This is a genomic window from Actinomadura macrotermitis, from assembly GCF_009604375.1.
GTDB lineage: Bacteria > Actinomycetota > Actinomycetes > Streptosporangiales > Streptosporangiaceae > Spirillospora > Spirillospora macrotermitis.
In genome coordinates this window covers 449,726-559,326 of the sequence record NZ_WEGH01000004.1, presented here as the reverse complement: position 1 = coordinate 559,326, position 109,601 = coordinate 449,726, and the positions used below count along the sequence as shown (strand labels likewise).

General features: G+C 72.3%; 116 protein-coding genes and 4 tRNA genes (2 of these 120 running past the window's edge). 63 read left to right on the top strand and 57 right to left on the bottom strand.

Features of this window, described 5'->3' with window-relative positions; all coding sequences use genetic code 11:
* The 11 genes from ACRB68_RS31195 to ACRB68_RS31150 form a co-directional block, all read right to left on the bottom strand.
* Window positions 1-270 carry the start of a DUF6879 family protein gene (locus tag ACRB68_RS31195; RefSeq protein ID WP_235960425.1) on the bottom strand. 315 nt of this gene lie to the left of the window's left edge, so only the first 270 of its 585 coding nucleotides appear in the window; its start codon is at window positions 268-270; its stop codon lies beyond the left edge, outside the window.
* 225 nt (window positions 271-495) lie between these two features.
* A complete protein-coding gene (locus ACRB68_RS31190; protein ID WP_328595004.1) occupies window positions 496-924 on the bottom strand; it encodes a nitroreductase/quinone reductase family protein in 429 nt (142 codons plus the stop codon).
* Between the two features lie 9 nt (window positions 925-933).
* Entirely contained in the window at window positions 934-2,205 is a 1,272-nt protein-coding gene (locus tag ACRB68_RS31185) for a cytochrome P450 (protein WP_153538792.1), read from the bottom strand.
* Between the two features lie 79 nt (window positions 2,206-2,284).
* On the bottom strand, window positions 2,285-2,929 hold the full coding sequence (locus ACRB68_RS31180; RefSeq protein WP_153539395.1) for a YidC/Oxa1 family membrane protein insertase: 645 nt from the start codon (window positions 2,927-2,929) through the stop codon (window positions 2,285-2,287).
* A 37-nt stretch (window positions 2,930-2,966) separates the two neighbouring features.
* On the bottom strand, window positions 2,967-3,230 hold the full coding sequence (locus ACRB68_RS31175) for a DUF6412 domain-containing protein (protein WP_153538790.1): 264 nt from the start codon (window positions 3,228-3,230) through the stop codon (window positions 2,967-2,969).
* A 28-nt stretch (window positions 3,231-3,258) separates the two neighbouring features.
* Window positions 3,259-3,813 (bottom strand): hypothetical protein, encoded by a 555-nt coding sequence (locus tag ACRB68_RS31170; RefSeq protein ID WP_153538788.1) that lies wholly within the window; start codon window positions 3,811-3,813, stop codon window positions 3,259-3,261.
* Window positions 3,814-3,831: 18 nt separating this feature from the next.
* The gene (locus ACRB68_RS40345) at window positions 3,832-3,999 is read right to left on the bottom strand and encodes a hypothetical protein (protein WP_194293523.1); all 168 of its coding nucleotides are present in this window, start codon (window positions 3,997-3,999) and stop codon (window positions 3,832-3,834) included.
* Window positions 3,987-4,538, bottom strand: a complete 552-nt coding sequence (locus tag ACRB68_RS31165; protein WP_153538786.1) for a hypothetical protein — start codon at window positions 4,536-4,538, stop codon at window positions 3,987-3,989. The genes ACRB68_RS40345 and ACRB68_RS31165 overlap by 13 nt, the downstream gene beginning before the upstream one ends.
* Entirely contained in the window at window positions 4,535-4,999 is a 465-nt protein-coding gene (locus ACRB68_RS31160) for a hypothetical protein (RefSeq protein ID WP_153538784.1), read from the bottom strand. Before ACRB68_RS31160 ends, ACRB68_RS31165 begins: the two co-directional genes overlap by 4 nt.
* Complete coding sequence (locus ACRB68_RS31155; protein WP_153538783.1) at window positions 4,996-5,511, bottom strand: MauE/DoxX family redox-associated membrane protein; 516 nt, start codon at window positions 5,509-5,511, stop codon at window positions 4,996-4,998. The genes ACRB68_RS31160 and ACRB68_RS31155 overlap by 4 nt, the downstream gene beginning before the upstream one ends.
* Complete coding sequence (locus tag ACRB68_RS31150) at window positions 5,508-6,200, bottom strand: hypothetical protein (protein ID WP_153538781.1); 693 nt, start codon at window positions 6,198-6,200, stop codon at window positions 5,508-5,510. The genes ACRB68_RS31155 and ACRB68_RS31150 overlap by 4 nt, the downstream gene beginning before the upstream one ends.
* Before the next feature lie 108 nt (window positions 6,201-6,308).
* On the opposite strand from ACRB68_RS31150, the gene ACRB68_RS31145 reads away from it, so the two are divergent.
* The 3 genes from ACRB68_RS31145 to ACRB68_RS31135 are packed head-to-tail and all read left to right on the top strand — an operon-like array spanning window position 6,309 to window position 8,163.
* Window positions 6,309-6,854: a PaaI family thioesterase gene (locus tag ACRB68_RS31145; RefSeq protein ID WP_328595003.1), complete on the top strand. Its 546-nt coding sequence runs from the start codon at window positions 6,309-6,311 to the stop codon at window positions 6,852-6,854.
* Window positions 6,855-6,864: 10 nt separating this feature from the next.
* Window positions 6,865-7,341 carry a dUTP diphosphatase gene (gene dut, locus ACRB68_RS31140; protein WP_328595002.1) on the top strand — a complete coding sequence of 159 codons (477 nt, stop codon included), beginning with the start codon at window positions 6,865-6,867 and terminating at the stop codon, window positions 7,339-7,341.
* Window positions 7,342-7,344: 3 nt separating this feature from the next.
* Complete coding sequence (locus ACRB68_RS31135; protein ID WP_328595001.1) at window positions 7,345-8,163, top strand: DUF3710 domain-containing protein; 819 nt, start codon at window positions 7,345-7,347, stop codon at window positions 8,161-8,163.
* Window positions 8,164-8,229: 66 nt separating this feature from the next.
* On the opposite strand, the gene ACRB68_RS31130 is transcribed toward ACRB68_RS31135, so the two are convergent.
* The gene (locus ACRB68_RS31130) at window positions 8,230-8,778 is read right to left on the bottom strand and encodes a hypothetical protein (protein WP_153538779.1); all 549 of its coding nucleotides are present in this window, start codon (window positions 8,776-8,778) and stop codon (window positions 8,230-8,232) included.
* A gap of 343 nt (window positions 8,779-9,121) precedes the next feature.
* On the bottom strand, window positions 9,122-9,823 hold the full coding sequence (locus ACRB68_RS31125) for a PIG-L deacetylase family protein (protein ID WP_235960423.1): 702 nt from the start codon (window positions 9,821-9,823) through the stop codon (window positions 9,122-9,124).
* A gap of 135 nt (window positions 9,824-9,958) precedes the next feature.
* Here ACRB68_RS31125 and ACRB68_RS31120 point away from each other — a divergent pair, with 135 nt between their 5' ends.
* From ACRB68_RS31120 to ACRB68_RS31090, 7 genes are all read left to right on the top strand, one after another.
* Entirely contained in the window at window positions 9,959-10,756 is a 798-nt protein-coding gene (locus ACRB68_RS31120) for an SAM-dependent methyltransferase (RefSeq protein ID WP_153538775.1), read from the top strand.
* Window positions 10,757-10,910: 154 nt separating this feature from the next.
* On the top strand, window positions 10,911-11,735 hold the full coding sequence (locus tag ACRB68_RS31115; RefSeq protein WP_328595000.1) for an STAS domain-containing protein: 825 nt from the start codon (window positions 10,911-10,913) through the stop codon (window positions 11,733-11,735).
* On the top strand, window positions 11,735-12,121 hold the full coding sequence (locus tag ACRB68_RS31110) for an STAS domain-containing protein (protein ID WP_194293522.1): 387 nt from the start codon (window positions 11,735-11,737) through the stop codon (window positions 12,119-12,121). Before ACRB68_RS31115 ends, ACRB68_RS31110 begins: the two co-directional genes overlap by 1 nt.
* 53 nt (window positions 12,122-12,174) lie before the next feature.
* Window positions 12,175-12,528, top strand: a complete 354-nt coding sequence (locus ACRB68_RS31105; protein WP_153539389.1) for an anti-sigma regulatory factor — start codon at window positions 12,175-12,177, stop codon at window positions 12,526-12,528.
* A complete protein-coding gene (locus ACRB68_RS31100; protein WP_328594999.1) occupies window positions 12,516-13,574 on the top strand; it encodes an ATP-binding SpoIIE family protein phosphatase in 1,059 nt (352 codons plus the stop codon). Before ACRB68_RS31105 ends, ACRB68_RS31100 begins: the two co-directional genes overlap by 13 nt.
* A gap of 5 nt (window positions 13,575-13,579) precedes the next feature.
* Window positions 13,580-15,283, top strand: coding sequence for an ATP-binding protein (locus ACRB68_RS31095; protein ID WP_153538773.1), 1,704 nt, complete (start codon window positions 13,580-13,582; stop codon window positions 15,281-15,283).
* Window positions 15,280-16,860, top strand: coding sequence for a fused response regulator/phosphatase (locus ACRB68_RS31090; protein WP_153538771.1), 1,581 nt, complete (start codon window positions 15,280-15,282; stop codon window positions 16,858-16,860). Before ACRB68_RS31095 ends, ACRB68_RS31090 begins: the two co-directional genes overlap by 4 nt.
* Here ACRB68_RS31090 and ACRB68_RS31085 read toward each other — a convergent pair.
* Entirely contained in the window at window positions 16,857-17,369 is a 513-nt protein-coding gene (locus tag ACRB68_RS31085) for a sigma-70 family RNA polymerase sigma factor (protein ID WP_153538769.1), read from the bottom strand. The genes ACRB68_RS31090 and ACRB68_RS31085 overlap by 4 nt on opposite strands.
* A gap of 110 nt (window positions 17,370-17,479) precedes the next feature.
* Between ACRB68_RS31085 and ACRB68_RS31080 the strand changes: the two genes are divergently transcribed.
* From ACRB68_RS31080 to murJ, 5 genes are all read left to right on the top strand, one after another.
* Window positions 17,480-17,830 (top strand): SdpI family protein, encoded by a 351-nt coding sequence (locus ACRB68_RS31080; protein WP_153538767.1) that lies wholly within the window; start codon window positions 17,480-17,482, stop codon window positions 17,828-17,830.
* An 82-nt stretch (window positions 17,831-17,912) separates the two neighbouring features.
* Complete coding sequence (locus ACRB68_RS31075; RefSeq protein ID WP_207709879.1) at window positions 17,913-19,466, top strand: Na+/H+ antiporter; 1,554 nt, start codon at window positions 17,913-17,915, stop codon at window positions 19,464-19,466.
* Between the two features lie 15 nt (window positions 19,467-19,481).
* Window positions 19,482-20,270, top strand: coding sequence for an NAD-dependent epimerase/dehydratase family protein (locus ACRB68_RS31070; RefSeq protein WP_153538766.1), 789 nt, complete (start codon window positions 19,482-19,484; stop codon window positions 20,268-20,270).
* 42 nt (window positions 20,271-20,312) lie between these two features.
* On the top strand, window positions 20,313-21,077 hold the full coding sequence (locus tag ACRB68_RS31065; protein WP_194293521.1) for a hypothetical protein: 765 nt from the start codon (window positions 20,313-20,315) through the stop codon (window positions 21,075-21,077).
* Window positions 21,078-21,099: 22 nt separating this feature from the next.
* Complete coding sequence (gene murJ, locus ACRB68_RS31060; protein WP_153538764.1) at window positions 21,100-23,553, top strand: murein biosynthesis integral membrane protein MurJ; 2,454 nt, start codon at window positions 21,100-21,102, stop codon at window positions 23,551-23,553.
* Here murJ and ACRB68_RS31055 read toward each other — a convergent pair.
* From ACRB68_RS31055 to ACRB68_RS40340, 3 genes are all read right to left on the bottom strand, one after another.
* Window positions 23,550-24,755 carry a L,D-transpeptidase gene (locus tag ACRB68_RS31055; RefSeq protein ID WP_153538762.1) on the bottom strand — a complete coding sequence of 402 codons (1,206 nt, stop codon included), beginning with the start codon at window positions 24,753-24,755 and terminating at the stop codon, window positions 23,550-23,552. The genes murJ and ACRB68_RS31055 overlap by 4 nt on opposite strands.
* Before the next feature lie 208 nt (window positions 24,756-24,963).
* A complete protein-coding gene (locus ACRB68_RS31050; protein WP_328594998.1) occupies window positions 24,964-26,436 on the bottom strand; it encodes an MFS transporter in 1,473 nt (490 codons plus the stop codon).
* 116 nt (window positions 26,437-26,552) lie between these two features.
* The gene (locus tag ACRB68_RS40340; protein WP_194293520.1) at window positions 26,553-27,254 is read right to left on the bottom strand and encodes a VC0807 family protein; all 702 of its coding nucleotides are present in this window, start codon (window positions 27,252-27,254) and stop codon (window positions 26,553-26,555) included.
* Window positions 27,255-27,323: 69 nt separating this feature from the next.
* On the opposite strand from ACRB68_RS40340, the gene ACRB68_RS40335 reads away from it, so the two are divergent.
* The 5 genes from ACRB68_RS40335 to ACRB68_RS31025 all read left to right on the top strand — a co-directional run bounded on the left by ACRB68_RS40335 (window position 27,324) and on the right by ACRB68_RS31025 (window position 33,140).
* Window positions 27,324-28,151, top strand: a complete 828-nt coding sequence (locus ACRB68_RS40335; protein ID WP_194293519.1) for a hypothetical protein — start codon at window positions 27,324-27,326, stop codon at window positions 28,149-28,151.
* Between the two features lie 75 nt (window positions 28,152-28,226).
* Entirely contained in the window at window positions 28,227-28,643 is a 417-nt protein-coding gene (locus tag ACRB68_RS31040) for an OB-fold nucleic acid binding domain-containing protein (RefSeq protein WP_153538756.1), read from the top strand.
* Window positions 28,644-28,677: 34 nt separating this feature from the next.
* The gene (locus ACRB68_RS31035; RefSeq protein ID WP_328594997.1) at window positions 28,678-29,397 is read left to right on the top strand and encodes a DUF3159 domain-containing protein; all 720 of its coding nucleotides are present in this window, start codon (window positions 28,678-28,680) and stop codon (window positions 29,395-29,397) included.
* Window positions 29,398-29,528: 131 nt separating this feature from the next.
* Window positions 29,529-31,667 carry a serine/threonine-protein kinase gene (locus tag ACRB68_RS31030; RefSeq protein ID WP_153538755.1) on the top strand — a complete coding sequence of 713 codons (2,139 nt, stop codon included), beginning with the start codon at window positions 29,529-29,531 and terminating at the stop codon, window positions 31,665-31,667.
* A gap of 36 nt (window positions 31,668-31,703) precedes the next feature.
* Entirely contained in the window at window positions 31,704-33,140 is a 1,437-nt protein-coding gene (locus tag ACRB68_RS31025; protein ID WP_153538753.1) for a hypothetical protein, read from the top strand.
* A 42-nt stretch (window positions 33,141-33,182) separates the two neighbouring features.
* Here the strand turns inward: ACRB68_RS31025 and ACRB68_RS31020 are convergent, their stop codons facing one another.
* Window positions 33,183-33,842, bottom strand: coding sequence for a potassium channel family protein (locus ACRB68_RS31020; RefSeq protein WP_153538751.1), 660 nt, complete (start codon window positions 33,840-33,842; stop codon window positions 33,183-33,185).
* Window positions 33,842-34,507 carry a potassium channel family protein gene (locus ACRB68_RS31015; protein ID WP_328594996.1) on the bottom strand — a complete coding sequence of 222 codons (666 nt, stop codon included), beginning with the start codon at window positions 34,505-34,507 and terminating at the stop codon, window positions 33,842-33,844. The genes ACRB68_RS31020 and ACRB68_RS31015 overlap by 1 nt, the downstream gene beginning before the upstream one ends.
* Before the next feature lie 190 nt (window positions 34,508-34,697).
* Between ACRB68_RS31015 and ACRB68_RS31010 the strand changes: the two genes are divergently transcribed.
* Both ACRB68_RS31010 and ACRB68_RS31005 read left to right on the top strand, forming a co-directional pair.
* Window positions 34,698-36,728: an APC family permease gene (locus ACRB68_RS31010; RefSeq protein WP_328594995.1), complete on the top strand. Its 2,031-nt coding sequence runs from the start codon at window positions 34,698-34,700 to the stop codon at window positions 36,726-36,728.
* On the top strand, window positions 36,718-38,058 hold the full coding sequence (locus ACRB68_RS31005; protein ID WP_328594994.1) for a class I SAM-dependent RNA methyltransferase: 1,341 nt from the start codon (window positions 36,718-36,720) through the stop codon (window positions 38,056-38,058). Before ACRB68_RS31010 ends, ACRB68_RS31005 begins: the two co-directional genes overlap by 11 nt.
* Here ACRB68_RS31005 and ACRB68_RS31000 read toward each other — a convergent pair.
* On the bottom strand, window positions 38,048-39,025 hold the full coding sequence (locus tag ACRB68_RS31000; protein WP_153538749.1) for a helix-turn-helix transcriptional regulator: 978 nt from the start codon (window positions 39,023-39,025) through the stop codon (window positions 38,048-38,050). The genes ACRB68_RS31005 and ACRB68_RS31000 overlap by 11 nt on opposite strands.
* Window positions 39,026-39,087: 62 nt before the next feature.
* Here ACRB68_RS31000 and ACRB68_RS30995 point away from each other — a divergent pair, with 62 nt between their 5' ends.
* Window positions 39,088-40,224: an epoxide hydrolase family protein gene (locus ACRB68_RS30995; RefSeq protein WP_153538747.1), complete on the top strand. Its 1,137-nt coding sequence runs from the start codon at window positions 39,088-39,090 to the stop codon at window positions 40,222-40,224.
* A gap of 67 nt (window positions 40,225-40,291) precedes the next feature.
* On the opposite strand, the gene ACRB68_RS30990 is transcribed toward ACRB68_RS30995, so the two are convergent.
* Together ACRB68_RS30990 and ACRB68_RS30985 are read right to left on the bottom strand one after the other, a co-directional pair.
* A complete protein-coding gene (locus ACRB68_RS30990; RefSeq protein ID WP_328594992.1) occupies window positions 40,292-41,794 on the bottom strand; it encodes a M28 family peptidase in 1,503 nt (500 codons plus the stop codon).
* Window positions 41,795-41,934: 140 nt separating this feature from the next.
* Entirely contained in the window at window positions 41,935-42,633 is a 699-nt protein-coding gene (locus ACRB68_RS30985; RefSeq protein ID WP_153538745.1) for a DJ-1/PfpI family protein, read from the bottom strand.
* An 88-nt stretch (window positions 42,634-42,721) separates the two neighbouring features.
* On the opposite strand from ACRB68_RS30985, the gene ACRB68_RS30980 reads away from it, so the two are divergent.
* Both ACRB68_RS30980 and ACRB68_RS30975 read left to right on the top strand, forming a co-directional pair.
* Window positions 42,722-43,717: a GlxA family transcriptional regulator gene (locus ACRB68_RS30980; RefSeq protein ID WP_328594991.1), complete on the top strand. Its 996-nt coding sequence runs from the start codon at window positions 42,722-42,724 to the stop codon at window positions 43,715-43,717.
* A gap of 32 nt (window positions 43,718-43,749) precedes the next feature.
* The gene (locus ACRB68_RS30975) at window positions 43,750-44,412 is read left to right on the top strand and encodes a DUF6585 family protein (RefSeq protein ID WP_153538741.1); all 663 of its coding nucleotides are present in this window, start codon (window positions 43,750-43,752) and stop codon (window positions 44,410-44,412) included.
* On the opposite strand, the gene ACRB68_RS30970 is transcribed toward ACRB68_RS30975, so the two are convergent.
* Window positions 44,403-44,828: a nucleoside deaminase gene (locus tag ACRB68_RS30970; RefSeq protein ID WP_153538740.1), complete on the bottom strand. Its 426-nt coding sequence runs from the start codon at window positions 44,826-44,828 to the stop codon at window positions 44,403-44,405. The two genes, ACRB68_RS30975 and ACRB68_RS30970, sit on opposite strands and share 10 nt — an antisense overlap.
* Before the next feature lie 55 nt (window positions 44,829-44,883).
* Here ACRB68_RS30970 and ACRB68_RS30965 point away from each other — a divergent pair, with 55 nt between their 5' ends.
* Complete coding sequence (locus ACRB68_RS30965; protein WP_153538737.1) at window positions 44,884-45,378, top strand: hypothetical protein; 495 nt, start codon at window positions 44,884-44,886, stop codon at window positions 45,376-45,378.
* Here the strand turns inward: ACRB68_RS30965 and ACRB68_RS30960 are convergent.
* Window positions 45,375-46,544, bottom strand: coding sequence for a trans-sulfuration enzyme family protein (locus ACRB68_RS30960; RefSeq protein ID WP_153538735.1), 1,170 nt, complete (start codon window positions 46,542-46,544; stop codon window positions 45,375-45,377). The genes ACRB68_RS30965 and ACRB68_RS30960 overlap by 4 nt on opposite strands.
* A 59-nt stretch (window positions 46,545-46,603) precedes the next feature.
* Here ACRB68_RS30960 and ACRB68_RS30955 point away from each other — a divergent pair, with 59 nt between their 5' ends.
* The 3 genes from ACRB68_RS30955 to ACRB68_RS30945 are packed head-to-tail and all read left to right on the top strand — an operon-like array spanning window position 46,604 to window position 48,317.
* The gene (locus ACRB68_RS30955; RefSeq protein ID WP_153538733.1) at window positions 46,604-47,077 is read left to right on the top strand and encodes an Lrp/AsnC family transcriptional regulator; all 474 of its coding nucleotides are present in this window, start codon (window positions 46,604-46,606) and stop codon (window positions 47,075-47,077) included.
* Complete coding sequence (locus tag ACRB68_RS30950; RefSeq protein WP_153538732.1) at window positions 47,074-47,511, top strand: hypothetical protein; 438 nt, start codon at window positions 47,074-47,076, stop codon at window positions 47,509-47,511. Before ACRB68_RS30955 ends, ACRB68_RS30950 begins: the two co-directional genes overlap by 4 nt.
* Before the next feature lie 20 nt (window positions 47,512-47,531).
* On the top strand, window positions 47,532-48,317 hold the full coding sequence (locus ACRB68_RS30945) for a hypothetical protein (protein ID WP_153538730.1): 786 nt from the start codon (window positions 47,532-47,534) through the stop codon (window positions 48,315-48,317).
* A gap of 187 nt (window positions 48,318-48,504) precedes the next feature.
* Here the strand turns inward: ACRB68_RS30945 and ACRB68_RS30940 are convergent, their stop codons facing one another.
* Complete coding sequence (locus tag ACRB68_RS30940) at window positions 48,505-49,290, bottom strand: alpha/beta fold hydrolase (RefSeq protein ID WP_207709877.1); 786 nt, start codon at window positions 49,288-49,290, stop codon at window positions 48,505-48,507.
* Window positions 49,291-49,434: 144 nt separating this feature from the next.
* On the opposite strand from ACRB68_RS30940, the gene ACRB68_RS30935 reads away from it, so the two are divergent.
* From ACRB68_RS30935 to soxR, 3 genes are all read left to right on the top strand, one after another.
* Window positions 49,435-50,010 carry a TetR/AcrR family transcriptional regulator gene (locus tag ACRB68_RS30935; protein WP_207709876.1) on the top strand — a complete coding sequence of 192 codons (576 nt, stop codon included), beginning with the start codon at window positions 49,435-49,437 and terminating at the stop codon, window positions 50,008-50,010.
* Between the two features lie 261 nt (window positions 50,011-50,271).
* A complete protein-coding gene (locus tag ACRB68_RS30930; protein ID WP_328594990.1) occupies window positions 50,272-51,954 on the top strand; it encodes an MFS transporter in 1,683 nt (560 codons plus the stop codon).
* 27 nt (window positions 51,955-51,981) lie between these two features.
* Complete coding sequence (gene soxR, locus ACRB68_RS30925; protein ID WP_207709874.1) at window positions 51,982-52,446, top strand: redox-sensitive transcriptional activator SoxR; 465 nt, start codon at window positions 51,982-51,984, stop codon at window positions 52,444-52,446.
* A 105-nt stretch (window positions 52,447-52,551) separates the two neighbouring features.
* Here the strand turns inward: soxR and ACRB68_RS30920 are convergent, their stop codons facing one another.
* Window positions 52,552-53,067 carry a DUF6817 domain-containing protein gene (locus ACRB68_RS30920; protein ID WP_328594989.1) on the bottom strand — a complete coding sequence of 172 codons (516 nt, stop codon included), beginning with the start codon at window positions 53,065-53,067 and terminating at the stop codon, window positions 52,552-52,554.
* A 156-nt stretch (window positions 53,068-53,223) separates the two neighbouring features.
* Between ACRB68_RS30920 and ACRB68_RS30915 the strand changes: the two genes are divergently transcribed.
* A complete protein-coding gene (locus ACRB68_RS30915; protein WP_328594988.1) occupies window positions 53,224-53,763 on the top strand; it encodes a flavoprotein in 540 nt (179 codons plus the stop codon).
* A 17-nt stretch (window positions 53,764-53,780) separates the two neighbouring features.
* Here the strand turns inward: ACRB68_RS30915 and ACRB68_RS30910 are convergent, their stop codons facing one another.
* The gene (locus ACRB68_RS30910; protein ID WP_153538724.1) at window positions 53,781-54,092 is read right to left on the bottom strand and encodes a hypothetical protein; all 312 of its coding nucleotides are present in this window, start codon (window positions 54,090-54,092) and stop codon (window positions 53,781-53,783) included.
* 189 nt (window positions 54,093-54,281) lie between these two features.
* Between ACRB68_RS30910 and ACRB68_RS30905 the strand changes: the two genes are divergently transcribed.
* Both ACRB68_RS30905 and ACRB68_RS30900 read left to right on the top strand, forming a co-directional pair.
* Entirely contained in the window at window positions 54,282-54,659 is a 378-nt protein-coding gene (locus ACRB68_RS30905; protein WP_153538722.1) for a helix-turn-helix transcriptional regulator, read from the top strand.
* A 121-nt stretch (window positions 54,660-54,780) separates the two neighbouring features.
* Entirely contained in the window at window positions 54,781-55,044 is a 264-nt protein-coding gene (locus ACRB68_RS30900; RefSeq protein WP_153538720.1) for a hypothetical protein, read from the top strand.
* Here the strand turns inward: ACRB68_RS30900 and ACRB68_RS30895 are convergent.
* Window positions 55,029-56,048, bottom strand: a complete 1,020-nt coding sequence (locus tag ACRB68_RS30895) for a glycoside hydrolase domain-containing protein (protein WP_153538717.1) — start codon at window positions 56,046-56,048, stop codon at window positions 55,029-55,031. The two genes, ACRB68_RS30900 and ACRB68_RS30895, sit on opposite strands and share 16 nt — an antisense overlap.
* 113 nt (window positions 56,049-56,161) lie before the next feature.
* Between ACRB68_RS30895 and ACRB68_RS30890 the strand changes: the two genes are divergently transcribed.
* A complete protein-coding gene (locus ACRB68_RS30890; protein WP_153538716.1) occupies window positions 56,162-57,088 on the top strand; it encodes an LLM class F420-dependent oxidoreductase in 927 nt (308 codons plus the stop codon).
* A 58-nt stretch (window positions 57,089-57,146) separates the two neighbouring features.
* Here ACRB68_RS30890 and ACRB68_RS30885 read toward each other — a convergent pair whose 3' ends face one another.
* Window positions 57,147-58,844: an MFS transporter gene (locus tag ACRB68_RS30885; protein ID WP_328594987.1), complete on the bottom strand. Its 1,698-nt coding sequence runs from the start codon at window positions 58,842-58,844 to the stop codon at window positions 57,147-57,149.
* Window positions 58,845-59,070: 226 nt separating this feature from the next.
* Here ACRB68_RS30885 and ACRB68_RS30880 point away from each other — a divergent pair, with 226 nt between their 5' ends.
* A complete protein-coding gene (locus ACRB68_RS30880; protein ID WP_153538712.1) occupies window positions 59,071-59,832 on the top strand; it encodes a TetR/AcrR family transcriptional regulator in 762 nt (253 codons plus the stop codon).
* Window positions 59,833-59,842: 10 nt separating this feature from the next.
* Here the strand turns inward: ACRB68_RS30880 and ACRB68_RS30875 are convergent, their stop codons facing one another.
* Entirely contained in the window at window positions 59,843-60,679 is an 837-nt protein-coding gene (locus ACRB68_RS30875) for a TIGR02452 family protein (protein WP_153538710.1), read from the bottom strand.
* A gap of 121 nt (window positions 60,680-60,800) precedes the next feature.
* Here ACRB68_RS30875 and ACRB68_RS30870 point away from each other — a divergent pair, with 121 nt between their 5' ends.
* Genes ACRB68_RS30870 through ACRB68_RS30860 form a run of 3 tightly spaced genes read left to right on the top strand, consistent with a single transcriptional unit; the run spans window position 60,801 to window position 65,769 of the window.
* A complete protein-coding gene (locus tag ACRB68_RS30870; protein ID WP_194293518.1) occupies window positions 60,801-61,796 on the top strand; it encodes a DUF3152 domain-containing protein in 996 nt (331 codons plus the stop codon).
* 56 nt (window positions 61,797-61,852) lie between these two features.
* Window positions 61,853-63,229, top strand: a complete 1,377-nt coding sequence (locus tag ACRB68_RS30865; protein ID WP_328594986.1) for a 3' terminal RNA ribose 2'-O-methyltransferase Hen1 — start codon at window positions 61,853-61,855, stop codon at window positions 63,227-63,229.
* The gene (locus tag ACRB68_RS30860) at window positions 63,226-65,769 is read left to right on the top strand and encodes a polynucleotide kinase-phosphatase (protein ID WP_153538708.1); all 2,544 of its coding nucleotides are present in this window, start codon (window positions 63,226-63,228) and stop codon (window positions 65,767-65,769) included. The genes ACRB68_RS30865 and ACRB68_RS30860 overlap by 4 nt, the downstream gene beginning before the upstream one ends.
* 51 nt (window positions 65,770-65,820) lie before the next feature.
* Here the strand turns inward: ACRB68_RS30860 and ACRB68_RS30855 are convergent, their stop codons facing one another.
* The 3 genes from ACRB68_RS30855 to ACRB68_RS30845 all read right to left on the bottom strand — a co-directional run bounded on the left by ACRB68_RS30855 (window position 65,821) and on the right by ACRB68_RS30845 (window position 69,739).
* Entirely contained in the window at window positions 65,821-66,090 is a 270-nt protein-coding gene (locus ACRB68_RS30855) for a TFIIB-type zinc ribbon-containing protein (RefSeq protein ID WP_153538706.1), read from the bottom strand.
* 67 nt (window positions 66,091-66,157) lie between these two features.
* Window positions 66,158-67,027: a phosphotransferase family protein gene (locus tag ACRB68_RS30850; RefSeq protein WP_153538704.1), complete on the bottom strand. Its 870-nt coding sequence runs from the start codon at window positions 67,025-67,027 to the stop codon at window positions 66,158-66,160.
* A 12-nt stretch (window positions 67,028-67,039) separates the two neighbouring features.
* Window positions 67,040-69,739, bottom strand: a complete 2,700-nt coding sequence (locus ACRB68_RS30845; protein ID WP_153538702.1) for a PQQ-dependent sugar dehydrogenase — start codon at window positions 69,737-69,739, stop codon at window positions 67,040-67,042.
* Between the two features lie 340 nt (window positions 69,740-70,079).
* Between ACRB68_RS30845 and ACRB68_RS30840 the strand changes: the two genes are divergently transcribed.
* Window positions 70,080-72,149: a glycoside hydrolase family 3 C-terminal domain-containing protein gene (locus ACRB68_RS30840; protein ID WP_153538700.1), complete on the top strand. Its 2,070-nt coding sequence runs from the start codon at window positions 70,080-70,082 to the stop codon at window positions 72,147-72,149.
* A 6-nt stretch (window positions 72,150-72,155) separates the two neighbouring features.
* On the opposite strand, the gene ACRB68_RS30835 is transcribed toward ACRB68_RS30840, so the two are convergent.
* Window positions 72,156-73,823 (bottom strand): AMP-binding protein, encoded by a 1,668-nt coding sequence (locus ACRB68_RS30835; RefSeq protein ID WP_328594985.1) that lies wholly within the window; start codon window positions 73,821-73,823, stop codon window positions 72,156-72,158.
* A gap of 212 nt (window positions 73,824-74,035) precedes the next feature.
* Here ACRB68_RS30835 and ACRB68_RS30830 point away from each other — a divergent pair, with 212 nt between their 5' ends.
* Window positions 74,036-74,653, top strand: coding sequence for a hypothetical protein (locus tag ACRB68_RS30830; RefSeq protein ID WP_153538696.1), 618 nt, complete (start codon window positions 74,036-74,038; stop codon window positions 74,651-74,653).
* On the opposite strand, the gene ACRB68_RS30825 is transcribed toward ACRB68_RS30830, so the two are convergent.
* The gene (locus tag ACRB68_RS30825; RefSeq protein WP_153538694.1) at window positions 74,577-74,873 is read right to left on the bottom strand and encodes a hypothetical protein; all 297 of its coding nucleotides are present in this window, start codon (window positions 74,871-74,873) and stop codon (window positions 74,577-74,579) included. The genes ACRB68_RS30830 and ACRB68_RS30825 overlap by 77 nt on opposite strands.
* Window positions 74,874-74,936: 63 nt before the next feature.
* Here ACRB68_RS30825 and ACRB68_RS30820 point away from each other — a divergent pair, with 63 nt between their 5' ends.
* The gene (locus tag ACRB68_RS30820; RefSeq protein ID WP_207709873.1) at window positions 74,937-75,662 is read left to right on the top strand and encodes a haloacid dehalogenase type II; all 726 of its coding nucleotides are present in this window, start codon (window positions 74,937-74,939) and stop codon (window positions 75,660-75,662) included.
* A 3-nt stretch (window positions 75,663-75,665) separates the two neighbouring features.
* Here ACRB68_RS30820 and ACRB68_RS30815 read toward each other — a convergent pair whose 3' ends face one another.
* Window positions 75,666-76,145: a GyrI-like domain-containing protein gene (locus tag ACRB68_RS30815; RefSeq protein WP_153538690.1), complete on the bottom strand. Its 480-nt coding sequence runs from the start codon at window positions 76,143-76,145 to the stop codon at window positions 75,666-75,668.
* A gap of 112 nt (window positions 76,146-76,257) precedes the next feature.
* On the opposite strand from ACRB68_RS30815, the gene ACRB68_RS42205 reads away from it, so the two are divergent.
* Window positions 76,258-76,629, top strand: coding sequence for a hypothetical protein (locus ACRB68_RS42205; RefSeq protein WP_153538688.1), 372 nt, complete (start codon window positions 76,258-76,260; stop codon window positions 76,627-76,629).
* 7 nt (window positions 76,630-76,636) lie between these two features.
* On the opposite strand, the gene ACRB68_RS30805 is transcribed toward ACRB68_RS42205, so the two are convergent.
* A complete protein-coding gene (locus ACRB68_RS30805; RefSeq protein WP_153538686.1) occupies window positions 76,637-77,134 on the bottom strand; it encodes a winged helix-turn-helix transcriptional regulator in 498 nt (165 codons plus the stop codon).
* Between the two features lie 96 nt (window positions 77,135-77,230).
* Between ACRB68_RS30805 and ACRB68_RS30800 the strand changes: the two genes are divergently transcribed.
* Complete coding sequence (locus ACRB68_RS30800) at window positions 77,231-78,646, top strand: MFS transporter (RefSeq protein ID WP_328594984.1); 1,416 nt, start codon at window positions 77,231-77,233, stop codon at window positions 78,644-78,646.
* A 1-nt stretch (window position 78,647) separates the two neighbouring features.
* Window positions 78,648-79,127, top strand: a complete 480-nt coding sequence (locus tag ACRB68_RS30795; protein WP_153538684.1) for a pyridoxamine 5'-phosphate oxidase family protein — start codon at window positions 78,648-78,650, stop codon at window positions 79,125-79,127.
* Window positions 79,128-79,236: 109 nt separating this feature from the next.
* On the opposite strand, the gene ACRB68_RS30790 is transcribed toward ACRB68_RS30795, so the two are convergent.
* From ACRB68_RS30790 to ACRB68_RS30755, 8 genes are all read right to left on the bottom strand, one after another.
* Window positions 79,237-80,382 carry a tyrosine-type recombinase/integrase gene (locus ACRB68_RS30790; RefSeq protein ID WP_153538682.1) on the bottom strand — a complete coding sequence of 382 codons (1,146 nt, stop codon included), beginning with the start codon at window positions 80,380-80,382 and terminating at the stop codon, window positions 79,237-79,239.
* Window positions 80,360-80,536 carry a CopG family ribbon-helix-helix protein gene (locus tag ACRB68_RS30785; RefSeq protein ID WP_153538680.1) on the bottom strand — a complete coding sequence of 59 codons (177 nt, stop codon included), beginning with the start codon at window positions 80,534-80,536 and terminating at the stop codon, window positions 80,360-80,362. The genes ACRB68_RS30790 and ACRB68_RS30785 overlap by 23 nt, the downstream gene beginning before the upstream one ends.
* Before the next feature lie 154 nt (window positions 80,537-80,690).
* Window positions 80,691-80,918: a helix-turn-helix domain-containing protein gene (locus tag ACRB68_RS30780; RefSeq protein ID WP_153538678.1), complete on the bottom strand. Its 228-nt coding sequence runs from the start codon at window positions 80,916-80,918 to the stop codon at window positions 80,691-80,693.
* A 97-nt stretch (window positions 80,919-81,015) separates the two neighbouring features.
* Window positions 81,016-82,758, bottom strand: a complete 1,743-nt coding sequence (locus tag ACRB68_RS30775) for an FtsK/SpoIIIE domain-containing protein (RefSeq protein ID WP_235960418.1) — start codon at window positions 82,756-82,758, stop codon at window positions 81,016-81,018.
* A gap of 59 nt (window positions 82,759-82,817) precedes the next feature.
* Entirely contained in the window at window positions 82,818-83,162 is a 345-nt protein-coding gene (locus ACRB68_RS30770) for a hypothetical protein (RefSeq protein WP_153538676.1), read from the bottom strand.
* Between the two features lie 30 nt (window positions 83,163-83,192).
* Window positions 83,193-83,381, bottom strand: coding sequence for a hypothetical protein (locus ACRB68_RS30765; RefSeq protein ID WP_153538674.1), 189 nt, complete (start codon window positions 83,379-83,381; stop codon window positions 83,193-83,195).
* Between the two features lie 14 nt (window positions 83,382-83,395).
* Window positions 83,396-83,548: a hypothetical protein gene (locus tag ACRB68_RS30760; protein ID WP_153538673.1), complete on the bottom strand. Its 153-nt coding sequence runs from the start codon at window positions 83,546-83,548 to the stop codon at window positions 83,396-83,398.
* Window positions 83,545-83,754 carry a hypothetical protein gene (locus ACRB68_RS30755; protein WP_153538671.1) on the bottom strand — a complete coding sequence of 70 codons (210 nt, stop codon included), beginning with the start codon at window positions 83,752-83,754 and terminating at the stop codon, window positions 83,545-83,547. The genes ACRB68_RS30760 and ACRB68_RS30755 overlap by 4 nt, the downstream gene beginning before the upstream one ends.
* A gap of 182 nt (window positions 83,755-83,936) precedes the next feature.
* Here ACRB68_RS30755 and ACRB68_RS30750 point away from each other — a divergent pair, with 182 nt between their 5' ends.
* From ACRB68_RS30750 to ACRB68_RS30740, 3 genes are all read left to right on the top strand, one after another.
* The gene (locus tag ACRB68_RS30750) at window positions 83,937-84,683 is read left to right on the top strand and encodes an XRE family transcriptional regulator (protein WP_153538669.1); all 747 of its coding nucleotides are present in this window, start codon (window positions 83,937-83,939) and stop codon (window positions 84,681-84,683) included.
* Window positions 84,684-84,686: 3 nt separating this feature from the next.
* Window positions 84,687-85,163, top strand: coding sequence for an NUDIX hydrolase (locus tag ACRB68_RS30745; protein ID WP_153538667.1), 477 nt, complete (start codon window positions 84,687-84,689; stop codon window positions 85,161-85,163).
* A gap of 473 nt (window positions 85,164-85,636) precedes the next feature.
* Window positions 85,637-88,543, top strand: a complete 2,907-nt coding sequence (locus ACRB68_RS30740) for a class I SAM-dependent DNA methyltransferase (RefSeq protein WP_153538665.1) — start codon at window positions 85,637-85,639, stop codon at window positions 88,541-88,543.
* A 50-nt stretch (window positions 88,544-88,593) separates the two neighbouring features.
* Here the strand turns inward: ACRB68_RS30740 and ACRB68_RS30735 are convergent, their stop codons facing one another.
* From ACRB68_RS30735 to ACRB68_RS30725, 3 genes are all read right to left on the bottom strand, one after another.
* Window positions 88,594-89,148: an HD domain-containing protein gene (locus ACRB68_RS30735; RefSeq protein WP_153538663.1), complete on the bottom strand. Its 555-nt coding sequence runs from the start codon at window positions 89,146-89,148 to the stop codon at window positions 88,594-88,596.
* Window positions 89,149-89,201: 53 nt separating this feature from the next.
* Complete coding sequence (locus tag ACRB68_RS42650; protein ID WP_328594983.1) at window positions 89,202-89,663, bottom strand: GntR family transcriptional regulator; 462 nt, start codon at window positions 89,661-89,663, stop codon at window positions 89,202-89,204.
* 288 nt (window positions 89,664-89,951) lie between these two features.
* Window positions 89,952-90,311, bottom strand: coding sequence for a hypothetical protein (locus ACRB68_RS30725; RefSeq protein ID WP_153538660.1), 360 nt, complete (start codon window positions 90,309-90,311; stop codon window positions 89,952-89,954).
* 182 nt (window positions 90,312-90,493) lie between these two features.
* On the opposite strand from ACRB68_RS30725, the gene ACRB68_RS30720 reads away from it, so the two are divergent.
* Together ACRB68_RS30720 and ACRB68_RS30715 are read left to right on the top strand one after the other, a co-directional pair.
* Window positions 90,494-91,225, top strand: a complete 732-nt coding sequence (locus ACRB68_RS30720; RefSeq protein WP_328594982.1) for a helix-turn-helix domain-containing protein — start codon at window positions 90,494-90,496, stop codon at window positions 91,223-91,225.
* Between the two features lie 409 nt (window positions 91,226-91,634).
* Window positions 91,635-91,883 (top strand): sigma factor-like helix-turn-helix DNA-binding protein, encoded by a 249-nt coding sequence (locus ACRB68_RS30715; protein WP_328594981.1) that lies wholly within the window; start codon window positions 91,635-91,637, stop codon window positions 91,881-91,883.
* Window position 91,884: 1 nt separating this feature from the next.
* Here ACRB68_RS30715 and ACRB68_RS30710 read toward each other — a convergent pair whose 3' ends face one another.
* Window positions 91,885-92,757 carry a LysR family transcriptional regulator gene (locus ACRB68_RS30710; protein ID WP_153538658.1) on the bottom strand — a complete coding sequence of 291 codons (873 nt, stop codon included), beginning with the start codon at window positions 92,755-92,757 and terminating at the stop codon, window positions 91,885-91,887.
* A 102-nt stretch (window positions 92,758-92,859) separates the two neighbouring features.
* Between ACRB68_RS30710 and ACRB68_RS30705 the strand changes: the two genes are divergently transcribed.
* Together ACRB68_RS30705 and ACRB68_RS30700 are read left to right on the top strand one after the other, a co-directional pair.
* Window positions 92,860-93,690 (top strand): oxidoreductase, encoded by an 831-nt coding sequence (locus ACRB68_RS30705; protein ID WP_153538656.1) that lies wholly within the window; start codon window positions 92,860-92,862, stop codon window positions 93,688-93,690.
* Between the two features lie 161 nt (window positions 93,691-93,851).
* A complete protein-coding gene (locus ACRB68_RS30700) occupies window positions 93,852-94,832 on the top strand; it encodes a LysR family transcriptional regulator (RefSeq protein ID WP_153538654.1) in 981 nt (326 codons plus the stop codon).
* Here ACRB68_RS30700 and ACRB68_RS30695 read toward each other — a convergent pair.
* Window positions 94,819-97,452, bottom strand: coding sequence for an RCC1 domain-containing protein (locus ACRB68_RS30695; RefSeq protein ID WP_153538652.1), 2,634 nt, complete (start codon window positions 97,450-97,452; stop codon window positions 94,819-94,821). The two genes, ACRB68_RS30700 and ACRB68_RS30695, sit on opposite strands and share 14 nt — an antisense overlap.
* Window positions 97,453-97,854: 402 nt before the next feature.
* Here ACRB68_RS30695 and ACRB68_RS30690 point away from each other — a divergent pair.
* From ACRB68_RS30690 to ACRB68_RS30665, 6 genes are all read left to right on the top strand, one after another.
* A tRNA-Ser gene (locus ACRB68_RS30690) sits at window positions 97,855-97,940 on the top strand.
* Window positions 97,941-97,945: 5 nt separating this feature from the next.
* Window positions 97,946-98,018, top strand: a tRNA-Met gene (locus tag ACRB68_RS30685).
* A gap of 25 nt (window positions 98,019-98,043) precedes the next feature.
* Window positions 98,044-98,116: transfer RNA gene (locus ACRB68_RS30680), tRNA-Arg, on the top strand.
* Window positions 98,117-98,118: 2 nt separating this feature from the next.
* Window positions 98,119-98,191: transfer RNA gene (locus tag ACRB68_RS30675), tRNA-His, on the top strand.
* Window positions 98,192-98,364: 173 nt separating this feature from the next.
* Complete coding sequence (locus ACRB68_RS40660) at window positions 98,365-99,195, top strand: SRPBCC family protein (RefSeq protein ID WP_207709872.1); 831 nt, start codon at window positions 98,365-98,367, stop codon at window positions 99,193-99,195.
* 126 nt (window positions 99,196-99,321) lie between these two features.
* The gene (locus tag ACRB68_RS30665; RefSeq protein ID WP_153538650.1) at window positions 99,322-99,885 is read left to right on the top strand and encodes a TIGR03086 family metal-binding protein; all 564 of its coding nucleotides are present in this window, start codon (window positions 99,322-99,324) and stop codon (window positions 99,883-99,885) included.
* On the opposite strand, the gene ACRB68_RS30660 is transcribed toward ACRB68_RS30665, so the two are convergent.
* Window positions 99,882-100,778: an NAD-dependent epimerase/dehydratase family protein gene (locus ACRB68_RS30660; protein WP_153538648.1), complete on the bottom strand. Its 897-nt coding sequence runs from the start codon at window positions 100,776-100,778 to the stop codon at window positions 99,882-99,884. The genes ACRB68_RS30665 and ACRB68_RS30660 overlap by 4 nt on opposite strands.
* A gap of 100 nt (window positions 100,779-100,878) precedes the next feature.
* On the opposite strand from ACRB68_RS30660, the gene ACRB68_RS30655 reads away from it, so the two are divergent.
* From ACRB68_RS30655 to ACRB68_RS30640, 4 genes are all read left to right on the top strand, one after another.
* Window positions 100,879-101,796, top strand: a complete 918-nt coding sequence (locus ACRB68_RS30655) for a GlxA family transcriptional regulator (protein WP_153538647.1) — start codon at window positions 100,879-100,881, stop codon at window positions 101,794-101,796.
* On the top strand, window positions 101,793-102,785 hold the full coding sequence (locus ACRB68_RS30650) for an ROK family transcriptional regulator (protein ID WP_207709871.1): 993 nt from the start codon (window positions 101,793-101,795) through the stop codon (window positions 102,783-102,785). Before ACRB68_RS30655 ends, ACRB68_RS30650 begins: the two co-directional genes overlap by 4 nt.
* A gap of 43 nt (window positions 102,786-102,828) precedes the next feature.
* Window positions 102,829-103,623: a putative hydro-lyase gene (locus tag ACRB68_RS30645; RefSeq protein WP_153538645.1), complete on the top strand. Its 795-nt coding sequence runs from the start codon at window positions 102,829-102,831 to the stop codon at window positions 103,621-103,623.
* Between the two features lie 64 nt (window positions 103,624-103,687).
* A complete protein-coding gene (locus ACRB68_RS30640) occupies window positions 103,688-103,891 on the top strand; it encodes a cold-shock protein (RefSeq protein WP_153538643.1) in 204 nt (67 codons plus the stop codon).
* A 4-nt stretch (window positions 103,892-103,895) separates the two neighbouring features.
* Here the strand turns inward: ACRB68_RS30640 and ACRB68_RS30635 are convergent, their stop codons facing one another.
* The 6 genes from ACRB68_RS30635 to ACRB68_RS30610 all read right to left on the bottom strand — a co-directional run.
* Complete coding sequence (locus ACRB68_RS30635; RefSeq protein WP_153538641.1) at window positions 103,896-104,309, bottom strand: pyridoxamine 5'-phosphate oxidase family protein; 414 nt, start codon at window positions 104,307-104,309, stop codon at window positions 103,896-103,898.
* A gap of 106 nt (window positions 104,310-104,415) precedes the next feature.
* Entirely contained in the window at window positions 104,416-105,426 is a 1,011-nt protein-coding gene (locus ACRB68_RS30630) for a LacI family DNA-binding transcriptional regulator (RefSeq protein WP_153538639.1), read from the bottom strand.
* Between the two features lie 26 nt (window positions 105,427-105,452).
* Window positions 105,453-106,835 (bottom strand): GH1 family beta-glucosidase, encoded by a 1,383-nt coding sequence (locus tag ACRB68_RS30625; RefSeq protein ID WP_153538637.1) that lies wholly within the window; start codon window positions 106,833-106,835, stop codon window positions 105,453-105,455.
* The gene (locus tag ACRB68_RS30620) at window positions 106,832-107,671 is read right to left on the bottom strand and encodes a carbohydrate ABC transporter permease (protein WP_153538635.1); all 840 of its coding nucleotides are present in this window, start codon (window positions 107,669-107,671) and stop codon (window positions 106,832-106,834) included. Before ACRB68_RS30620 ends, ACRB68_RS30625 begins: the two co-directional genes overlap by 4 nt.
* Window positions 107,668-108,633 (bottom strand): carbohydrate ABC transporter permease, encoded by a 966-nt coding sequence (locus tag ACRB68_RS30615; RefSeq protein WP_153538634.1) that lies wholly within the window; start codon window positions 108,631-108,633, stop codon window positions 107,668-107,670. The genes ACRB68_RS30620 and ACRB68_RS30615 overlap by 4 nt, the downstream gene beginning before the upstream one ends.
* A 65-nt stretch (window positions 108,634-108,698) precedes the next feature.
* A protein-coding gene (locus ACRB68_RS30610) for an ABC transporter substrate-binding protein (RefSeq protein WP_153538632.1) crosses the window boundary here: on the bottom strand, window positions 108,699-109,601 show its 3' portion. The gene runs 417 nt beyond the window's last position; the window shows 903 of its 1,320 coding nt (coding positions 418-1,320); its start codon lies beyond the right edge, outside the window; its stop codon occupies window positions 108,699-108,701.

The window sequence follows — 109,601 nt, the reverse complement described above, 5'->3', positions numbered from 1 at the left end:
CTGCACCCCGCGCGCCACGGCGGCGCTGACCGCGTCCCGGAAGGCGCGGCCATCGCTCGTCTGAGGCTGTGGCCGCCCCTCCTTCCAGGCCAGAAAGCGAGGGTCGTCGGTGATGTGCTGATCGTGCATCTCCAGATGCACCGCCGACGTGGTGCAGTCCGCCAGGAGTTCAGCGAACGTCGGCTTGCTCTCGGCGCGTCCGTACGTCCTCAGCCGGGCGGGGGTGGGCTCCAGGCGTGAAGTGTCGCTTCCTGCGCTCGTAGTTGCCACGCGCCGCCTCCATGATGATCTCCGCCATCGCGGCGGGGAGCCGTACGACCGGCTCGGTGTCCTTGCGGATGAAGGTGAGGTGCACGACCGCCCTCCGCCCGAAAACTTTCACCGAGTTGCGCTGGCATCGAGCCTTCGATGCTTTGAGCCGTGCGTCAAGGAAGCGTGAGGCAAGTATCGCGACGTGGTTGTGGAGATGTGGGGGTTATGTCGGGCGGATCGGAATTAAGGGTGGGGCTCCAGGATGATCAGGGGGAGGTCTCGGGTGGATTTGGTCTGGTAGGTGTCGTAGGTCGGGAAAACGGCCGTCATTACCGGCCACAGCTTTTGCTTCTCGTCCGGTGACGCCGTGCGGGCGTGGGCGGGGAACTTCTCCGCGCCCACCTGCACGTTGACCTCCGGGTCCGCGGTCAGGTTGAGGTACCAGGCCGGGTCCTGGTCGGAGCCGCCGTTGGAGGCGACCAGCAGATGACGGCCCTCGGCCTCGCCGTAGATCAGGGCGGTGCGGCGGAGGGTGCCCGTTCTGCGGCCGCGGGTCGTCAGGAGCAGGGTGGGCATGCCCTGGTACAGGTGGCCCTTTTGGCCGTCGGTTTCGACGTAGTTGCGGATGTGGGACGCGACCCAGCCGGTGGGGCTGTCGGTGGGTTCTTCCACGGATCCCTTTCAGCGGGGCCAGGTGCACTGGAGGTGCTTGATGCCGTTGATGAAGTTCGAATAGAGGCGGTCGGGGCGGCCGGTGGCGCGGATCTCGGGGACGCGGGTGAACAGCTCGCGGAACATCACCGTCATCTCGCGGCGGGCCAGGTTGGCGCCCATGCAGAAGTGCGGGCCCGGGCCGCCGAAGCCGACGTGGGGGTTGGGGGAGCGGGTGATGTCGAAGGTGTCGGGGTCGGCGAACACCTCGGCGTCGCGGTTGGCCGAGTTGTAGAACAGCAGGACCTTGTCGCCCGCCCTGTAGTGGTGGCCGTTCATCTCGTGGTCGCGGGTCAGGGTGCGCCGGAACTGGATGACCGGGGTGGACATCCGGAGGATCTCCTCGATCGCGCCGGGGATGCGGGCGTCGAAGTCCGACAGCAGCAGCTCGCGCTGGTCCGGGTTGTCGGTGAGGAGCTTCAGGCCGTGCGACATGGCGTTGCGGGTCGTCTCGTTCCCGGCGACGACCAGCAGGATGAAGAACGAGCCGATCTCCTGGTCGGTGAGGGACTCGCCGTCGATGTTGGCGGTGACCAGGGCCGACACCAGGTCGTCGCCCGGCTCGCGGCGCCGGCGGCGGGCCAGCTTCATCGCCAGGTGGTTCAGCTCGTACCCGGCGGCCAGGCCGGCGGTGAGGCCGTACAGGATGCCGGTGCGGGTGACGCCGGACTTGGCGAACTCCCGGCCGCCGGTGTACTCGGGGTCGCCGAGCCCGAGGATGACGTTGGTGCGCTCGTAGACCGTCGGCCGGACGTGCTCGGGGATGCCCATCATGTCGCAGATGACCTGGAGCGGCAGCCGGGCCGCGACCTGGGTGACGAAGTCGCCGGGCCCGTCGCGCAGCAGGTCGTCGACGATGCGGGTCGCCGACCTCTGCAGGTCCTCCTCCAGCTTGGCCAGGACGCGCGGGGTGAACGCGCGGGACACGATGCGGCGGATCTTGGCGTGCCGCGGGTCGTCCATGTTGATCATCGAGCCGAAGTAGCGGGCCAGGTAGGGCGGCAGGTCGGCGATGCTGTTGGAGCACGGCTCGCTGGAGAAGACCTCGGGGTTGCGGCTCGCCCCGACGACGTCGGCGTGCCGGACGAGCGCCCAGTAGCCCGCGCCGTTCTTGATGAACGGCAGCTTGAGTTCGGGGAAGAACCGCGGATGGTCGCGTTCGCGCAGTTCGGCGAAGGCCGCCTCGCGCTGCCACCGGGGCAGCGCCCAGAAATCCAGGTCGGACAGGTCGATTCGGGTCATCGTCGTCACGCTGCACCGTCCCCGGGGCCCGCATCCAGAACGCAATTCGGTTCCATCGAAGCGAGCCCCGGGCTCAAGGTCAAGCGAATCGGCGCTGCAGAACGGTCCGCTCGGCGGCCGTCCACGCTCCGCTCGTCAGCAGGTACACCCCGGCGGCGAGCGGCATGAACATCGCCATCACGATCGTCCCGTACGGCAGCAGCCGCAGTAGCCCGGTCGCCCGCCGCGACGTCCACCACGCGACGGCCGCCAGAAGCGCGAACAGGCCGAGGAACACCAGGGACGGCGGCGAGAGCAGGCCCACGCCGAGCCAGTTCTGCCCGAGCGGCGTCGCCAGCAGGGTGTGCGCCAGCAGCAGGTTCTGGTGCCCGGCGACGGTCGCGGACGCGAACAGCCGGTACATGACCATGAAGAACGGCATCTGCAGGAGCCCGGGCAGGAAGCCCCGCAGGAGCGAGGACCCCTGGGCCCGGTAGAGCGCGGCCGTTTCGCGCTGGAGCCGCGCCGGGTCCTTGGCGTGCTTCTTCTGCAGCTCCTGAAGCTGCGGCAGGAGCTCGGCCATACGGCGCTGCCCGCGGATCTGCGGCACCGCGAGCGGCGTCAGCAGCAGCCGCACCAGCATGGTGAACAGGACGATCGCGACGGTGGCGGCCAGGCCGCCGGCCACCGGCTGCAGTAGTCCGGCGAGGCCGGAGACGAGGTCGTGGGCAAGGGAGACGGGCATGTCGAACACGTGGAAGGTCCTTCCGGAGAGAGAGGGATCAGACGGCGCTGATCTTCACTCCGGGTGCCCTGGGGCGCGGACGGCCCGCCGCGTCGGGGTCGCGCTGCGGCAGGAACGCCGTGCGCAGGGTGCGTTCGCGCAGTGTCGTGCGCAGCCGGGCGAGGACCGCCGGCGGTTCGCGCCGCGCCACCGCGTGCGCCGCCGCCAGCACCAGCAGGCCCGCGACGGTCAGCGCGGCGAGCGTCAGCACGACGTGGTCGCCGGACAGCAGGCCGATCAGCGTGGCGAAGATCAGCGGCATGTCCGGCCCCTCCCTCGGGTGAACCCGATCATATCGCCCAGAGGGCCAGGGCGAGGAAGACCGCAAGGGCGGTGAGGCGTTTGATCCAGGGCATCCGGACGGCGATCCGGGCGTCCCGGTCCGGGTCGCGCGACCACCACGTCAGCGCGGCGCTGAGCGCCCGGCCCGCGCCGAAGGCCGAACCCGCCGCGGCCGTCGCGAACGGCCCCTGGTGGCTCAGCAGCAGGCCGAGCGCCAGGACGTAGGGAGTGCTCGCCGACACGTACGTCCGGACGCCCGTCCCCAGTTCGAAGCCGAACTGCAGGGAACCCCGGCGCAGGCGCGTCTGCAGAACCTCTTGCGGAATCTGACGAGCGTTCTGCGGCAACGGGATGGACAGCAGCCCGAACTCGCGCGCAGCCCCCAGCGCGGCGACCGCGACGATCGCGAGCGCGCGCGCAGAAGACGGCAGCGGTTCGGCGAGCCCGGACAGCAGCCAGATCACCGTCGCGCTGAGGATGCCCCCGAGCAGCAGCCCGAGGGTGAAGACGGCCAGGACCTCGCCCTGCCGTATCGGGGCCCGCCAACCTGGCGAGAACAGCACGGATTCGCTGTTACGCGTTCAGACACTGCCCGAGAGCGCGAACCCGGCGAGCGCCCCCACCGACGCCCAGCAGAGGACCGTCGCGGAGAGCGCCGCCGCCGCGACCGCCAGCAGCGACAGGGCGGCGACCGGCAGCAGCGGCTCGGTGAGCCCCCGCCGCAGCCGCCCGGCGGTCAGTGCCGGCATGCCATCGACTTACGGCAGATGGTCTTGTACCAGCTGCCCCGGCTGGACTTCTTCCACCCGTCGTGGCAGCGCCAGGTGACCCCGCGCGCGCAGCCCCCGCAGGGGCGCGTGTACGCCCAGATCCACCCGTCGTAGCCGCCGCCGTAGCACTGGTTCGGGCGCAGCTTGTAGCGGCCCGGGTCCGAGACGCCCGACTTGTGGAAGCCCTTGTACTTGCCGCTCGTCCGGCAGCACACCGAGCACACCAGGCTCGGCCCGCAGCCGGGGGAGCAGTTGTGGTTGGCCGCGTAGGACGGGCAGCGCGGGTAGATGTCGTAGTATCCGGCCAGGCTGAACCCCGACTGGACGGCCTTGCGCGCCGGCGGGAAGACCCCGAGCGCGTTCAGCCCGACCGTCGCCCCGGCGCCGAGCAGCCCGGTCAGCACGCTGCGCCGCACCGGCCGGACCCGCGCCTCGCGGGCGGGCGCGCGGCGCCGGACCCGCTCGGCGGTGTGCGGCCGGGGCCCGCGCAGCGGCGGGACGTCCTCCAGTTCGATCATCGCGCTCCCTCCAGCTCCAGCAGCCCGCGCAGCGCGTCCGTGGAGCCGACCGGCTCGGACGCCCTGATCCGCCCGCCCTCGTCCACCACCACCGCGAACGGCGTGGCGGGCACCTTGTACTCGGTGAACAGGCCCTCGCCCTCGCCCGCCAGCACCGTGACGCCGGGCGGCAGACCGGTGGGCGCCGGGCCCGAGAAGATCGCCCGCAGCGGGCGGCCCAGGTCGCCCGCCGCGTCCAGCACCTCGCCGCACACCCCGCAGTCGCGGTCCAGGAACAGCAGCAGCCCGGGGCCGAGCCGGTCGAACGCCGGGGCCGCCGAACCGGGCGGCGGGCCGAGCTCGGCCTGCCGGGGTGCGCCCTGCGCCAGCGCGTGCACCTGCCGGACGAGGCCCGCCACCACCAGGGCGAGCAGCAGGATCGCCACCCATGACAGCAGCAGCGCACTGGTCTGGAAACTCATCCCGCCGTGGTCCTCTCGTAGCTCATGGCCTGCGGCAGTGTCCACAGCAGCACCGCGAACGCCAGACCGGCGACGACCGCGACCGCCCGCATCGGGGCCGGTCCGGCCAGGGCGCCCGCGAGGGCCAGTGCCGCCAGCGCGGCGGCGCGGGCCGCGACCCACCCGGTCATCGGCGTCCCGTCCCCGGCGCACCCGCACGGCACCCCGCTGCGGACACGCGACACGTATGCCGCGTACAGGGCGTATCCGGCCAGCAGGACGGCCCCCAGCCCCATCCCGAGGCGCAGCACCGCCCCCGCGCCGGAGACCAGCCCGGCGAGGACCGAGGCGCCCGCCGCCGCCTCCGCCGCGATCGCCAGCGCAGCGCCCGGGACTGTGAGCCCCGCAGGCAGCACCCGCTGAGCGCGCAGCGCCGCGGGCAGCGCGCCCGGCCGCCGCACCTGCCCGTACAGCGACGCCAGGAACACCAGCGGGACCGCCACCGCGGCGACGCCCGCCAGCAGCTCCCTCATCCGGCGACCGCCTCGACGGTGAGGCCCGCCAGCCGTGCGGGCGTCTCGCGCACCCGGTGCTCCTCGGGCAGGACGGTCACCAGCAGCGACCTCAGCGCCAGCAGGAAGTAGGGGCCCTGCCCCTCGACCTCGTCGCGGAACAGCTCACCGCCCGCGACCGACGCGCCGCGCCAGCCCGGCAGCCGCCGCCGGGTCTGCGCGGTCAGCGCGGTGATCTCCAGCAGGCCGAGCCCGGGGACCTCCTTGACCAGTTCGGCGGGGTCGGGGCGCAGCGCCCGGCCCTGCGGCGCGGCGGTGATCCCGTCGTCGTGCTCGGTCAGCCGGACGGTGCCGAAGAACGCCACGGCGTCGGCGGGACGCCCGTGGTAAAGGTGGGTGAACACCGCGTGACGGCGGCCCTCCCAGACGGCGGCCAGCACCGGGTCCGACACGCCGGTGTCGGGGTCGCGGGTGGCGGTGCGGCCGACGCGCAGCCGCCCGCCCTGCACCCGGAACTCCTGCTCGAAGCGCTGCACGCCGATGTCCTCGGCCCAGCCGAGGGCCCCCTCGCGGGTGCCGCTGGACATCTCGTGCAGCCTGCCGCCGACGGCGATCCGCGTCACCGAGGTCACGGGCCGCCCGAGGTCGTGCGAGCCGGCCAGCCGTACCCGCGTGCCGTCGAGGGAGCGGTGCACGACCTGTCGCCTCATCTGTGCCCTCCGGCCCTGGCGCACGTTCTGTGACTGGATCAACGCTACGTCGCCGGCTTCACCGCAGGGCCAAACCTGCCACAAGTGGACAGACGGTAATCTCGACGAGTGAATCGTTCCGCCCTGACCGTCCCGCCTCCCGGCACCCCGGAACCGCGGCCCCACCCCGACGCGCTGATCGGTGAGAAGCTCGGCCCGCACTACGCCAAGTGCTTCGGCTGCGGCCCCGACCACCCGACCGGCCTGCACCTGGAGGCCGTCAGCCACGACGGGCTGAGCGTCACCGCCGAGTTCACCGTCGGCGACGTGCACCAGGGCGCCCCCGGACTCGCGCACGGCGGCGTTTTGGCGACGGCCATGGACGAGGCGCTCGGTATGGTCGTCTGGCTGCTCCGCAAGCCCTATGTCACCGGCCGGCTGGAGACCGACTACCTGCGGCCGGTGCCGGTGGGCACGACCCTGCACATCACGACGCGCTGTACCGGGGTCGTCGGCCGCAAGGCCTACCTGGAGGCCGAGGCCCGGCTGGACGCGCCGGACGGCCCGGTGGCGGTGCGGGGCGCCGCGCTGTTCATCGAGGTGCCGGTCGCGCACTTCACCGAGCACGGCGACGGAGTCGGCGGCATGACCCCCGACCGCGAGGTCAATCCCTGAAGGTGGAGGCGTGGGCGACAAGGTCGACGTACTGATCAAACGGCTCGATCCGGGACTGCCGGTACCGGAGTACGCGCACGCGGGCGACGCGGGCGCGGACCTGGTCGCCGCCGTCGACGTGGAGCTGCCGCCGGGGGAGCGGGCGCTGGTGCCGACGGGCATCGCGATCGCCCTCCCGGACGGCTACGCGGCGTTCATTCACCCCAGGTCCGGTTTGGGCGCTAAGTTTGGGGTGACGATTGTCAACGCACCCGGTACGGTCGACGCCGGTTACCGGGGTGAGATCAAAGTGACCCTGCTGAACACCGACCCGCGCGACACCGTCCGGCTCAGCCGCGGCGACCGCATCGCACAGATGGTCGTGCAGCGGGTGGAGCGGGCGGTCTTCCACGAGGTCACCGAGCTTCCGGGATCCGCCCGTGGCGCCGATGGCTTCGGTTCCACCGGCGGCTATCGGGATATTGAGCACAGTCGAGAAGGAGCGTGAGTCGTGGCTTTTGGACGTCGCCGGCAGGCCGAGGAGCCGGGTAAGGATCCCGAGCAGACCGACGTGCAGGCAGAGACGGCCGACGAGGTCGACGAGGCTCCCGCGAAGGCGGCCCCCGCCGAGGGCGGCCCCTGGGACTCGGAGGAGTCCTACCCCGAGCTGCAGCGGCTGGACTTCGGGTCGGTGCAGGTCCCGGTCGCGCCGGGCCTTGGCTTCCAGGTGAACTTCGAGGCGACCGAGGTCGACGAGGAGGGCAACCCGCTGGACGGGCGCCCCGTCGCGATCCTGGTGCAGTACGCCGAGAGCGCCATGCAGCTGCAGGTGTTCGCCGCGCCGAAGCGCAGCGGCATCTGGGAGGACGTGCGGCGCGAGACCGCCAAGGACATCACCGAGGAGGCCGGCGGCCAGACCCAGGAGGGCGAGGGCCCGTTCGGCCCCGAACTGCTGGCGATGGTGCCGGCCGCGCTGACCGAAGAGGTCCTCGCGGAGATGCCCGAGGAGGTCAAGGAGCAGATCCCGGCCGAGTTCGTCGAGCAGGGCTGGGCGCCGCAGATCATCCGCTTCATCGGCGTGGACGGCCCCCGCTGGTTCCTGCAGGCCGTGGTGCAGGGCGCCGCGATCGAGGACGAGGAGCAGTGGCAGGTCCTGGAGGACGTGTTCCGCGGCATCGTCGTCGTGCGCGGTGACGCCCCGATGCCGCCGCGCGACCTGCTCCCGCTGGAGATCCCCAAGGAGTTCAGCGAGGCCGGCGAGGGGGAAGAGGAGAACGCGCAGACGTTCGACCCTTTTGAGCGCGGCCCGGAGATCACCGAGGTCCGCTGATCCCGGCATGGGAAGACCCCGCCACGGCAGCGCCGTGGCGGGGTCTTCGTCATCGCGGGGGAACCGTCAGCCGCCGTACCAGTAGTGGTAGCGGCCGTCGAAGGCGCCCATGATGGTGATCCACGGCCGGTAGGTCCGGCGGTTGCCGGTGTAGTAGAACCGGCCCTCCACCTCGCTCGTGACCGAGCTCCACGTGCCGGTGTGGGTCGCGCGCTTCTTGTTCCAGCCGCGCCACTTCCAGACACGCTTGCTGTAGGTGTAGGCGCTGAAGTTCGCCCGGTACGAGACGACGTGCAGGCCGTCGTAGCACCAGGTGAGGCGGTTCTTGACGTTGATCAGCCAGCGCCCGTGCCGGGACTTCTTGCGGCCCTGGGTGCGCTCGTACCAGCGGCACACCGTGGCCCGCCGGATGGCCGCGGTCTCCTTGGCGCTGTAGGGCCGGCCTTCGCGCTCGGCCTGGGCGAGGACGGACCTCTTCGCGATCGTGCCCTGCTGCTCGGTGACGGCCGCGACGCCGGGACCGGGGGCCGGTGCGGCGACGGCGGGGGCGGCCGTCGTGGTGAGCCCTGCGATCAGGGCTCCGGATGTGATCGCCACAGCGGCGAATCTGCGCATGCGTTTCTCCTGGCTCGGGGTCGAACAAACACCCTTGCCCGACAGACAATAACGTCTGTTTGAATGGCCGGTGACGCTGGGGCGTCAGGGGGATGGCGGGAGATCGTGGATCATGGTGCCGGAGTGGCGCAGGGGGTGCGCCCGGTGCGTCCCCGTCCGGAACCGGCTGGTTCCGAGGGTTGCCAGGACGGCCGTGCCGAGGGTCAATCAGGGCATGTCGAAGAAGACCCGCAAACGCCGTTCCCGCAAGCGCGGCAAGGCGAACAAGGGCAAGCGGCCGAACGCCAGGCACTGACCTCCGGCCGCTCTCCCGGAGAACCCCGCCGGTCCTCGACGGGCCCGGTCAGCTCTCGATGAGCTCGAACGGCATCGCGTGGGTGACGCCGACGGTGCGTCCGAGCGGCTCGACGATGCCGGTCAGGAACGCCTCGGGGTCGAAGTCCGCGCCGAGGTTGTCGAAGTAGACCCGGTGCGCGCGCAGCGAGGCGACGCCGGCGTCCAGATGCCCGGTGACGTCCACGTAGTGCGTGGGCTGCGGCGACCCGCCGAGCAGCACGAACCGCACGCCCTGCCACGGCTCCAGGCCGAGGTCGCGGAACACCCAGCGGTTGGCGGCGTCGCGGACGGCGTCCACCGCCGCCAGGCCGAGCGCCCGGTGGTCGGCCATGTTGAAGGCCCCGCCGGGGAAGGTCTCGCGGAAGTTCACCGAGAGGACCACCTCGGGCCGGTGCCGCCGGATCACCGCGGCGAGCGCGCGGCGCAGCGGCAGCCCGTACTCCAGCACGCCGTCGGGCAGGTCCAGGAACTCCACGGTGTCCACGCCGACCCGGCGGGCCGCCTCGATCTGCTCCTCGGTGCGGATGCGGGCGACCTCCTCGGGGTCCATCGAGTCGATGCCGGCCTCGCCGCGGGTGGCCAGCACCTCCACGACCGACCTGCCCTGCGCGGTCCACTTGGCGATCGCCGTCGAGCAGCCGTACTCGAGGTCGTCGGGATGCGCCACGATCGCCAGCGCCCGCTGCCAGTCCTCCGCCACCGGTTCCATGGCCCCATTCTGGCCCATCCGTAACCGGCCGATGGACGGGGGCCTTTCCCCTTCGCCCACAAAAGACGGCGGCCGCGTCTATATGATCTCCTCGTTCCGCCAGGACCGCCCACGCCGGCCGATTCGGAGACCCGCATGCCCGGAGAACAGGCACCGCAGGAGATCGACCTCAGCCGGCCGAGCGTCGCACGGGTCTACGACGCCGCCCTCGGCGGCAAGGACAACTTCGAGATCGACCGCGTCGCGCTCACCCGGCTGCAGGAGGGGATGCCGGAGATCCTGAGCGCGGCCCGCGTCAACCGGGACACCCTCGGCCGGGGCGCCCGCGTCATGGCCGGGCTCGGCGTCCGCCAGTTCCTGGACCTCGGCGCCGGCCTGCCGTCGGCGGAGAACACCCACCAGGCCGTGCGGGACGTCGCGCCGGACGCGCACGTGGTCTACGTCGACAAGGACCCGATCGTGCTCGCGCACGGCCGGGCCCTGCTGGCCGAGGACGACCGCACCGCCGTGATCACCGCCGACCTGCGCGACCCGGCGGCCGTGCTCGGCCACCCCGACGTCGCCCGCCTGATCGACTTCGCCGAGCCCGTCGGCGTCATGCTGGTGGCGATCCTGCACCACCTGCACGACGACGAGGACCCCAAGGGGATTCTGGACGCCTACATGGACGCCGTCCCGTCCGGCAGCCTGGTGTTCGTCACGCACTTCTGCGACTTCGGGCCGGTGGCCAAGGAGCTGCAGGAGCGGTTCCTGCGGCTGCTCGGCACGGGCCGGTTCCGCACCGAGCGGGAGATCGCCGCCTTCTTCGACGGCTACGAGCTGCTGGACCCGGGCGTCGTGCCGAACCCGTACTGGCGCCCCGAGGGACCCGTCCCGGACGAGCTGTCGGTCGCCGAGCGGCTCCACTACACCGGCCTCGCCCGCAAGCGCTAGGCGGCACCGGCGGAGTCCCCGCCGGGCCGGCCGCACGGACTGCGGCCGCTGATCCGAGCATCACTCATATCGGCCTGTACCCTCCTTAACAACAGCGTTGCATGCATGTGCATACGTGAAATCCTGCTGACGGGAGCGGTCGTTGAGTGGTGGCGTGGAGAAGGCCCATCTTCCGGAGCTGTTGCGCTCCCGGCGGGACGCCGTGCTCGGGCGCTGGGTGGCGCTGGCCGCCGAGGGGGTGCGCGGCCGGATCACCGAGCGGGAGCTGAGGGCCGAGCTGACCGAGCTGTACGACCTGATCGAGCGGACGGTCGGCGAGGAGGCCGGCGGGGCCGGCGCGGAGCTGCGGGCGGCGCTGGGTGAGATCTCGCGCAACCGGGCCCGGCAGGGGTTCAGCCCGAGCGAGACCGCGCTCAGCGTGTTCGCGCTCAAGCAGGCGGTCCTGGAGCAGGTCGGGGCCACCGGCGACGTGGACGCCTACAGCGAGTTCATCGGCTTCTCCTCCCGGGTCGACGATCTCGGCCTGGTGACCTTCGAGACCTACTCCGCCGCGCGCGAGCAGATCATCGCCGACCAGATGGAGCAGCTGCTGGAGCTGTCCACGCCGGTGGTGAAGCTGTGGGACGGCATCCTCGGCGTGCCGCTGGTCGGCACGCTGGACTCGGCCCGCACGCAGGTGGTGATGGAGACGCTGCTGGAGCGGCTGGTGGAGACCGGCTCGCAGTTCGCGGTGATCGACATCACCGGCGTGCCGGCGGTGGACACCGAGGTCGCCCAGCACCTGCTGAAGACGGTGATGGCGGCCCGGCTGATGGGCACCGACTGCGTCATCTCCGGCATCCGGCCGCAGATCGCCCAGACGATCGTGGCGCTCGGGATCGAGTTCGGCGACATCGAGACGAAGGCGACCCTGGCCGACGCGCTGGCCTACGCGCTGGGGCGCAGCGGCATCCGCCTGTCCGAGGGGGCGGGCGCCTGATGGAGCGGGTGCCGATTCTGAAGATCGGTGAGGTCCTGCTGGTGTCGATCCAGATCGACCTGCAGGACCAGACCGTGCTCGCGCTGCAGGAGGACCTGGCCGACCGCATCGTCAAGACGGGCGCCCGCGGTGTGATCATCGACATCACCGCGGTGGACATCGTCGACTCCTTCATCGGCCGGATGTTCGCCACCATCGCCTCGATGTCGCGGCTGATGGACGCCGAGACCGTGGTGGTGGGGATGCGCCCGGCGGTGGCGATCACGCTGGTGGAGCTCGGGCTGTCGCTCGGCGGCGTGCGCACCGCGCTGGACCTGGAGAAGGGGATGCGGCTGCTCGGCGCGCCGCTGCCCGGCGCCCGGCCGGGCGCCGTGGGCACCCGGTGACCGGCCCGCCGGAGGGGGCCGTCCCGATCGCCTCCAGCGAGGACGTGGTCCGGATGCGGCAGGCGGTGCGGGCCGCCGCGGCGGCCGCCGGGATGTCGCTGGTGGACCAGACCAAGATCGTCACCGCGGCCAGCGAGCTGGCCCGCAACACCCTGGTGCACGGCGGGGGCGGCACCGGCCGGGTGGAGTCCGTCGTCAACGCGCGGGGACGGGCGGGCGTGCGGCTGGTGTTCAGCGACACCGGGCCCGGGATCGCCGACGTGGAGCAGGCGTTGGTCGAGGGGTGGACGAGCGGGAGCGGCATGGGCCTCGGCCTGCCCGGCGCGCGGCGCCTGGCCGACGAGTTCGCACTGGAGACCGAGGTCGGGAGGGGCACCACGGTGACGGTGACCAAGTGGACCCGCTGACCGGCGCCGGCTGGACGAGCGGCTCCCTGGACGGCGACGCGGAGTGGGTCCGGGTCGAGGAGCAGAGCGCGGTCGCCGGGGTGCGGCGCCGCGCGACCCGGCTGGCGGAGCAGCTGGGCTTCGCGCCGGCGCGCGTGGGGCCGGTGCAGCTCGCGGTGACGGAGGCGGCCACCAACCTGATCAAGTACGCCGAGCGGGGCGAGATGCTGCTGCGGACGGTCCGGATCGGCGGGGACGCCGTGCTGGAGGCCGTCTGCATCGACCGGGGGCCCGGCATCGCCGACGTGCCCGGCGCCCGGCTGGACGGCTACTCCTCCAGCGGCACCCTCGGGATCGGGCTCGGGGCCATCGAGCGGCTCGCCGACCGCAGCGGGCTGCACTCGCTGCCGGGGGTCGGCACCGTGCTGTTCGCGCGGTTCGCCGACCCCGCCGGCCGGGCGACGGTTCCGGCGCTGCTCGATCCGCCGTTCGCCGGGCTGACCCGGCCGATCGAGGGGGAGCAGGAGTGCGGCGACGCCTATATCGCGCGCCTGCACGAGGGGACGGTCTACGCGATGCTGTGCGACGGCCTCGGCCACGGGCCGCTGGCGGCCCGCGCGGCGCGCGAGGCGATCCAGGTGCTGCGGGAGGCCGCGCTGCCGGCCCGTCCCGCCGACCTCCTGCGGCAGGTGCACCGGCGGCTCGGCTCGACCAGGGGCGGCGCCGTCGCGGTGGCCGCGATCGACCCGGCGGCGGGCGCGGTACGGTTCGCCGGGCTCGGCAACGTCGCCGGCTGGATCGTCGGGGCCGACCGCCGGCACGGCATGATCTCGGTGCCCGGGATCGCCGGGGCGCAGGGCAGGACGGTGCGCGAGCACGCCTACGACCTGCCCCGGGGCGCGGCCGTGGTGCTGCACTCGGACGGGGTGACCGACAAGTGGGCCGCCGCCGGGCGGCCCGGCCTCGGCCGCGACCCGCTGCTGATCGCCGCCGACCTGCTGCGCGACGCCGGGGTGCGCCACGACGACCGCTGCGTCCTCGTCGTGACGACGTCGGGCCGGGCGTGAGCCCGATGCCCGAACAGCTGCTGCGCTTCCAGATCGCCGACGAGGAGGGCGTGTTCGCCGTCCGCCGGACCGGGCGCCAGGTGGCCGCCGCGGCCGGCCTGGACGCCCAGGACCAGGTCCGCGTCGCCACGGCGCTCAGCGAGGTCGGCCGGGAGCTGTTCGCCTGCTCCGGCGAGGTCTCGGTGGCCTTCCAGCTCGAACCGGCCCCGGCGCCGGCGCTGGTGGTCGAGCTCGCCTTCACACCGCCGGCCGGCGCGGACCGCCTCGTGGAGAGCAAGGCCGCCGCCGCGCGGCTGATGGACGCGGTCGAGGAGACGGGCGGGGCCGCCCGGCGGGCCGTCCGGCTTCGCAAGAACCTGCCCGCCGGCACCCCCCGGCCGAGCGGCCCGGAGCTGGAGGCGCTGCGCGTGCGGCTGCGGCGGCTGCGGCCGGTGACCGCCCTGGAGGAGCTGCGGACGCAGAACGCCGACCTGGTGCAGGCCCTGGGAGACCTCCGGCGGCAGAGCGAGGAGCTGCGGTCCCTCAACAGCGAGCTGGAGGAGACCAACCAGGGCGTGGTGGCGCTGTACAACGAGCTGTCCACCGAGCTGGAGGAGACCAACCGCGGCGTGGTGGCCCTGTACGCCGAGCTGGAGGAGAAGTCCGACCAGCTCCGGGAGGCGGGCACGGCCAAGAACCGCTTCTGGGCGAGCATCAGCCACGAGCTGCGCACCCCCGTCAACGGCGTCATCGGCCTCAGCCGGCTGCTGCTGGACCCCGCCGCCGACCCCCTCACCGGGGAGCAGCGGCACCAGATCACACTGATCGGCGACGCCGGCCAGACCCTGCTGTCGCTGGTGAACGAGCTGCTGGACATGGCCAAGGCCGAACAGGGCGGGCTCGCCCCGCACCGGGCCCCGGTGGAGGTGGCGCCGCTGCTGCGGCAGCTGTCGGAGCTGCTCGCGCCCATGGCGCAGCAGGCCGGGGTGGACCTGCGGGTGGACGCCGCCGGCGCCCCGGACGACGGCGTGGTGGTCACCGACGAGCTGATGCTGTCGCGCGTCCTGCGCAACCTGCTGAGCAACGGGATCAGGTTCACCGACGAGGGCGAGGTGCGGCTGACCGTGCGGTCGGGTCCCGACCACCTGGACTTCGTCGTCGCCGACACCGGCATCGGGATCCCGGTCCACGAGCAGGAACGGGTCTTCGAGGAGTTCTACCAGGTGCCGGGCGGCAAACCCGGCGGGACGGGGCTCGGCCTGACCTACTCCCGCCGGCTGGCCCGCGCGCTCGGCGGGGACCTGCTGCTCGACAGCGAGGCCGGCGCCGGCACCACGGTGACCCTGCGGCTGCCCCCGCACCGCGCCCTGGCCGACCTCGGCATCGCCCACGCCCTGATCGCGGGCGGCGACGACACGGTCCGGGAGGTGCTGCGCCGCATGCTCGGCGAGGCCGCCGGACGCGTCAGCGAGGCCGCCGACGCCCGGGAGGCCCGGTCGCTGGCCGCCGCAGACCCGCCCGACCTGGTGCTGCTCGGCGGCCTGGCCGGCACCGGCGTCCGCGACGTCCTGCGCGCCCTGGCGCCGGACGCCGCCGTGGTGCTGATCGCCTCGGCCGGCGCGGTGGACGACGCCGCGCGGGCCCGCGCCGGCGCGCTGCTGGAGCCCGGACGGCTCGCGCCGGCGCTGCTCGCCGACGCGGTCGCGCGGGCGGTGGCCGAGGCGCGATGAACGCCGTCCCGCCCCCGACGACGACGCTGGTCGTCGACGACAACGACACCAAGCGGTACATCATCGGCAGCTGGCTGCGCCGCGCGGGCCACACCGTCGTGGAGGCCGCCTCGGCCGCGCAGGCGTGGGAACGCCTCGCCGAGCACGAGATCGAACTGGTGATCCTGGACATCCGGCTGCCCGACGCCGACGGGATGGAGGTCTGCGAGCAGATCAAGGCCGCGCCGGCCACGGCGTCGCTGCCGGTCATCCACATCTCCGCCACCGCCGTCGAGGTCTCCGACCGCACCAGCGGGCTGCGGCGCGGCGCCGACGCCTACATGACCGACCCGATCGACCCCGGCGAGTTCATCGCGACCACCGAGGCGGTGCTGCGCTACTACCAGGCCCGGCGCCGCGCCGAGCGGATGGCCGCGCGGATGGCCGCCTTCACCCGCACCTCGCTGGCCGTCAACGCCGCCGGCACCTTCGACGAGCTCGCGGCGGTCGCGGCGCACGGGGCGCTGGAGATCTTCGGGGTGCCCGCCGCGGTGTACATCCTGCCGCCCGACGGCCGGGCGCGGCGGACGACCGATCTCGGCGCGGGGCCCATCGGCCGCCCGTGCGTCCCGGAGGTGCCCGCCCGGCTGGCGCGGATGACCGGGCTCGACGAGCATTCGGGCACCCGCGTGCACCACATCGCGAACCGGCAGTGGCTGGAGCTGCTGCCCGACAGCCCCACCGCCGAGGACGTGCTGCTGGTCACCTCGCGGCTCAAGGGCGACCGGCCGCCGATCGGCGTCGCGATCGAGGGCCACCACGCCTTCGGCGAGGACGAGGTCAACCTGCTGCGCCAGCTCGGGCAGACGCTGGCCCTGGCGATGGAGGCGCTGCGCTCCTACACCGAGGAGCACCTGATCTCCCTGACCCTGCAGCGCAGCCTGCTCCCGGCCACCCACCCGGTCGTGCCCGGCTGGACGTTCGCCGTCCGCTACGAGCCGGCCAGCGACCAGGCCGAGGTCGGCGGCGACTTCTACGAGATCATCGAACGCGGCGACCATGTGCTCGTGGCCATCGGGGACGTGCAGGGGCACTCCCTGCACGCGGCCACCGTCATGGCCGAGCTGCGCCACGCGCTGCGCGCGTTCGCCTCCGAGGGCCACGACATCGACGCCATCCTCAGGCTGCTGAACGGCGTGATCCAGCTCTACCACGACGACCAGTCGGCCACGATGTGCCTGATGCGGCTCGATCCCCGCACCGGAGCCCTGCGAATGGCCAGCGGCGGGCATCTGCCGCCGCTGCACGTCGGCGGCGGGCGGTCGGAGTACCGCGGCGGCGGCGGGCTGCTGCTGGGCTTTCCCGCCGACCAGATCGCGCTGGAGGAGACCGTCGTGCCGCCCGGCGGCACCGTCGTCCTCATCACCGACGGCCTGATCGAGGACCGGGACGTCTCCCTCTCGGTCAACCTCGAACGCCTCCGCGTCATCGCCGCCGACGTCGACGACGACCTCGAACGCTACAGCGACCGCATCATCGCCGAGTTCGGGCATCGCGAGGACGACGTCGCCCTCGTCGTCATCCGCCGCGACCCCTAACCCCCGCGCGGTGCCGGGGCGCGGTGCCCGGGCGCGGTGAGCCGGACCGGCCCGGCAGCGGGCGCCGGGCCCCCTCGCAGGCGGCGGCGGGCACGGGCGGCGAACCGGCGCGCCGCGGCCGGAGTGCACCCGGCGACGGGAGCGACCTCCTCGAACGGCAGGCCGAACAGGTCGTGCAGGACGAACGCGAGCCGCTCGGCCGGCGGCAGCGCATCCAGCACCACCAGCAGAGCGAGGCCGACCGAGTCGGCGAGCAAAGCGTCCTGCCGGGTGTCGCCAGGGGCGGGCAGGGTTCCGCAGCGCGCGCGCAGCATGTCCAGGCAGACCCCTGCGACGACCGTGGTCAGCCAGGCGCGGAGGTTCGCCCCGCCGCCGCCGTCGAGCCGGCTCCACGCCTCCTGGACGGCCGCGTCGGCCTCACCTGCTGAACCGAGCATCTGGTAGGCGACCGCCCGCAGGTGGCCGCGGTGAGCCTCGAAGCACTCGGCCGGAAAGCGGCTCTCGTCCATCGGTCGCATCCCCTCGTCGCGGTCTTCACCGCCCTGACGGCCGGGCGGCCGCCGATGTGACGGGCTCCGCACGGGCGCATACTGGGAATGACGGCATCGGCAGGTGACAGATGATCGAGAACTTCGTGCAGGGCGGCATCCTGATCGGCGCGGGCGTCATCACCGCGGCGTTCGTGCACGCCGCCGCGACCGGCCGCCTGCGCCGCAACCGGTTCAGCGGGATCCGCACCCGCCGCAGCATGGCCGACGACGAGTCCTGGCGGCTGGTGCACCGGCGCGCCGAACCCTGGTTCCTGGCCGGCGCCCTGGTGATGGCGATCGCCGGCCTCGGGATCTGCACCGGCCCGGGGCCGGCCGTGCGGTTCGCGCTCACCATGGGCGGGGTCCTGGTCGGCGTCGGGCTGATGCTCGCCGGCTCGGCCCTCGGCCTCGCCGCGCTCGGCCGCCGCCCGCCCCGCTGACCCTCGGCGCGGTGCCGCCCGGCGGACGGGGAAGACTGGTCGGCGTAGCCGTTGCCGTCCCGCCGAACCGGAGGCGCCCGCCGTGCGCAGCGTGGAGATCGTGCTCGCCCTCGTTGTGCTCGCGACCGCGGTGGCGGCCGGCGCGCGGCGGCTGCGGGTGCCCGCGCCGTCCCTGCTCGTGGTCGCCGGGGTGCTGGCCGGCCTCGTGCCGGGCCTGCCCGAGGTGCGGCTGCCGCCCGAGATCGTCAGCCTGCTGGTGCTGCCGCCGCTGATCTACGCGGCGGGCGAGGAGATGTCGTGGCGGGCGCTGCGCCAGGTGTGGCGGCCGGTCACGCTGCTGGCGGTCGGCCTCGTGCTCGCCTCGGCCGCCGCCGTCGGCGCGGTCGCCGCGGCCCTCACCGACCTCACGGTGCCGATGGCGCTGCTGCTCGGCACCGTCCTCGCCAGCACCGACCCGGTCGCGGTCGCCGCGCTCGGCCGCCGGCTGTCGCTGCCCACCCGCGTGCAGACGCTCGTGCAGGCCGAGAGCCTGTTCAACGACGCCACCTCGCTGCTGCTGTTCAAGCTCGCGGTGACCGTCGCGGTCGCGGGCGGCGCGTTCTCCTGGGGCCACGCCGGCGGCGAGTTCGCGCTGCTGGCGGGCGGCGGCGCGGCCGCCGGGGCGCTGGTCGCGGTGGTCATCGCGGCGATCCGGCGGCGCACCGAGGACCCGGTGCTGGAGACGGTGACCGCGCTGGTCACCCCCTACGCCGCCTACGTGGCGGCCGAGGCCGTGCACGCCTCGGGGGTGACGTCGGTGGTGGTGGCCGCGGTCATCCTCGGCCGGCAGGCCGCCGCGCTCACCAACGCCGGCATCCGGCTGCAGCTCGGCGCCGTCTACGGCACCGTGATCTTCCTGCTGGAGAGCGTGGTGTTCAGCCTTATCGGGCTGCAGCTGCCGACGCTGGTCCGGCACCTGAGCGACGCGGCCGAGGACTGGGCGGCGCCGGCACTCGCGATCGCCGCGACACTGATCGTCGTGCGGGTGCTGTGGGTGTTCCCGCTCGCCGCCGTGCGCGCCTGGCGTGGCGGGACGCGGGCGTCCTGGCAGGTCCCGGCCGTGGTGTCGTGGGCGGGCGCGCGCGGCGTGGTGCCGCTCGCCGCGACGCTGTCGATCCCGCTGGTCACCGACGCGGGGGCGCCGCTGCCCGGCCGCGAGCTGGTCGCCGTGCTCGCCACCTCCGTCATCGTGATCTCGCTGGTGGTGCAGGGGTTCACGCTCGCGCCGCTGGTGCGGCTGGCCGGGCTGGTCGTGCCGCCGTCCACCGGGCGGCGCGAGCTCGCCCTCGCCCAGCTGCGCACCGCGCAGGCCGCGCAGGAGCGGCTCGCCCGGCTCGAGGACGCCCCGCAGATCGTGCTGGAGCGGCTGCGGATCGGCCTCCAGGACCGCATCGAGCGCGGCGAGCTGCGGATGAACGGCGACCCGGGCGTCGACAGCGTGCTCGCCGACTACCGGCGGCTGCGCCGCGACCTCATCGCCGCCGAGATCGCCGAGCTGCACCGGCTGCACGACGCCGGGGAGATCGGCGAGTCCACCCTGCGCGAGGTCCGGCACCTGCTCGACCTGGAGGACGCCGCGCTCGACCGCGGTCCGTAGGTCCACACTGTCCGTATGGATCTTGGAACCGTTGTACTGACCGGCGCGGCCGGACGGGTGGGATCGGCGCTGCGCCCGCGACTACGGGAGTCGGTCCGGCGCCTGGTGCTGGTGGACCGGGCGCCGCTGCGCGCCGAGACGCCGGCCGAGGAGGCCCGCCAGGCGGACCTGGACGGGCCCGCCGCCGTCGCGGCGGTCATCGAGGGGGCGGACGCCGTCGTGCACCTGGCCGGCGTCCCCGACGAGGCGCCGCTGGACGAGCTGCTCACCGGCAACGTCCTCGGCACGCACCACGTGCTGGAGGCGGCGCGGCGCACCGGCGTGCGGCGCGTGGTGCTGGCGAGCAGCAACCGGCTGACCGGCGGTTATCCGATGAGCGAGACCGTCGGCCCGCACGCGCCGCCCCGCCCGGACGGCCTGTACGGCGTCAGCAAGGCGGCCGTCGAGGCGCTCGGCCGCCTGTACGCCGACAAGTTCGGGCTGGACGTCGTCTGCCTGCGCATCGGCAGCTTCGAGGCCGAACCCACCAGCGAGCGGGAGCTGGCGACCTGGCTGAGCCCCCGCGACTGCGCCGGGTTCGTCCAGGCCGCGCTGACCGTGCCCGCCCCGGGCTTCCTCGCCGCCTACGCCGTCTCGGCCAACACCCGCCGCTTCTGGGAGCTGAGCGACGGGCTCGGCTACCGCCCGCGGGACGACGCCGAGGCGTACGCGGACCGCTTCCCGGACGCCGCCGCCTACTTCGCGGCGGACCGCCCGCAGGGGGACGCCTACGCCGCGCCGGAGTTCACCCTGCCGTACCTGTAGCCGCCGCTTGCCATTGAGTGGGCGCTCACTCATACTGGGTGAGTGCCCACTCAATTCGCTGTCCGCCGCGTCGAGGCCGTCTGCCATGTCATCGGCGCGCTGCTGCTGGTGTCCGGCCTGTTCCACCTCGCCGTGTTCGCGGTGGACGGCGGGCCATGGGAGGGGCCGGTGTCGTGGCGCAAGGCCGTCACCTTCGGGCTCTCGTTCGGGCTGACCCTGATCACCATCGCCTGGGTGAGCTCGTTCCTGCCGCTCGGCGACCGGGCCCGCACCTGGATCCTCGGCGTCTTCGCGGGCGCGTGCGTGACCGAGACCGCGCTGATCACCCTGCAGGCGTGGCGGCGCGTCCCGTCCCACTTCAACATGGAGACCACGTTCGACACGGCGGTCTCGCGGGTGCTCGCGGCGGGCGGCGTGGTGCTGATCGTCACGCTCGTCCTGCTGGCGATCGCGTCCTTCCGTGCGAATCCGGACGTCGCGCCGAGCATGCGCCTCGCCCTGCGGGCCGGGTTCGTCGCGCTGATGGGCGCGCTGCTGTCGGGCGCCGCGATGATCGCGCGCGGGGTGACCGAGGTGCAGACCGGCCACCAGGAGGCCGCCTATCGGGTCGCGGGCGCGCTGAAGCCCGCGCACGCGGTCACCATGCACGCCGTCCTGGTGCTGCCCGCGCTCGCCTGGCTGCTCGCCCGCACCGCGCGGCCCGAGGCGGGCCGGGTCCGGGTGGTCGCGCTCGCCACGGCCGCCTACGCCCTCGCCGCCGCCGTCGTCATCGGCCTCTCCGTCTACGGCTTCGCCGCCGATTTCTAAAGGTCGGGCATACTCGGCGTCCATGACCAGCGTCGCCCAGCCCCGTCTCGCCCGCTCCGGCGCGGTCATGGCGATCGGCACGATCTTCTCCCGCCTCACCGGCTTCCTGCGCACCGCGGTGATCACCGCCGCGCTCGGCGTACAACTGCTCGGCAACGCCTACCAGGTCGCCAACACCGTCCCCTACACCGTTTACGAGCTGCTGCTCGGCGGGCTGCTGTCCAGCGTCTTCGTCCCCTTCCTGATCAAGCGCCGGGCGCTGGACGCCGACGGAGGGCGCGCCGCCGAACAGCGCCTGCTGAGCCTCGCGCTGCCGGCCCTGCTCCTCCTCACCGCCGCCGGCGTGCTCGCCGCGCCCTGGCTGGTCTCGGCGTTCGCGGGCGGCTACACCGGGCGGCAGCGCGAGGTGGCGGTGCTGCTCACCCGCCTGCTGATGACGCAGATCTTCTTCCTCGGCGCGAGCGGCCTCGCCGGGACGCTGCTGAACGTGCGACGGCGCTTCGGCATGGCGATGTGGGCGCCGGTCGTCAACAACCTCATCACCATGGCCGCCGGGCTGCTGTTCATCTGGGCCGCCGGGCCCGGCCGGAACCTGGCCACCGTCACCGACGGGCAGCTCACCCTGCTCGGCGCGGTGTCGGCGCTCGGCACCGCCGCGCAGGGCGCGCTGCTGTGGGGCGCGCTCCGGTCGGCGGGATTCCACTGGCGACCCCGCCTGGACGTGCGCGGGTCGGGCTTCCGCGAGGCCGTGCGCAGCGCCGGCTGGATGATGGTCTACCTGGTGGTGGGGCAGGCCGGCGTGCTGGTCACGCTCAACGTCGCCACCCGCGCCGGGCACGACGGCCCCGGCCTCGCCGCCTACGGCAACGCGCTGGTGGTGTTCCAGCTCCCCTACGCGGTCATCGCGGTATCGGTGATCACCGCGCTGCTGCCCCGGATGAGCGCGCACGTCACCGCGGGCCGCCCCGGCCTGGTGCGGATGGAGTTCTCCCGCGGGCTGCGCCTGGTGGCCGCGCTGCTGGTGCCGCTGTCGGCGGCCATGGCGATCTTCGCCGTGCCCGGCGCGACGCTGTTGTTCGGGCACGGCGAGACCACCACCGCCGACGCCCGCCAGATCGGCCTGATCATCATGGTGTTCGCGGGGCTGACCCTGCCGTTCGCGCTGTTCCAGCTGATGATCCGGGTCTTCTACGCGCTCGGCGACACCCGCACGCCCGGCCTCGTCGCCGTTCCCGCCGGGCTCGTCCAGGCCGCCGCGTCGATCGCGATCCTGCGCATGGCCGCGCCTGGTGAGATCGTGCGCTGGCTGCCCCTGGCCTACGGGTCGTTCTATCTGACCGGCACCATCCTGGCGGGGCTGCTGCTGCGCCGGCGGCTGGGCGGGATGGACGGCGCCCGGATCGTCCGCGCGTTCGTGCTGATGCACCTTGCCGTGCTGCCCGGCGCGGCGTTCGCGGTGGTCATGGCCCGGGTGGGAGGGCTGCCCGCGCTCGCCGTCGGAGCCCTGGGCGGAGGTCTGCTGTACGTGGGGACGGCCCGCCTGCTGGGCATCTCCGAGGTCGGGTACTACCTGGACCTGGTCCGTGCCCGCCTGCGGCGGGGGAAGAATGGCGATATGACGGAGATCCTGCAGTACACCGCCTTCACCATCGACCCCGAAGGCGGCAACCCCGCCGGCGTCGTGCTGGACGCGTCCGGCCTCAGCGCCGCCGACATGCTCTCGATCGCCGCCGAGCTCGGGCATTCCGAGACCGCGTTCCTCACCGCCCCGCCCGAGGGCCTCGGCGAGCCGGGCCGCGCCTTCACCATCCGCTACTTCAGCCCGAAGATGGAGGTGACGTTCTGCGGGCACGCCACCGTCGCGACCGGCGTGGCGCTCGCCGAGCGGATCGGGCCCGGCCCGCTGACGTTCGCCTCCCGCTCGGGCACCATCGCGGTGGACGTCGACAAGGGCGACGACGGCGTCCTGTACGCCACCTTGACCAGCGTCGAGCCCTACATCGAGGACGCCACCGACCTCGACGTGGCGCTCGCCGCGCTGAACTGGCACGACGGCGAGCTGGACCCGGCCTTCCCGCCCCGCGTCGCCTACGCGGGCGCCCGCCACCTGATCCTCGCCGCCGCCACCCGCGAGCGGCTCGCCGACCTGGACTACGACTTCGTCCGGCTCGCCGAGTACATGGACGAGCGCGACCTGACCACGGTCCAGCTCGTCTGGCGCGAGTCCGCCGACGTCTACCACGTCCGCGACCCGTTCCCGGTCGGCGGCGTGGTGGAGGACCCGGTGACCGGCGCGGCGGCGCTGGCGTTCGGCGCCTACCTGCGCGAGTTCGGCCTTATCGGGCCGGCCAGTGGTGGGGTGCACAGCCTGACCCTGCACCAGGGCGAGGACCTCGGCCGTCCCGGCGTGCTGCGGGTGGAGATCCGCGACGGCGACCCGCGCATCCGCGTGTCGGGCGCCGCCGTCCGGATCTAGCGGGCGAGCGGGCGCTTCAGGGCGCTGCCCGCCACCCACCGCGACCAGGGCAGCTGCCAGTAGCCCCAGCCGTTGCCCACCTCCAGCGGACGGTCCGTGCCGATCACCGTCACCACGTCGCCGCGCAGCGTCTGCCCGTAGAACCACTGGGCGAACGCGGGCGAGGCGTTGACGCAGCCGTGGCTGATGTTGGCGCGCCCCTGCTGCTTCAGCGACCAGGGCGCGGAGTGCACGTACTCGCCGCTGGCGGAGATCTGCACCGCGTGCCGGACCTTCAGCTTGTAGTAGCGCGGGTCGTGCACGTTGGTGACGCCCATCCACGCCGACGACATCACCACCGGGTCGCCCTTGCCCATCACCAGGTGGACGCCGCTGGTGGTGGTGTAGGCGCGGGTGCCGCCCTTGCCCGCGCTGATCGGGGCGGTGCGGACGACCCGTCCGTTCACCCGGACCGCCATCCGGTGCCGCCGGGTGTCCACGACGCTGACCCGCGCCGCCCCGACGCGGAAACCGCCCTCGGTGTCGGCGGCGCCGTACACGCCCGGCGCCGCCCGCACGCCCGCGGTGTGCGCGACGAAGGCGAGGCGCTGCCCCGGCGGCCAGAACCGGCGGGGCCGCAGGACCACCTGGCGGGGGCCGGTCCAGTTCCAGGCCGCCGGGACGCGGCGGCTCATCCGCACCTCCAGCGCCCGCTCGACGGCGGCGCGGTCGGTGATCGGGCGGTCGAAGGTGACGATCAGCGGCATGCCGACGCCGACCAGCTCGCCCGGCCGCGGGGTGACGTCGGCGACGGCGAAGGTGGTGGCGGGCTTGAGCGTGGTGAACCCGCCGGTCACGGTGACGGGCGCGCCGGCGGCGTCGGCGCCCGTGGCGGTGACGGTGTGCGCGGTGCCCGGCCGCAGCGCCCACCGCGACCGCCAGGTGCGCCGGTCGCGCGCCAGCACGCCGGGGACCGCGGCGCCGCCCGCCCGCACCTCGACCCGCTGCAGGGTGGTGCCGGGCGCGGCGGTCACCGTGACGCCCTGGTCGGGGCGGACGCCCGTGGCGCCGTCGGACGGCGTGATCGCGAAGGCCGGCGGGGCCGGGGCGGTGACCTGCTCGCCCGCCGGGCCGGCGGGCCGCTCGGGCGCGCCGCCGCACGCGGTCAGCGCCAGCACGGTCGTCAGGAACGCGGTCAGGGGGCGCCAGGGCCTGCCGGTCATTCGCATCGCTTCCTCGTGGTCCTAACGGGAGAAGAACGCCCTGCGTGCTTAATCGCCTACGGACGGTGACGTCTCTTGGCAAAGTAGACGTTGATCGCGTCCCGGTGCGGCCGGTTGGGAAAAGTGGCGACGTCTCGATTCGATGACAGTGCCCGCACCGCGAAGCCCCGCGACCGGTCGTCCGGTCGCGGGGCTTCGGCCGATCGGGTCAGGAGGCCTGCGCGCGGGCCCGGCGGGGGAGCAGGAACGCGACCAGGAACGCCACGCCGGTCAGCCCGAGGGTCAGTTCCGCGACGAGCCCGGCGGCGTCCAGCGCGGCCGCGGCGTCCAGGCCGCGCGCGCCCCGGGCGCCCATCGTCTCGAAGAAGACCGTGCCGAGCACCGCGACGCCGAGCGTCGCGCCGAGCTGCTGGATCGCCTCCAGCGCCGCCGACGCCGACCCGACCTGGTGGTCGGCGATGCCCGCCACGATGATGTCGAACAGCGGGACGAAGATCATCCCCATCCCGGCGCCGAACACCAGCAGCGGCCCGGCGAGGACGAGCGCGCCCAGATCGGTCCCGGCCTGCGCGAACACCAGGCAGAGGCCGGCGAGGCCGGCGGCCATCAGGACCAGGCCGATGTGCAGGATCGTGCGGCCGAGCCGGTTCATCATCGCGCCGCCGAAGCCCGAGCCGAAGAAGGCGCCGACCGCCCAGGCCGCCATCGCCAGGGCGGCGCGGAGCGGGGTGTAGCCGAGGCCGAGCTGCAGGAACAGGCCGACGGCGAGCGAGAAGCCGGTGATCAGGCCGAAGAAGACGACGACGAACAGCACCCCGAAGCCGTAGGAGGGGTTCGTGAACACCCCGAGCCGCAGCAGCGGCGTCCGCCCGGCCCGCTCGCGGCGCGCCTGGTGGACGGCGAACAGCGCGAGCACCACGGCCGACGCGGCGAGCATGGCCAGGGACCAGGCGGGCCAGCCGAGCTCGCGGCCCTGCACCAGCGGGTAGATCAGCATGCTCATGCCGGCGCCGCCGAGCAGCATCCCGGCGCCGTCCAGGCCGCCGGCCCGGTCGGTGCCGCGCGGGGCGGGCAGCACCCGGGCGCCGACGACCAGCCCGTACAGCCCGATCGGCAGGTTGATCAGGAAGACCGCGCGCCAGCCGGTGCCGAACAGGTCGGCGTCCACCAGCAGCCCGGCGACGATCGGGCCGAGGACGGTGGCCAGCCCGATCACCGGCCCGAACAGCGCGAACGCCTTGCCGGTCTCGCGGCCGAACAGGTCGCGGATCAGGCCGAAGCCCTGCGGGACCATCACCGCCGCGCAGAGACCCTGCGCGACCCGCGCCGCGATCAGGGTGCCGGGCGACCAGGCGAGCGCGCACAGGGCCGAGGTGAGCAGGAACCCGGCGGTCCCGGCGAGCAGGACGGGCTTGCGGCCGTACATGTCGCCGAGCCGCCCGCCGGTCAGCAGCGCGACGGCGAGCGCGAGCGTGTAGCCGGCCGTCAGCCACTGGAGCGCGGCGAGCGAGCCGCCGAGGTCGGCGCGGATCGAGGGGCCCGCGACGCCGACGATGGTGGAGTCCAGCAGGTTGAGCAGGGTGACGGCGAGCAGCGCCGACAGGCCGAGCCAGCGGCGCGGGTGCGGGGCGGTGCCGCCGGCGGGCGGCGGGGAGATCGCGGTGTCGAGCGTGGTGGTCACGGCAGGCCCTTCCGGCAGGAGCGGAATGTTCTGTTCCGATCATAGCAGAACGGAATGCTTCATTCCACAAAAAACGCCCCCGTCCGGTGATCGGACGGGGGCGTGCGGAGGGGCGGTCAGCCGGCGGCGGCCTCGGGCGCGGTGGCCGGCCCGGCCTGCGCGGCGGCCTGCGCGGCGGCGGCGCGGGCCTGGCCCTGCTTGGCCACCCGCATCGTCCAGGTGACCAGCGCGGCGACCACGGCGAACGGCAGGATGTTGTTGACCAGCACCATCGTCCCGGTCGGCAGCCAGTAGGTGAGCGGGATGCGCACGGCCGCCTCCAGCAGGAAGCCGAGGCCCCACACGGTGGTCAGCAGGTACTGGGCGCGGCGGAAGCCGGGGTACCGCCACTTGGCGTTCCACTCGGCGATGCCTTCGGGCGACCCGTCGGTGCCGAACTTGCGGCCCAGGTGGAACATGATCGGCCGGCTCAGCGCCAGGCTGCCGAGGAAGGTCAGCCCGAGCAGCCCGGTGATGGCCGAGTCCTTGATGAACACCAGCTTGGTGGAGTTGTAGGCCAGCGCGCTCAGCGCGCCGAGCAGCAGCAGGATCAGCATCATCAGGCCGAACTCGTCCACCCGGCGCTTGATCGCGACGTAGAGCAGGGTGTCGGCGGCCGGCCAGAGCGAGATCAGCAGCAGCGCCGGGACCTCGTCCATCCCGTTGCCGGTGAGCAGCCCGTACGTCACGAACGGCAGGACGACGCCGAACAGGAGCGAGGGGCCGAGGTTCAGCAGCCGGGATCCGCCCCGGCCGCCGTGAGCTTGCGTGCCCGTCATGACAACGTCCCTCACTTATCGAATATCCTCACGATCGTGAGTGAAAGCGTAACAGGATCGCGAGACAGGGTGAATGTGTCCCGGGGGGCCAATGTCGAGCTCGTTCCCTTCCTGTGCGGGCTGGCCGGCCGCGAGGGGCTGCCCGGCGTCGTCCTGGTGCGGCTGCTCGGCGACCTCGGGCTCACCGAAGGGGCCGCCCGGTCCCTGATCGCCCGGATGCGCCGGGACGGCCTGCTCGTCGCCGACCAGCGCGGACGCGGCGCCGAGTACCGGATGACCGGGCCGTTCCTGCGCGGCTTCCGGCAGATCCGGGACGGCCGCCCCGGCACCCCCGCCTGGGACGGCTTCTTCCACGCGATCTTCTACAGCGTCCCCGAGTCCCGGCGCGCCTACCGCGACCGGCTGCGCCGGGCCGCCGCCCTCGCCCGCTACGGGCTGATGCAGCCGGGCGTGCTGATCTCCCCGGTCGACAACCGGGAGACGCTGTGGGACGAGCTCGGTGACGCGCCCCCCGCCGGAACCGTCCTCTTCGGCCGGATCGGGCTGCCGGCCGCCGACGCCGCCGAGGTCGCCCACCGCGCCTGGGAGCTGGACGTCCTGGCCGCCCGCTACCGCGAGCACACCGCGCGGCTGCGCGGGGCCGTCCGGGAACGGCCGGTACCGCCCGGCCCCGGCCCCGAGGCGCTCGCCGGGTACGCCCGCCTGTTCGGCGGCGCGCTGATCGACACGCTGCGCACCCCGCCCGCGCTGCCGCCCGAGCTGCTCCCGCCGGACTGGCCGCTGCCCGGCCTGTTCGCCGCGGCGGGGGAGGCGATGGCGCACTTCGGCCCGCCGGTCGCCGCCTACGTCCACGCGGTGATCGCCGACCACGAGGGCCCGGCCGGAACGCCCCGCTGAGGTGTGACGAGGTCGATTCCGATCGGTGATCGCGGACCGGTTCGTTTCGTCGAATGATGCCTTAAGGTGCCAAGCATGGACGAGCCACCGGCCACCAAGGCGCCGGAGACCGATCAGGAGACGGGCCGCAGGCGCGGGCTGAAGAAGTTCTGGCGCCGGATGGCCTCGAGCACGGCCGAGCTGGAGGCCGAGGAGCTGCAGGAGACCACCGGCAAGGAGGGCGCGACCGCGATCGCGTCCTGCGCCGAGCGCACCCGGCACTGCGTGGCGGGTACGCTACGAACCGTGACCCTGCGCCCGCGGGGCGGCGCCCCGGCGCTGGAGGCCGAGCTCTACGACGGCACCGACGTGATCAACCTGGTCTGGCTCGGCCGCCGCAAGATCGCCGGCATCGACCCGGGCCGCCGGCTGCGCGCCGAGGGGCTGGTCAGCCTGCAGGACGGCCGCAAGGTCATGTTCAATCCCCGGTACGAGCTGCGCGGCGGCTCCTGACCCCGGGGCCGGCGTGAGCGACGAGGGAGAGCGCGTGACATCGGTGGACCGCGAGGCCAAGGACGCCGAGGCCGGCGACACGGAGCCGGGGGCGGCGGCCCCGGCCGGCGCGGCGGCGCACGACACCGTCGAGGCCGCCGTCCGGGCCCAGCTCACCAAGGCGCTCGGCGGGGTGCGCGGCATGGTCGAGGCGGCCGTGCCCACCATCGGGTTCACCGTGACCTACATGGCGGTCAAGGACGTCAAGATCGCGGTGGCGGCGGGCGTGGCGGCCTGCGTGGTGCTGCTCGGGATCCGGCTGGTGCAGCGCTCCACCCCGCAGTTCGCGCTGAACAGCCTGGTCGGCATCGCGATCGCGGCGTTCTTCGCGCTGCGCTCGGGCAAGGCCGAGGACGCCTTCCTGCCCGGCATCATGCTGAACGCCGGATACGCCGTGGCGATGATCCTGTCGATCGTGGTGCGCTGGCCGGTGGTCGGCTTCATCATCGGCTCGGTCACCGGCGACCCCACCGCCTGGCGGTCCGACCCGGGCATCGTCCGGCTCTGCTCCCGGCTCACCTGGCTGCTGGTGCTGCCGTGCCTGCTGCGGGTGGTCGTGCAGTACCCGATCTGGCTGGCCGACGGCGACCAGAGCGGCCCGCTCGGCGCCGCCAAGATCGTGATGGGCTGGCCGCTGCAGGTCGCCGCGCTCGGCGCCATGGTCTGGCTGCTGGCCCGGGGCCGCACCCCGATGCGGGGCCGCGAGACCGCCTGAGCCCCGCCCCTGCGGGGGTTTTGTCCGGAAGAGGACGCGCGGCGGCGCGCGGGGCGCGTTAATCTCGATCACAGGTGTGCCGGGAAGCCTGGTCGGCGAGTCAGCGACGACTGCTCTCCGGAAGAGGCGGCATGACCCTTGCGACGCGATGCGGCCAGCCGCGCTGCACCGGCGCGGTCCAGGACGGCTACTGCGACGTCTGCGGCCTTCCGCCCGCCCCGCCGCCCCCCGAGCCACCGCCTCCCGAACCCGTTCCGCCGCAGCCGAACGCCGCCACCCCGCTCGGCCGGCGCGGCGCGCTCGGCCTCGGCCTGGTCCGGATGCCGGCGGTGCCGTTCCGCGACCCTGAATCGGCCGTCCTCACCGATCCGCAGGTCGCCGAGAACCGGCGGTTCTGCGGCGGCTGCGGCGCCCCGGTCGGCCGCGGCAAGGACGGCGTGCCCGGCCGTACCGAGGGCTTCTGCCCCAAATGCCGCACCCCGTACGCGTTCACGCCGAAGCTCGCCCCCGGCGACCTGGTCGGCGGCCAGTACGAGGTGGTCGGCTGCCTGGCGCACGGCGGCCTCGGCTGGATCTACCTGGCCCGGGACCGCAACGTCAACGACCGGTGGGTGGTGCTGAAGGGCCTGCTGGACACCGGCGACGCCGACGCGATGGCCGCCGCCGTCGCCGAGCGGCGGTTCCTGGCCACCGTCGAGCACCCCGGCATCGTGCGGATCTACAACTTCGTGCGGCACGGCGGCGACGGCTACATCGTGATGGAGTACGTCGGCGGCCGGTCGCTGCGCGAGCTGGCGCTGGAGCACCGCGCCGCGACCGGCGCGGCCCTGCCGCTGCCGCAGGTCCTGGCCTACGCCCTGGAGGTGCTGCGCGCCCTCGGCCACCTGCACGACGAGGGCCTGCTGTACTGCGACTTCAAGCCCGCCAACGCCATCCAGACCGGCGACCGGCTGCACCTGATCGACCTCGGCGGCGTCCGGCGCGCCGGCGACCCCGACGGTGCGATCTACGGGACGGTCGGCTTCCAGGCTCCCGAGATCGCCGAGGCGGGCCCGTCCGTCGGCTCGGACCTGTACACCGTGGCCCGCACCATGGCGGTGCTCGCCTTCGACTTCACCGGCTTCACCTCCACCTACCGGGAGTCGCTGCCGCCGCGCGAGAAGGTGCCGCTGCTGCAGCGGCACGAGTCGTTCGACCTGCTGCTGCGCCGCGCTGCACACCGCGACCCCGCGCGCCGGTTCACTTCGGCCGCCGAGATGGCCGAACAGCTCACCGGCGTACTACGCGAGGTGCTCGCAGCGGAGGACGGGGAACCGCGCCCAGCCGCGTCCGCCCGGTTCGGGCCGGAGGTGAAGGCCGCGGGGGCCCGCATCGGGGCCCTGCCGGGCGCGGCGTGGCTGGTGGACGCGCTGCCGCTGCCCCTGGTCGATGACGGCGATCCGGCGGCGGCCTACCTGGCAGGACTTGCGGCGGCGTCCCCGTCCGAGGTCGTCGCGACGCTCGCCCATCCCTATGTCTCGTCGGTGGAGGTGGACCTTCGCCTCGCCCACGCGCACATCTCCATGGGCGACCACAAGCGCGCACGGGAGGTCCTGGCCGGCATCCCCGGCGACTGGCGCGTCGGCTGGTACCTGGCGCTCGCCGCGCTCGCGGCGGGGGACGTGGCGGAGGCCGCCGCGCGGTTCCAGGCCGTCCGCGAACTGCTGCCGGGGGAGCTCGCGCCGAGCCTGGCGCTCGCCTACTGCGCCGAGTTGCGCGCCGACCACGCGCCCGCCGAACGCGGCTACGCGCGCGTCTGGCGCACCGACCGCGGCCACGTCAGCGCAGCGTTCGGCCTCGCCCGGGTGCGGTTCGCCGCCGGCGACCGCTACGGCGCCGAGGAGGCGCTGCTGTCGGTGCCGCCGCTGGCCGGCCGGTACGGCGAGGCCCGGGTCGGCGCGATCGTCGCCCGGCTGAGCGGCCGCGACCCCGCCGGGCTGAGCCTGACCGAGCTGCTGGAGTGCGGCGCGCGGCTGGAGGACCTGACCCTGGACGCGGGCCGCCGGGACCGCCTCACCGTGCTGGTCCTGGAGGCCGCGCTCGGCTACGTGCGGATCCAGGGCGCGCCGCCGTCCGGGACGGGCGTGCTCGGCGCGGAGTTCACCGAGCGGAGCCTGCGCCTCGCCCTGGAACGCCGCTACCGCGCGCTGGCGCGGGCGGCGGACGGCCGGGCCGAGCGGCGCGGCCTCACCGGGCGGGCCAACGCGGTCCGCCCGCGCACCCTGTTCTGACGGCGCAGTTCCGACGAGAAGGGCGGCCCGCCCCCCATGGCCACCGATCTGGAGATCCCCGTCCCGGCGCCCCTGTCCGAGGGGCGCTGGCCGACGCCCGTGTGGCTGCGCGCGCTCACCGCCGTCGCGGTGGTGGCGGCGCTGCTGTTCGGCGCGTCCGTCGCGGCGGGCGTCATCGGCCTGCGCGCGGGCGTGCGCGGCATCGCCCGCGACGCCGCGCCCCAGGCCGCCCTCACCGCGGACCTGCACGTGCGGCTCACCGCCATGGACGCCCGGCTCGCCGACGCGCTGCGGATCGGCCGGACCCCGGGCCGGGCCGGCGCCCTCACGGCGTTCGAGCCGGGCCGGGCCAGTGCCCTCACGGCGTTCGAGCAGGCCCGCGACGCCGCCACCGCCGACCTGCGCCAGATCTCGGCCGCGACCGGCGGCGCCGACGCGCGCGCCGCCGTCCAGACGGCGCTGGACGGCCTCGTCCGCTACCAGGCGGCGGCCGCGCAGGCGCTCCTGCTCTCCGAGCAGGCGGGCCACGGGGCGGGCAAGGCGCCCGAGCCCGTCCTCGACCGCTTCCGGCAGGCCACCGACCTGCTGCACGTCACGATGCTGCCCGCCGTCGACCGGCTCACCGCCATCAACGCCGACCGTGTCGAGAAGGCCCGGCGCGACGGGTCGCACGCCGCCGAACGCGCCTTCGGCCTCGCCGTCCTGTTCGGCCTGCCGCTCTGCGGGACGCTGATCGCGGTGCAACTGCTGCTGTACCGGCGGCAGCACCGGATGCTCAATCCGGCGGTGCTGCCGGCGTCGCTGCTGGCGTTCGTCCTCACCGTGTCGGCGCTGCAGGTGACGGGCGGCGAGAACGAACGGCTGCGTTCGGCGAAGGAGGACGCCTTCGACTCGGTACTGGTACTGGGCCGGGCGCGGGCACTCGCGCACGCCGCCGCCGACGACGAGAGCCGCTTCCTGCTCGACCCGAAACGCCGCGACCAGTACCTCACCGAATTCACCGACGACTCCCAGGCGCTCGCCTGGATCGACGCCGATTCCATGAGCGACTACCGGTGGCGCCTGGACGGGGAGCTGCGCTTCTACCGCAGCAGCGACCGCACCAAGCTCGGCGGCTCCCTCGGCACGGCCCTGCGCAACGTCACCTATCCCGGCGAGCACGAACGCGCCACCGGGGCCCTCGCCGCGCTGATCGCCTACCACCAGGGACTTCAGGAGACACGGGACCTGGTCGTGGAGGGGAAGCGGGACGAGGCCGTCCGGTTGGACGACGCGGACGCGCAGGAGAAGTTCGCCGCGCTCGACCGGGAGCTCACCGGCTGGCTGGAGCTGAACCGCGGCCGCCTGGACGGCTCGCTGGCGGCCGCCGACCGCTCGCTCGGCGGCTGGACGTGGCCGCCGCCCGCCGGCGCCGTGCTCATCGCCGGCCTGCTGCTGCTCGGCGTCCGCCCCCGCCTCGCCGAATACCGGTGAAGGCCGCGCCCCGCAGCGGGACGCGGCCTTCACCGGCGGGGCTCAGCGGGGGCTGAGCAGCTCCGCCAGCTCGTCCTCGACGTCCTGGGTGGCCACGAACATCAGCTCGTCGCCCGGCTCCAGCGTGTCGTCGGGGGTCGGCACCAGCACCCGGCCCTCCCGCAGGATCGCCACCAGCGCGGTGTCGCGCGGCCAGTCCACCGACCCGACGCGCTCGCCGCCGAGCGGCGCGTCCTCCGGCAGCGTCAGCTCCACCAGGTTCGCCTCGCCCTGGCGGAACGTCATCAGCCGCACCAGGTCGCCGACGCTGACGGCCTCCTCGACCAGGGCCGACAGCAGCCGCGGCGTGGACACCGCGACGTCCACGCCCCACGACTCGTTGAACAGCCACTCGTTCTTGGGGTGGTTGATGCGGGCGACGACCCGCGGCACGCCGTACTCGGTCTTGGCGAGCAGCGACACCACCAGGTTGGCCTTGTCGTCGCCGGTGGAGGCGACCACGACCTGGCAGCGCTCCAGCGCCGCGTCGTCCAGCGAGGCGATCTCGCACGCGTCGGCCAGCAGCCACTCCGCGCGCGGCACGCTCTCGACCTTGATGGCCTTGGGGCTCTTGTCGATCAGCAGGATCTCGTGCCCGTTCTCCAGCAGCTCCTGGGCGATGGAGCGGCCCACCGCGCCCGCCCCGGCGATCGCGACGCGCATCAGGCGTCCCCTTCCGTCCGCACGGCCACCGCCGCGTTGATGCGTTCCAGGTCGTCGGCGCGGGCCATGATGTGCACGATGTCGCCGTCCTGGATGACCGTGCCGGGCTCGGGCACCAGCGCCTCGCCCATCCGGGACAGGAACGCCACCCGGGTGCCGGCGGCCTCCTCCAGGCCCGCGACCTTCGCGCCCACCCAGCGGGCGCCGGCGTCGATCTCGGCCAGCACCACCTGGCCGGTCGGGTCGCGCCAGAGCGGCTCGGCGCCCTCGGGCAGCAGCCGCCGCAGGATCTGGTCGGCGGTCCAGCGCACCGTCGCCACCGTCGGGATGCCGAGGCGCTGGTACACCTCGGCGCGGCGCGGGTCGTAGATCCGGGCCACCACGTTGTCGACGCCGAACGTCTCGCGGGCCACCCGGGCGGAGATGATGTTGGAGTTGTCGCCGCTGCTCACCGCGACGAACGCGGCGGCCCGCTCGATGCCGGCCTCGGCGATCACGTCGCGGTCGAACCCGAACCCGGTGATGCGCCGGCCCTTGAAGCCGCTGCGCAGCCGCCGGAACGCCTCCGGGCTCTGATCGATGATGGCCACCGAGTGGCCCTTGTCCTCCAGGATGTGGGCGAGGGTCGACCCGACCCGCCCGCATCCCATGATCACGATATGCACGGCCGTCCCTTCCCCGGCAGCCCGAGGGTCGTGTGCTGCTTCGAAATGATCCGTTCGGGCTGCAAAGCTACACATCCGCCCAGGCAACTACTACCCAGGCCGATGACGTACCAGCCTCCGGGAACGTTCCCGTGGCCCCGCGGCGGGGGCACCCCGGTGGCAGATCATCCACGGACTAGAGTCTGGTGCCGTGTCGAAGGCTCCGGACCTCGTGAAGCGGCTGCTGCTGGGCCGCGCCCTGCGCAGCGCACAGCAGCATGAGCAGTTGCTGCCCAAAAGGATCGCACTGCCCATCTTCGCCAGCGACGCGCTGTCGTCGGTCGCCTACGCCCCCCAGGAGATCCTCCTGGCGCTCGGCGTCGGCGGGCTGGTCATGTACTCCTACACCCCGTGGGTCGCGCTCGCCGTCGTGGTGATCCTGCTCACCGTGGTCGCGTCCTACCGCCAGAACGTGCGCGCCTACCAGAGCGGCGGCGGCGACTTCGAGGTCGCCTCCACCAACCTCGGCGAGAACTGGGGCGTGGTCGTGGCGAGCGCGCTGCTCGTCGACTACGTCATGACCGTCGCGGTGTCGGTGTCGTCGGGGGTGGAGAACCTCGGCGCGCTGCTGAAGTTCCTGCAGCCGCACGAGGTCGGCGTCGCGCTCGTCATCGTGGCGCTGCTGACGATCGGGAACCTGCGCGGCCTGAAGGAGGCCGGCGTCGCCTTCGCGATCCCGACCTTCCTGTTCATGTTCGCCATCGTGGCGATGCTGGCGTGGGGCGGCGTCCGGCTGCTGATGGGCGCCGACCTGAAGGCCGAGACGGCGCACTACATCATCAAGGGCGACGAGATGAACGCGACCGGCTTCGCGCTGGTCTTCCTGCTGCTGCGCGCGTTCTCCTCCGGCTGTGCCGCGCTGACGGGCGTCGAGGCGATCAGCAACGGCGTGCCGGCGTTCAAGAAGCCCAAGGGCGAGAACGCCGCGACCACCCTGCTGATGCTCGGCGCGGTCGCCATGACGATGTTCGGCGGCGTCACCGCCCTGGCCTACATCACCGAGGCCAAGTTCGCCTCGCCCGAGCAGGGCAGCCACCTGCTCGACCCGAGGACCGGCCAGGAGGTCAACGACGCCGACCCGGTGATCGCCCAGGTCGCGCACACGGTGTTCAGCAACTTCAGCCCCGGCTTCGCGCTGGTCGCGGTGATGACCGCGCTGATCCTGTTCCTGGCCGCCAACACCGCCTTCAACGGCTTCCCCGTCCTCGGCTCGGTGCTCGCCCAGAACCGCTACCTGCCGCGCCAGCTGCACACCCGCGGCGACCGGCTGGCCTTCAGCAACGGCATCATCATCCTCGCCACCATGGCCGGGCTGCTGATCTACGCCTACGACGCCTCGGTCACCCGGCTCATCCCGCTGTACACCGTCGGGGTGTTCGTCTCCTTCACCGTCAGCCAGATCGGCATGGTGCGGCACTGGAACCGGCTGCTGTCCACCGAGCAGGACGCCGCCCAGCGCCGCCGGATGCGGGTCTCGCGCGGCATCAACGGGTTCGGCGCGATGCTGACCGGCGTGGTGCTGGTCGTCGTGCTGATCACCAAGTTCGCGCTCGGCGCCTACATCGTGTGCATCGCGATGCCGGTGCTGTACGCGCTGATGAAGGGCATCCGGCGGCACTACGACCGGGTCGCCGCGGAGCTGGAGCCCTCCGGCGAGGACGTGCGGCTGCCCGCTCGCAACCACGGCATCGTGCTCGTCTCCAAGATCCACAAGCCGACGCTGCGGGCGCTGGCCTACGCCCGCGCCACCCGCCCCTCCACCCTGGAGGCGGTCACCGTCTCGGTGGACGCCGAGGAGTCGCGGCGGCTGCAGGAGGAGTGGGACGCGCTGGACGTCCCGGTCCCGCTGAAGATCCTGGACTCCCCGTACCGGGAGATCACCCGGCCGGTGCTGGACTACGTCAAGAGCGTGCGCCGCAAGAGCCCCCGCGACGTGGTCACCGTGTTCATCCCCGAGTACGTCGTCGGGCACTGGTGGGAGCAGCTCCTGCACAACCAGTCGGCGCTGCGGCTGAAGGGCCGGCTGCTGTTCCAGCCGGGCGTCATGGTGACCAGCGTCGCCTGGCAGCTGCACTCCTCCGACCGGCTGAAGGGCCGCGTCGAGCCGCCCGGCCCGGGCGCCTCCCGCCGCCCGCCGCAGCAGGTCGCCGGTGGCGGTATCGTTTCGGAACGTGACAGCTGATCTCGGACCCGGCGACCTGCTCGAACTCGAAGTGGGGAACGTCGCCAACGGCGGTTTCTGCGTGGCGCGGCACGAGGGCCGCGTGGTGTTCGTCCGGCACACCCTGCCGGGCGAGCGGGTCCGCGCCCGCGTCACCGAGGTGACCAAGAACTTCCTGCGCGCCGACGCCGAGGACATCCTCCAGGCGTCGCCCGACCGCGTCGCGGCCCCGTGCCCGTTCGCCGGGCCCGGCCGCTGCGGCGGCTGCGACTGGCAGCACGCCTCGCTGGCCGCGCAGCGCCGGCTGAAGGCCACCGTCGTGGAGGAGCAGTTGCAGCGCGTCGCGGGCATCACCCGCACGGTCGTGGTCGAGGAGGTCCCCTATCCCGACGCCGACGACGTCATGCCCGACCCCGGGCTCGGCTGGCGCACCCGGGTCCAGTTCACCGCCGAGGACGGCATGATCGGCCTGCGCCGGCACCGCTCGCACGACATCGAGCCGGTCGACGAGTGCCTGATCGCGCACCCGGGCGTGGAGATGATGGGCATCGAGCGCAAGCGCTGGCCGGGGGCGTCCTCGGTCGAGGGCGTGGTGTCGGCGTCCACCGGCGACCGCCTGGTGGTGCTGCGCGGCCGCCGCAACGCGCGCGTGCCGCGGCTGGACGTCCCGGTCCGCCTGGTCCGCGGCAAGCCCGAGCCGGGCGCGAACCTGCCGTACGTCCGCGAAGAGGTCTCGGGCCGGCTGTACCAGGTCTCCGGCAGCGGCTTCTGGCAGGTCCACCCGGGCGCGGCGCAGCTGCTCGCCGACGCGGTCGTGGCGGCGCTGGAGCCCAAGCCGGGCGACATCGCGCTCGACCTGTACTGCGGCGTCGGCCTGTTCGCGGGCGTGCTCGCCGACCGGATCGGCCCCGACGGCCTCGTCGTCGGCGTCGAGGCCGACGGGCAGGCCGTCCGCGACGCCAAGTTCAACCTGCGCGACCTGCCGCAGGTCGCCATCGAGCGCGGCGCGGTCGAGGAGGTCGTCAAGGACCTGGAGTTCGGCCGGGCCGACGTCGCCTCGACCCGCAGCCAGAACAAGCGCGGCACCGGCCACCACGGCGGCGCGCGGGTCCGGCTCGCCGACATCGTGGTGCTGGACCCGCCCCGCGCGGGCGCCGGGCGCGAGGTCGTCGAGCAGGTCGCCCGCATCGCCGGCCGCAAGATCGCCTACGTCTCCTGCGACCCGGCGACGCTCGCGCGCGACCTCGGCTACTTCAGCGAGCGCGGCTGGACCCTGGAGTCCCTGCGCGCCTTCGACGCCTTCCCGATGACCCAGCACGTGGAGTGCCTGGCCACCCTGGTCAAGGGCTGATCCCGGGAGTCCCTCCGGCGGCCGACGCCGCATGGAGGCGCGTGGCCATCGCGGCGATGCGCTCGACCAGCTCCGGCGGGTCGTGCGCCTCGAAGCCGACGCCCAGCAGGGCGACCCACACGACGATCTCGTCGAGGTCGTTCGCGCCGCACAGCAGGACGCAGCTGTGCTCGTCGACGGGCTCGACCGTGCCCACCGTCGGCGGCATGCGCCCGGCCACGACCTCCGCCGGGGCGTGCACGGTGAAGCGCGCCCGATGGCGGTAGGGGGCGCTGGAGATCGCCCGGGAGGTGTAGGCGGCCAGGTCCTCGTCGGGTGGGTCGCGGGGGACGAAGCGCGGTCCGTTCGGTGTCCGCAGGCGCATCCGGTCCACCCGGTACGTCCGCCAGTCCCGCCTGTCGACGTCCCAGCCCACGAGGTACCAGCGGCGTCCTGAATGCACGAGCCGGTGGGGCTCGGCCGAACGGCTGCTCTCCTCGCCGTCGCGGGAGCGGTAGTCGAACCGCAGCCCCTCATGGCCGCGGCAGGCCGCGGCGATGGCGGTCAGCGCTTCGGGGGCCACCGGCTCCGCGGCCCCCATCATGGGCACGGTCATCGACCGCAGCGCATGGACGCGGTGCCGCAGCCGTGCGGGCAGCACCCGTTCGAGCTTGGCGAGCGCCCGGACGGACGTCTCCTCGATCCCGGCGACCGAGCCTCCGGCGGCCGTCCTCAGCCCCACCGCGACCGCGACCGCCTCGTCGTCGTCGAGCAGCAGCGGGGGCAGGTCGGCGCCGGCGCCCAGCCGGTAACCCGGCGCGCCGGCCGTGGCGTGCACGTGGTAGCCCAGTTCCCGCAGCCGGTCCACGTCCCGCCGCACGGTCCGCGTCGTGACGCCGAGCCGCTCCGACAGCTCCGCGCCGGACCAGTCCCGGTGGGTCTGCAGGAGTGACAGCAGCTTGAGGAGCCGAGCCGAGGTTTCCAGCATGCGCTCATTCTCGCCGCAGCCTAGGACCGAACCCGTCCTAACCCGCTCGTAGCGTTCTGGGCATGACGACGATCACTCCGTTCCGCATCGACATCCCGCAGGCCGACCTGGACGACCTCCGCGACCGCCTGGCCCGCACTCGCTGGCCGGACGAGCTGCCCGGCGCCGGCTGGTCCTACGGCGTCCCGGTCTCCTACGCCAGGGAGCTGGCCGAGTACTGGCGGACCGGCTACGACTGGCGCCGGCACGAGGCGGCGCTCAACGAGCACCCGCAGTTCAGCACCGAGATCGACGGCCAGAACATCCACTTCCTGCACGTCCGCTCGCCCGAGCCGGACGCGCTCCCGCTGATCCTCACGCACGGCTGGCCCGGTTCGGTCGCCGAGTTCATGAAGGTCATCGGCCCGCTCACCGACCCCCGCGCGCACGGCGGCGATCCGGCCGACGCCTTCCACGTGGTGGCGCCCTCCCTCCCCGGCTTCGGGCTCTCCGGCCCCACCCGCGAGGCCGGCTGGAGCCCGCGCCGGGTGGCCCGCGCCTGGGCCGAGCTGATGGGCCGGCTCGGCTATGACCGGTACGGCGCCCAGGGAGGCGACACCGGCGCGGTGGTCTCTCCCGAGCTCGGCCGCGTCGCTCCGGACCACGTGATCGGCGTGCACGTCAACGGCGCGCTGGGCTTCCCGACCTTCGCCCCCGGCGAGACGGAGGGGCTCACCGAGGCGGAGCGGGCCAGGCTGGCCGTCTACTCCGACCAGGACCGCGCGGGCTACGCCATGATCCAGGCCACCCGTCCGCAGACCCTGGCCTTCGGCCTGCACGACTCCCCGGCCGGCCAGCTGGCCTGGATCGTGGAGAAGTTCAAGGAGTGGACCGACCCCGCGCACGACCTCCCCGAAGAGGCCGTGGACCGCGACCAGATGCTCACCGACGTGAGCGTCTACTGGTTCACCGGGACGGCGGCGTCGTCCGCCCGCCTTTACAAGGAGGGCGCGGCCGACTGGGGGCGGCCCGCCCAGAGGTCCGGCGTCCCGAGCGGGGTGGCGGTCTTCCCGGGCGACGGCGGGGTCCGCCGCGTCGCCGAACGCGAGCACAACGTGATCCACTGGTCGGAGTTCGACCGGGGCGGCCACTTCCCCGCGATGGAGGTGCCGGACCTGCTGGTCGCCGACGTCCGCGCGTTCTTCCGGCTGGTCCGCTGACCGGGCCGGGCATGCGAACGGGGCCACGTCCGGACGGACGTGGCCCCGCGGTCGGCAGGTCACCGGGTCAGCGGACCAGGCGACCGCCCTTCCAGTTGAAGGAGGGGCGCTTGGCGAGGGCCTTGGCGCGGGCCTCGCCGTTCACCGGCAGCGTGCTGAGGGCCAGCCGCTGGGTGATGGCCGCGACACCGTCGGCGTTGGTGTCGAGCAGGTGCCAGTTGATGTTGGTGATGCGGTCGCACTTGGCGTGGTAGCAGGCGTCGTAGGGCTTGCCGGCCGTGCCGCCGAAGATCTTGGCCTCCTCGGCGGTCTTGATGCCCTCGGCGCCGGTGTCGATGCCGCCCGCCGGGATGCCCGCCTCGAGGAAGGGCCCGTAGTCGCTGCGGCCGTTGAACTCCGACGGGGTGGTCGGCAGCTTGCGCTTGGCGTAGTAGTCGTTGAACATCTTCTGGATCGCCGCCGAGCCGGCCGGGGCCGTCGGGTCCGATCCGTTGTAGACGCCGCGGACGCCGTTGGGGGAGGCGGTCATGTCGAAGTTCAGGTTCAGCGCGATCTTGGCCTTCTCGGCCGCGCTGAGGTGCTTGACGTAGTAGTCGGCGCCGACCAGGCCCGACTCCTCGGCGCCCCACCAGGCGAAGCGGACCTTGTTCTTCAGGCCCTTCTTGCCCAGCTTGTCGATCTTCTGGGCCAGCGCCAGGATGGTGGACGAGCCCGAGCCGTTGTCGTTGATGCCGGGGCCGGCCTCGACGCTGTCCAGGTGCGCGCCGACCACGATCACGTTGTCGGACCGCCCGTACCTGCTCTCGGCGATGACGTTGGCGATCTGCTTCGGCGTGTTGGTCACGTCGGTCTTGATGTGCAGCTTCAGCGTGCCGGCCTTGGCCGCCGCGACCAGGCCGCTGCCGATCTTGTAGGTGGTGCCGATCACCGGCACCGGGGCCGGCTTGTCCAGCCCGTAGACCGCGGGCTCGTCGACCGGGACGTCCGGCCCGATCCGCTGGTAGATGATGACGGCCGAGGCGCCGGCGGCGACCGCGTTGTTGGCCTTGTCGACGAAGGCGCAGGAACCGCGGCGGATCAGGGCGATGTCGCCCTTCTGCATGCCCTTGAAGTCGTCGGCCTCGCAGCCGCTGTTGCCGGTCGGGCCCTGCTCGCCCTCCAGGTCCACCGGGAACACCTTGGCGGTGACGTCGCCGGTGCCGGAGTACTCGTACGGGCCGAACTCGGTGCCCGGCTTGTAGGTCGCGGGGGCCGGGGCGACCTGGTCGAACGCGCCGGGGCCGTTCTGCTTGAAGACCCAGAACGGGAAGTTCTGCACCTTCGGCTTCAGGCCGGCCTTCTTCAGCTCGCTGACGACGTACTTGACCGAGACGTCGTAGCCGGCGAGGCCCGACTTGCGGTTGCCGCCGTTGTAGTCGGCGATCTGCTGGAGGTTCAGCAGGTGGCGCTTGATGTCCTTGACGGTCACGAGCTTGGCGAGGTCCGGCTTGGTGGCCGCCTCCGCCGAGCTCGGCACCAGGGCCAGGGACGCGGTCATCGCGGCCGCGGTGGCGATGGCGAACTTGCGCACATGCACTCCTGGAGGGTTGGGAGGAGAGTGGAGTTGATCTTCCACGGACCCCACATATGCGGCAAGAGTGACAAATCGCCTGACATCAATTCGAGACCAAGTCGAGATCCCCGGCCGGGAACAGAGCGGCCCGGCGGCGCTCAGCCCGCCTGGGGGAGCAGGCGGTCCAGCAGATCGGGGCGGTCCGCGAGGGCCTTGCCGGCCTCCCCGGCCATCCAGGCCTCGAAGGGGGCGCGGTCCACGCCCGGCCAGTCGATCGGGCCGAGCGGCGGCCGCGGGTCGTACTCGATGCCGAGCTGGACCAGCCGCGCGGCGTCCTGCCCGGCCAGCTCGGCGGCGAGCGCGAGCGCCATGTCGATGCCGGCCGAGACGCCCGCGGCGGTGATGACCCGGCCGTCGCGCACCCAGCGCTCGGACACCGGCGTCGCGCCGAGCCGCTCCAGCATCGGCAGCGCCGTCCAGTGGGTCGTCGCGCGCCGGCCGTCCAGCAGGCCCGCGGCGCCGAGGACCAGCGCGCCGGTGCACACCGACCCGACGACCTCGGCGGTCTCGGCGGCCGTGCGGACATAGCCGAGCAGCGTCTCGTCGGCGAGCGCGGCGAACGTCGGCGCGGCGCCGCCGGGCACGATCAGCCCGTCCGGGCGCGGCACCTGCGCGAAGGTGTGCGAGGCGGCGAGCCGCACGGAGGTGTCGGTGCCGAGCGGCTCCAGGTCCGCGGCCACCGTCACCGCCTCGACGCCGAGGCCGAAGTCCTGCAGGGCGCCGAGCACCTGCAGCGGGCCGATCAGGTCCAGGGCGGTGAGGCCGGGGTAGAGGACGAACGCGAAGGTCTTGGTCATGAGGTCAGCCTCGCCCGGCGGTCGCCGAGCACGGCCGATCGTGTCTGGAATCCTGGGATCCCTGTCCTGCGGACATGGGAGGTCCCCGGTGCGGCGTGTGGTGATCATCGGATACGAGGGCGCGGAGCTGCTGGACGTCGCCTGCCCGGCCGACGTCTTCGACGCCGCCACCCGCTGGGGCGCCGACCCGCCCTACCGGGTCGAGCTGGTGTCCCTCGGCGGCCGCCCGGTCCGCACCGCCAGCGGCATCACCCTCGCCGCGGGCGCGCTGGAGAGGACCGGCGGGCGGCTGGACACCGTCGTGGTGGCGGGCGGCCTCGGCCACCAGGACGCCGCCAAGGACGCGCGGCTGCTCGGCCACCTGCGCCGGCTCGCCGGCCTCGGCCGCCGCGTCGCCTCGGTGTGCACGGGCGCGACGGTCCTGGCGGCGGCGGGCCTGCTCGACGGCCGCCGCGCGACCACGCACTGGATGTGGGCCGGCGAGCTGGCGTCCTCCTACCCGGCCGTCACCGTGGACCCGGCGCCGCTGTACGTCCAGGACGGCAACGTCTTCACCTCGGCCGGCGTCACCAGCGCGCTGGACCTGTCGCTCGCCCTAGTGGAGGCCGACCACGGGCCCGCCCTGTCCCGGCTCGTCGCGCGGACGCTGGTCACCTACCTGCAGCGGCCCGGCAACCAGGCCCAGGTCAGCATGCACGTCGCCGCGCCGCCGCCGGAGCACCGCCTGGTGCGCGAGGTGTGCGACCACATCGCCGCCCGTCCGGACGCCGACCTCGGCGCCGCCGCCCTCGCCCGGATCGCCGGGGTGAGCCCGCGCCACCTGGCCCGCCTGTTCGCCGCGCACCTCGGCACGACGCCGTCGCGGCACGTGCGCGCCGTCCGCACCGAGGCGGCGGCGCACCTGCTGACCGGCACCCGGCTGCCGCTCACCGCGATCGCCCGGCGCTGCGGCTTCGGCACGACCGAGTCGCTGCGGCAGGCGTTCGCCGACCAGTACGCGACGACGCCGTCGGCCTACCGCCGCGCGGCGTCGCCGCGTCCCGGGCCGGACCCCGAACTTCAGAAAGACATCTCTGTTTGTTAAGGTGCGACCGACGTCCGGACAGGGAGGGCCCCATGGCCGAGCAGAGCCTCACCGCACCCGGCGCCCCGGTCACGTCCCTGGCCGCGGGGGCGCGTCTCGGCGGGCTGCACGCCGTGTACCAGCCGAAACAGCGGCCGCTGCGCAGCCGCTGGAACGACTGGCGGCTCTACCTGTTCGACGAGGGCCTGATCGTCACCGGCTCCGGCGGCTTCCAGATGGCCTTCGCCTGGCACTCCGCGACGGTCTTCCAGCACCTGCGCGCCGCCGCCTGCACCCTCGTCGGGCCCGCCCGCCAGGCCGTCACGATCGGCCGGGGGACCACCGGGCCGCTCCGCCTCAAGGTCGGGGGCGAGCGGATACGTTCCGTCGTGCGCGGCGCGCCGTTCCTCTACGAGGGCGACTGGGGCCCGGCGATCCAGGCGGGAGTGGTCCGCAGGCAGCTGCCCGCGGCGCTGGACCGGCTGCACCGGGGCGAGCCGCTGGACTTCGGCCGGCTCGCCATCACCGGCGACGGGGTGACGGTCCGGAACCGCTCCCTGCCCTGGGCCGAGGTGGCCGACATCCACGTCGGCAACGGCTCGCTCTGGATCTCCGACCGGCGGCGCAGGCCCCTGCCGGGCCTGCCCGCCGGCGAGATCGCGAACCTCACGCTCGCCCTCACCCTCTGCGAACGCCTGCGGGTGCGTCAGGTGTAGTAGCCCTCCACGGGCACGCGCGCCTCGTCGAACAGGGCGGGCCCCTCGGCGGGCGCCTCGGTGAAGCCGGTGCCGGGCGGCTGGAGCGAGGCGAGCTGCTCACCGGACAGCGCGTAGACGACCCGCCCCAGCCCGGAGCGCGCGATGGCCCCGGCGCACATGCCGCAGGGCTGGCAGCTGGTGTACATCGTCGTCGCGGCGGCCGTGGCCGGGTCGAGCTCGCGCGCCGCCCAGCGGGCCAGCTTCAGCTCCGGATGGGCGGTGATGTCCCGGTCGCCGATGGAGGTGTTGTGCTCCTCGGCGAGGACGGTGCCGTCCGGCCCCGCCAGCAGCGAGCCGAACGGCGGCTCGCCCTTGTCCCGCGCCGTCGCGGCCAGCCCGATGGCCCGCCGCAGCAGCTCCTGGTCATAGCTCATGCCTGCTCCTCACCCTCAAGATCGTCAACTATGCCAGGTGCGCTACCTTCACCGGATGGCGGACGGGACACGGCACTACCGCTACGTGGGCCCGCCCGACGTGGCGGCGCAGGCACGCCCCGGCCGCACCGGTCGGGCCGTCGGCTCGCCGGCGGACCTCGCGGCCTGGCTGGCGGAGCGCGGCGACGAGGCGGCGGAGCCGTTCACCTTCGTGATCGACCTCGCCGGGACGCTCCGCCTCGCGCCGCGGCGCAGCGAGCACGTCGCCTGCGCGGGCGGGGCGCCCGTCCTCGCCGCCGGGGAGATCGCCTTCACCGGGGAAGGCGCGGTCGCCGAGGTCAGCAACCAGTCCACCGGCTACTGTCCCGGCCGGTCCTCGTGGCGGGCCGTCCGGGACGCGCTCGACCGCGCGGGGATCGCCCACCCCGGCCGGTTCACCCACCCGATCGTCTTCCGCCGCTGCCCGCGCTGCCGCGAGCGCAGCATAGTCAAGGACGACCACTACGTCTGCGTCTTCTGCGACGCGGAGCTTCCTGCGGCGAGAGGTTAGGCGGGCTGCTCGGCCTGGTTCGGGACGGTCCGGCCGGAGCGGCCCGAACCGAGCGCCGTGTCCAGGTCCCGCCACAGGTCCTCGACGTCCTCCAGGCCGACGGACATGCGCAGCAGCCGGTCGGTCACGCCGGCCGACCGGCGGTCGCCCTCGGCCACGATGCGGTGGCTGATCGAGGCGGGGTGCTGGATCAGGGTGTCGACGCTGCCCAGGCTGACCGCGGGCGTGATCAGGCGGACGCCGGCGATCACGTCGTGCGGGTCGCCGTGCACCTCGAACGCCACCATCGTGCCGCCGATCCGCGGGTAGTGGACCCGCCCGACCCGCGGGTCGGCGGCGAGGCGCGCCGCGAGCTCCGCCGCGCCCGCCGAGGCGGCGCGGACCCGGACCGGCAGCGTCGACAGGCCGCGCAGCAGCAGGTAGCCGGCCATCGGGTGCAGGACGCCGCCGGTGGCGAAGCGGACCTGGCGGAGCCGCCGGGCGAACTCCTCGTCGCAGGCCACGACGCCGCCGAGCACGTCGCCGTGCCCGCCGAGGTACTTGGTCGCGCTGTGCAGCACGATCCGCGCGCCGGACTCGGCCGGGCGCTGGAGCACCGGCGTCGCGAAGGTGTTGTCGGCCAGCAGCGGGACCTCGCCGCACGAGCGCGCGACGGCGGCCAGGTCGACCTCGGCCAGCGTCGGGTTGGCCGGGCTCTCCACCATCACCAGGCCCGTGTCGGGCCGGACCGCCGCGGCGATCCCGTCCGGGTCGACCCAGGTGACCTCGGTGCCGAGCAGCCCCGAGGCGAGCAGGTGGTCGCTGCACCCGTACAGCGGCCGGACGGCCACGACGTGCCGCAGCCCCATCGCGGCCCGTGCGAGGACGCAGGCGGTCAGGGCGGCCATGCCGCTGGCGAAGGCCACCGCCGCCTCGGTCCCCTCCAGCCGCGCCAGCGCCGTCTCGAAGCGGGCGGTGGTCGGGTTGTCCAGGCGGGCGTAGACCGGCGGGCCGTCGAGGCGCGCGCCGGTGGCGGCGAACCCGTCGATCCGGGCGGCCTCGGCGCGGCTGTCGCGGGAGGGGTAGGTGGTGGACAGGTCGAGGGGCGGCGCGTGCAGGCCGAGCTCCGCGAGGTCCTCGCGGCCGGCGTGGACGGCCTCGGTGTCCAGTGATCGGGTGAGATCCATGCGGGCATGGTGAACGTGGCACGGCCCTAGGTGGCGAAAGTCCGGGTAACGTTCGGAAAATGTCCGATTCTGTACCGCTCGACCCGGTCGACCTGCACATTCTGCGGCTTCTGCAGAACGATGCCCGGACCACCTACCGCGATCTGGCCGCGGAGGTGGGCATCGCCCCGTCCACCTGCCTGGACCGGGTGAACCGGCTGCGCCGCACCGGCGTCATCCTCGGCGACGAGCTGCGGATCGACCCGGCCCGGATCGGCCGGGGCCTCCAGGCGCTCCTGCTGGTGCAGGTCCGCCCGCACCGGCGCGACCTCATCGGCCCGTTCGTCGAACGCGTCCGGGCGCTGCCGGAGTCGCTGGCCCTGTTCCATCTGACCGGCCCGGACGACTACCTCGTCCACGTCGCGGTGGCGGGCGCGTCCGACCTGCAGCGCCTGGTCATCGACGAGTTCACCTCGCACCGCGAGGTCGCCCGGGTGGAGACCCGGCTGATCTTCCAGCGCTGGGACTGCGGCCCGCTCCTTCCGCCCGGGTGAGGGGCGCCGGGGAACGCCGTGGCGGCCTTCCTCGTCCCGCGCCGGCTCCTCACCCGCCCGGAAGGGCCGCTGGTGGCGGCGGTGGCCGCCACGATGCTGATCCCGGCCGGCGGTTCTCTGTCCCCGAGCCCGCCGAGCGCGCCGCCCTCTCCCGGCGCGTCCAGCCCGCCGCCCGAGTTGCCGGGTCGCCGGAGCAGGACGCTTATGACCTGGCCAAGAAAACGGCGGACGCCGCCAACGGCGAGGTCTCGGAGGCCGAGCAGGAGTTCGGCGCGCTCAGGAAAGAACTCTGGGGCTTCCTGCTGGACCTGGTCGGCTGCAAACAGGCCGAGAAGTGCTTCAAGAACGCTGACATCCTGGCCTGTATCGAGACACTGGCCACGGTCATTCCCTGGGGCAAGGTCCTGAAGGTCCTCAAGAAGATGGGGAAATAGCGGAGCGAATGCGGCATTCCATGCTCTATCCCGAGCCTCCGCATCTTGAGCTGGCCTTCTTCCACGAGGGGGTGCCGGAGGAGCGTCTGCTGGCGGACGTCTGCCGGCGGCTCGCGGCCGCGGGGGCCGTGGCGACGGGCCGTCTCCAGGTCGCTCCGCAAGGCCTCCGGTTCGGCCGGCCGACCGACATCGGCGCCGAGGGCGACGAGATCCACGTTCCGGCGGAGCAGGTCTGGAGCCGTCTTGACGGCGAGGTGCCCGGGCATCGGGTCATGCGGGCGGGATTCGAGCTTCGCCCGCTGGGACTGGTCGTGGCGACCTACAACCGCGGCGCCGCCGGACGGCATCCCGTCGCCCTGCTGACCAACGCGGACGCGATCGAATTTCCCGAGAGCGAATGGTCGAGCCGGCAACGGAAGAAAGCGAAGCGCTTCTCAGCGGCCGTCGTGCCCCTGATGAAGGACATCTGTGAAGCGGTCGGTCCTCTTTACGCCTCCCTGGGGGTGGAGGCGACCCTCCTGGGCCCCGAACGCCTTGCCGCCTCGGACAGCGGGCCGGGTGACGTCTTCGTCGCCGACCGGCTTCTCGCGTATGACCCCCGTCTTGCTGACAAGCTTGCTCAGTGCTTCTCCGGCGGACACGTCGATGCGTGGGCCACCGGGACCTACCACTCCTCCTGGGCCCCCTTCAACGATTCCTGGACGACGGCCGAGGACCCGGCCCTTCCGGCGCGGTCGGGGCGGCTCCTGGGGGCTGCCGCCGCCTCGTTCATGCGTGATCAGGGTGCCGGCGGGCAACCGGCCTGACGATCCCGGGCGGCAGGTGCCCTGGTCGTGTCCATGCCGGACGGGTTTCCGCAGGCTGGGATGCTTCGCGGCGGCACGCCGCATCGGGGGCTTCGGTAGCGGGCACGACGCCTGCCTGGAGGCCGCACCGGCCGTCCTTCGCGCGGCGGGTGAAGGACGGCCGGTGGCGTCGAAGGCCGGGGCCGGCTCAGCCGTTCCGGGCGGCGGCCCGGATGAGCAGCGCGACGGCGCGGGGGCGGGAGACCGGGGAGGCGTGCGACGCGGGGAGTTCGACGGTCCGGGCGCCGATGCGCCCGGCCATGAAGCGCTGGGCCGCCGGCGGGATGGCCTGGTCCCTGGTGGAGACCAGGTACCAGGAGGGGAGCTTCTTCCAGGCCGGGGGACCGGACGGGGTGTTGACGGCCTCGGCGGTGATCGGGCGCTGGGTGGCCGCCATCAGGGCGGTCTGGGAGCGGGGCACGTCGGCGGCGAACGTGGCGGCGTACTTGGCGGGGTCGATGTAGAGGTCCACGCCGGTCGTGCCGTCGGGCTTGGTGTAGGGGCGCGGGAGGACCGACTTCCCGATGGTGTCGTGGAACCGGGCGCCGATGCTCGCGTTGCTCTCTCCCTCGTCGGGGGCGAACGCGGCGATGTAGACCAGGGCCTTGACGTTGGGGGCGGCCTGGGCCGCGTTGGTGATCACGGCGCCTCCGTAGGAGTGCCCGACGAGCACGACCGGGCCCTTCACGCTCGCGACGACGCTCGCGACATAGGCGGCGTCGCTGCGCAGGTCGCGGAGCGGGTCGGCCACGGCGATCGCCTTGTAGCCGCTGCGGTGCAGGTCGCGGATGACGCCGCTCCAGCTGCTGCCGTCGGTGAACGCGCCGTGGACTAAGACGACCGTGGGTTTGGCGCCGTCGTCGTCGCGGGGAGCGGCTGCGACGGCGCCGGCCGCGGTGGTCGTGGCGCCGAGGAGGGCGGTGACCGTGGCCATGCGTACGAACATGCGCCGGGATCGGTGTGCGGTGGTGTGCACGAGCGGCTCCTAGGGAGAATGAACGTTCTTTCTCCCACGCTAAGCAGGCCGATCACGCCTGTCAATACGGGAGAAGGACCGGTCTCTCATTAATCTGGTCGCGTGAACGACCCCGACAAGGCATCCGCTCCGCGGCAGCGGCTGCTCGACACCGCCGTCCGGCTGTTCTACGCCGAAGGGGTCCACGCGGTAGGGGTCGACCGGCTGGTCACCGAGGCCGGCGTCACCCGGGCCACCTTCTACCGGCACTTCCCGACCAAGAACGACCTGGTCCTGGCCTATGTCGCGCACCACGACCGGGTGATCCGGACCATCGTCACCGCCGACGTCCAGGGCAAGGCGCCGGACGAGGCGCTGACCGCGATCTTCACCGGGCTGTCCGCCTACGCCTGCAGCCCGGGATTCCGCGGCTGCCCGTTCATCAACGTCGCCGCCGAGTACCCCGACCCCGCCGACCCGGTCCGCGCGGCCGTCGGCGCCCATCGCGCCTGGCTCCGCGGCACCCTGCACGACCTGCTCGCCGCGGCCGGCCACCAGGAGCCCGCCGTGGCCGCCCAGACGCTGCTCTCACTCCGCGACGGCATCCTCGTCGGCGGCTACCTCGACGACCCCGCGACCGTCGGCGCCGCCATCCGCCAGGCCGTCCAGGCCACCCTCGCCGCCCCGCCGCGCGCCTAGACGGCACCGCCCCTCGAAGGTGACCGGCGGCGCTGCGGCCACTGGAGGGAAGCCGGGAGTCTTGCCTGAGAGGTATGACCCGAACCGGGACCTGGGCGCCGCTGTCAACGACGTGCTCATGCAGGCATAGCAGGACCGGCGTCCGGTGCTGCTGCCCGCAGTGGAAACCAGACTGCCCGTCCATCCCGACGGTCCGGTGGCGCTTTCCCCGCCGATCCGCTGGACCCACGGTGCCGCTGAGATCTTGGTCTCCTATGGGGCATGCGGCGCGACCGCCTGCCGTGGCCGGTTCCCGCGGGGGCCGTCGCAAAGGGAGGCTCCGGTGCCGCGGCCGCCTTGACCGCTTCGCGTAAGGGGCTTCTAGCAGGGCAGTTGACCTCAACATTAGTTGAGGTGATGGAGTCTTCGCTGTCCGCCCGGAACCACAGAAAGCGAACAGGCATGGCGAACAGCACAGACAGCACGGATACGGAGGCCGCACCGCACGCGGGCCCGGCGGATCGGCCGTCTCGGTTGACGCTTCCGGTGGTCTTGGCCGGTGTGGTCCTGGTGGCGATGTCCATCTCGGGGACGGCCGTGGCGCTCCCGAGCATCGGACGCGATCTCGATACCTCCGGTTCCGCGTTGAACTGGGTCGTCGCCGGCTACAACCTGGCCTTCGCGGCCATGACGCTCATCGCGGGCTCGACCGCCGACCGGGCCGGCCGGCGACGGGTCTTCGTCGCCTCGGCCCTGGTCTTCTCGGCCGGATTCCTCGGGACGGCGCTGGGCCCGGTGATCGCGGCCGTCGACGTCTTCCGCGTCGTCTCCGGCGCCGGAGGTGCCGGGATCATGGCGGCGGGCGGTGCCATCCTGGCCTCCGCCTACGAGGGGGCCGCCCGCAATCGCGCCTTCGCCCTGATGGGGACCATGGCCGGGGTCGGCATCGCGATCGGCCCCACCCTGTCGGGGCTGCTGATCAGCGCCACCGGGTGGCGGGGAAGCTTCGCGATCTTCACCGTGGTCGGCCTGCTGGTCGCCCTGGGCGGAACCCGCGCCCGTGAATCCCGCGCGGCCGCCGCCGGCCGGACCGACCGGGCGGGCGGTGCCCTGTTCGTCGCCGCGCTGACGCTGTCGATGTTCGCGCTGCTGGAGGCGCCCGCGCTCGGCTGGGGACATCCCGCCGTCCTGGTGGCCGGCGCCGCGGGCCTGGCCGTCCTGGTCGTGTTCGGCATCGTCCAGCGGCGCAGTGCCGCTCCGGTGCTGGACCCCGCTCTGGTCGCCAACCGCGGTTTCCTGGGATGGAGCCTGGCGACCCTGACCACCTCCATCGGGTTCCTGGGCGTCCTGGTCTTCCTGCCCACCTACCTCCAGGCGGCCGCGGACCTGGCCCCGGCGGCCGCCGGGGCCACGATGCTGCTGCTGACCGCTCCCGTGCTGGTCATGCCCATGGCCGCGGTGGCCCTGGTGAACAAGGGCGTTCCGGCCCGCCCGCTGATCATGCTCGCGCTGCTGCTGGTCGTGGCCGGGAACCTGTGGCTGATGACCCTGAACGCCGATGACGCGGTCATGGCCGTGGCGGCGCCGCTCGTGCTGATCGGCACCGGCATGGGGGCGTCCTTCGGCATCACCGACGGCCAGGCCATGGCGCTGGTCGCCCCCGACGTCGTCGGCATGGCGGCCGGCTTCCTCAACACCCTGCGGGGCGCGGCCGAAGCCCTGGTGATCGCCGCCTACAGCGCCGCTCTCACCGGCCTGCTGTCGGCCGAACTGGGCGATGCGACCCGCGCCGCCGAGGTCGGCGCCGGGCGCCTCACCGACGGAGCCGCGGCCGTGGAGCTGGACGCCTTCACCCGGTCCTGGCGGCTGACCCAGCTCGGTGTCGGCTCGCTCTGCCTCGTCCTGTCGATCATCGTGGCCGTCCTGGTCTACGGCCGCGCCACCGCGTCCCGCCCGACCGCCTGACCACCGGACGCGACGAGGAGCCAGGCAGTGCACGTCAGCCCGGACGACCACCTCACGATCGGCGAGGTCATCCGCCGAACCGGCTTGCCCGCCTCCGCCCTGCACTTCTATGAACGCAAGGGACTGATCTTCAGCGAACGCGGCGGCACCGGCCGGCGCCTCTATCCCCGCCACATGCTCCGCCGGATCTCCTTGATCATCGTGGCCAAGCGGCTCCACATCCCGCTGTCGGACGTCGCCGGGGTCTTCACCGGCCTCCCCGCCGACCGCGCCCCCACCCACCAGGACTGGCAGCGAGTCTCCCGGCGTTGGAAGAAGCAGCTGGAGGAACGCCGCCGCGTCATCGAAAGCCTCGAGCAGGAGCTCACCGGCTGCATCGGCTGCGGCTGCCTGTCGATGAAGGCATGCCTGCTCCTCAACCCCGATGACACTCTGGGCGGCCGCGGCCCCGGCCCGGTGCGCCTCCAACGGCCCGGCGCCGGGACGGCATGACGGCGGGCGGTGTCGCGGCCGACGTGCCCCCTGGCCATGCCTCGCCGCCGCTTCGCACCTGCACGGTAGAAAACCGCCGCCCTGACGGCTCAGCGGGCGCACCGGTCATGACCGTGCGACCGCCTCGCGGGCTGCGGGGCTCAGGAGGTGCTGCCAGGAGGCGAACAGGGCCAGCAGTTTTGGTCCGTACCGGGCGCGGAGGTCGGCGTTCTCGGCCAGGACGTCCAGTTCGTTGGCCACGGTGATCTCGGCGAAGTCCCGGAGGCCGCTTTCGGGAGGCACTGATGTCGTCCCGTTGAACCGGTCTCGGAATTCGCCGCCGTTTGCGAGGCGAGGGTAGGAGAAGGCCCGGTCGCAGCTCGCGTAGAAGTAGACGATCTGCTCGGCCTCGTCGCCGATGACGTTCGCCAGATCGTCGCGTCTGCTGACCTCGCCCAGTGCGACGGGGAATCCGTCGGTCCCGTAGTAGGCATGGCACAGTCCCGCCGACTGCACGGCCGGCCGGGCTCCCCAGCGAGCGAGCACGGCATGCACCCGCTGGAGATGCGCCAGGAGGGTGCCGCCGGGATGGTCGATCTCCGCTGCGCCGCATTTGGTCAAGAACTCGATCACCGCATCCACACGGCCATCGTTAGGCCGGCCGAGGCCCTGGTCAATCCTTGGATTTGCTTGCCGCCCCCCAAGCGAAACCTTGCTTCTGATGGTTCAAGGGGCGCCTGTGGGTGATGAGACGCGTCGTGCCAAGGTGGGCGGGACGGCAGAAGAAAGGGGAGTCAGGTGCCTGACGGGCCGGTGCTTTACGTGGTCGCCTGTGGGGGCCGCCCGGCGGCGGATCTTCCCGGGTTCGTCCGGCGGCTCCAGAGCGACGGGTGGACGGTCTGCGTCATCGCGACGCTGTCCGGAACCAGGTTCCTGGAGGCCGGCGAGCTCGCGGGGCTGACCGGCCACCCGGTGCGGTCGGAGTACAAGCGCCCCGAGGAGCCCGACGTCCTTCCGCCGGCGGACGCCTTCGCTGTGGTGCCGGCGACCTTCAACACCGTCAACAAGTGGGCCCACGGCACCAGCGACACGTTGGCCTTGGGGCTGCTCAACGAGGCGATCGGGCTGGAGCGGCCGATCGTGGCGGTGCCGTGGCCCAACGCCGCGCTGGCCCGGCATCCGGTGTTCGCGCGCAGCGTCGCGGAACTGCGTGAATGGGGCGTCGACGTGCTGCTGGATCCGGCCCGGCTGCCTGCCCCGGACTCGGACGAGGGCTCGTTTCCGTGGGAGGAGTTGCACCGGGCCCTCGCCGCGGTGCGCCGTGGGCTGGACGGCTGAGGGGCGCGCCCTGCCCGTCAGCGCGACAGCAGGGCGGCGAGGAGGCCGACGACCACCGACGCCGCCGTGGCGATGAGGGAGAGCAGCGCGACGGTGTGCCGGAAGCGGGTCTCCAGCTGGCCCCGGGTCACCTGCTCCCGCTCGGCGATCATGAGCCGGGCCTCCAGCTCGTCGATCAGCCGGGTCTGCGCGTCCCACTGGCGTTCGCGCAGCTCGCTGCGCTGCAGCATCAGGGTGAGCCGGCCCTCCAGTTCGGCCAGCCGGACGTCGAAGCCGCGCCGCAGCTCCGACAGCGCCAGCTCGACGGTGATGGGTCCTTCCTCGGTCACGGCGATCCCGCCCCTTCGCGTCGGGTCCGTCGCCGTCGTTCTGGTCCGCGGCGGCGGACCTGGACTCCACCATAGGAACGAACCGGTAACTTCTCAAGATGTGGCCGGTAAGTTAGGGAAAGAGAGCTGAAGGAAATATTCGCCTGACGATTACTGGATGTTCCTTAATGTTTCCGCCATGCTGAAGGCATGGCTGGAGGGCTGGACCGTGAGCGGGCCGCCAAGTACGTGGTGGCGCGGCGCGGGTCGCTCGGCATGACGCAGGAGCGGCTCGCCGAGCGGGCGGGGGTGACCGTCAAGACGGTCTACAACCTGGAGGCGGCGGAGCGCTGGCCGCAGGCGCGCACCCGGGCGGCGATCGAGGCGGCGCTGGAGTGGGGGCCCGGCGACCTGTCGCGGATCGCCGAGGGCGGCGAGCCCGGCGGCCGGGAGGGGCCGGCCGAGGCGCTGCGCGAGCTGGACGAGCTCGCCGGCTACTTCGCCGACCTGCGCGACGACCCCGGCGGCAAGCGGCGCCTCGCGCTGCAGTTCCTGCGCGCGCTGTACGGGGAGACCGGCGGACGATGATTTTTCGTAGTTTGAAAAATTTCCGCATCTGACCGGTTGTTGCTTCGTTGACAAGCGCGCAGACTAGGGCTGCCGTTCCAGGTCAGGAGCACCGCTCCAGGGGCGTGAAGGAGTGTCGGTGATGCGCGCACGCGCGGCCTGTGTCCGGTGGCTCGGCGCCGTGGCGGCCTGCGCGGGGGCCGCCACGGCCGCCGTCTGGGAGCCGGTGCTGCTGCGCGCCGGCCTCGCCGCGGGCGCGGTGGCGTTCGGGATCGGCGCGGTGCGCGCGGCCCGGGAGTTCCGGGAGCGCCAGCTGCAGATCCTGCGGCGGCTGGACGCGCACACCCGGGTGCTGCGGAACGCCGCCCGCGCCGCCCGCGAGGAGCCCCGTCAGCCCCTCCAGTAGAGCAGCTTGGCGCTGCCGCCGCCGATGGCGGCGGCCTGCGCGCCGTGCTGGAGGACCTGGAAGCGCACCGAGCGGTCCTTGGCCACCGAGTCGGCCGAGATCCCGTACAGCAGGTTGGTCTCCTCGCCGGCCGAGGTGAAGTCCTGGACGGCCCCGGCCTCGAAGCCGCCCGCGTCCGCCTCGATCGCGCGGGCCTGGATGCGGGTGCCGGCCGGGACGCCGACGATCCGCACCGCGGCCGTCAGGGAGTAGCGGGCGGGGCCGTTCAGCACGCCGGGGCCGCCCTTGTCGGCGTGCTGGCGCCCGGCGTCGGAGTACTCGGCGTCCCAGACCACGGTGGTCCAGGCGCCGGGCGGGAGCGGCTGCGCGGTGGTGGTGCCCACCGAGACGTAGTCGGGCATGTCGTCCTCCTGGGGGGAGACGCCGACGCGCCACTGGCCGTAGTCGGCGGCGACGGCGCGGTCGTAGTCGACGTCCACCCCGTTGACGGTGTGGTCGTTGGAGTACTGCTGGAGCTGCGCGCGCCCGTCCCAGCGGCCGCCGGACCAGGCGTAGGTCTGCCAGCCGTAGGTGATCTTCCCGGCGTCGAAGGCGCGCCGGACCGGGCCGAGGCCGGCGTACAGGCCGACGCGGCGGCGGCCGAGGACGCTCGCGGCGCCGTCCAGGTAGGCGTTGATCGCGGCCTGCTGCCCGGCGGTGGCGTCGAAGTCGACGGCGAAGTAGATCGGGCGGTCGGCCGGCATGCCGCAGGCGGCCGCCTGGCGGGCCGCCTCCCGGGCGTCGGCGGCGCCGCCCGCGCGGCCCGACAGGGCGCGCGAGGCGGTGCTCTCCCACACCACGACGAGCCAGATGCCGGCGGCCGACAGCTCGGCGGCCTCGGCGCGGGTCAGGTTCTTGCCGCCGGTGTCGTGGGACAGGTAGCGGCAGGCGAACCTGACGCCGCTGCGCTTGAGCGCGGCCGCTCCGGGCCGCCCCCACGCGTAGTCCACGCCGAAAACGGCCATGCCGGGCTCCCGGGGGTAGGAGGTGATCCCTTTGGATTCAACCCCTTCTGCCCGCTCGATCGCAGCCGAACCCCCGGGCGCGGGCCCGAAGGCGGCCGTACCAGGATGGGACCATGCGACTTCGAATCTTCACCGAGCCCCAGCAGGGCGCGACCTTCGAGACCCTGCTGGCGGTCGCCAAGGCCACCGAGGACCTGGGCTTCGACGCCTTCTTCCGCTCCGACCACTACCTGAAGATGGGGGACGTCCCGGGCACGCCGGGTCCGACCGACGCCTGGGTCACCCTCGGCGCGATCGCCCGCGAGACCAGCCGCATCCGGCTCGGCACGCTGATGACGGCGGCGACGTTCCGCTACCCCGGACCGCTCGCGATCAGCGTCGCGCAGGTCGACCGGATGAGCCAGGGCCGGGTCGACTTCGGCATCGGCACCGGCTGGTTCGAGCAGGAGCACGCCGCCTACGGCATCCCGTTCCCGGACCTGAACGAGCGGTTCGAGCGGCTGGAGGAGCAGCTGCAGATCATCACCGGGCTCTGGCGGACGCCGCTCGGGGAGACCTTCTCCTACGACGGCGAGTACTACAAGCTGGTCGATTCGCCCGCCCTGCCGAAGCCGACGCGCCCGGAGGGGCCGCCGGTGCTGATCGGCGGGTTCGGCGCCAAGCGCACACCGCGGCTCGCCGCCGCCTACGCCGACGAGTACAACGTGCCGTTCCACAAGCTGGACGAGACCGCCGCCGCGTTCGGGCGCGTCCGCGACGCCGTCCAGGCGGCCGGGCGCACCGAGCCGATGGTGTACTCGGCCGCGCAGGTGGTGTGCTGCGGCCGGGACGAGGACGAGATCGCCGCGCGGGCGGCGAAGATCGGCCGGGAGGTGGGCGAGCTGCGCGAGAACGGCCTGGCCGGCACGCCCGCCGAGATCCGCGACAAGATCGGGCGGTTCGCCGAGGCCGGCGCCGAGTGCCTCTACCTGCAGGTGCTGGACCTGCACGACCTCGACCACCTGGAGCTGCTGGCGATCGAGGTGCTGGACCGGCTCTGAGCGCGCCGGCGCGCGGCGCGCCCCCGGCCCGGGGACGCGCCGCGCGCCGTTCGCGGGGTCACACGGCCGCCGGGACGGCCTCGGCCGCCGCCTCCTCCTCGGTGCGCGGGTGCATCGGGAGCAGGAAGGTGACCACGAAGGTGAGGCCGAGCATGCCGACCACCACCCACAGGGTGATCTTCATGGCGTCGCTGAAGCCGGCCTTGGCGGCGTGCTCGCCGGCGGTGCCGACGGCCTGCTGGATCGCGGGCGCGGCCTGCGGCTGCGCGGCGGCGGCCTGGCGGACCGCGCCCTCCAGCCGCTTGCAGGAGGCGGGGACGGCGCCGGGGTCCTTGGCGGTGGCGCGGTCGTGGCCGCAGGCCCGCAGGCCCGCCGCGATCTCGTCCTGGACGGGCGCGGGCACCGAGGCGGCGGCGAGCCGGGACTTGAGCGCGCCCGCGCCGTCGTCCGCGGCGGCGGCGACGTGCCCGCCGAGCAGCCCGAAGAAGATCGTGCCGAGCACCGCCGCGCCGAGCGCGCTGCCGAGCTGCTGGATCGCGGTGAGGGTGCCGCCCGCCGAGCCGGTCTCGGCCGGCTCGACGCCGGCGAGCACGGTGTCGAAGAACGGCGCCATCAGCAGCCCCATGCCGAGGCCGGTGACCACCAGCGCCGGGGTGAGCTGCCAGGGGGTGACGCCGATCCCGCCGAGCTGCAGGGTGGTCACGATGCCGACCACGCCGCCCGCCATGATGACGGTGCCGCCGTGGATGACGTGCCGGCCGAAGCGCTGCACCGCCTGCGCCGCCCCGAACCCGACGATCATGCCGACGGACCAGGGGATCTGGGACAGGCCGGCCTTCATCGCCGAGTAGCCGAGCCCCATCTGCAGGTAGAGGGTGAAGGCGAGCGCGAAGCCGGTCATGCCGGAGAAGAACACCAGGCCGACGATGAGGCCGCCGGTGAAGCCGCGCTTGGCGAACAGGCTCGGCACGATCAGCGGGTCGCCGCCCGCGCGCTGCTTGCGCCGCTGGTACCAGGCGAACACCCCGAACACCACGACCGAGGCGGCCATCATCGCGAACGTCCAGGCGGGCCAGCCGAGCTCGCGGCCCTGCACCAGCGGGTAGACGATCAGCGCGGCGCCGACCGAGGCGAGCAGGGCGCCGGCCAGGTCGAGCCGGGAGGTCTGCTCCGAGCGCCCGGCGGGCAGGAAGAACATCCCGGCGACGACGGCGGCGACGCCGACCGGCAGGTTGATCAGGAAGATCATCCGCCAGCCGGTGCCGAACAGGTCGGCGTCCACCAGCCAGCCGGCCAGCACCGGGCCGCCGACCGAGGACAGGCCCATGAGCGGGCCGAACAGCCCGAACGCGGCGCCCATCTCCTTCGGCGGGAACATCTGCTTGATCATGCCGATGCCCTGCGGCAGCATCAGCGCGCCGAACAGGCCCTGCACCACCCGGGCGCCGATCAGCATGCCGGGCGAGCCGGCCACGCCGCACAGCAGCGAGCCGGCGGTGAACCCGGCCGCGCCGAGCAGGAACATCCGCTTGCGGCCGTACAGGTCGCCGAGCCGGCCGCCGGTGATCAGCCCGATCGCCATGGCGAGGGTGTAGCCGGCCGCCAGCCACTGGATGGTGCTGGCCGACCCGCCGAGCTCGGCGCGGATGGTGGGCGAGGCGATGGTGGTGATCAGCGAGTCGAGCAGGTCCATGATCTCGCCGAGCAGGATCACCAGCAGCGCGGCCCAGCGCCATCGGTAGAGGGTCCCGGGCACGGCGGACCCGGGTGGAGCGGTTGCGGAGGACTGGTCCATGGGGGGGCTCCCGATAACTGGAAGAACAGTGTTCGTACTTTACGAACACTGTTTTAAGACCGAACGCTGTTCGTGTCAAGTACGATGTTCGTGACCGAGACGGGAGAGGGAGGTACTCTCTCGCCAATAGAGAAGATATATCGCGATGCCGGGAAGTCAAGACCTATCGCGAGTTTGGGAGCCCCGCATGCCCGCCGACCCCGCCGCCGACGCCGCCCCGATGCCGACCCCGCCCGGGCGCAGGCCGCGCAAGGCCGCGCCGCGGCGGCAGCCCCTCTCCCAGGAGCTGATCGTGGCGACCGCGATGCGGGTGCTGGACGCCGAGGGGCTGGACGCCGTCACCATGCGCCGCGTCGCGCAGGAGCTGGCGACCGGCCCGGCGTCGCTGTACGCGCACGTGGCGAACAAGGAGGAGCTGCACGAGCTGATGCTCGACCGGGCGGCCGGCGAGATCCCGCTGCCCGAGCCCGACCCGGCGCGCTGGCAGGAGCAGATCAAGGAGCTGGCCTTCGAGAGCCGGCGGGTGTGGACCTCGCACCGCGACCTGGCCCGGGTCTCCCTCGGCTCGGTCCCGACCGGCCCGAACCTGCTGGCGGTGGTGGAGTGCCAGCTCGCGCTGATGCGGGCGGGCGGGGTGCCCGAGCGGGTCGCCGCGCTGGCCGTCGACACCCTCGGCATGTTCATCGACGCCGACGCGGTCGAGGACACCGTCTACACGGCCAAGGTGGGGCCGGGGGAGGACCCCTGGGCGCACTTCCACCGCTACATCGCCGAGCTGCGCGAGTACCTGTACGCGCTGCCGCCCGAGCGCTACCCCAACATCGCCAGGATGGCCCGGCTGCTCACCGAGCCGGAGGGCGACGAGCGGTTCGGGTTCGGGCTGGACATCCTGGTGCGGGGCATCGCCTCCTACGTGGAGGACGGCCCCGCGGGCCGGAAGGCGGTCTAGGAGGAGCGGGCTAGAACGAGGCGAAGACGCGCTCGAAGGCGGCCTGGCGGGGGGCGCCCTGCGCGCTGTCCCACACCGCGAACGTCACCTGCTCGAACCGCCCGGCGAACTCCCCGCCGGGACGCAGCGCGTCCGCGAAGACCCCGGCGACCTCGGCCGGGTCGTTGCGGAAGACCCCGCAGCCCCAGGCGCCCAGCACCAGCCGCCCGTGCCCGTGCGCGAGCGCGGCCGCCAGCACCTTGCGGGCGCGCAGCCGCAGCGCCGCCGGGATGCGCGCGGCGACCCGCGGGTCGCGGATCGCGCCGCGGTTGGGCGCGGCCGAGGTGAGGAACGCCACGTCGTAGGGCTCCTCCAGCAACGCTCCGTCATCGGCGCGCAGCACCGGGACTGCCGGGGAGTAGACCATGTGGTCGCTGTAGAGCAGGTCGCCCTGCGCGCGGTGGAAGTCGTAGTACTCGCGCGCGGCCAGCAGCGTCGGGTACAGCCCGGAGGACCGCGCGAGGTCCTCCTCCTGGGAGAGCGCGCCGTTCAGGAAGCCGCCGCCGGGGTTCTTGGCGGAGGCGAAGTTGAGGGCGAGCGGCACCGTGCCGTCCGCGCCGAGACGCCGCGCGGCCTGCAGCGTCGTCTCCCCGGTCACCTCGACGCGGGTCGCGGCGCCGGGCGGGGCCGGCGGGAGCGCGGCCAGCAGGGCGTCCAGTTCGGCGGGCCGGTGCAGGACGGTCCCGCGCACCGCGGCGGCCAGCCGCCCGGCGATCTCGACGGTCCGCCCGGAGGGGGCGCGGTAGGCGCCGTGGTCGAGGATGTCGACGGTCTCGCGGGCGGTGGTCATGCGTTTGCTCTTGTTCATATCGCCACAGATTGTGACCGCTCGCCCCACCCGGCGCCACCGATTAACGCCAGTCCACTAAAAGCCAGTATCTGGGGAATTGATCATAGGGAGTGGGGTTTCTGGCATGCTGTGCTGCGCGATGCAGCCTCCACGTTCACGCCCGGGCCGCCGCCGGAACCCCCCGCACCGGCGCGGCGCGCCCCCGCCGGGCGGCACGGTCCCGCCGGGGCCGGACCCCTACGGGCCCGGCCCGGCCGAGCCCGCGGGGCCGCGTGCCGACCCGTTCGCGGTGGACGCCGAGCACGGCATCGGCGGCGACCTGGACCGCGCGTTCGCCGGCGCCCGCCGCTCCCGCGCCCGGCACCTGACGTTCGCGATCGGCTCGCTGGTGCTGGTCGGCGGGCTCGGCATCGGCGGCGCGGTCGCCTACGGGGTGCTGAGCAGCAATCTGGACGGCGGCATCCTGCCGCCCGCGCCGGCGCCCGAGGCGAAGGCGAGCCGGTCCGCCCCGATCGACTCGATCCCGTCCGAGCCGCCGGTGGTGAAGCCGCGGGTCCCGGTCTACATCCCCGCGCACGGCACCGGCCGCTTCACCCGCGCCCCCGTCACGACCCGGCGGACGTTCGGGCACGGCAAGGTGCTGCGCTACATGGTCGAGGTCGAGGGCGGCCTGAAGCAGCGCACCGCCACCTTCGCCGGCAAGGTCGACACCATCCTGGCCGACCGGCGCGGCTGGACGGCCGGCGGCAGGTGGTCGTTCCGGCGCGTCGACTCGGGCCCCTACGACTTCGTGGTCCGGCTCGCCTCGCCGGACACCACCGACAAGCTGTGCGCGGCGGCCGGCATGGACACCGAGGGCAAGGTGAACTGCAGCGCCGGCAAGCAGGTCGTGGTGAACCTGCGCCGCTGGCTGCTGCTCACCACCTTCTACAGGGGGCAGCCCGACCACTACCATGCGCTGGTGATCAACCACGAGGTCGGGCACCGGCTCGGCTTCGGCCACATGACCTGCGCCGGGAAGGGCCGGCTCGCGCCGGTCATGCAGCAGCAGATCTTCGGGTTGAAGGGCTGCCGGGTCAACGGCTGGCCCTACGACAACCGGGGCCGCTTCATCAGCGGGCCGCGCGTTCCCTGACGTTCTGCCCCGAAATACGGTGGCCGTTCCCGGGCGGGGTCGACCAGACTCGCAGGGTGCTTCTGACTCTCACCACCACCCGGGCGCCTGCCGACGACCTGGGCTTTCTGCTGCACAAGCACCCCGGCAAGGTGCAGCGTTTCGACCAGGCGTTCGGCACCGCGCACGTCTTCTACCCCGAGGCGGGCCCCGACCGCTGCACGGCGGCGCTGCTGCTGGACGTCGACCCCGTCCGGCTCGTGCGCACGCGCGGGAAGAACAGCCCGGACTTCTCCCTCGGCCAGTACGTCAACGACCGCCCCTACGCGGCGTCGTCCCTGCTCGCCTCGGCGATGGCGGCGGTCTTCCGGACCGCGATGCGCGGCCGCTGCGACGCGCGCTCCGAACTGGCCGCCACGCCGATCCCGCTGGAGATCACGCTGCCTGCACTGCCGTCCCGCGGCGGCCCGCGCCAGGCCGAGCGGTTCTTCGGGCCGCTCGGCTGGCGGGTCGACGCCGCGCCGGTGCCGCTGGACGAGGCGTTCCCCGCCTGGGGCGACTCCCGCCACGTCACGCTCACCCTCACCGGGACCGCCCGCCTCGCCGACGCCCTCAACCAGCTGTACGTGCTGCTGCCCGCCCTGGACGAGTCCAAGCACTACTGGCTCGCGCCCGACGAGGTCGACAAGCTGCTGCGCGCCGGGGAGGGCTGGCTCGCCGCGCACCCCGAGCGCGCCGCGATCACCCGCCGCTACCTGCCCGGCCGGCACGCGCTGGTGCGCGCCGCGCTCGGCCGGCTCGCCGACGCCGACCAGGCGCCCGAGGAGGCGCTGTCGCAGCCCGAGATCGAGGAGCACGCCGACGAGCCCGCGGTGCCGCTCGCCGAGCGCCGCGCCCAGGCCGTGCTGGAGGCGCTGCGCGCCGAGGGCGCCCGCAGCGTGCTCGACCTCGGCTGCGGCCAGGGCCGGCTGCTGACCCGGCTCGCCCGCGACGGCGCGTTCCCCGAGGTCCGCGGCGCCGACGTCTCCTACCGCGCGGTGGAGATCGCGCGCCGCCGGACGCGCGACGACGCGGCCGTCCGCGAGGTGTTCCAGGGCGCGCTCACCTACGCCGACGCCCGGTTCGAGGGCCACGACGCGGCCGTGCTGATGGAGGTCGTCGAGCACATCGACCCGCCGCGGCTGGAGGCCGTCGAGCGCGTGGTGTTCGGCGCCGCCCGGCCCCGCGTGGTCGTGGTGACGACCCCCAACGCCGAGCACAACGTCCGCTACGAGGGCCTCGCGCCCGGCGCGCTGCGCCACCCCGACCACCGTTTCGAATGGACCCGCGCGCAGTTCCGCGCGTGGGCCGACCGGGTCTGCGCCGCGCACGGCTACCAGGTCCGCCATCTGCCCGTCGGCGACGACGACCCCGAGGTCGGCGCCCCGACGCAACTGGGGGTGTTCACCCGATGAGCCGCACACTGAAGATCCCCGCACGGGGGCTGATCGTGCTGGTCGGCGTGTCCGGGGCGGGCAAGTCGCACTTCGCCCGCCGCCATTTCCTGCCCTCGCAGATCATCTCGTCGGACCACTGCCGCGCGCTGGTGTCCGACGACGAGAACGACCAGTCCGCGACCGGCGAGGCGTTCGCGCTGCTGCACCACATCGTCGGGGTGCGGCTGCGGCGCGGCCTGCTGACCGTGGTCGACGCCACCAACGTGCAGCCGCGCTCGCGCGAGGAGCTGCTCGCGCTCGCCAAGGAGCATCACGTGCTCGCGGCGGCGATCGTGCTGGACGTCCCCGAGGAGGTGGCCGCCGCCCGCAACAAGGCCCGGCCCGACCGCGACCTCGGTGACCACGTCCTGCCCCGGCAGCGCCGCGAGCTGCGCCGCGGCATGCGGTCGCTGCAGCGCGAGTTCCGGCGCGTGCACGTGCTGAACGGCGTGGCGGAGATCGACGCCGCGACGCTCGAGCTGGAGAGGCCCTGGAACGACCGGACCGAGCTGACCGGCCCGTTCGACGTCATCGGCGACGTGCACGGCTGCCGCGCCGAGCTGGTCGACCTGCTCGGCGACCTCGGCTACACGGTCGAGCACGACGAGCGGGGCCGCGCCGTCGGCGCGCACCACCCCGCCGGCCGGACCGCGGTGTTCGTCGGCGACCTGGTCGACCGCGGCCCCGACTCGCCCGGCGTGCTGCGCCTGGTCATGGGCATGGCCGCGGCCGGCGACGCCCTCTGCGTGTCGGGCAACCACGAGGCCAAGCTGGTGCGCGCGCTGCGCGGCCGCAAGGTCCGCGTCGCGCACGGCCTGGCCGAGTCGCTGGAGCAGTTCGCCGCCGAGACCGAGGAGTTCCGGACCGCGGCGCTCGCCTTCATGGACGGCCTGATCAGCCACTACGTGCTGGACGGCGGCCGGCTCGTCGTCGCGCACGCCGGGCTGAAGGAGGAGTACCACGGCCGCGCCTCCGGCCGGGTCCGCTCGTTCGCGCTCTACGGCGACACCACCGGCGAGACCGACGAGTACGGGCTGCCCGTCCGCTACCCGTGGGCGCGCGACTACCGGGGCGAGGCGACCGTCGTCTACGGGCACACCCCCGTCCCCGACGCCGAGTGGATCAACAACACGATCTGCCTGGACACCGGCGTGGTGTTCGGCGGCCGGCTCACCGCGCTGCGCTACCCCGAGCGGCAGCTGGTCGCCCGGCCCGCCCGGCAGGTCTGGTACGAGCCGGCCCGGCCGCTCGCGGCGGCGCCGGACGCCCGCGACGTCGACGACCTGAAGATCGAGGACGTGCTCGGCGCCGGCGGCGTGGAGACCCGGCTGATGGGCCGCGTCACCGTCCGCGAGGAGAACGCGCTCGCCGCGCTGGAGGTGATGAGCCGGTTCGCGGTCGACCCGCGCTGGCTGGTCTACCTGCCGCCGACGATGGCGCCCGCGGCGACCTCGGCGCTGCCCGGCTTCCTGGAGCACCCCGCCGAGGCCCTCGCCGCCTACCGCGACGCCGGCCTCGCGCGGGTGGTGTGCGAGGAGAAGCACATGGGCTCGCGCGCCGTCACCGTGGTGTGCCGCGACGCCGCCACCGCCGAGCAGGCGTTCGGCGTGCGCGACGGCTCCACCGGCGCGGTCTACACCCGCACCGGCCGGGCGTTCTTCCGCGACCCCGGGCAGACCGCCGCCGTGCTGGCCCGGGTCCGCGACGCGATCGGCGCCGCCGGGCTCTGGGACGAGCTGGAGACCGGCTGGCTCGTCCTGGACGGCGAGCTGATGCCCTGGTCGGCCAAGGCCATGGACCTCATCCGCACCCAGTACGCCGCGACCGGCGCAGCCGCCCGCGCCGCGCTGCCCGTCGCCGCCGACGCCCTCGCCCGCGCCGCCGCGCGCGGCCTGGACGTCGGCGAGCTGCGCGCGCACATCGACCGGCGCGCCGCCAACGCCGCGCTGTTCCGCGACGCCTACGCCCGCTACTGCTGGGACGTCGACGGCCTGGACGGGCTGCGCCTCGCGCCGTTCCAGGTGCTGGCCGGCCGGAACCGCAACTGGGCCGCGCTGCGCGACCACGACTGGCACCTGGAGATCGCCGGGCGGCTGGCCGACGCCGACGCCTCGGGCCTGATCCGGCGGACCGCGTCGGTCACCGCCGACCTCGGCTCACCGGAAGGGGAGAAGAACGTCACCCGATGGTGGGAGGAACTCACCGCGGCGGGCGGCGAGGGCATGGTCGTCAAGCCGCTCGGCCCGCTGCCGGAGGACCGCAAGGTCCAGCCGGGCCTGAAGGTCCGGGGCCGCGAGTACCTGCGCATCATCTACGGCCCCGACTACACTGAGCCCGCCAACCTGGACCGGCTGCGCGGCCGGTCGCTCGGCCGCAAGCGGTCCCTGGCCATGCGCGAGCACGCGCTCGGCGCCGAGGCGCTGGAGCGGCTGGCCGGCGGGGAGCCGCTGTGGCGGCGCCACCAGGCGGTGTTCGCCGTGCTGGCGCTGGAGTCCGAGCCGGTCGACCCGCGCCTGTAGAGGGGCGCGGCACGGGGGGGGTCACCGCCGGGGCGGTGGCCCCCTGCCGCATCAGGTGGAGAAGAGCATGTGGAACACGCTGCCGTGGTGCGGCCGGTGGTGGTGTCCCGGGTGGTGATGGTGGTGCACCGCCGCCGGGGCGCCCCACGCGGGCGCCGGGGGCGTCACGGGCGGCGCGGCGCGGTAGGTGGCCTCCATCTGGCTGAGGGCCTCCAGTTCGCCGTAGTCGAGGAAGACCCCGCGGCAGTTGTCGCATTGCTCGATGTGGACGCCGCTGCGGGTGTAGGTCCGCATCACGCCACGACACTTAGGGCAGTGCATCGGCTTGTCGTCCTTCCGGTATGGAACCCCAGGTAGAGGCTAAATGTAGGGCAGGATCGCCGCCACGTCATGCGGGTCCCCCCATGCGGGAGATCCGCCGGCACGCCGCGACGAGCGCCTGCTCGGGTTCCTCCAGCGGCCGGCCGGCCTCCCGTGCCGATTGGACGCACGTCGCGGCGATCTGGACCACCAGAGTTCGCGCGGGGACGTCCAGGTCGCTCCAGACGTCCGCGGCGAGCGGCCCGCCCGCCTCCTGGTAGGCGGTCAGGAACCGCGCCCAGTCGCCGGGGTCCAGCACTCCCGCCAGGTACAGGGCCGCCGGGCGCGCCAGGTCCCACGCCGGGTCGCCGACACCGAGGTCCTCCACGTCGATGAGCAGCCACCGGCCGCCCGCCCGCACCATCTGCCCGAGATGCCAGTCGCCGTGCACGAGCGTCTCCGCCCGCGCCGGCGGGACCGGCGCCTCGCCGCGGATCCAGGCGGGCAGGGTGGCGAACGCGCGCCGGACCTCGTCCTCCGCCGGGCCGCCGCCGAGCCGCGCCACCAGGCGCACCACCCGGGTCGGCCGCCCCCACGCCGGGGCGTCCCCGGGGACGGGCGCGCGGTGCAGCAGCGCCAGCAGCCGGCCGCCCTCCTCCCAGGGCGGGTCGGCCGGGCTCACCGGCTCGCCGTACGGCCAGCGGGTGACGGTCCGGCCGTCCACCACGCGCGGCGGGCCGAGCGGCGGCAGCAGCAGATCCGGCAGCGCGGCGGCGACGGCGAGGCGCCGCGCCAGCAGCGGGCCGCCGTCGCGGTCGGCCTGGTGCGCCTTGGCGACCACGTCCCCGGCCCGCACGACGAGCACGCCGTGCCGGTCGTAGAGGGTCTCCGGCTCGCCGGGACCGGCGATCACGGCGAGCCGGCGGAACAGGTCGGACCGGGCGGACGCGGGAGGCATCCGCCCAGTCAATCACCTGTCGTACACCTCGAACTCGTAGAGGGAGTAGCCGTAGGGCGTCGCGCGCTTGGTGGCATAGACCCGTACATAGCGCGCGTCGCGCGGGGTGAAGGCCACCCAGTCCGCCCCGCCGTTGGCGCCGGCGCCGCTGCGGGTCGCCACGGTCGTCCACACGCCGCCGCCGGTGGAGGTCTGGATCTTGTACTCGGACGCGTACGCCTTCTCCCAGCGCAGGATCACGTACCCGGCCTTCCTGGTGGAGCCGAGATCGACCTGCAGCCACTGCGGGTCGCTCCGCTTGCTCGACCAGCGCGTGGTGAGGCTTCCGTCGACCGCCTTCGGGCCGGTCAGCGTGGACGACTCGGTGCTGGACACCTTCACCGGCCGTTTCAGCGCCAGGTTCGTCTTGCGCCGGAACGTCGCCGTCAGCGTCACGTTGGCGTTCACCGTGATGTTGTGCGCCGAGGCGCCGCCGTCGGACCAGCCCGCGAACTCGTACGGGGTCTGCCCGACCATCTGCGTCGCCGTCGGCGCCGAGACCGAGACGGTCGACCCGGTGATGACGGTGCCGGTGACCGGCGCCGCCTTGGTCGTCTCCAGCAGCGTCAGCGGCCGGCCCGCCGGGTTGCTGTTCAGCGTCACCGTGCTCGTCCTCGGGTGCAGCTCGACGCTCTTGGTGTCGCTCAGCCCGTCGGCGTCGGTCGCGGTCAGCCGCAGCTCGATCCACGACGGGTACTCGTGGTCGGGCGCGACGAACGAGCCGGTCTCCCCGTCCTGCCCGGTGATGGTGTGGGTGTGGCAGTTGCTCGGGCAGTGGTGCATGACGATCTGCCACTTCAGGCTGCCGCCGGTGAGCGGGCCGTCCTCGGCGTCGGCCGCCGAGCCGGCGAAGTCGATCTTCTGCCCGACCCGCCAGGTGGCGCCGGTCGCCGGCGTGGTGATCGTGGCGACCGGCGGGGTGGACCCCGCGGTGATCGTCTGGGTGACGGTGTCGGACGCGCCCTTGGTGTCGGTCACCTTCAGCCCGACGGTGTACCTGCCCTTGGTGTCGTAGGTCCAGGTGGGCTTGGCCTCGGCGGAGTCGTCGTACTCGCCGTCGCCGTCCAGGTCCCAGGCGTAGGCGAGCGGCACGTTGCCGTCGGCGTCGCTGGAGGTGGACCCGTCGAAGTGCGCCGTCAGCGGCACCGCGCCGCTCGTCACGTCCGACTTGATCGTGGCGACCGGCGGGTTGTTCACGCCGTTGTAGACGTAGCGGACGATCCGGCCGCCGATGATGTCGACCCCGAACAGGTCGCCGTTCGGGCCGGCCTGCAGCTCCACGATGCCGCCGCTGTCGGTCGCGAACGTCTCGATCTTGGTCTTGTCGGGCAGGCCGTCCGCGCCCGGCTTCATCGCCCACACGCACTTGCGCGCGTAGTCGGTGAAGAACAGCGCGCCCCGGTACTGCGCCGGGTACAGCGACCCGGCGTAGAACGCGGTGCCGCTGATCGAGGAGCTGCCCACGCCGCAGGTCTCGTTCGCGACGACCTTGTCGCTGTGCTTGTAGGCGAAGACCGGCGGCGTCACCGCCGCGGTGCCCTCCTTGTACAGGTTCTCGCAGATGTTCAGGTCCGCGCCGTCGTAGCCCGGCGTGCGCGGGGTGCCCTCGTAGCACGGCCAGCCGAAGTTGCGCACCTCGGCCGTCGGCTTCGGCACCCGGTCGATCTCCTCCCAGGTGGTGTAGCCGACGTCGCCGACCCACAGCTCGTTGGAGCCGGGCTTCACCGTGAACCGGTAGGGGTTGCGCAGGCCGTAGGCGACGATCCGCCGGGCGTTGTCGTCGCCGGTCGTGGTCGGGTTCCCGGCGGCGGCCTTGCCGGTGTCGGGGTCGATCCGGATGATCGTGCCGTCCAGTGTGGTCGGGTCGGCGGTGGTGCGCCGGTCCTGCGCGCGCAGTGCGCCGCCCTCGGCGGTGGGTGCGGTCAGCCCGGTCCCGGCGGCCTTCGGCGGGTCGCCGCAGGCGTTGTTCTTCTGCCCGTAGTCGGCGTACTGGAAGCTGGCGCCGTCACCGCCGCCCGCGAACAGCTTGCCGTCCTGCCCGAAGGCGAGCGTGCCGACCGAGTGGCTGGAGAACTGCTGGCACCAGTCCTCCAGCAGTACCTTTTCGGTGACCGGGCCCGCCTGCGCCTTGCCGGCCAGCGCGCCGAGGTTCTGTACCGACGGCGTCAGCACCGAGATCCGGCCCGCCACGACGCAGCCGGCGTTGTTGGCGCCGGGCGGGTCAGGGCACTGGTCGTTGGTGCCGTCCGGCGACGGCCACTTGGGGTAGGTGCCGCCCATCTCGCCGTTGTAGGTGTACATCACGTATACGCGCGGGTCGGTCGGGAAGTTCGGGTGCAGCGCCATGCCGAGCAGGCCGCGGTCCCAGCCGTTGAACACCTGCTGCCGCAGGTCGGCGTACACCTCCGGGGTGGTGTCCGACAGCGAGTCGAAGACCTTGATGATGCCGCTCTTCTCGGCCACGAAGACCCGGCCGTCAGGGGAGAACTCCACGTTCGTCGGCAGCGTGAGGCCGGTGAACAGGGTCTTCTCCTGGAAGTTGGTCGGCAGCCCGGCCGCCGCCGCGGGACGCGGCCAGGTGACGGCGGCCAGTGCCGTGACGGCGAGCGCCAGCGCTACCAGCAGCGCGGCCCGCGGCCGCCGCCGCAGAACAGGGGTAATGCCTACGATCACGGACGAGTACCTTTCTGCGGCGTGCCCTTTTCCTCCTGGCCGGCCTTCGCCTGGCGGCCCGGCCCAGGGGTTCAGGTCGAACGATTCACGATTTATGGGTTCCGCGCGCCGCTTGGGCCGGACGTGGCCATGAGGTGAACCGAACTCCTTGATCGAGCGACATCGGGGCCGCCCTTTGTCGCAAGAGTGCGCCCCGCCGATTCCGTATCCGCGTGAAGATCGCGTGTGCGCTCAACCTATGGCTTCCCCGAGGTGGGAGAAAAGCCTTTCCGGGCCGTAGTCGGTTGGTTACAGTCCGGTTGTGCTTACACGGATTGTCATCGTCCCCATACTCACCGCGATGTTACTGCCCTGCCTGGTGCCGGCCGGTTCGGCGACCTCCGCGGGACCCTGTGCCGTCACCGCCGGCCGTCCCTGGTGCGACCGGGCGCTGCCCGCAGACCGGCGGGCGGGCCTGCTGGTGGCGGCGCTGCGCGGAGGCGAGAAGCTGGACCTGCTGGCCGGGGACGATCTGACGGGGCCGACCAGGGCCGCCGATGACGCGGCGTTCCGGGCGGGCACCGTGCACGGCGTCGAGCGGCTCGGGGTGCCGCCGCTGTATCTGGTCGACGCGGGGTCGATGGGCGTCAAGCAGGGGCCGGGCACGGCGTTGGCGTCCGGGTTGTCGCTGGCGGCGACGTTCGACGCCGGCGCGGCCGGGCGCGCGGCGGGGGTCGTCGCCGACGAGGCCGGGCGGCGCGGCGACGACGTGGTGCTGGGTCCGGCCGTCGACATCATGCGCACCCCGCGCGCCGGCCGCGCCTTCGAGGCCTACGGCGAGGACCCGCTGCTGTCGGCCCGGCTCGGCACCGCCTGGATCGAGGCGGTGCAGCGGACCGGGCTGATGGCGGAGGTGAAGCACTTCCCGGCCAACAACCAGGAGGACGGCCGCTACAGCGTGAACGCCGTCGTCGGGCAGCGGGCGTTGCGCGAGATCTACCTGCCGCCGTTCGAGGCCGCGATCCGCGACGGCAAGGCCGCCTCGGTGATGTGCGGCTACAACCTCGTCAACGGCGAGCCGTCCTGCTCCAGCACCGGACTGCTGGACGGCGTCCTGCGCAAGGAATGGGGCTTCCAGGGGTTCGTGGTCAGCGACTGGCTGCTCGCCGCCAAGGAGACCAGGGGCTCCATCAAAGCGGGGCTGGACCTGGAGATGCCGGTCGGGCTGTACTACACCCCGTTCCTGCTGCGCGTCGCCCTCACCCTCGGCCGCATCACCTGGGCCGACGTCGACCGGCGGCTCACCGAGCGGCTGCGCGTCATGTTCGCTTTCGGGGCCTTCGACCGGGCGCGTCGCAGCGAGGCCGCGGGCATCGACTACGCCGCGCATGCCCAGACCGCCCGGCAGCTGTCCGAGCAGGGCATCACGCTGCTGAAGAACGCCGATGGCGTGCTGCCGCTCGCCGGCGACGCCAAGGTCGCCGTCATCGGCAAGCCCGCGGACCGGTTCCGTAGCGCGACCGGCTCGGCCTACGTCAAGCCGGTCTCGGTCGTCACCGGCCGCCAGGGCATCACGGCCCGCGCCGGAGCCGGCAACGTCACCTATGCCGACGGCACGGATCTGGCCGCCGCGGCCAGGGCCGCGCGTGCCGCCAAGACCGCGGTCGTGTTCGTCTCCGATCACCGGGCCGAAGGCGCCGATGTCCGCTGCCTGACACTGCGGTGCGGCGACGAGTCGCTCGGCGACCAGGACAGGCTCGTCACCGCCGTCGCCGCCGCCAATCCCGACACCGTCGTGGTGCTGCAGACCGGCGGACCTGTCCTGATGCCGTGGGCGGCCAAGGTGCGCGGCATCGTCGAGGCCTGGTACCCCGGCGAGCAGGGCGGTGCGGCGCTGGCGCGCGTTCTGTACGGCGATGCCGATCCGGGCGGGCGGCTGCCGGTCAGCTTCCCGGCCAGGGAGCAGGACGCCCCTGCCGCCGGCGGTTCCGCGGTCCTGGGAAGGGTCGCCTACTCCGAGGGCGTGCTGGTCGGCTACCGGCACTACGACGCCAAGAACATCACCCCGGCGTTCCCCTTCGGGTACGGACTGTCGTACACCACGTTCAAGCTGACAGGGCTGAAGGCGTCGCGCAGCCAGGTGTCGGTGACCGTCACCAACACCGGCACCCGCCGCGGCTACGCCACCCCGCAGCTCTACCTCGGCCTGCCCGGTACTCCGAAAGCGCCGCAACCGCCTCGGCAGTTGAAGGGCTTCGCCAAACTCGACCTGGCTCCCGGGCGGTCCGCCCGCGTCACGTTCCCGCTGGACACCCGGGCCTTCTCCTACTGGGACGAGGCGGCGTCCGGGTGGAAGGTCGCGCCGGGGTGCACCAAGGTCATGGTGGGCAGCTCCTCCCGTGACATCGCCCTCGGCGGCACCCTCTGCTGACCGCGCTCAGCGGTGCCGGCTCTTCTTCCTGCGGTCGGCCTCCATCGCCTCGGCCCGCAGGGTGCGGCGCAGGACCTTGCCGATGGCGCTGCGGGGGAGCGCGTCGCGCGGCCGGAACTCCTGCGGGACCTTGTAGTGGGTGAGGTACTTCGCGCAGTGCCGCTCCAACTCCTCGGCCGAGAACAGGTAGGCGGGGTGCTCGACGACGTAGGCGATGACGCGCTCGCCGCGCCGCGCGTCGGGCAGGCCGACCACGGCGCAGTCCAGGACGGCCGGATGGCGCCGCAGCACCTCCTCCACCTCCGAGGGCAGCACGCTGAACCCGCTCACCTTGATCAGGTCGTGCGCGCGTTCCAGGATGGTGACGAAACCGTCCCGGTCCATGACGGCGATGTCACCGGTGCGCAGCCAGCCCTTGGACAGCACCTCGGCGGTGGCGAGCGGCTGCCGCCAGTACCCGGCGAACACCTGCGGGCCGCGCACCACCAGCTCGCCCTGCTCGCCGGGCGGCAGCACCCGGGTCGGGTCGGCCTGGTCGACGATGACGGCGTCGGTCATCGGCAGCGGCAGGCCGGCCGTGTCGTTGCGGGCCGCGGCGCTCACCGGGTTGGCGGTGACGGCGGGCGAGGCCTCGGTCAGCCCGTAGCACTGGACGAGGCGGTTCCCGCCGAGCGCCTCCAGCCGGGCGACGGTCGGGCGGCGCATCGCGAACGCGCCGGAGACGAAGATGCGCACCGAGGCCAGGTCGGACGGCCGGAGGCCCGGGGCGTCCAGCACCTGGTCGTACAGCGTCGGCACGCCCGGGAAGATGCTCGGCCGGTACCGCCGGATCGCCCGCACGATCTGGTCGCGGTCGAAACGCGGCAGCAGCACCACCGCGCCCGCCTTCATCATCGGGCTGATCAGGCAGCTGGTCAGCCCGAAGGAGTGGAACAGCGGCAGCACGCCGACGGTGACGTCGACCGAGCCGTCCCCGGCGTGGTCCCAGGCGTGCTGCTGGCAGGCGTTGGCGACCAGGTTGCGGTGGGTGGTCATCGCGCCCTTCGGGCGGCCCTCGGTGCCGGAGGTGTACTGGATGACCGCCACGTCCCGGGCCGGGTCCACCTCGATCCGCCGCACGCGCCGGTCGGCGCGCCGCTGCAGCGCCGCGAACGGGACGAGGCGCGGGTCGTCGGGCAGCGGCGCGGTCAGCGCGGCGCGGCGCCGCTGGGTCTGCAGCAGCGGCAGCCGCAGCGCGAGCCGCTCGCGGGCCGGCAGGTAGTCGATCGCCGAGGTGACGACGATGTGGTCCAGCGAGGCGTGCGCCGCCCGCACGGTGTCGTGGGAGCGGTCCAGCACGACCGCGACGCGCGCGCCGCAGTCGGCGAGCTGGTGGCGCAGCTCGGGCCCGGTGGACAGCGGGTTGTGCTGCACCACGATCGCGCCGCGGCGCAGCACCCCGAAGAACGCGATCACCTGCTGCGGGCAGTTGGGCAGCACCAGCGAGACGCGGTCGCCCGGCTGCACGCCGAGCCGGCGCAGCCCGGCGGCGAACCGGTCGGCGGCCTCGCGCAGCGCGCGGTAGGTGACGCGGCGGCCGAAGTAGATCAGCGCGGTGCGGTGCGGGTAGTGGTCGGCGGCGTCGTCGAGCAGCCCGGTGACCGGGATGTCGGGCACGTCGAGGGCAGCGGGCACACCGGGCGGGTAGCAGCGAAGCCACGGGCGGGGTTGCTGTGACGACACCCACATAGCCGTGGATTCAACCACCACCCGGGCATCGGCGCGGTGGCCGATCGTGGCCGCCGTTTTTGTCAGGCGGCTGACAATCGCGCGGCCCGTCCTTCGCTGTCCCTTCACTGCCGACGCGCCGGACGGCGTTGGGAGGATGCGCGCCAGGAGGTACGGGTGTGGAGTGGGCGGTGCTGGTCGTGGCGGTGGCGATGCTGGGCGACGCGCTGCGGCTGCGGCGCCGCCTGCTCCGGCTGCGCCCGCTTCCGCCCGTGCGCCTGTTCCACACCGCCGACGGCTACGCCCCCTCGGGCGTGGAGCTGCCCGAGCACGTGCGCCGCGCCGCCGCCTCCCACGCCCGGGAGAACGGGTTCGGCGCGGTGGGGCTGGTCCCGTCCGGGCCGTCCGTCGTGCAGGCGCTCGACCTGGCCCGCCGGCCGGCCCCGCACGCCCTCATGGCGCGCGGCGACGCGCCCCCCGCCGCCGTGCTCGCCGCCCGGTTCCCGAGCGGCCGCGCGATCGGCCCGGGCACGGCGTGGACGCTCGGCGCGGAGTACGCGCTGGTGCTGGCGGCGCTGATCCTGGTCCCCTGGTGGGGCGCCGCGCTGGCGGTCCTGTACTGCGCGCTGCCCTGCCTGGTCTTCGCCGGGACCGCGATCAGCCCGCGCGACCTGCGCGCCGGCACGCTGCTGCGGCTCGTCCACCTGCCGCTGACGGGCCTCAGCCGCCGCCTTCGGACGGCCCGCGCGCGAAACCCTCGATCCGGCCCCGGACCAGCCGCGGATGGAAATAGCTGATCTTCACGCGGCCGGCCGGGGTGACGCAGTGGATCCGGTAGCCGTTCTGGCCGTCCTCGTCGGGCTCGGCGAACTCCTCGGGGCGGAACTTGCCCTCCGCCGCCATCATGGTGAGCCAGCGGCCGAGCTCGTACTCGTCCGGGAACGACTCCAGGCCGTTGCCGCGCCGCCCCAGGGTGTACCGGACCTCGAACTGGCATCCCTCGGGTGGAAACCCCACGTCCTCCACCTCCCCGGACCGAGTGTAGGTGCCCGGGCGCCACCCCGCCGGGACGGAGGTCACATGCCGGACGCTACGGTCTGCGGTTCTATGGAGGCACTGCTGTTCGACGTCCAGGGCACCGCGACCGATTTCCACTCGACCGTGTGCCGGGAGGCCGTCCGCATCACCGCGGGCCGCTGCCCGCACATCGACTGGGCCGATTTCGTCAACCGCTGGCGCGCGGAGTACTTCACCGTCCTCGACGCCACGGACACGACGCAGGGGCAGTGGACTACGGTCCATTCCGTCTACCGCGACGCCCTTGACCGTCTCCTGGAGGAGGAGGGCGTCACCGTCCTGAGCGACGCCGAGCGCGAGGACCTCGCTCTCGCCTGGCAGCGCCTCGAACCGTGGCCGGACGTCATCCCGGGCCTGGACCGCCTCCGCGCCCGCTTCACCCTGGCCACGCTCTCCAACGCCGACGTCTCCGCCGTGGTGAACCTGTCCAAGCGCGCGGGCCTGCGCTGGGACGCGATCTTCACGGCGGAGATGGCGGGCGCGTTCAAGCCGGACCCGGCGGCCTACCGGACGGCGGCGGCGTACCTGGGGCTGGCGCCGTCCGAGATCATGATGGTCGCCAGCCACAAGTACGACCTGCGGGCCGCGGCGTCGCTCGGCTTCGCGACGGCGTTCGTCGCGCGGCCCCGCGAGTACGGGCCGGACGCGGCGGCCGACGTCGCGCCCGAGCCGTCCTTCGACGTCAACGCCCGCGACTTCCTGGACCTGGCGGCCCGGCTCGGCTGCTGACGCTCAGGCCAGCCTGATCTCCACGTCGGTCACCCAGTCGGCGGGGTCGGGGACCTCCAGCGGATGGGACCGGAAGATCTCCAGCCGGGCCGCCCAGTGCTGGCCGTCGCCGTCCTGGTCCATGTCCCAGGCCAGGCCCTCGCCGAGGCCCTCCTCGATCAGCTCGGCCGTCGCGGCGACGAGCCCGTCGGGATGCCCGTGGTGCCGGTGGACGGCGTACCGCCCGGCGGGCAGGGAGGCGGCGAAGACCTCGCCGTCGCCCTCGACCGGCGCGGCGACGGGCACGCCGGCGACGACCTCGAACGCGTCCGGCATGTCGATGGTCTCGTACTTCAGGAACGGCGCGTCGGCCGGGGCGACGCCGCGCTCGGCGAGCCAGCCGAGGATGACGGGGATGCGGTCGGCGATGTCGGCGAAGGCCTCGGCCGTGACGGTGCGGCGCACACCCGCGTAGTGCCGCACGGGGCGCTCTTGGATCTCCATGTCCGGTACCGATTCCCCGGGGCCGCGGAATTCATCGCCCGCGGCCAAGATCTTGGCGGATCTTTCGTTGTACGGTGCGACCGACGGGCGGTGAGCTGCGAAACGAGGCGCCGTGAGCGGATGGCACAGCGACGATTCCCCGGCGGACGGCGAGGTCGAGCCGCTCACGCCGGTCTTCGGCCCGGCCAACGACGGCTCCTCGGTCTGGTTCCCGGGCCCCGACGCGCTCGACCCCGCGCACACCCCCGGCGACAGCCGCGTCTTCGGCTGGGCCGACACCGCCCCCGCCCCCGCCGCCGTCCAGACCGTGCGTCCTTTCCCCGAACCCGCCCGCCCGGCCCCCGCGGCGTTCCCGTCCATCCGCAAGGACTTCGCGTCTCCGCGCAGGCGCCGCAAGAAGCGCCGCAGCGCCGCCGCCCTGAGCGGGGTGCTGTGCACCCTGCTGGTCATCGGCGGCGGCGTCTGCCTCCTGTGGCTCCTTTAGCGCCGCCTCAGCGGGGACGGAGCAGGCGCGCGAGCTCCTCGCGGTCGGCGGCGGCGCGCTCGGCCTCGGCCTGCTCGGCGGCGGCGCGCAGGTCGTAGTCGGCGCGGGCCCTGGCGATCTGCGCCTGGTGCTCCTCGGTCCAGGTGACGAGCGCCTTGATCGTGGTGTGCAGCGTCGCGCCGAGCCCGGTCAGCTCGTAGTCGACCCGGGGCGGCACCGTCGGGTGCACGGTGCGGCGGACGAGGCCGTCGCGCTCCAGATGCCGCAGCGTGCGGGTGAGCATCCGCTGGCTGACGCCGTCGATCATGCGCAGCAGCTCGGTGAACCGCAGGCACCGCCGCTCCAGCAGCGCGATGACCAGCAGCGACCACTTGTCGGCGATCCGGTCCAGGATCTGCCGGACCTCGCAGTCCTCCCGGGCGTCCCAGTGCGCGTAGTCGAAACCGTCCTGGCCGGGGGCGGTATCACAGCGGTAACCGGGTGACGTCGATGTTCCGTCTTCCATGGTCACCGATGGTGTCTGACGATGGGGCCGGTTACAAGAGGGAACCGGCCCCCATCAGGGTCACCGGTCCCTCCGTCCCCGTAAAGGAGAGGACCTGTGTCCACCACCATGCAGGACCGGGCCGCCGGACGCGCCTGGGCCGTGCTCGCCGTCCTCGGCGGCGCCGTGTTCCTGGAGGGCATCGACATCGCGATGATCAACGTCGCGCTGCCCTCGATCCGGGCCGACCTCGGCCTGTCCACCGGGATGCTGAGCGGCGTCGTCAGCGCCTACGTGCTCGGCTACGGCGGCTTCATGCTGCTCGGCGGGCGGGCCGCCGACCTGCTCGGCCGCCGCCGCACCTTCGTGTTCTGGCTCGGCGTCTTCGTCGCCTTCTCCGGCCTCGGCGGCCTGGCGGCCGAGGGGTGGATGCTGCTGATCGCCCGGTTCGTCACCGGCGTCGCGTCGGCCTTTATGGCGCCGGCCGGGCTGGCGCTGCTCACCGCCGCGTTCCCCGAGGGGCCGCTGCGGACCAAGGCGCTCGGCGTCTACGCCGGCCTGGCCGCGGGCGGGTTCTCGCTCGGCGTCGTCGCGGGCGGCCTGCTCGCCGGCCTCGGCTGGCGGTGGGTGTTCTTCGGGCCGGTCGTGCTGGCGTCGCTGATCCTGATCGGCGCGGTGACGCTGCTGCCCGCCGAGCCCCGCGTGCCGCGCACCGGCCGGTTCGACCTGCCCGGCGCGTTCACCATCACCGGGGCGATGCTCGCGCTGGTGTACGGGATCGTCCGCCTGGAGCACCCGGAGCGGGGACCGGCGCTGACGGCGGCGCTGCTCGTGCTCGGCCCGGCGCTGCTGGTGCTGTTCGCCGCGATCGAGCGCCGCTCCCCGCAGCCGCTGGTGCGGCCGGGGATCCTGCGGTCGGCGCGGCTGGTCCGCACCGACGCCGCCGCGATGCTGTTCCTGGCGTCCTTCGCCGGCTTCCAGTTCCTCGCCACGCTCTACCTCCAGGAGGTCCGGGGCTGGACGCCGCTGCAGACCGGCCTGGCGCTGCTCGTCGCGGGCATCGACACGGTGCTGGCGCCGACGCTCACCCCGCGCCTGGTCGGCCGGTTCGGCAACCTGCGGGTGCTGTTCGGCGGCACCCTGCTGGCGGTGGCGGCGTACGCGCTGTTCCTGCCCGTCGGCATCGACACCGCCTACGCGGCGATGTTCCCCACGATGCTGCTCATCGGGCTGGCGTTCGCGCTGGCCTACGGCCCGCTGACGATGGCCGCGACCGAGGGCGTCGCCGAGGACGAGCAGGGCCTGGCGGGCGGCCTGCTCTACACCTCGATGCAGTTCGGCACCGCGCTCGGCCTGTCGGCGGCGACGGCCGTGGTCGTCGCCGCGGGCGGCGGCCTGACCGGGGTGCGCACCGCGCTGCTCGTCCCCATCGCCACGGCCCTGCTCGGTGCCGCCGCCGTCGCGACCGGCCTGCGCCGCCGCCCCGCCCCCGAATCCGCCGCCGCCCCCGAGACCCAGCCGATCGGAGCCTGACATGACCGATTTCGTCCGCGACTTCGCCGACCTCGCCGAGGAGTTCGACGCCTACGTCGGCTCCATCAACTACGCGACGATGACGACCGTCGACACCAAGGGCCGCCCCCGCGCCCGTGTCCTCATCCCGGTATGGGAGCGGACCGGCGACGGCCTGACCGGCTGGCTCGCCACCTACCGCACCCCCGTCAAGGCGGCCCACCTCGCCGGCAACCCGCACGCGACGTTCTCCTACTGGACGCCCCGGCAGAACGCGGTGGCCGTGGACACTGTCGCCACCTGGGAGGACGACCCGGGACTCCGCAAGCACGTCTGGAACCTGTACGAAGGCGGCAGCCCGCCCGGAGCCGGGTATCCGCTCGGCAACTTCTGGAGCGGCCCGGACGACCCCAAGCTGCACGTCCTGCGGCTGCGCCCCTGGCGGGTGCAGGTCATCCGCGGGCGCGACCTGCGCAGCCGCATCTGGCGCTCCGACGAGTAGCGCCGCCCCTGAACCCCGCCTTAAACGCGGCTCAGGGATCGATCTTGTGGCGATCCTGGTGAGGGAAAGAATGGGGCTCGTCCGGGGAGCCGATCGGGGAGCCACGCGCCTACGCGGACTTGTCGGCCTTGCTCCCGAAGATGTCGTTCATGTGCTCCGCACCCTCGCGGATCTCAGGGCGAAGCTGGTGGCGGTAGACCGTGCGCGTGGTCGTCGTGTCCTTGTGTCCGACAAGATCGCTGATCTTCTCAAGCGGAACGCCGTGGTCGCTCATGATGGACACGAAGGTGTGCCGCAACTCGCGCGGACACCACTCCTCGGCGTTCAGTCCCGCCGCGCTCAGGACCTTGCGGAACCGGAGACGTACCTGCTGTGCGGTGTACGGCGCCCCGGTCTCGTGGCAGAACACAAGGTCGTGATCCTCGTACTGCTCGCCCGCCTTGAGGCGCTCCGCAGCCTGTCTCTTCTTGAGGCTGCGGAGCGCCTCTATCGCCATGTCGGCGATGCCGAGTCCTCGGCGGCTGAGCGCCGTCTTGGTCTCGCCCTTGTGCCGGTCGGCGCGCAGGACGTAGACGGTCGCCGTATCGAGGTCCACGGCGCTCCACTTGAGCGTGCGCAGTTCCTCCGTGCGGAGACCCGAGACGATCGCGAGGACCACGTACGCCCCGAGCCGGTGCTCGGGCTTGGCGGCCTCTGCGAGGACCGCCTTCGCCTGCTCCAGGGAGAGCGAGCGTGACGGCCGGCCGGGCTTGCCCTCTGGCGTGTCCACCAGTTCGGCGACGTTCCGGCCGACCTTGTCATGCCGTGCCGCTCGCCGGATGGCTCGCTGGAGGATGTTGTGGACGATGCCCAACGAGGACGAGGTGAGGTGTTCCGCCCTGCCGTTGAGCCAGGTCTCGACGTTGTCCGCTGTGAGGTCCTCCAGGCGGATCCCGCCGATGAACGGGATGAGCTGGTTGTCGATGAGGGAACGGTAGGTCTCGATCGTGTTGGGTGCCTTGCCGCTCTTGGAGATGGCGGTGAGGAAGTCGCCGGCCGCGTTCCGCACGTAGTAGTGCGGGTCGGGCTTCACTCCCTTCTCAAGGTCGTCGACGGCCTTCTTGAGCTTGTCTGTGACGTCGGTCTTGGTGCGCCCCTTCCTCTTGAGTCGCTTGCGCTTGCCGTTGGGGCCGAACCCGAGTTCAAGGGCGCCGGTGTAACCGTTGCCCTCCTTGTAGATCGACCCCTCGTACTTACCGATCAGGATCTTCGCCAAGGGATGGCTCCTCGTGCCGGTCGAGGTACTCCTTGATCGCTTTCCTGATGACCCATGACACGTCGCGTTCCTGCGTCTCGGCGTACGCGGCGAGGCGGTCCTTGAACGCCTTGTCCACGCGTACCGGTGGCAGGGTGGTCTTGTCGTCGGCCATGTGAGCGTCTCCTCTCGATCGGTGTGGGATGAGTCTGCCGAGTTGAGAGCGCGCTCGCGTCGATGGAGTTATCAAGAAGCGGACCTCGGGGCCTTCCCCGGCGGGGCGCACCCCGAGGTATCTGTAGAACAACGTAGCACGGCGTTCTACGACGTCAGCGCTTCTCTTCGAGGGAAGCGATGAACTCGGCGAGCTGCCGATCGGTGATCCGGCGCAGCTTGCCGATCTTGATGCTGCGAAGGTGGCCGGTCCGGATGAGCCCGTAGACCTTGTCGCGTCCGATCTGGAGGGTTTCGGCGACCTGTTCGACGGTGTACGCCTGCACGCTCACCTCCTTGTCCTCCCGAGTGTTCTCGGGGTTCGCGTAGGGCGTGGCGATCATCTCCGTTCGTCACGGTGGGTGATTATTTGCGTCTTCGTCTACGGCGCGTCTATCCGCCATATATGCAGGCGTGCGCGTAGACGAAGACGTAGACGAGTCACTGAGAGTGGTCGTTCTTGGCGCGCCACCGTCCTCGGGTGACCTGGGTGACGCGTCCGGCATCGGTGAGTTCGCGGAGTCGCTGGTAGGTCCACGGGCGGCTCATGCCGGTCGCCTTGACGAGGAGCGGGACGGGGGTTCCCTCGTCAGGGGCGCAGGTGAGCATGTCCCACAGGATCGTCTCGGGGCCGTTAGCCAACGGGGTGGCCGGCTGCGCGGGTGTCGGCTCGGCGGTCACCACGGGCAGACCGGCTTGGGCCTCCTCGATCGCCGTGAGCGAGACCTGATCGAGGCTCGGCCGTATGCCCGCGTGCTGCTGCGCGGTGCGCGCGACAGTCTCATCGGCGAGCAGGTAGGCGCGGGCGCGGCGGGGCGTGTCGTGCTCGGGTGCCGAGAGCAGGAACTTGCCGGGGGCGTTGAGGGTGTGCGCGTGCCATCCGGCGTTGAGCATGCCCTGTCCGAGGATGAGATCGACGTCCTTGCGCTCACGGACGCGGAAGCTGACTCGTACGTCCATCTGCGAGCGCACCGCGCCCTTGCCCATGGCCTTCTGTGTCGGTCGCTGGGTTGCGGCGATGAGGGTGACGGCGACGGCCCGTCCGCGACGTGCGATCGAGTCCGTGTCGGCAGCGCTCTCGGGTGCGTCCTCGGCGAGTTCGGCGAACTCATCGATGACGAGCACGAGCGCGGGCATGTCCGGCTTCGGCTCCCACACCCGCCGTCCCTGCGCTGCCAGCGAGGCCGCACGGGCCTCCAGGACGGCCACAGCATCACGCAGAAGGGTTCGGGCCTGTTCGGGTGTGGTGGCGAGACGATCGATGCAGGATGCCCACGGCTGGAGTTCCATGCCGCGCTTGAGGTCGATGGCCCAGATGACCACGTCGGGGCATGCGGTGAGGTTGCCCATCAGGACGTTGATGCCGCCGCTCTTGCCTGAGCCGGCCACACCGCCGATGAGGCCGTGACGGCGCAGGAACAGGACACGGGCTGCCGTGGCGTCCTCGAACGGTCCGAGGTCGATCGGGTCGCCGATGGACGTGACCGACGGTCCGGGCCAGGGGATCGCATCGGCGTGCGGGTCGGTGTTGAGAACGCGCAACTCGAAGCGGTTGGCCTTGTCGTCACGGGTGGGGTAGACGCGTACCGCGCCCCGGAACGTGCCGAGGGCCGACTCGATCGCAGGCACCTTGCCGATGACGTCCTGGATGGTCTGACCACGCGCGAGAGCGAAACGGGCACGCCATCCCCACACGTCCACGAGCGCGGACTGGACACGCGAGCCGCTCAGCCCGATCGACTGTGCGATCTCCGGCCATGCCGCCATCTGCCGATCGACGCGGACCTTGGCGCGCCGTCGTCGGTGCGCCCACCATGGCACGGCCAGGACGATGCATCCGCCGATGAGCACCTGGAGGAGCGGACCGTGGGCGATGCCCAGAGCGGTAGCGGCGGCGAGCCATGAGCCGGCGCTCATGGCCACCAGAGCCGCGTAGAGGCGTTCACCGTGCCGTGCGAGCCCGAGCCGTTCGCCGAACAGCGCGAGCGCCCACGCGGTCACGGTGGCGACGGTGAGCAGGTACGGCCACCACTGCGGGTTGGTGATGTGCAGGACCGCGCCCCCGAGCGCGAGGGTGACCGCGAAGTAGGGAGGGGCGAGTTCGGACCGGTACCGCCACAGCGCGCGGCCGATGAGAACGGCGGCGAGATCGGGCAGCGCGTCATCGTTGTTGATGACGATCATCGGCTGAAGCCCGTGACGGCGCATCTTGCGGGCATGCCGCCGCATCTGGCGTCCCCTGGTCACGAGCGCCCCCACGGGCCAGGAGGCAAGAGCCCCTGCGCGCGCAGTTCGTCACGCAGGTAGTAGAGAGGGTCCGGCTCGCCGTCATGGTGGGCGCTGAGCGTGGCGCGGGCGGCGGCTGCCAGGTTCGCACGGGTGCGGCGGGCCTTGAACAACTCGGCGCGCAACCCCTTGATCTCGTTGAGGAGCGCGGGGACGTCGGAGAGCGCGGCGTTGAGGCGAAGCCACAGCTCGGCGAGGTTGGGCAGGGTGTTGGACAGGGCGGCGACGATTTCGCGGGCGGCGAGGTTCTTGCTGCGGACCTCCTGAATATCGATCTTGGACGTGTGCGGAACGTGGGGCACTGGGCATCCCTCCCTTCGGTCGGGGGCGTGTCAGTGCTTGGCGAAGAGGCTGATGACGCCGGTCACGGTCCGGCGGATGTCGGGGGCGAAGCTGGTGGCGGCGAGGAAGAACCCGAACAGCAGGCACACGAACACGTGCCAGGCACGTAGGCCCATGTACCTCCAGGCGACCCAGACGACCGCGCCGAGGATCACCACCAGCGGAACCGAGACGGTCATGAGGTGCCCGCCCTTCAGGACCAGAGGTCCGGGAAGCGCGAGCCGGCGCGGCGCCGCCGCCAGCGGGCACGGGCCCGGCACTTGCGGCAGCGCGCGCTCCCGGCCTCGACACGGGCGCCGCACGGGCAGGACATCGCGGTGACGATGCGGGGCATGCGCATGGTCACCGTCCCGCCTTGACGCGCTCGGGCAGGTCGTCGCACGTCTGCGTGCTCAGCACGCGGCGGGAGATCGCGCCGGTACGGGTGGGACCGGTGCCGGCCCGGGTGATGCGGCGCTCCTCGGCGTGGATGCCGATGACCAGCATCGCGAAGATGCCGCAGATGATGCCGCCGAGGAACACGGCGATGATCGAGGCCAGGACGAGGATCACAGGTGATCACCTCTTTCTCGCAGGGCCCGTGTCCGGCGGGGGCGGCTCGGGCGGTCGGTGCTGCCTTACGAGATCGAGAGTGCGCTTGACCTGCGGGACGGGATCACTACATGACTGGACCTGTTCAGGACGTCCTCATAGGGTTGGACGTCCCAGACGTCCCTAGGTCCCCGGACAGGTGCATGCCGAACGAACGCCTGCGCGCCGCGCTGTTCCACAAAGGGCTCACCGTGAACGCGCTCGCGGACAAGATCGGCGTCGATCCCAAGACCGTCGAGCGCTGGATCACCAAGGACCGTCAGCCGTACCGGCGCACCCGCGTAGCTGTGGCAACACAGCTCGACGTGGAAGAGACCTACCTGTGGCCCGACGCGCTGACCAAGGAACAGGTCGTCTCGGCGTCCAGCAGTGAGATCGTCACGATCTACCCGCACCGCTGGGCCGTCCCGAGGGACGCATGGGGACGTCTGTTCGCGGAAGCCCGAAGCGAGATCGGCATCCTCGTCTATAGCGGACTCTTCCTCGCCGAGGACAACGGCGCTCAGCGCATCCTCGCCGACAAGGCCCGCGCCGGCGTGCGCATCCGCATCCTCCTCGGCGACCCGGAATCCGAACAGGTGGCCCAACGCGGCGCGGACGAGGGCATCGGCGAGTCGATGGCAGCCAAGATCCGCAACGTCATCGTGCTGTACAAGCCACTGCTCGCCACAGGGGCCGTAGAGATCCGGCTGCACAGCACCGTGCTCTACAACTCGATCTACTTCGCCGACGAGCAGGTGTTCGTCAACACCCACGTCTACGGCGTCGGGGCGTCGAACGCGCCGTTCTGGCACCTGCGGAAGATCCCCGGCGGCGAGATCGTCACCACCTACCTTGAGAGCTTCGAACGCGTCTGGGAAGGCGCCAAGCCACTGTCACCGGGAGACTGAACCATGGGCCGAAGGATCGACTACTACGACGACCCCAACGCGCCCAAGGCCAACAGTCTCGTCCCATCGGTCAACGTCATCGTCACCAACGGCAACGGCGAGATCCTCATGATCCGCCGTACCGACAACGGCAACTGGGCAGTACCGGGCGGGGCGATTGACCTGGGGGAATCGGTGGCACAGGCCGCGATCAGAGAGACCCGCGAAGAGAGCGGCATCGACTGCGAGATCACCGGGATCGTCGGCATCTATTCCGATCCTAAGCATGTAATCCACTACACGAGCAACGACGAGGTCCGCCAAGAGTTCTCGATCCTGCTCACCGCGCGTCCCGTGGGTGGCAGCCCAACGCCAAGCGATGAGTCCAGCGAAGTGCACTGGGTAGCGCCGGCGGATATCGAAGCCTTGCAGATAGATCCCTCAATGCGCCTACGCATCGGGCACCACCTGGAGCAATGGGACCAGCCCGTGATCACCTAGGCGATGCAGGACAGCGCTCCGGCAGTAGCTCGTGCTATACACAGCGCACGATGTTGATGAAGGGCAGTGATGTCGCGGTGATCGAATGAGTGGTTAGATGGTCATTGCCCGAGCAAGCGAGAGGCCCGGCAATTCGTTTCTTAAGGAACAGGAGCTCGTCTTTCGGACCTACAGCAACGTCACAGTAGATCAGCGCGTTTATTATGTTTCGATAGATTCGCCCTGAACTACTGCTCTGCTTGGGAGCATCCATGATCATAGTTGCTGATAGAACATAGCGGTGATGAGTGCCAATCGGCACAGGTTGCGGGTTGACGTGCTGCGGCCCAGCTTGAACTCATTCATCTAGAGAGCATTCTCGGTGCTTGCATGCACTCGCACATCTGCTCGGATCTGCCGAGCATGCTGCCGATGCAGAAGGTTCGTTCTGAATTGCCTACCGGAACGATGCGGGATCCGTTAAGCTAGACACCATGATTTCTGGTGACCTCAGGGCCAAGGTTGACCGACTTTGGGACTCCTTCTGGACGGGAGGAGTGTCCAACCCAGCGGAAATTCTTGAGCAAGTCTCCTATCTGATGTTCATTCGCACGCTTGATATTGAGCAAACAGCTCAACGGTGGAATGTCGACGCGAAAGAGACACAGGATAAGCGCCCCTCTCTTTCTGTGCCAGACGATCGTTTGCGATGGACGTGTTTGTTGAGTGAAGTTCCAGAGCAAATGTTTTCCATTGTGCGGGATGAGATATTTCCCTGGATCCGAAGTTGTGCCCGAGAGGGTGATGAATCCCTCGCTTACCTTGAAGGGGCCCGCTTCACTATTCCCACTCCCGGTCTGCTCGCCAGGGTCATTGATGTGATTGAGGAGATAGCCAGCGATGAAGTAGATGGTTGGGGCGCCATTTACGAGTACATGCTCAATAAAGTCAACCTCTCAGGAGGTACTGGGATTCTCTCTGCTCCTGGTCAATTGATCGACCTGCTGGTTGAAATGATGGAGCCAAATGAGAGGGATCTGATCTGCGACCCGGCATGCGACTCTGGCGGATTTCTCGTTTCTGCAGCAAAGTATATTAATAAAATTAAAAAAGACACAGATCCACCATCTGAAGAAGGTTATCAGATTCGGATTCAAGGAATTGACTCCAATGTGGCCATGGTGCGCATCAGTGGAATGAATCTACATTTCCATAACTTTGTCGATGCAAATGTTCGCTTTGGTGATGTCCTTGCAGAGGCCGCTACTCGCGAAAGTGGCCGTTATTCTCTGGTGCTCAGCAAACCGCCATTTGTCGGTATCTCACAACGTGAAAGCATTGCAGAAGATTTGCTTTCTGTTGCATCGACTAAGAAGGCGGAACTTTTGTTCATCGTTCGAGTGGCAAAAATGCTGAAAACTGAGGGGCGCGCTGCGATAATTGTTCCGGATGGAGTTCTGTGGGGTTCAACGGAAGCTCATGTGAAGATTCGTCGAATGCTTGTCGACGACCTGGATCTCGAAGCGGTAATCAAACTTCCGAATGGAATCTTCAAGCCGAATAGCGGTATCTCGGCATCGGCTCTACTGTTCAGCAAGCCGGCTTCTAAAAAAAGATCTGATGTTTGGTTCTATGAAGTGATGGCTGATGGCTGGAGTCTGGATGATAGAAGAAAAGCTCTCCTTCCGGAAGAGAAGCTCGGGCACTCACCTCGCGTGAAGTTGACCTCGGCTGAACATGCAAAGAATAATTTTCCCGATCTCTTGAATCGTTGGAAGTCGGCGCGCAATAGCGAAGGCAGGCGAAAGCCGAGCGACCAGAGTTTCCTCGTCTCTAAATCCGCTATAGCTAAAGAAGATTTCAACCTCTCGTTGAATCACTATAGACAGTCTCATGAGAGAAGTAAGTTGACGCGGGAAGGGATACGTCTGGGAAGTTTCACTGAGATATATAGAGGGACGATCTCCGTTAATGATCATAATTTCGATGTTAACCCTAATTCCGACAATGTCGATGTGAAGTGTCGGGTCCTTACTGCTTCTCTGTTGGGTTCTCAGTTGCCTGCTATAGAGCAACTCCCGGTCCGTGTAACGAAACGTGAACCTCGGATACGGCTTAGGGAAGGGGATATTGTTGGACGTGACCTGGCAAGTGTGCGTTACTGGTCCGTTCTTCCTGCCAGCTATGAAGGTGTGCAGCCGGGGAATGGTCTAGTAGTAATTAGGCTTACTCAAGGAACTGTTCCCGCCGAATATGTCGCTGCTTTCCTGTCGAGTCCTCAAGGCGAGAAACAAATTTCACTCTATGAGGGTCGCCCTTCTATCAAGAATGGCGGGCTCGCTGAGGTCCATCTCCCTAAATTTGATGGTGACTTTAATGAAATCCTCCCTTCTTTAGCTCGATTGAAGGAAGGTGTTATTGAGGTTGAAAAAATTCAAAACAGGTTGCGTGAATCGCAGCTACGGATATTTGAAAAAGAGGGGCGAGGTGAGTGGCGCGGCCGCCTAGATGAAGCAGCTGATCTGAGCTCGCTTATTGCTCAGACTTTGCGCAAGCGAAGTGATCCGTATGATGTTTTTCAAGAAACATATCCCTATGGTATTGCGCGATCGGTGCGCAAATTCAGAAATAGTGAAACTCCTGTTGAAAAGCATGAAGCTGCTCTTCAGTGTGTCGAGTCGCTTATTCTTTCAATTGGAATCTTCGCACATGCGGTTGCTGCGTACCGAGGGAGGCAGGAACTTCCCGAAATCGACAAATGGAAGCAGTATGTCGGGCGTGGGGGTGTCTCATTGGGGCACTGGGTCGCAGTGATTCGAGCGGTCGGGGCCGATGCTCGAGATGCTGGTGATCACGCGGCAGGCCTGGCTGAGGCTACAGCGCCTAAGAAAGGCGGGAAGGGACTTATGTCGGACCTTGATCGCTTAGTGCAACTAAGAAATAAGATCCGGCATGGAGCCGGCCCGCGTACTGGTGCCGAGATTGAGAAGAGTCTGGGCCAGCTTGAGAAACTGATGCACAGTAGCCTATCTTGGTGCGCCTTCCTAGCGCGAGCACGGTGGGTGCATGTAAATAGGATTCGCTGGCTTCCTCAGGTGGGTAAGTTTGAGGCTTCTGGGCTCGTCCTGATGGGCGATCATCCTGACTTTGAGCCTATCGCGTTTGAAGCCCCTCTCCCCCTAGCTGACGACAGTGTCTATTTGCTTACTCAGCAGGGAGAGGCGATACCGCTCTCACCTTTTTGTCTTCTCAGTGACTGTCCTACTTGCTTGGCGCCAGAGCTTTACTACCCGGATCGACTCAATGCATCCACTGCCTTGTTGAAGAGCCTTGATCGTGGGCATGAATTAGAAAGCGATGCTATCGCAGCGTCGCTGCGGCCATGGATTGACCTTGATTAGAGGGCGCAGAAATATTTGTTCGTTGCATAATTTAGATCTTGATTGAAAATTCAAGGGCTAGCTGTGATCTGGCTATGTACTCTATGCACGGCGGCGATCAAAGTCGGCGATGCTGTTGTAATAGAGCGATTCACTGGATGTTCACTGCCATAACGTGCCAGGATTTCGGATAGTCGTTCCTCGACGGGCAGGTGATCGCCATCCGGGCTTGTGGTCATGTCGCAGTAGATGAGCGAGTCGGTGAGTTCCGGCGGCTCACTGCCGAACTCGCTGGTCAGTTCGTCGGCGAGTCCGCGCTCGCGTGCTTCCACTACGGCGCATGAGTGGTGCGCGACCAAGCGGCACAGGTGATCGTCGGCTTGGTGGACGTCGCGTAGGTAGCGGGCGCCGTCTAGCGGGTGAAAGCCGGTCGCGACGAGGTCAGGGGCGTAGCCGACGTCATGCAGCCAAGCGGCGGCTTCGAGGAGGTCGGCGCGGTCGCCGAGAGCCGACGCGAGGCTACGAGCCTGCTGTGCTACCCCCTGCGTGTGCGCCCAGCGGCGCGGCAGGGACGTCTCAAGGTGTTGGCGTGCGATCTCACGCGCCCACTCGGCTGTGTTGCTCATGTTCTCGACGTTAGAGGCACAGCGGTGGACGTCCACGGACATGAGCGGATCACTTAGGGACGTCTTGACCTCACGAAGCGCCCCCTGCCATGGATGCACTCGATGAGCCCGGAGCTTTCCAAGCTCGCGAAGGCTTGCCGCGCCGTGAAGCGGGCGACGCTGTAGCGCTCGCAGATGCGCGCTTCGCTGGGCAGCGCATCGCCAGGGCTGAACTCTCCGCTCTCGATCTTGGCTCGCAGGTCGGCGGCGATGCGCTCGTACTGGGGGCACGCCGCAACGGTGGAGGCTTCAGGGTCGTGTACGAACCAGCCGACACCTACCTGAGCCATGACCAACCCTTCGGCTTCGAGCATGGCCAGAGCACGGCGAACGGTGTTGCGCGCCACCTTGAACTCGGCGCTCAGGGGGACCTCGGCAGGAAGCCGGGCCCCGGGCCCGTAGGTGCTGTCCTCGATGCGCTGACACAGTGTGGCCGCAATGCGGATGTAGGCACCCCACGCCGTTGGTCGGCTCACGCGCTGGCCTTTCCAGTCGCATGTGTGGGGCTCGGGACGGATGTCCTGAGCCCCACACGTGGTCCGATGGGAGTCAACCGAGGTCCACGAACGCGCTGATGATGCGCATGGCGAGCCCGCGTCGGTGCTTGCCGACTGCCCAACCGTCGGACGGGGTTGGTAGCACGACGGGGCGGGAAGCGGGGTTCGACCGCCCCGCCGTGCGGATCTGGGAAGCGCTCTGCTTCAGGAGTCGGGTGTCTTCGGACGTCCGGCGTGTGCGGCGATGCTGTCCGGCCGGCCGCGTCATCAGCGACGTGCCGTCCTGTCGTCGGCCGTGTGCGGCGTCAGGTTGCCCTTGATCCGGAGGACGGCGTCCGTGATCCGCTCGGCTTCGGTGATCGGGTCGTTGGACGCCGTGGAGAACCACAGGTGTCCGCCGTCCCGCTCGAAGGGACGGCACGTGATCGTGTCGGACAGAACGGGGTTGTCGGGGCAGCAACCGTCCGCGTCCGGGTTGCGGACGATCAAGTCCTTCTTCGTCAGCTCGACCATGAAGCGGTGCGCATTGAGGTGGGCGGCGAGCGCGGCCAACCGCTGCTGCGGCTCGGGGAGCAGCGGGATCTCATCGGGCACGGCGTCGGTCTCTCGGGGACGGTCGATGGACATGGCGCCTCCTCGGCGACAAGGTCACGGATAGGGGAGTTGACGGACTCGGCGTCTGTGCTCTGGGAGCTTCGGCCTGTGCACCGAGCCTCGCTTCACCTGCGGGACCTCTCCAGCGGCACCTAGGGACGTCTAGGGACGTCTTCTGTTAACGTCGCCTGTGACGCACTCTCCGGGAGGTCCGGGTGAACGACTCGTTGCGGCGTGCCTTTGCCGATGCCCAGCTCGCCGAGGCGGACGTTGCCGCTCATGTCGGGGTTGATCGCAAGACCGTGCGCCGATGGCTCGCCGGCCGCGTCCCCTATCCGAGGAATCGCGAGACGCTCGCCGAGTTGCTCGACGTTGACGAAGGTGATCTGTGGCCGCAAGCCATGCCACGTTCCCCGCTGACCGAGCCGTCAGAGGCGGGTCCTCTCGCCACCTACCCGCACAGGTGGGCCGTCCCCCGAAGCGTCTGGCAACACCACCTGGAAAGCGCGCGACAGGAGATCGGGATCTTGGCCTTCGCTGGCCTCTTCCTAGCCGAGGATGCCGGGCTTCTGCGCGTTCTTGAGCACAAGGCCCGGCAGGGAGTCGCCGTCCGTATCCTCCTCGGCGATCCGGACGGCTCGCGTATCTGCGAGCGTGGCGACGATGAAGGAGTCGGCGACTCGCTCGCCGCCAAGATCCGCAATGCCCTTGTGCTCTACCGGCCGCTCCGCGACGTTCCCGGCGTTGAGCTTCGGCTTCATGACACGGTGCTCTACAACTCGATCTATCGCGCTGACGATGATCTCTTAATCAACCCGCACGTCTACGGCGTCGCTGCCGCACAGGCACCCGTTATGCATCTACGTCGTGTCCAAGACGGCGACATGGCCAGCACCTACCTCGACAGCTTCGCTCATGTCTGGGCGCAAGCTACGGCGCTTGCGTAAGCCTGCCCTGGACAGCAAGAAGCCCCTGTGGAGCCCTTGGGCTCCACAGGGGCTTCTGTGCGGTGATCGCTTGGCTGTAGGTCAGCGGGTCGGGCCACGTGGTGAGGTGTCATGCTCCATCGACGCGGGTGGCCATGGTGATCTTGATTGTGATGGGTGTTCTCCCTCCTGCGAAGGACGGGAGCCAGGGAGCCGAAACGGGGAGCCAACGCGGGTCGGCCTGAGCCGACCCGCATCGACGGTCCCGGACGGTTCGCCGGTCTCTCTTCCTTGTTCGTGCAGGTGAGCGGCCACCCGATCGACTCAGCCGGATCATGCCGGACGAGAGCCAAATAACTCCCCCTCAGTCGTTCCTTAAACCAGGCATAAAGGGGGTGCCCGGCGGGGCGGGGGGTGCGAGGTTCGAGCCGTGGCACTGCGATACGGGAAGAACAGCGAGCCCTTCGCTCCCGGGCCGGCGGGGGAGCGGACGGCCGTCGGGCGGGCCCTGCGGGCGCTGCCGCCCGCGCACCGGGAGATCCTGGCCGAGACGCTCTTCCGGGAGCGGTCGGTGAACGAGGCCGCCGTGACGCTGGGGGTGCCGGTCGAGGTGGTGAAGGCGCGGGTCTACCACGCCATGCGGGCGCTGCGGGTCGCGCTCGACGCCCCCGGCCGGTGACTCAGAGGCCGCGGACGGTCTCGGCGAAGGCCAGCACGAGGGGGCCGGCGGCGTCCTCGGGCCAGGCGAGCGCGACCCGCAGCGGCTCGGCGTCGGTCAGCGGAATCCAGGCCAGGCCGGGCCGGGTGTAGTAGTCCGCCATGCTGGAGGGCGCGAAGCAGATCGCCGCGCCGGCGGCGACCTGCTCCAGCATCTCCTCGACGTTGTCGTTGGTCGGTCCCCAGCGGGGTTCGGAACCGTCGGGGCGCGGGTTGACCGCCCACCAGTCCACCCACGCGCGGGGCGCGCGCTCGGTCCACATGAGCGGCTCGTCGTTGACGTCCATGATCGTGAGATGCGGGCGGGCCGCCAGGGGGTGGGCGGCGGGCAGGCCGACGACGCGGGGCTCGGTGTGCACGATCTCGGCGTGCAGGCCCGTCAGGTCGGCGGGCAGCCAGACGAAGGCGACGTCGACGCGGCCGTCGCGGAGGGCCGGGACCTCGCCGCCCCAGTCGAACCGCTTCGGCTCGACGCGGACGTCCGGATGGCGGCGGGCGAACTCGGCGCGGGCCCGCGTGGTGAGCTCCCCGGCGCCGCTCGCCTCGAAGCCGACGCGCAGGACGCCCGCGCGGTCGCGCCGGTGCCGCTCGGCGGCCGCGGTGACGCGGGCGGCCTGATCGAGGGTGCGGCGGGCCTCCTCGGCCACGTCGAGGCCCGCCGCGGTCGCGGTGACGCCGCCGGCGTGCCGGTCGAACAGGCGGACGCCGAGCTCGGCCTCCAGGTTCTTCAGCGCGTAGGAGAGGGCGGGCTGGCTCACGAAGAGCCGGGCGGCGGCGCGGCCGAGGTTCCCCTCCTCCGCGATCGCGACGAGGTAGCGCAGCTGCCGCAGTTCCATGCCGGGATCATAAGCGCTCTTTATGGAGCGAGTTGATCTCTGTCTTGGACGGGCGGGCGCCGGGCGCGGGATAACGGTGGGGTGGCACGAGAGGAGACAGCGATGAACAAGGTGTGGTTCGTCACCGGGGCGTCGTCGGGGTTCGGGCGGGCGATCGCGGAGGCCGCCCTCGCGGCCGGGGACACGGTGGTCGCCGCCGCCCGGCGCCCCGAGGCGCTGGAGGACCTGGCCGCCGCGCACCCGGGGCGGGTGACGCCGGTCCGGCTGGACGTGACCGACGGCGCGCAGATCTCCGCGGCCGTGGCCGACGCGCTGCTCTGGCACGGGCGGATCGACGTCCTGGTCAACAACGCCGGCCACAGCCAGATCGGCGCTGTGGAGGAGACCACCGACCAGGAGCTGCGCGACCTGATGGACGTGCACTTCTTCGGCCCGGCCGCCCTGACGCGGGCGGTGCTGCCGCACATGCGCCGGCAGGGGACGGGCGCGATCGTGCAGATGAGCAGCATGGGCGGGCAGCTGTCGTTCGCCGGCTTCGGCGCCTACTCGGCTACCAAGGCGGCGCTGGAGCAGCTGTCGGAGGCGCTGGCGGCCGAGGTCGCGCCGTTCGGCATCAAGGTACTGATCGTGGAGCCGGGCGCGTTCCGGACGGCGCTGTTCGGCGGCGCGCTGTACCGGTCGGCGGAGCTGGACGCCTACGCCGGCACCGTCGGGCCGACGCGGGAGATGGCCGGCGGTGCCGACGGCAGGCAGCCGGGCGACCCGGCGAAGGCCGCGGCCGCGATCCTGCGGGCGCTGGAGGCCGAGCGGACGCCGCTGCGGCTGCCGCTCGGCAATGACGCCGTCGACGCACTGGTGGCGCACGCCGACGGAATGCGCGAGGAGCTGCTCGCCTGGGAGAAGGTGTCGCGGGGAACCGATTTCGACGAATAGCGGGAGGGGCGCGCGGAGGCCCCGCCGTCGGCCGGCCGGCCCCGTAGCGATCGCCGTCGTGGCACGGCGGGCATACGGTGACCGGCCGGTCGATCCGGTTGACGGGACCCCCGAACCTCGCGATCTTGGAAGGTCCGCGGAGACCTCCCAGAAAGGCGCCCATGGAACTGCGCCATGTCGAGGCGTTCCTGACACTGGCCGAAGAACTGCACTTCCGCCGGGCCGCCGCCCGCATGCACGTCACCCAGGCCCGGATCAGCCAGCTCATCCGCGAACTGGAACGGGAGATCGGCGCCGTCCTCTTCGAGCGGACCAGCAGGCGGGTGCGGCTCACCGGGCCGGGCGAACGGTTCCGGGAGCGGGCCGCCCCGGGGTACCGGCAGCTCCACCAGGCCTTGCAGGACAGCCGGCGCGACGCCCGTGAGATCGGCGGCGAGCTGAAGATCGGGTACCTGCCCGGCATGGGCGAGCCGGTGACCCGCGTCGTGTCGGCCTTCGAGGCCCTGCACCCCGGCTGCGAGGTCATGGTCAGCGCGTTGGGCCTGCCCGAGGCGCTGCTGCCCTACGAGTTGCTGGTGAGCGGGAAGCGGGACGTGGCGCTGACCTGGGCTCCCGACGGCGGCGCCGCCCGGGCGGCCGGCTGCGGGCTCACGCTCGGCCCGGTCCTGGCGGAGCTCCCCCGGGCGCTGGTCGTCCCGGACGGCCATCCGCTGGCCGCCCGCGGGTCGGTGTCGGCGGACGAGCTGGGGCGCTACGAGCTGCTCAACCTCAGCAACACGGTCCCGCAGCGGGTGCGCGACCTGTGGAGCCCGCGCGCCACGCCCTCGGGCGAACCGCTGCGCTACACCGCCGACGACGTGGCCACGATGGCGGGCAGGTCCGAGCTGACCGCCGAGGATCTGATGATCCTGGTCGCCCGCGGCCGCGGCCTCTACATCACCGTGGACATCCTGCTGGAGCGTTTCCCGTTCCCCGGCCTGGTCCTTCTGCCGATCCGCGGCATGGCGCCGAAGCGGGTGGTGCCGGTGTGGACGACCGCCGCCGAGACCCCCACCGTCCGTGCGTTCGCCGCGCTGGCCGCCGCACCGGCTGACGGGGCCGGTGCGGCGGCCGGCGGCGGCCGGCCGGTCAGAGGGAGCTGACGGCGGACTTCAGGTCGGGGAGGGGGCCGATGTGCTTCGGGTCTCCCGCGGGCTGGGCGGTGCCGGTCTGCTTGAGGATCTGGCGGACCTGGGCGGGGGTGAGGACGGCGCCCGCCTGCTTGGCGACGCCCTGGAGGACGGCGACGGCTCCGGCCACGATGGGGCTGGCGCTGGACGTCCCGTTGAAGGTGCTGCGGTACATCTTGTTGGGGTCGGTCGTGGAGGCCGACAGGTCCTGGGCCCCGGGGGAGCCGGCCGACGCGACGCAGGCGCCGTAGCCCTGGAGGTCCACGCGCGTGCCGTAGGTGGTGTAGGCCATGGCGGTGCGCGCGGCGGGGCGGTTGCGGCCCTCGCAGTTGCCGCCGCCGAGGCTCGGCGGTTCCCCTCCGCCGACCATGATGGCGCCCGAGTCGGTCCGGCTCATGATCAGGGCGGAGACCGGGTCGTTCGGGTCGTCGAGGTTCCTGCTGCCGTTGCCCGCGGCCTCGACCACGGTGATGCCGGCGGCGGTGGCCAGCTGGATCTGGTCGTAGACCAGGGGGTCGCGCTCCACCGGGTAGCCGCCCACGTCGAGTTCCAGCAGGATCACGTCGCCGGCCTGGGAGTGGGAGGTCGCGTAGGCGATGGGCCCGCCGGGGGTGGAGTTGTGGGTGAGCTGGAGCCGGGCGTGGGGGGCGATGCCCGCCATGCCGGCGGAGTTGTCGTCCTGCGCGCCGATGATGCCGATGACGGGGGTGCCGTGCGAGCCGGGGTAGCAGGGGTCGCCGCCGAGCGGCGGCACCTGGACCGGCGCGCCCGCGGGAGCGGGGCGGCCACCGAGGTCTTCGTGGCAGCTGTTCCACTGGGTGTTGGCGAGGTTGTTGGGGTGGACGGGGACGCTGCTGTCGGCGGTGGAGAGGGTGCCGAGCTGGCCGTCGGCGTTGTCGCCCCAGGTGGCGAGGACGGTGGTGAGGAAGTCGGCGACGACGTGCCTGCCGCCGGCGGCGATCGTCCCGGCGGCGGAGGTGCCGGAGATCTGGACGGGGACGCTGCTGTCGCCGTGGCCGCCGTTGCCGAGCTGTCCCTCGTCGTTGTCGCCCCAGGCGACGACGGTGTAGTCGTTGCGGATGGCGGCGCTGAACAGGGTTCCGGCGGTCAGGGCGGTGGCGTTCGTCAGGCCGGAGACCGTGCCGGGGGCGTGCCGGTCGGCCGTGGAGCCGTCGCCGAGCTGGCCGCTGACGTTGGCCCCCCAGGACTTGACGGTGCCGTTGGACAGCAGGGCCAGGGTGTGGAACGCGCCGGTGGCGACCGCGCTCACCCCGCTGAGCCCGGGGACGGCGGCCGGGGTCGGAGAGGCGGTCGTGCCGCCGTTGCCGAGCTGGCCGTTGGCGTTGTGCCCCCAGGTCTTGACGGTGCCGTCGGCGAGGACGGCGGCCGAGTGGCCGAAGCCGGAGCCGACCGCGCCGGGGGCGGTGGAGACGCCGGTCAGGCCGGTGACGGTGACCGGGAGGTTGGAGTCGCCGGTCACGGTGGTGTTGCCGAGCTGCCCGTAGCCGTTGCTGCCCCATGACCTGACGGTCCCGTCGGACAGGGCGGCCAGGACGTTGCCGACGGGGCCGGCGCTGACGGCGACCGCGTTCGTGATGCCGGGGACCTGGACGGGCACGGTGCTCTTGGCGGCGGTGCTGCCGTTGCCGAGCTGCCCGTGGGCGTTGCCGCCCCATGTCCAGACGGTGCCGTCGGACTTCAGCGCGACGGAGAAGGTCCCGGCGGCGGCGACGGCCTTCACGCCGGTCAGGCCGGACACCTTGGTGAGCGCGGAGGGGCGGCTGACGGTGGTGCCGTCGCCGAGCTGGCCCTGGCTGTTGTCGCCCCAGGCCCATACGCCGTGCGAAGCGGACGCGTCGACCATCAGGGAGTGCTTCTCCCCGGCGGCGGTGGAGCCGGGTGTGGGGTTGACGCCCTCGCCGAGGGTGCCGCTGACCTCGATGTCGGTGACGGTGATCCCGTCGCCCTTCCCCGCGGTCTGCGCGTTGGCGTAGTCGGCGTCGACACCGGTCCCGGCGAGGGAGCCGACGGGGTTGCGGTAGCTCTGGTAGGAGCGCAGCGGCTCACTGGGCGACCGGGCGACGGGCTTGGCGACGGCGATCTCGACGGAGGGGAGGGCGTTGAGCTCTCCCAGCACGGATTCGATGCCCTTCGGCACGAAGACGGTGAACCAGGAGTTCAGGTCGGGCAGTTTCCGGCCGGAGCGTTTCTCGAACCTGATCCGGTCGGCCGTGACGTCCTGCTCCGGGCGGTCCGACAGGGGCTTGATCCAGGCGCCGGGATGGCGCGCGAGCACGGCGGTGACCGCGGCGGCGTCGCCGGCCCCGGCCGCTTCGAGCCGGTGGCCGCGGAGGCGCATCCCGCGGCCGGCCTTGAACTTCACCGAGATCTCGGTGGTGGAGAACTCCTTGCCCAGCGGGCCGCGCGCGCCGGGCGCGGTCAGTTTGTCCTTGGCGTGGTCGTACACCGGTGGCGCCGGCGGGGGCGCGGCGAGCGCCGGCCCGCCGGCGACCGTGCCGGGTAACGCCCAGGCCACCGCGAGGGCGGTGACGCGGGCCTGCCAGGGGATGCTGCGGATCCTGAAGATGGACATGACCGCCTCGTGGGTGTCATCCGGATGCGGCGGCGGGTGCCCGTCGCCGCCGGAGAGCCTTGCAGAGGCGGCCGAAACCCATCAACGGCAATGTGCTTCCGCGGCGATTAGCCAGGTTTATCGGTGCGCACCATGCAGATCAGGTAGGGCGCCATGGCGTCGCGCGAGCGCGGACTGAGTCGTTAAGAGAAAAAGGGCTTGCGGGTGCGGAACCCTTCGGGCAGAGTGAACGTCATACGGAGCGACACCGAGCAGGGGAGGGGAACGGAAATGATGCGTCATCGAATGCACAGTAGCCGCCGCCACCCCCATGGTCTCGGGAGCCGCCGCCGGACGTGACCCGCACGTCGCGACGTCGAACCGCCCGCAGACCCCATGGTCGGCGGGCGGTTTCGTCATCCCGGAGGGTTGGCCGAGAGGTAAGGCAGCGGTTTGCTACGCCGTCGTCAGGGGCGCCCCCTGCGCGAGTTCGATTCTCGCACCCTCCGCTCCGGGCGGATAGGAACGCTGGTGCGTTCGGCGGTCTCATAAACCGTTTCAGGTGGGTTCGATTCCCGCATCCGCTACGCGGTGCCCACAATTGAATATCGCGTCTCCGTGGCGTAGTGGATAACGCGTCGGGCTACGAACCCGAAGAACGCAGGTTCGAATCCTGCCGGAGACACGGCGGCCGTGGTGTGGTGGTCTGCACACCAGGTTGTGGCCCTGGAGGTCCACGGTTCGATCCCGGGCGGTCGCCCTTGCCGCGCCCCGGCGGCGTACGCCGCCGGGGCGCGGTTTCCTTGTCATATGGCAACCATTTCGCGGCGTCTTGCCGCAGGCCGGACGGCCCGCCGGACGGCGTTCCGCGAAAACCTTGTTTGCCCGCCGGCACACGGGGGAGGGCCGGACCACGATGACGAGGAGGACGTGATGAGCACCATCGAGCACTCCGTCGACGTCGATGTGCCGGTACGGGTCGCCTACGACCAGTGGACGCGGTTCGGCGAGTTCCCGCGCTTCATGGACGGCGTCGACGCGATCGAGCAGATCTCCGAGACGCGCACCCGCTGGCACACCAGCATCGCCGGTGTGAACCGCGACTTCGACGCCGAGACCACCGAGCAGATCCAGGACCAGCGGGTCGCCTGGGTCTCGCTGGACAAGCCGCGGCAGGCCGGCGCGGTCACCTTCAGCCCGCTCGGGGCGGACCGGACCCGGATCCGGCTGGAGATGGACTTCGAGCCCGAGGGCGCCGTCGAGAAGATCGGCGACGCGCTCAACCTCGTCGACCGGCGCGTCAAGGGCGACCTCGAGCGCTTCAAGGAGTTCATCGAGTCCGCGGACCGGCCGGCGGACACCGCACTGCCGGGCGAGCCCGCCCCGCCCGTCGGCGCCGTCGGCGCGCCCGGTGCGGCCCCGCCCGGTGTCGTGCCGGGCGCCGAGCCCGCCTCGGGCCTCGGCGGCGAGCCCGGCTCGCCCGTCGCGGACGTCCCGCACACCCGGCCCGACGCCGGGCTCGGCCCGCAGTCCGGCATCGGCCCCGGAGCGCGCGCGGACGACGAGTTCGGCGCCGGCCCCGGCACGCGGCCCGGCGAGCAGTTCGGCGGCCGGACCGGCTCGGCCGCGCGGCCCGGCGGTGAGAACGACATGGGCTCCGCGCTCGGCGAGCGCCCCGGTCTGCCCGCCGACCACCAGATGGGCGGCGGCCTGTCCGCGCTGCCCGGCGACGAGGAGCGGCCCGGCGAAGGGCGCCGTCCCTAAAGACCTCCGGCAGGGGGCATCGATGGCCGGGTGCGGCCTTGCACCCGGCCATCGGTGTGCCCGCAGATGAATTCCGCGCCCGCGCCGGGTCTGTACCTCCGACCGTCCCTGAGGTAGGAGGATCCTGTGGACCCCATCGCCGATCTCGTGCGCGCGCTCGACCAGACCGGCCGCGTCATCGCCGCCGTCCTCCCCGGGCAGGCGACGCTGCCGACGCCGTGCCGGTCCTGGGACGTGCGCGCCCTGGTCGCGCACATCGTGGACGAGGTGCACCAGTTCGCCGTCGTCACCGCCGGAGGGAAGCGCCACCCGGCCGGTGACCTCGGCCCGGACTGGAGCGCCGCCTACCAGGCCGCCGCCGACGAGCTCGTCGCGGCCTGGCGCGCGCCCGGCGCGCTCGACCGCAAGATCCGCCTGCCGTTCGGGGAGGTGCCCGCGTCCTGGACCATTGACCAGCAGCTCGCCGAGCTGGTCATCCACGCCTGGGACGTCGCCAAGGCGACCGGCCAGCCCACCGACCTCGACCCCGCGCTCGGGGAGCGCGCCCTGCGCTGGGGGCACGCCAACCTCAAGCCCGAGTTCCGCGGCGACGAGGCCGACGGCCAGCACATCGGCCCCGAGGTGAGCGTCCCCGAGGACGCCCCCCTCTACGACCGGGTCGCCGCGTTCGGCGGCCGCGATCCCCGCTAGCCCGCGAACACCTCCTCCAGCGGGGTCGGCTTGAGGCCGAAGGCGTCCTCGATCCCGGAGGAGTCCACCACGAACGGCCGGTCCGTCATGTACGCGATCTCCCATAGCTCGTTCCAGAGCGGCGACGTGAGGCCGAGCAGCGTCAGTTCCCGGTCCGTCATCCCCGCCAGCCGGGGCGCGGGGGCGCCGGCGGCCTCGGCGAGGACGGCCGCCGCCTCCTGCGCCGTGGCGTTCGTCACCGGAGCGTGCCAGGCCCGGCCCCAGGCGCGATCGCCCCGGGAGACCGCGAGGAGCGCCGCCGCCACGTCGGCGACGGCGGTGAACCCGTGCGGCACGTCCGGCCGGCCCTGGACGAGCGCGGGCCGCCCGGCGCGCACGTGCGGCTCGACCAGCAGGGTGAACCACGAGACCGCGCCGGTCCCGAGGAACGCGCCGGCGCGCACCTCGGTCACCCGGACCCGGCCGGCCCGGTGCGCGGCCTCGGCCTCGCGCCACATCCGGGCGCGGACCTCGCCCTTCGGGCCGGTGGCGAGCAGCGGCAGGTCCTCGGTGAGGGGCCCGTCGACGGGGCCGTAGCCGTACAGGTTGCCGAGCATGACGTAGTCGGCGCCGGCGTGCTCGGCGGCGCTCAGGACGGCGCGGAACAGCGGCGGCAGCGTGGTCGGCCAGGTGTGGTAGGCGGGCGCCGCCGCGTTGAAGACCGTGGCCGCGCCGCGCGCCGCCTCGGTGAGGGCGGCGGCGTCGGCGGCGTCGAGCGCGACGCGCTCGACCAACGGGTGCTCGGGTCCGCTGCCGCCGCGGGTGACGAGCCGGACGCGCTCGCCCGACCCGGCGAGCAGGAGGGCGGTGGCGATGCCGGTGGCCCCGGCGCCGACGACGATGTGGAAGGACATGGCCGATCCTTTGGTTCGATGGTGGTGACGGGTTCCACCCTGGGGTCGGCCGCCGCCGCGCGGCAGGGGTGCGCCCGCCAGTGAACCGGAGGTTCTGGCCATGCAGCGGATCGCGTTCGTCCTGGTGCCGCCGGTCATGTCGTTCGACCTGGCGATCGCGCGGATGGTCTTCGACTCCGCCGGGGAGGACCGCTACCGGGTGCTGGTCTGCGCCGCCGAGCCCGGCCCGGTCGAGGCCGTCGTGGGTCCACCGGTCCTGGCCCCGGACGGCCTGGCCGCCGCGGCGGACGCCGACACCCTGATCGTGGTCGGCGGGGGCGGCCGGGACGACCCCGGCGCGTCCGTCCTGGACCTGGTGCGCGGCGCGCGGGGCCGGGTCGCCGCGATCTGCACCGGTGTGTTCGTGCCGGCCCAGGCCGGTCTGCTGGACGGCCACCGCGCCACCACCCACTGGAGCCTGGCGGCCGAGCTGGCGCGCCGCTTCCCGCGGGTGCGGGTCGACCCGAACGTGCTGTACGTCGCCGACGGGCCCGTCCTCACCTCGGCGGGCGCGGCGGCGGGCGTGGAGCTGTGCCTGCACATCGTCGCCGAGGACCACGGCGCGGCGGTCGCGGCGGACGCGGCGCGCGCCGCGGTCGCGGCCCCGACGCGCCCCGCCGGGCAGGCGCAGGTCGTCGCGGTGCCGCAGGGCCGGGACGACACGATCGCCGCGACCCGCGCCTGGGCGCTCGGGCGGCTGCACGAGCCGCTCACCCTGGCCGCCCTCGCCGCGCACGCCCAGGTCAGCACCCGCACGCTGACCCGCCGCTTCCACGCCGAGACCGGGCAGAGCCCGCTGCAGTGGCTGCTGCGGCAGCGCCTGGAGCGCGCCCGGGAGCTGCTGGAGACGACCGGCCTGCCGATGGACCTGGTCGCCCACCACTGCGGCCTCGGCAGCGCCGACTCGCTGCGGGCGCACCTGGTGCGGCGCTTCGGCGTCACCCCGAGCGCCTACCGGGCCTCGTTCGCGGGGCGGTGAACGTGCCCGGCGGCGACTCCTCGGTGCTGCGGCGCCTGAACACCGCGGCCGTGCTGCGCGGGCTGCGCGACGGCGGCGAGCCGACGCTGACCGAGCTGGCGGCCCGCGCCGGGCTGTCGCGGCCGACGACCGAGGACGTGCTGGCCGATCTCGCCGGGCGCGGCCTGGTGACCGCGGCCGCGGCCCGGCAGGGCCGGGGCCGCCCGGCCCGCCGCTACCGGTTCCACGCCGCCGCCGGGCACGCGCTCGGCGTCGGCATCGGCGCCGCGCACGTGGGGGTGTTCGTCGCCGACCTCGCCGGGGAGGCCGCCGCCCGGCACCACGCCGTCCTCGGGCACGGCTGGCCGCCCGCCGAGCGGCTCGCCGCGGTGCGGACCGCGGTCCGGGCGGCCCTCGCCAAGGCGGGCGTCGAGCGGTCCGCGCTGTGGGCGGCCGGCGCCGGCACCCCGGGCGTGGTCACCGCGGACGGCCGGGTCGCCCGCTGCGAGGTGCTGCCCGGCTGGGCCGGCGTCGAGCTCGGCCGGGTGCTCGGCCGCGCGCTCGGCCGCCCCGTCCTGGTCGACAACGACGCCAACCTCGCCGCGCTCGCCGAGCGCTGGGCGGGCGCGGCCCGCGGCGCCGACGACGTGCTGTACGTGCTGGCCGGCGAGCACACCGGGATGGGCGTCGTCGCCGGCGGCCGGCTGCACCGGGGCCGCTCGGGCGCGGCGGGCGAGGTCGGCGTCCGGCCCGGCCTCGGCCTGTCGGGCCCGGCGGACGACGACGCGATGGTGCACGGCATCGCCGGGGCGGCGCTGGCCCTGGACCCCGAGGTGGTCGTCGTCGCGGGCGCCGGCGACCGGCTGATGGAGACGCTGCGGCGGCGGGTGCGGCCGCTCTGCGTGACGCCGGTGCGCATCGAGGCCGCCGAGCTCGGCGCCGACGCGGTCGGGCTCGGCGCGCTCCGCCTCGCGCTCGACCACGTCGAGCGGGACCTGTTCCGGGTCTGACCGGGTACGTAGGCTGAAAGCCGGCGACCGCGAGGGAGAGCCCATGCCGGAGACCCCGCCGAATCCCGCCGCCCTCACGCCCGGCCAGGCCCGCGCGCTGTTCCGCGCCGGGCTGCGCACCCCCACCGCCGGCTGGTGCGCCGGCTGGACCCAGGCCAACCTGATCGCGGTGCCGCGCGCCCAGGCCTACGACGTGCTGCTGTTCGCGCAGCGCAACCCCGGGCCGTGCCCGGTGCTGGACGTCACCGAACCGGGGGAGACCTCGGCCCGGCTGTTCGCCGGGGACCTGCGCACCGACCTGCCCGGCTACGTCGTCTACGAGGACGGCGAGCCGGTCGCGTGGGTCGCCGACGTGCGCGACCACTGGCGCCCCGACCTGGTGGCGTTCCTCATCGGCTGCAGCTTCACCTTCGAGGACGCGCTGCGGGAGGCGGGCGTCCCGGTCCGCCACGTCGAGCAGGGCCGCAACGTGCCGATGTACCGGACGGACCGCATGTGCCGCCCCGCCGGCGGCCTGGCCGGCCCGCTGGTGGTGTCGATGCGGCCGGTCCCGGCGGGCCTGGTCGCCGACGCCGTCCGCGTCACCTCCCGCTACCCGGCGGTGCACGGCGCGCCGGTGCACATCGGCGACCCGGCCGCGCTCGGCATCGCCGACCTGGACGAACCCGACTTCGGCGACCCGGTGGACGTCCGCGCCGGCGAGATCCCGGTGTTCTGGGCGTGCGGCGTCACACCGCAGGCCGCGGTGACGCACTCGCGGCCGAAGCTGGCGATCGGCCACGCCCCCGGCCACATGGCGATCACCGACGCCCGCGACAGCGCCTTCGCCGTTCCGTGAGACGCTGGTGGCGGCGGCCCGGCACCGGGTCCGGCCACGTCAGCGCACATGAGGGAGACCATAGATGGCCCAGGGGACCGTGAAGTTCTTCAGCGACGACAAGGGCTTCGGCTTCATCAAGCCCGACGACGGCGGCCCGGACGTGTTCGTCCACCACTCGGCGATCGACACGCAGGGCTACCGCACGCTGCGCGAGGACCAGCGGGTCGAGTACACCACCGAGCAGGGCCCGAAGGGCCCGCAGGCCACCGGGGTCCGGCCGCTGTAGCGGCTCAGCCGTCCTGGCGGACGCGGCGCCCGGTGACGGTGCGCGGGGTGAGCCGGATGTGGGCGTCGCGCTCGCCGCCCGGCCACGGGTCGACGGTGGGCGCGTCCGCCGCCTCCTCGGGCGACATGTGGTGCGCGCCGCCGCGCAGCATCACGCTCCAGCCCTGCCGGCTGTCCTCGTCGAACCGGTCGACCTCGAAGGCGATGCGCACGTCGGCGTCCTGCACGCCGGTCGTCACCCCGCTGTCCAGGCGGCCCTCGACGGCGGTGCGGAACACCACCGAGTCGCCGTCCACGACGTAGTTGACGGGCAGGACGGCCGGGCCCTGCCCGTCGTCGAAGCCGACCCGGCCGACGCCGCCCGGCGCGATCAGCCGCAGGCACTCGGCGTGGTCCAGTTCCTCCAGGACGGGAGCCATGGGCACGGTCCTCCTCTAGACGGGTCGCGGGAACTGCCCTGGATCCTTCCCAGCGGCCGTCCGGTCCATCCCAAAAGCACTGGTCAAGACCTTGCCGGGGGAATCGTCAGGCCGACTCGCGGCGCACCAGCCGGGGCCGCAGGATCACCACCGGCTCGGGCAGCTCCTCGCCGCGGATCCGGGCGACCAGCAGCCGCGCCATCTGGCGGCCCATCTCCTCGGGCGACTGGTGCACCGTCGTCAGCGGCGGATCGGCCAGCGCCGCGGCGGGCGAGTCGTCGAACCCGACCACCGCCACGTCGGCGGGCACCCGGCGGCCGTGGCGGCGCAGCACCCGCAGCGCGCCGAGCGCCATCGGGTCGTCCGCCGCGAAGATCGCGTCGATGGCGGGCTCGCGGGCCAGTAGCTCCTCGGCCGCGGCGATGCCGCTCGCCTCGCTGAAGTCGCCGTAGGCGACGAACTCGGGCAGCCCCGCCTCGGCGAGCGGCACCCGGTACCCGTTGAGGCGGTCCACGCCGGGCCCCATGTCCTGGGGCCCGGCGATGGTGGCGATGCGGCGGCGGCCGAGCGACATCAGGTGCCCGACGGCCTCCTGCGCGCCGGCCCGGTTGTCGACGTCGACGTAGCTGACCGGGGCCAGGCCCGGCGGGCGGCCGTTCAGCACCGTCGGCACGCCGCTCGCCTCCAGCCGGGCGGGCAGCGGGTCGTCGGCGTGCAGCGAGGTGAACAGCACCCCGTCGACGTGCTGGGCGGTCAGGTACTCCTCCAGCCGGTCGTACTCGGCGGGGGAGCGGGCGAGGGCGAGCAGCAGCTGCAGGCCGGTGTCGCCGAGCGCGCCGCTGATGCCGCGGATGACGCCGGCGAAGTACGGCTCGGCGAACAGCCGCTGCTCGGACTCGGCGACGACGAGCGCGACGGTGTCGGTCCGCCGCGTCACCAGCGACCGCGCCGCCCGGTTCGGCACGTAGCCGAGCTCGTCGATGGCCCGCCGGACCGCCGCGCGGGCCTGCTCGCTCACCCGGGGGGAGCCGTTGACGACGCGCGACACCGTGCCGCGGCCGACGCCGGCCCGCGCCGCGACCTCCTCCAGCGTCGGGCGCGTGCTCCTGCCCGCCATGCGGCCCCCTTCGCCGGGACGGCCCGTCAGAGGCCGCCCCGCTCGATCACGCCCGCGTACCAGCGCGCGCTGTCCTTCGGCACCCGGCGCTGGGTCCCGTAGTCGACGTGGACCAGCCCGAAACGCTTGCCGTAGCCCCACGCCCATTCGAAATTATCCAGCAGCGACCAGACGAAGTAGCCGCGAAGCGGCACACCGTCCGCGATCGCACGATGGCACGCCTTCAGGTGCGCCTCCAGATAGGCGATGCGCTCGCTGTCGTGGACGGTGCCGTCGCCGCCCGGGTCCTCCTCGTACCCGGCGCCGTTCTCGGTGATGTAGAGCGGGACGGCCGGGTACTCGCGGTGCAGCCGGGTCAGCACCTCGTGCAGGCCGTCCTCGTCGATCTCCCAGCCCATGCCGGTGACGGGCCGGCCCGTCGGGACGAAGCGGACGTGCTCGCTGCCGACCCACGGCGAGTGCGCCGAGAACGGCGACGACGCGGCCTGCGCCGCCGTGCCCGGCCGCCCCGAGACGGTGTGCCGCGAGTAGTAGTTGACCCCGAGCTGGTCCAGCGGCTGCGCGATCACGGCGAGGTCGGAGTCCTTCGGCGCGAAGCCGTGCGCGGCGACGTCGGCGAGGACGTCCTCGGGGTAGCGGCCGGTCAGGAGCGGGTCGAGGAACAGCCGGTTCTGCATCCCGTCGACGCGGCGGGCCGCGTCCACGTCGTCGGCGTGACCGGTCTCCGGCGCCACCGCGTACAGGTTCACCGCCGCGCCGAACCGGTTGTCCGGCCGCTGCGCGCGCATCGCCTCCACCGCCAGGCCGTGCCCGAGCATCAGGTGATGTGCCGACCACAGCGCGGCGGCGGGCTCGCGGCGCCCCGGCGCGTGCTCGCCCGAGGCGTACCCGAGGAAGGCGGTGCACCACGGCTCGTTCACCGTCGTCCAGTGCCGGACCCGGTCGCCGAGCGCCTCGTGCACGAGCGCGGCGTAGTCGGCGAACCGGTGCGCGGTCTCGCGCTCGGGCCAGCCGCCCGCGTCCTCCAGCACCGACGGCAGGTCCCAGTGGTACAGCGTCGGCCACGGCTCGACGCCCGCCGCGAGCAGCTCGTCCACGAGCCGCCGGTAGAAGTCCAGGCCCGCCTGGTTGACGCGGCCCGCGCCCTCGGGCAGCACCCGCGGCCAGGAGATCGAGAACCGGTAGCGGTCCAGGCCGAGGCCCGCCATCAGCGCGACGTCCTCGGCGGCGCGGTGGTAGTGGTCCACCGCGACGTCGCCGGTGTCGCCGTTCAGCACCGCGCCGGGCACGCGGCAGAAGTCGTCCCAGATCGACGGGCCGCGCCCGTCCTCCGCGGCCGCGCCCTCGACCTGGTAGGCGGCGGTCGCCGCGCCCCAGCCGAAGCCCGCCGGGAAACCGTAGGAGGTCATGCCTTCACCGCGCCTTCCATGATGCCGCCGATGATCTGGCGGCCGAACAGGGCGAACACCGCGAGCAGCGGCAGGATCGCCACCGTCGTGCCGGCGAACATGAGCGTGTAGTCGCTGAAGTGGCCGGTGGCCAGGTTGTTGATCGACAGCTGGACGGTCGGGTTCTCGGGGTTCAGCACCGCCAGCGGCCACATGAACTCGTTCCAGGTCTGCATGAAGGTGAACAGCCCGAGCACGCCCGCCGCCGGGCGGAGCGCGGGCAGCACGACGCGCCAGTAGACGCCGAAGGTGGAGCAGCCGTCGACGCGGGCGGCCTCGATCAGCTCGTCCGGGACGGCCTGCGCGGCGTACTGGCGCATCATGAACACCCCGAACCCGGTCACCAGGAACGGCACGATCACCGCCTGAAGATGGTTCTGCCAGCCCAGCCGCACCATGATCATGTAGAGCGGGACGACGCCCATCTGCACCGGGATCATCATGGTCGCCACGATCGTGAGCAGCAGCGCGTTCCGGCCTCGAAAGCGCAGCTTGGCGAACGCGAACCCGGCGAGCGAGGCGAAGAACACCGTGGACAGCGTCACCGCGCCCGAGGCGAGCGCCGAGTTCAGCAGCCCCTTGGCGAAGTAGGCGTCGGGGTTGGCGAACAGCCGCTCCACGTTGCCGCCGAGGTGCCCGCCGGGCAGCAGCGGCGGCGGGACGTCCGACACCACGTCGTTGGTGCGGGTCGCCACCACGACCATCCAGTAGATCGGGAACACCGACAGCGCGACGGCCGCCAGCAGCGTGAGGTAGGTGAGCGGGGTCGCGTCGCGGATCCCCCGGTGCCTGGTCATCGGGTCCCTCCCGCCCGGCGCACGAACGCGAAGTTGACCAGGGAGAACACGATGATCAGCAGGAACAGCGCCCAGGCGACCGCGGCGCCGTAGCCGTAGCGGTCGTCGCCGAAGGCGTTGCCGAACATGTACATCGTGATCGTCTGGAACTGGTGCAGCGCGCCGCCGTCCATCCGGTCGGCCGAGCCGGAGCCGAACAGCACCGGCTCGGTGAACAGCTGCAGCCCGCCGATCGTGGACACGACGACGGTGAACAGGATCGTCGGCCGCAGCAGCGGCACGGTGATCTGCCAGAACTGGCGCGCGCGGGACGCGCCGTCGATCGCCGCCGCCTCGTACAGGTCGCGCGGGATCGCCTGCATCGCGGCCAGGTAGATCAGCGCGTTGTAGCCGGTCCAGCGCCAGTCGACCATCGCCGAGATCGCCAGCCAGGACCAGCCGCGGCCGGCCTGCCAGTCGACGTGTGCTCCGAACAGCCAGTTGACCATCCCGAAGTCGCGGTCGAACAGCTGGGTGAACACGATCGCGACCGCCGCCGTCGAGGTGACCAGCGGCGCGACCATCCCGATGCGCAGCAGCGTCGCGCCGCGCAGTTTCCGGTTCAGCGCGTTGGCGACGACGAGCGCCAGCAGCAGCTGCGGCACGGTCGACACCGCGAAGATGCCGACGGTGTTGACCACCGCGTGCCAGAAGTCGGCGTCGCCGGCCAGGTAGCGGTAGTTCTCCAGGCCCGTCCAGCGGCGCTCGCCCGAGGCGAGGCCCCAGCTGTGCAGCGAAACCCAGAACGTGTAGCCGAGCGGGAACGCCCCGAAGAGGAGGAACACCAGGTAGAACGGCGAAATGAACAGGTAGGGCGAGAACTTCAGATCGAGCCGGGCCAAGCGCGCACGCACGCCACGCGATGCGGGCCGCTCTCCCGCCGGCGGTGCGCCGTCGCGCGCCGGATGCAGATCGAGGACCATCCGGCCCTCCTTTCGGAAAGAGCGGCGGCGCCCGGTGAACGGGGCGCCGCCGCCATGGACCCCGGTCAGCGCGCGGCCTTCTTCGCCGCCTCGACGGCCTTGCCCCACGCCTGGTCGGCCGGGATCTTGCCCTGCCCGACCGAGATGAGGACGTTCTCCACCGCCTGCCGCACGTCCTCGTTGCGCGGGCCGAGGTAGACGGGCTTGACCTGCGCCGCCATCTCCCCGAACAGCCGTCCGGTCGGCGCGTCGCTGAAGTAGGGGCTCTTGGCGTTCGCCACGGCCGGGTCCTGCGCGGCCGTCGTCGCCGACGGGAAGGTGTTCTTCTCCTTGTAGGCCCCGACCTGGCCCTGCGTGCCGGTCAGGAACTTGGCCAGCTCCGCGGCCTGCTTCGGGTGCTTGGTCTGCTTCGGCACCGCCAGCCACGACCCGCCCCAGTAGCCGCTGCCGCCGGGCACCGCCGCCACGTCCCACTTGCCCTTGCCGTAGGAGCCGGAGAACTCCTCGATGCCGCCGAGCATCCACGACGGGCACGGCACCGTGGCGAAGGTGTCGCGCTTCAGCGCGGTCTGCCACGGCGGCGTGAAGACCTGCATGTCGCCGGTCATCTTGGCCTGCTCGAACTTCAGCGTCGTGTCGAACGCGGTCTTGATGGCGGGGTTGGTATCGAAGACGAGCTTGTTGTCCTTGTCGAAGTAGCTGTAGCCGGGCCCCTTGCCCGACTCCTGCAGCACGGTGGTGCGCAGGATCGCCGCGGGGCCGTCCAGCCACTTGACGCCCGGCTGCTTGGCCTGGAACCGCTGCCCGGCCTGGAAGAAGCCGTCCCAGGTCGGCCAGAGCTTGGAGACCTCGTCGCGCTCGGTCGGCAGGCCGGCCTTCTTGAACAGGTCCTTGCGGTAGCACATGCCGAGCGGGCCGATGTCGGTGCCGAGCCCGACGAGCTGCTTGCCGTCGGGGCTGAGGCCCAT

Coding starts and splice junctions, on each gene's coding strand:
- ACRB68_RS30840 (WP_153538700.1), top strand. CDS start 70,080: ATGTTACTGCCCTGCCTGGTGCCGGCCGGTTCGGCGACCTCCGCGGGA.
- ACRB68_RS31180 (WP_153539395.1), bottom strand. CDS start 2,929: ATGCCCGTCTCCCTTGCCCACGACCTCGTCTCCGGCCTCGCCGGACTA.
- ACRB68_RS30985 (WP_153538745.1), bottom strand. CDS start 42,633: ATGACCAAGACCTTCGCGTTCGTCCTCTACCCCGGCCTCACCGCCCTG.
- ACRB68_RS30870 (WP_194293518.1), top strand. CDS start 60,801: ATGCAGCCTCCACGTTCACGCCCGGGCCGCCGCCGGAACCCCCCGCAC.
- ACRB68_RS31185 (WP_153538792.1), bottom strand. CDS start 2,205: ATGACCCGAATCGACCTGTCCGACCTGGATTTCTGGGCGCTGCCCCGG.
- ACRB68_RS31120 (WP_153538775.1), top strand. CDS start 9,959: ATGCCCGGAGAACAGGCACCGCAGGAGATCGACCTCAGCCGGCCGAGC.
- ACRB68_RS31105 (WP_153539389.1), top strand. CDS start 12,175: ATGCGGCAGGCGGTGCGGGCCGCCGCGGCGGCCGCCGGGATGTCGCTG.
- ACRB68_RS31125 (WP_235960423.1), bottom strand. CDS start 9,823: ATGGAACCGGTGGCGGAGGACTGGCAGCGGGCGCTGGCGATCGTGGCG.
- ACRB68_RS31095 (WP_153538773.1), top strand. CDS start 13,580: ATGCCCGAACAGCTGCTGCGCTTCCAGATCGCCGACGAGGAGGGCGTG.
- ACRB68_RS30615 (WP_153538634.1), bottom strand. CDS start 108,633: ATGGTCCTCGATCTGCATCCGGCGCGCGACGGCGCACCGCCGGCGGGA.
- ACRB68_RS30805 (WP_153538686.1), bottom strand. CDS start 77,134: ATGGAAGACGGAACATCGACGTCACCCGGTTACCGCTGTGATACCGCC.
- ACRB68_RS30725 (WP_153538660.1), bottom strand. CDS start 90,311: ATGTCCATCGACCGTCCCCGAGAGACCGACGCCGTGCCCGATGAGATC.
- ACRB68_RS30695 (WP_153538652.1), bottom strand. CDS start 97,452: ATGTCCATCTTCAGGATCCGCAGCATCCCCTGGCAGGCCCGCGTCACC.
- ACRB68_RS30655 (WP_153538647.1), top strand. CDS start 100,879: ATGCAGCGGATCGCGTTCGTCCTGGTGCCGCCGGTCATGTCGTTCGAC.
- ACRB68_RS31165 (WP_153538786.1), bottom strand. CDS start 4,538: ATGATCGAACTGGAGGACGTCCCGCCGCTGCGCGGGCCCCGGCCGCAC.
- ACRB68_RS31175 (WP_153538790.1), bottom strand. CDS start 3,230: ATGCCGCTGATCTTCGCCACGCTGATCGGCCTGCTGTCCGGCGACCAC.
- ACRB68_RS30820 (WP_207709873.1), top strand. CDS start 74,937: ATGCCGGACGCTACGGTCTGCGGTTCTATGGAGGCACTGCTGTTCGAC.
- ACRB68_RS30965 (WP_153538737.1), top strand. CDS start 44,884: ATGGCGGACGGGACACGGCACTACCGCTACGTGGGCCCGCCCGACGTG.
- ACRB68_RS30625 (WP_153538637.1), bottom strand. CDS start 106,835: ATGACCTCCTACGGTTTCCCGGCGGGCTTCGGCTGGGGCGCGGCGACC.
- ACRB68_RS31000 (WP_153538749.1), bottom strand. CDS start 39,025: ATGCTGGAAACCTCGGCTCGGCTCCTCAAGCTGCTGTCACTCCTGCAG.
- ACRB68_RS40345 (WP_194293523.1), bottom strand. CDS start 3,999: ATGCCGGCACTGACCGCCGGGCGGCTGCGGCGGGGGCTCACCGAGCCG.
- ACRB68_RS31040 (WP_153538756.1), top strand. CDS start 28,227: ATGGACGAGCCACCGGCCACCAAGGCGCCGGAGACCGATCAGGAGACG.
- ACRB68_RS30895 (WP_153538717.1), bottom strand. CDS start 56,048: ATGGCCGTTTTCGGCGTGGACTACGCGTGGGGGCGGCCCGGAGCGGCC.
- ACRB68_RS30765 (WP_153538674.1), bottom strand. CDS start 83,381: ATGACCGTCTCGGTTCCGCTGGTGGTGATCCTCGGCGCGGTCGTCTGG.
- ACRB68_RS40660 (WP_207709872.1), top strand. CDS start 98,365: ATGAGCACCATCGAGCACTCCGTCGACGTCGATGTGCCGGTACGGGTC.
- ACRB68_RS30855 (WP_153538706.1), bottom strand. CDS start 66,090: ATGCACTGCCCTAAGTGTCGTGGCGTGATGCGGACCTACACCCGCAGC.
- ACRB68_RS30780 (WP_153538678.1), bottom strand. CDS start 80,918: ATGATCGCCACGCCCTACGCGAACCCCGAGAACACTCGGGAGGACAAG.
- ACRB68_RS30875 (WP_153538710.1), bottom strand. CDS start 60,679: ATGAACAAGAGCAAACGCATGACCACCGCCCGCGAGACCGTCGACATC.
- ACRB68_RS30785 (WP_153538680.1), bottom strand. CDS start 80,536: ATGGCCGACGACAAGACCACCCTGCCACCGGTACGCGTGGACAAGGCG.
- ACRB68_RS31020 (WP_153538751.1), bottom strand. CDS start 33,842: ATGCGCGTCGCGATCGCCGGGGCGGGCGCGGTGGGCCGCTCCATCGCC.
- ACRB68_RS30795 (WP_153538684.1), top strand. CDS start 78,648: ATGACCGATTTCGTCCGCGACTTCGCCGACCTCGCCGAGGAGTTCGAC.
- ACRB68_RS30850 (WP_153538704.1), bottom strand. CDS start 67,027: ATGCCTCCCGCGTCCGCCCGGTCCGACCTGTTCCGCCGGCTCGCCGTG.
- ACRB68_RS30640 (WP_153538643.1), top strand. CDS start 103,688: ATGGCCCAGGGGACCGTGAAGTTCTTCAGCGACGACAAGGGCTTCGGC.
- ACRB68_RS30630 (WP_153538639.1), bottom strand. CDS start 105,426: ATGGCGGGCAGGAGCACGCGCCCGACGCTGGAGGAGGTCGCGGCGCGG.
- ACRB68_RS30745 (WP_153538667.1), top strand. CDS start 84,687: ATGGGCCGAAGGATCGACTACTACGACGACCCCAACGCGCCCAAGGCC.
- ACRB68_RS30880 (WP_153538712.1), top strand. CDS start 59,071: ATGCCCGCCGACCCCGCCGCCGACGCCGCCCCGATGCCGACCCCGCCC.
- ACRB68_RS31025 (WP_153538753.1), top strand. CDS start 31,704: ATGGCCACCGATCTGGAGATCCCCGTCCCGGCGCCCCTGTCCGAGGGG.
- ACRB68_RS31055 (WP_153538762.1), bottom strand. CDS start 24,755: ATGACCGGCAGGCCCTGGCGCCCCCTGACCGCGTTCCTGACGACCGTG.
- ACRB68_RS31080 (WP_153538767.1), top strand. CDS start 17,480: ATGATCGAGAACTTCGTGCAGGGCGGCATCCTGATCGGCGCGGGCGTC.
- murJ (WP_153538764.1), top strand. CDS start 21,100: ATGACCAGCGTCGCCCAGCCCCGTCTCGCCCGCTCCGGCGCGGTCATG.
- ACRB68_RS30815 (WP_153538690.1), bottom strand. CDS start 76,145: ATGGAGATCCAAGAGCGCCCCGTGCGGCACTACGCGGGTGTGCGCCGC.
- ACRB68_RS31030 (WP_153538755.1), top strand. CDS start 29,529: ATGACCCTTGCGACGCGATGCGGCCAGCCGCGCTGCACCGGCGCGGTC.
- ACRB68_RS31085 (WP_153538769.1), bottom strand. CDS start 17,369: ATGGACGAGAGCCGCTTTCCGGCCGAGTGCTTCGAGGCTCACCGCGGC.
- ACRB68_RS30905 (WP_153538722.1), top strand. CDS start 54,282: ATGGCTGGAGGGCTGGACCGTGAGCGGGCCGCCAAGTACGTGGTGGCG.
- ACRB68_RS30945 (WP_153538730.1), top strand. CDS start 47,532: ATGCTCTATCCCGAGCCTCCGCATCTTGAGCTGGCCTTCTTCCACGAG.
- ACRB68_RS30860 (WP_153538708.1), top strand. CDS start 63,226: ATGAGCCGCACACTGAAGATCCCCGCACGGGGGCTGATCGTGCTGGTC.
- ACRB68_RS31070 (WP_153538766.1), top strand. CDS start 19,482: ATGGATCTTGGAACCGTTGTACTGACCGGCGCGGCCGGACGGGTGGGA.
- ACRB68_RS31110 (WP_194293522.1), top strand. CDS start 11,735: ATGGAGCGGGTGCCGATTCTGAAGATCGGTGAGGTCCTGCTGGTGTCG.
- ACRB68_RS40340 (WP_194293520.1), bottom strand. CDS start 27,254: ATGACGGGCACGCAAGCTCACGGCGGCCGGGGCGGATCCCGGCTGCTG.
- ACRB68_RS30740 (WP_153538665.1), top strand. CDS start 85,637: ATGATTTCTGGTGACCTCAGGGCCAAGGTTGACCGACTTTGGGACTCC.
- ACRB68_RS30995 (WP_153538747.1), top strand. CDS start 39,088: ATGACGACGATCACTCCGTTCCGCATCGACATCCCGCAGGCCGACCTG.
- ACRB68_RS31090 (WP_153538771.1), top strand. CDS start 15,280: ATGAACGCCGTCCCGCCCCCGACGACGACGCTGGTCGTCGACGACAAC.
- ACRB68_RS30700 (WP_153538654.1), top strand. CDS start 93,852: ATGGAACTGCGCCATGTCGAGGCGTTCCTGACACTGGCCGAAGAACTG.
- ACRB68_RS30705 (WP_153538656.1), top strand. CDS start 92,860: ATGAACAAGGTGTGGTTCGTCACCGGGGCGTCGTCGGGGTTCGGGCGG.
- ACRB68_RS30975 (WP_153538741.1), top strand. CDS start 43,750: ATGGCCGAGCAGAGCCTCACCGCACCCGGCGCCCCGGTCACGTCCCTG.
- ACRB68_RS30635 (WP_153538641.1), bottom strand. CDS start 104,309: ATGGCTCCCGTCCTGGAGGAACTGGACCACGCCGAGTGCCTGCGGCTG.
- ACRB68_RS30775 (WP_235960418.1), bottom strand. CDS start 82,758: ATGATCGTCATCAACAACGATGACGCGCTGCCCGATCTCGCCGCCGTT.
- ACRB68_RS30960 (WP_153538735.1), bottom strand. CDS start 46,544: ATGGATCTCACCCGATCACTGGACACCGAGGCCGTCCACGCCGGCCGC.
- ACRB68_RS30970 (WP_153538740.1), bottom strand. CDS start 44,828: ATGAGCTATGACCAGGAGCTGCTGCGGCGGGCCATCGGGCTGGCCGCG.
- ACRB68_RS30660 (WP_153538648.1), bottom strand. CDS start 100,778: ATGTCCTTCCACATCGTCGTCGGCGCCGGGGCCACCGGCATCGCCACC.
- ACRB68_RS30750 (WP_153538669.1), top strand. CDS start 83,937: ATGCCGAACGAACGCCTGCGCGCCGCGCTGTTCCACAAAGGGCTCACC.
- ACRB68_RS30930 (WP_328594990.1), top strand. CDS start 50,272: ATGCGGCGCGACCGCCTGCCGTGGCCGGTTCCCGCGGGGGCCGTCGCA.
- ACRB68_RS30710 (WP_153538658.1), bottom strand. CDS start 92,757: ATGGAACTGCGGCAGCTGCGCTACCTCGTCGCGATCGCGGAGGAGGGG.
- ACRB68_RS30940 (WP_207709877.1), bottom strand. CDS start 49,290: ATGGCCACGGTCACCGCCCTCCTCGGCGCCACGACCACCGCGGCCGGC.
- ACRB68_RS30900 (WP_153538720.1), top strand. CDS start 54,781: ATGCGCGCACGCGCGGCCTGTGTCCGGTGGCTCGGCGCCGTGGCGGCC.
- ACRB68_RS30620 (WP_153538635.1), bottom strand. CDS start 107,671: ATGACCAGGCACCGGGGGATCCGCGACGCGACCCCGCTCACCTACCTC.
- ACRB68_RS31155 (WP_153538783.1), bottom strand. CDS start 5,511: ATGAGGGAGCTGCTGGCGGGCGTCGCCGCGGTGGCGGTCCCGCTGGTG.
- ACRB68_RS30890 (WP_153538716.1), top strand. CDS start 56,162: ATGCGACTTCGAATCTTCACCGAGCCCCAGCAGGGCGCGACCTTCGAG.
- ACRB68_RS31130 (WP_153538779.1), bottom strand. CDS start 8,778: ATGCGCAGATTCGCCGCTGTGGCGATCACATCCGGAGCCCTGATCGCA.
- ACRB68_RS31150 (WP_153538781.1), bottom strand. CDS start 6,200: ATGAGGCGACAGGTCGTGCACCGCTCCCTCGACGGCACGCGGGTACGG.
- ACRB68_RS30645 (WP_153538645.1), top strand. CDS start 102,829: ATGCCGGAGACCCCGCCGAATCCCGCCGCCCTCACGCCCGGCCAGGCC.
- ACRB68_RS30955 (WP_153538733.1), top strand. CDS start 46,604: ATGTCCGATTCTGTACCGCTCGACCCGGTCGACCTGCACATTCTGCGG.
- ACRB68_RS31160 (WP_153538784.1), bottom strand. CDS start 4,999: ATGAGTTTCCAGACCAGTGCGCTGCTGCTGTCATGGGTGGCGATCCTG.
- ACRB68_RS30735 (WP_153538663.1), bottom strand. CDS start 89,148: ATGAGCAACACAGCCGAGTGGGCGCGTGAGATCGCACGCCAACACCTT.